Annotated in this window: 89 protein-coding genes, 4 tRNA genes, 3 rRNA genes, 1 other RNA gene and 1 pseudogene (2 of these 98 running past the window's edge); 29 read left to right on the forward strand and 69 right to left on the reverse strand. The window is 67.1% G+C overall.

What is annotated here, in order from left to right:
- From mutM to JOF55_RS04565, 10 genes are all read right to left on the reverse strand, one after another.
- On the reverse strand, positions 1–520 hold the 5' portion of the coding sequence (gene mutM / locus JOF55_RS04520) for a bifunctional DNA-formamidopyrimidine glycosylase/DNA-(apurinic or apyrimidinic site) lyase (protein ID WP_310270023.1). The gene continues 395 nt to the left of window position 1, outside the view; 520 of the gene's 915 nt are visible here — the first part of the coding sequence; its start codon is at positions 518–520; the stop codon falls past the left edge of the window.
- Between the two features lie 57 nt (positions 521–577).
- On the reverse strand, positions 578–1,336 hold the full coding sequence (rnc, locus tag JOF55_RS04525) for a ribonuclease III (RefSeq protein ID WP_310270026.1): 759 nt from the start codon (positions 1,334–1,336) through the stop codon (positions 578–580).
- Between the two features lie 12 nt (positions 1,337–1,348).
- Complete coding sequence (rpmF, locus tag JOF55_RS04530) at positions 1,349–1,531, reverse strand: 50S ribosomal protein L32 (protein ID WP_310270031.1); 183 nt, start codon at positions 1,529–1,531, stop codon at positions 1,349–1,351.
- A gap of 2 nt (positions 1,532–1,533) precedes the next feature.
- On the reverse strand, positions 1,534–2,109 hold the full coding sequence (locus JOF55_RS04535; RefSeq protein ID WP_374727390.1) for a YceD family protein: 576 nt from the start codon (positions 2,107–2,109) through the stop codon (positions 1,534–1,536).
- Between the two features lie 233 nt (positions 2,110–2,342).
- Positions 2,343–3,086, reverse strand: a complete 744-nt coding sequence (locus tag JOF55_RS04540; protein WP_310270037.1) for a DivIVA domain-containing protein — start codon at positions 3,084–3,086, stop codon at positions 2,343–2,345.
- 237 nt (positions 3,087–3,323) lie between these two features.
- On the reverse strand, positions 3,324–3,818 hold the full coding sequence (coaD, locus tag JOF55_RS04545; RefSeq protein ID WP_310270039.1) for a pantetheine-phosphate adenylyltransferase: 495 nt from the start codon (positions 3,816–3,818) through the stop codon (positions 3,324–3,326).
- A 54-nt stretch (positions 3,819–3,872) separates the two neighbouring features.
- A complete protein-coding gene (rsmD, locus tag JOF55_RS04550; RefSeq protein ID WP_374727391.1) occupies positions 3,873–4,460 on the reverse strand; it encodes a 16S rRNA (guanine(966)-N(2))-methyltransferase RsmD in 588 nt (195 codons plus the stop codon).
- A gap of 124 nt (positions 4,461–4,584) precedes the next feature.
- Positions 4,585–7,962 carry a pyruvate carboxylase gene (locus tag JOF55_RS04555; protein ID WP_310270045.1) on the reverse strand — a complete coding sequence of 1,126 codons (3,378 nt, stop codon included), beginning with the start codon at positions 7,960–7,962 and terminating at the stop codon, positions 4,585–4,587.
- Positions 7,963–8,186: 224 nt separating this feature from the next.
- Positions 8,187–10,436 (reverse strand): ATP-dependent DNA helicase RecG, encoded by a 2,250-nt coding sequence (recG, locus tag JOF55_RS04560; protein WP_310270047.1) that lies wholly within the window; start codon positions 10,434–10,436, stop codon positions 8,187–8,189.
- Between the two features lie 167 nt (positions 10,437–10,603).
- The gene (locus JOF55_RS04565; protein ID WP_310270050.1) at positions 10,604–12,331 is read right to left on the reverse strand and encodes a DAK2 domain-containing protein; all 1,728 of its coding nucleotides are present in this window, start codon (positions 12,329–12,331) and stop codon (positions 10,604–10,606) included.
- Positions 12,332–12,662: 331 nt separating this feature from the next.
- On the opposite strand from JOF55_RS04565, the gene rpmB reads away from it, so the two are divergent.
- Complete coding sequence (rpmB, locus tag JOF55_RS04570) at positions 12,663–12,854, forward strand: 50S ribosomal protein L28 (protein ID WP_310270052.1); 192 nt, start codon at positions 12,663–12,665, stop codon at positions 12,852–12,854.
- 123 nt (positions 12,855–12,977) lie between these two features.
- Here rpmB and JOF55_RS04575 read toward each other — a convergent pair whose 3' ends face one another.
- Positions 12,978–13,655 (reverse strand): uracil-DNA glycosylase, encoded by a 678-nt coding sequence (locus JOF55_RS04575; protein WP_310270055.1) that lies wholly within the window; start codon positions 13,653–13,655, stop codon positions 12,978–12,980.
- A gap of 388 nt (positions 13,656–14,043) precedes the next feature.
- Here JOF55_RS04575 and JOF55_RS04580 point away from each other — a divergent pair, with 388 nt between their 5' ends.
- A complete protein-coding gene (locus tag JOF55_RS04580; protein WP_310270058.1) occupies positions 14,044–15,387 on the forward strand; it encodes an MFS transporter in 1,344 nt (447 codons plus the stop codon).
- Between the two features lie 50 nt (positions 15,388–15,437).
- Here the strand turns inward: JOF55_RS04580 and JOF55_RS04585 are convergent, their stop codons facing one another.
- Positions 15,438–16,403, reverse strand: coding sequence for a thiamine-phosphate kinase (locus JOF55_RS04585; RefSeq protein WP_374727223.1), 966 nt, complete (start codon positions 16,401–16,403; stop codon positions 15,438–15,440).
- A 96-nt stretch (positions 16,404–16,499) separates the two neighbouring features.
- On the opposite strand from JOF55_RS04585, the gene JOF55_RS04590 reads away from it, so the two are divergent.
- Both JOF55_RS04590 and JOF55_RS04595 read left to right on the forward strand, forming a co-directional pair.
- Positions 16,500–16,733, forward strand: a complete 234-nt coding sequence (locus JOF55_RS04590; RefSeq protein ID WP_310270063.1) for an Lrp/AsnC ligand binding domain-containing protein — start codon at positions 16,500–16,502, stop codon at positions 16,731–16,733.
- Positions 16,734–16,823: 90 nt separating this feature from the next.
- Complete coding sequence (locus JOF55_RS04595) at positions 16,824–17,405, forward strand: DUF3515 domain-containing protein (protein WP_310270067.1); 582 nt, start codon at positions 16,824–16,826, stop codon at positions 17,403–17,405.
- A gap of 4 nt (positions 17,406–17,409) precedes the next feature.
- Here JOF55_RS04595 and JOF55_RS04600 read toward each other — a convergent pair whose 3' ends face one another.
- From JOF55_RS04600 to JOF55_RS04625, 6 genes are all read right to left on the reverse strand, one after another.
- Positions 17,410–18,501 carry a D-alanine--D-alanine ligase family protein gene (locus JOF55_RS04600; protein WP_310270071.1) on the reverse strand — a complete coding sequence of 364 codons (1,092 nt, stop codon included), beginning with the start codon at positions 18,499–18,501 and terminating at the stop codon, positions 17,410–17,412.
- A 79-nt stretch (positions 18,502–18,580) separates the two neighbouring features.
- The gene (gene pdxR, locus JOF55_RS04605) at positions 18,581–19,996 is read right to left on the reverse strand and encodes a MocR-like pyridoxine biosynthesis transcription factor PdxR (RefSeq protein ID WP_310270074.1); all 1,416 of its coding nucleotides are present in this window, start codon (positions 19,994–19,996) and stop codon (positions 18,581–18,583) included.
- Positions 19,997–20,485, reverse strand: coding sequence for a cysteine dioxygenase (locus JOF55_RS04610; protein ID WP_310270076.1), 489 nt, complete (start codon positions 20,483–20,485; stop codon positions 19,997–19,999). It lies immediately after the preceding gene.
- Between the two features lie 307 nt (positions 20,486–20,792).
- Positions 20,793–21,917 (reverse strand): cystathionine gamma-lyase, encoded by a 1,125-nt coding sequence (locus tag JOF55_RS04615; protein ID WP_310270078.1) that lies wholly within the window; start codon positions 21,915–21,917, stop codon positions 20,793–20,795.
- 33 nt (positions 21,918–21,950) lie between these two features.
- Positions 21,951–22,982, reverse strand: a complete 1,032-nt coding sequence (locus tag JOF55_RS04620) for an NAD(P)H-dependent glycerol-3-phosphate dehydrogenase (RefSeq protein ID WP_310270081.1) — start codon at positions 22,980–22,982, stop codon at positions 21,951–21,953.
- Entirely contained in the window at positions 22,975–23,754 is a 780-nt protein-coding gene (locus JOF55_RS04625) for a lysophospholipid acyltransferase family protein (protein WP_310270084.1), read from the reverse strand. Before JOF55_RS04625 ends, JOF55_RS04620 begins: the two co-directional genes overlap by 8 nt.
- A 116-nt stretch (positions 23,755–23,870) precedes the next feature.
- Here JOF55_RS04625 and cofC point away from each other — a divergent pair, with 116 nt between their 5' ends.
- From cofC to JOF55_RS04640, 3 genes are all read left to right on the forward strand, one after another.
- On the forward strand, positions 23,871–24,533 hold the full coding sequence (gene cofC, locus JOF55_RS04630) for a 2-phospho-L-lactate guanylyltransferase (protein WP_310270086.1): 663 nt from the start codon (positions 23,871–23,873) through the stop codon (positions 24,531–24,533).
- An 88-nt stretch (positions 24,534–24,621) separates the two neighbouring features.
- Positions 24,622–26,808 carry an RNA degradosome polyphosphate kinase gene (locus tag JOF55_RS04635; protein WP_310270089.1) on the forward strand — a complete coding sequence of 729 codons (2,187 nt, stop codon included), beginning with the start codon at positions 24,622–24,624 and terminating at the stop codon, positions 26,806–26,808.
- A 152-nt stretch (positions 26,809–26,960) separates the two neighbouring features.
- Entirely contained in the window at positions 26,961–27,881 is a 921-nt protein-coding gene (locus JOF55_RS04640; RefSeq protein ID WP_374727392.1) for an NUDIX hydrolase, read from the forward strand.
- A gap of 120 nt (positions 27,882–28,001) precedes the next feature.
- Here JOF55_RS04640 and JOF55_RS04645 read toward each other — a convergent pair whose 3' ends face one another.
- The 3 genes from JOF55_RS04645 to leuC form a co-directional block, all read right to left on the reverse strand.
- The gene (locus tag JOF55_RS04645; protein WP_310270096.1) at positions 28,002–28,892 is read right to left on the reverse strand and encodes an HU family DNA-binding protein; all 891 of its coding nucleotides are present in this window, start codon (positions 28,890–28,892) and stop codon (positions 28,002–28,004) included.
- Positions 28,893–29,122: 230 nt separating this feature from the next.
- Positions 29,123–29,725: a 3-isopropylmalate dehydratase small subunit gene (gene leuD, locus JOF55_RS04650; protein WP_310270099.1), complete on the reverse strand. Its 603-nt coding sequence runs from the start codon at positions 29,723–29,725 to the stop codon at positions 29,123–29,125.
- Between the two features lie 52 nt (positions 29,726–29,777).
- Positions 29,778–31,178 (reverse strand): 3-isopropylmalate dehydratase large subunit, encoded by a 1,401-nt coding sequence (leuC, locus tag JOF55_RS04655; protein ID WP_310270104.1) that lies wholly within the window; start codon positions 31,176–31,178, stop codon positions 29,778–29,780.
- A gap of 102 nt (positions 31,179–31,280) precedes the next feature.
- Between leuC and JOF55_RS04660 the strand changes: the two genes are divergently transcribed.
- Positions 31,281–31,982 (forward strand): IclR family transcriptional regulator, encoded by a 702-nt coding sequence (locus JOF55_RS04660; RefSeq protein ID WP_310270107.1) that lies wholly within the window; start codon positions 31,281–31,283, stop codon positions 31,980–31,982.
- 13 nt (positions 31,983–31,995) lie between these two features.
- Here JOF55_RS04660 and JOF55_RS04665 read toward each other — a convergent pair.
- The 5 genes from JOF55_RS04665 to gltX form a co-directional block, all read right to left on the reverse strand.
- A tRNA-Glu gene (locus JOF55_RS04665) sits at positions 31,996–32,071 on the reverse strand.
- Positions 32,072–32,272: 201 nt separating this feature from the next.
- Positions 32,273–32,345 (reverse strand) — tRNA-Glu (locus JOF55_RS04670).
- A 41-nt stretch (positions 32,346–32,386) separates the two neighbouring features.
- Positions 32,387–32,458 (reverse strand) — tRNA-Gln (locus tag JOF55_RS04675).
- 197 nt (positions 32,459–32,655) lie between these two features.
- The gene (locus tag JOF55_RS04680) at positions 32,656–33,462 is read right to left on the reverse strand and encodes an HAD family hydrolase (protein ID WP_310270110.1); all 807 of its coding nucleotides are present in this window, start codon (positions 33,460–33,462) and stop codon (positions 32,656–32,658) included.
- 216 nt (positions 33,463–33,678) lie between these two features.
- Entirely contained in the window at positions 33,679–35,178 is a 1,500-nt protein-coding gene (gene gltX / locus JOF55_RS04685; RefSeq protein WP_310270115.1) for a glutamate--tRNA ligase, read from the reverse strand.
- Positions 35,179–35,284: 106 nt separating this feature from the next.
- On the opposite strand from gltX, the gene JOF55_RS04690 reads away from it, so the two are divergent.
- On the forward strand, positions 35,285–36,517 hold the full coding sequence (locus tag JOF55_RS04690) for an FAD-dependent oxidoreductase (protein WP_310270119.1): 1,233 nt from the start codon (positions 35,285–35,287) through the stop codon (positions 36,515–36,517).
- Between the two features lie 90 nt (positions 36,518–36,607).
- Here the strand turns inward: JOF55_RS04690 and JOF55_RS04695 are convergent, their stop codons facing one another.
- The 8 genes from JOF55_RS04695 to JOF55_RS04730 form a co-directional block, all read right to left on the reverse strand.
- Positions 36,608–37,393, reverse strand: a complete 786-nt coding sequence (locus tag JOF55_RS04695) for a fumarylacetoacetate hydrolase family protein (RefSeq protein WP_310270123.1) — start codon at positions 37,391–37,393, stop codon at positions 36,608–36,610.
- A 66-nt stretch (positions 37,394–37,459) separates the two neighbouring features.
- Positions 37,460–39,127 carry a citramalate synthase gene (gene cimA, locus JOF55_RS04700; RefSeq protein WP_374727224.1) on the reverse strand — a complete coding sequence of 556 codons (1,668 nt, stop codon included), beginning with the start codon at positions 39,125–39,127 and terminating at the stop codon, positions 37,460–37,462.
- Between the two features lie 328 nt (positions 39,128–39,455).
- Positions 39,456–40,499: a 3-isopropylmalate dehydrogenase gene (locus JOF55_RS04705; RefSeq protein WP_310270128.1), complete on the reverse strand. Its 1,044-nt coding sequence runs from the start codon at positions 40,497–40,499 to the stop codon at positions 39,456–39,458.
- 193 nt (positions 40,500–40,692) lie between these two features.
- Positions 40,693–42,294 (reverse strand): phosphoglycerate dehydrogenase, encoded by a 1,602-nt coding sequence (gene serA / locus JOF55_RS04710; protein ID WP_310270131.1) that lies wholly within the window; start codon positions 42,292–42,294, stop codon positions 40,693–40,695.
- Between the two features lie 228 nt (positions 42,295–42,522).
- Positions 42,523–42,768 (reverse strand): DUF397 domain-containing protein, encoded by a 246-nt coding sequence (locus JOF55_RS04715; protein ID WP_310270133.1) that lies wholly within the window; start codon positions 42,766–42,768, stop codon positions 42,523–42,525.
- 227 nt (positions 42,769–42,995) lie between these two features.
- Positions 42,996–43,991 (reverse strand): ketol-acid reductoisomerase, encoded by a 996-nt coding sequence (ilvC, locus tag JOF55_RS04720; protein ID WP_310270136.1) that lies wholly within the window; start codon positions 43,989–43,991, stop codon positions 42,996–42,998.
- 83 nt (positions 43,992–44,074) lie between these two features.
- Positions 44,075–44,581, reverse strand: a complete 507-nt coding sequence (gene ilvN / locus JOF55_RS04725) for an acetolactate synthase small subunit (protein ID WP_310270138.1) — start codon at positions 44,579–44,581, stop codon at positions 44,075–44,077.
- An 8-nt stretch (positions 44,582–44,589) separates the two neighbouring features.
- Positions 44,590–46,422, reverse strand: coding sequence for an acetolactate synthase large subunit (locus tag JOF55_RS04730; RefSeq protein WP_310270141.1), 1,833 nt, complete (start codon positions 46,420–46,422; stop codon positions 44,590–44,592).
- A 301-nt stretch (positions 46,423–46,723) separates the two neighbouring features.
- Here JOF55_RS04730 and JOF55_RS04735 point away from each other — a divergent pair, with 301 nt between their 5' ends.
- Together JOF55_RS04735 and JOF55_RS04740 are read left to right on the forward strand one after the other, a co-directional pair.
- The gene (locus tag JOF55_RS04735) at positions 46,724–47,221 is read left to right on the forward strand and encodes a PH domain-containing protein (protein ID WP_310270144.1); all 498 of its coding nucleotides are present in this window, start codon (positions 46,724–46,726) and stop codon (positions 47,219–47,221) included.
- Positions 47,222–47,409: 188 nt separating this feature from the next.
- Entirely contained in the window at positions 47,410–48,597 is a 1,188-nt protein-coding gene (locus JOF55_RS04740) for a PQQ-dependent sugar dehydrogenase (protein WP_310270147.1), read from the forward strand.
- A gap of 69 nt (positions 48,598–48,666) precedes the next feature.
- On the opposite strand, the gene gatB is transcribed toward JOF55_RS04740, so the two are convergent.
- The 4 genes from gatB to gatC are packed head-to-tail and all read right to left on the reverse strand — an operon-like array spanning position 48,667 to position 52,227.
- Positions 48,667–50,172 carry an Asp-tRNA(Asn)/Glu-tRNA(Gln) amidotransferase subunit GatB gene (gatB, locus tag JOF55_RS04745; protein WP_310270149.1) on the reverse strand — a complete coding sequence of 502 codons (1,506 nt, stop codon included), beginning with the start codon at positions 50,170–50,172 and terminating at the stop codon, positions 48,667–48,669.
- Positions 50,169–50,366: a hypothetical protein gene (locus JOF55_RS04750; RefSeq protein ID WP_310270151.1), complete on the reverse strand. Its 198-nt coding sequence runs from the start codon at positions 50,364–50,366 to the stop codon at positions 50,169–50,171. Before JOF55_RS04750 ends, gatB begins: the two co-directional genes overlap by 4 nt.
- The gene (gene gatA, locus JOF55_RS04755; protein ID WP_310270154.1) at positions 50,366–51,928 is read right to left on the reverse strand and encodes an Asp-tRNA(Asn)/Glu-tRNA(Gln) amidotransferase subunit GatA; all 1,563 of its coding nucleotides are present in this window, start codon (positions 51,926–51,928) and stop codon (positions 50,366–50,368) included. The genes JOF55_RS04750 and gatA overlap by 1 nt, the downstream gene beginning before the upstream one ends.
- A complete protein-coding gene (gene gatC / locus JOF55_RS04760; protein ID WP_310270157.1) occupies positions 51,928–52,227 on the reverse strand; it encodes an Asp-tRNA(Asn)/Glu-tRNA(Gln) amidotransferase subunit GatC in 300 nt (99 codons plus the stop codon). Before gatC ends, gatA begins: the two co-directional genes overlap by 1 nt.
- Positions 52,228–52,558: 331 nt before the next feature.
- On the opposite strand from gatC, the gene JOF55_RS04765 reads away from it, so the two are divergent.
- On the forward strand, positions 52,559–53,212 hold the full coding sequence (locus JOF55_RS04765) for an ACT domain-containing protein (RefSeq protein WP_374727393.1): 654 nt from the start codon (positions 52,559–52,561) through the stop codon (positions 53,210–53,212).
- A gap of 263 nt (positions 53,213–53,475) precedes the next feature.
- On the opposite strand, the gene ligA is transcribed toward JOF55_RS04765, so the two are convergent.
- From ligA to JOF55_RS04780, 3 genes are all read right to left on the reverse strand, one after another.
- Positions 53,476–55,680: an NAD-dependent DNA ligase LigA gene (ligA, locus tag JOF55_RS04770; protein WP_310270163.1), complete on the reverse strand. Its 2,205-nt coding sequence runs from the start codon at positions 55,678–55,680 to the stop codon at positions 53,476–53,478.
- Between the two features lie 132 nt (positions 55,681–55,812).
- Positions 55,813–56,517, reverse strand: coding sequence for a hypothetical protein (locus tag JOF55_RS04775; RefSeq protein ID WP_310270165.1), 705 nt, complete (start codon positions 56,515–56,517; stop codon positions 55,813–55,815).
- A 93-nt stretch (positions 56,518–56,610) separates the two neighbouring features.
- The gene (locus JOF55_RS04780) at positions 56,611–57,741 is read right to left on the reverse strand and encodes a L,D-transpeptidase (RefSeq protein ID WP_310270168.1); all 1,131 of its coding nucleotides are present in this window, start codon (positions 57,739–57,741) and stop codon (positions 56,611–56,613) included.
- Between the two features lie 443 nt (positions 57,742–58,184).
- Between JOF55_RS04780 and JOF55_RS04785 the strand changes: the two genes are divergently transcribed.
- Both JOF55_RS04785 and JOF55_RS04790 read left to right on the forward strand, forming a co-directional pair.
- Positions 58,185–58,260, forward strand: a tRNA-Lys gene (locus JOF55_RS04785).
- Positions 58,261–58,525: 265 nt separating this feature from the next.
- Entirely contained in the window at positions 58,526–59,335 is an 810-nt protein-coding gene (locus JOF55_RS04790) for a phosphatase PAP2 family protein (protein WP_310278281.1), read from the forward strand.
- A gap of 28 nt (positions 59,336–59,363) precedes the next feature.
- Here the strand turns inward: JOF55_RS04790 and JOF55_RS04795 are convergent.
- Together JOF55_RS04795 and JOF55_RS04800 are read right to left on the reverse strand one after the other, a co-directional pair.
- Positions 59,364–60,200 (reverse strand): annotated as a pseudogene (locus JOF55_RS04795) (DUF1295 domain-containing protein).
- 11 nt (positions 60,201–60,211) lie between these two features.
- Positions 60,212–61,489, reverse strand: a complete 1,278-nt coding sequence (locus JOF55_RS04800) for a class I SAM-dependent methyltransferase (RefSeq protein WP_374727225.1) — start codon at positions 61,487–61,489, stop codon at positions 60,212–60,214.
- A gap of 309 nt (positions 61,490–61,798) precedes the next feature.
- On the opposite strand from JOF55_RS04800, the gene JOF55_RS04805 reads away from it, so the two are divergent.
- From JOF55_RS04805 to JOF55_RS04830, 6 genes are read left to right on the forward strand one after another with little or no spacing between them, the layout of a single operon-like run.
- Positions 61,799–62,455 carry an alpha/beta hydrolase gene (locus tag JOF55_RS04805; RefSeq protein WP_310270175.1) on the forward strand — a complete coding sequence of 219 codons (657 nt, stop codon included), beginning with the start codon at positions 61,799–61,801 and terminating at the stop codon, positions 62,453–62,455.
- The gene (locus JOF55_RS04810; protein WP_310270178.1) at positions 62,455–63,732 is read left to right on the forward strand and encodes an NAD(P)/FAD-dependent oxidoreductase; all 1,278 of its coding nucleotides are present in this window, start codon (positions 62,455–62,457) and stop codon (positions 63,730–63,732) included. Before JOF55_RS04805 ends, JOF55_RS04810 begins: the two co-directional genes overlap by 1 nt.
- 6 nt (positions 63,733–63,738) lie before the next feature.
- On the forward strand, positions 63,739–64,479 hold the full coding sequence (locus JOF55_RS04815; RefSeq protein ID WP_310270181.1) for a DUF1365 domain-containing protein: 741 nt from the start codon (positions 63,739–63,741) through the stop codon (positions 64,477–64,479).
- Positions 64,476–65,762 carry a class I SAM-dependent methyltransferase gene (locus tag JOF55_RS04820; protein ID WP_310270184.1) on the forward strand — a complete coding sequence of 429 codons (1,287 nt, stop codon included), beginning with the start codon at positions 64,476–64,478 and terminating at the stop codon, positions 65,760–65,762. The genes JOF55_RS04815 and JOF55_RS04820 overlap by 4 nt, the downstream gene beginning before the upstream one ends.
- A 26-nt stretch (positions 65,763–65,788) precedes the next feature.
- A complete protein-coding gene (gene sigK / locus JOF55_RS04825; protein ID WP_310270187.1) occupies positions 65,789–66,400 on the forward strand; it encodes an ECF RNA polymerase sigma factor SigK in 612 nt (203 codons plus the stop codon).
- Positions 66,397–67,179 carry an anti-sigma factor gene (locus JOF55_RS04830; RefSeq protein WP_310270190.1) on the forward strand — a complete coding sequence of 261 codons (783 nt, stop codon included), beginning with the start codon at positions 66,397–66,399 and terminating at the stop codon, positions 67,177–67,179. Before sigK ends, JOF55_RS04830 begins: the two co-directional genes overlap by 4 nt.
- Positions 67,180–67,299: 120 nt before the next feature.
- Here the strand turns inward: JOF55_RS04830 and ilvD are convergent, their stop codons facing one another.
- From ilvD to JOF55_RS04865, 7 genes are all read right to left on the reverse strand, one after another.
- Positions 67,300–69,003, reverse strand: coding sequence for a dihydroxy-acid dehydratase (gene ilvD, locus JOF55_RS04835; protein WP_310270192.1), 1,704 nt, complete (start codon positions 69,001–69,003; stop codon positions 67,300–67,302).
- Between the two features lie 114 nt (positions 69,004–69,117).
- A 5S ribosomal RNA gene (gene rrf / locus JOF55_RS04840) occupies positions 69,118–69,234 on the reverse strand.
- A gap of 93 nt (positions 69,235–69,327) precedes the next feature.
- A 23S ribosomal RNA gene (locus tag JOF55_RS04845) occupies positions 69,328–72,415 on the reverse strand.
- A 309-nt stretch (positions 72,416–72,724) separates the two neighbouring features.
- Positions 72,725–74,247 (reverse strand): 16S ribosomal RNA (locus JOF55_RS04850).
- The 16S, 23S and 5S rRNA genes sit together here, the layout of an rRNA operon.
- A gap of 547 nt (positions 74,248–74,794) precedes the next feature.
- Complete coding sequence (locus JOF55_RS04855) at positions 74,795–78,619, reverse strand: FkbM family methyltransferase (protein WP_310270196.1); 3,825 nt, start codon at positions 78,617–78,619, stop codon at positions 74,795–74,797.
- A 62-nt stretch (positions 78,620–78,681) separates the two neighbouring features.
- Positions 78,682–80,025, reverse strand: a complete 1,344-nt coding sequence (gene glnA, locus JOF55_RS04860; protein ID WP_310270199.1) for a type I glutamate--ammonia ligase — start codon at positions 80,023–80,025, stop codon at positions 78,682–78,684.
- A gap of 109 nt (positions 80,026–80,134) precedes the next feature.
- Positions 80,135–81,745, reverse strand: a complete 1,611-nt coding sequence (locus JOF55_RS04865) for an alpha/beta hydrolase (RefSeq protein WP_374727226.1) — start codon at positions 81,743–81,745, stop codon at positions 80,135–80,137.
- Between the two features lie 60 nt (positions 81,746–81,805).
- Here JOF55_RS04865 and JOF55_RS04870 point away from each other — a divergent pair, with 60 nt between their 5' ends.
- Together JOF55_RS04870 and JOF55_RS04875 are read left to right on the forward strand one after the other, a co-directional pair.
- Entirely contained in the window at positions 81,806–83,578 is a 1,773-nt protein-coding gene (locus tag JOF55_RS04870) for an NAD+ synthase (protein ID WP_310270205.1), read from the forward strand.
- Positions 83,579–83,859: 281 nt separating this feature from the next.
- Complete coding sequence (locus tag JOF55_RS04875; protein ID WP_310270209.1) at positions 83,860–84,120, forward strand: hypothetical protein; 261 nt, start codon at positions 83,860–83,862, stop codon at positions 84,118–84,120.
- Between the two features lie 12 nt (positions 84,121–84,132).
- On the opposite strand, the gene JOF55_RS04880 is transcribed toward JOF55_RS04875, so the two are convergent.
- Positions 84,133–84,960 (reverse strand): arylamine N-acetyltransferase family protein, encoded by an 828-nt coding sequence (locus JOF55_RS04880; RefSeq protein WP_310270212.1) that lies wholly within the window; start codon positions 84,958–84,960, stop codon positions 84,133–84,135.
- 227 nt (positions 84,961–85,187) lie between these two features.
- Here JOF55_RS04880 and panB point away from each other — a divergent pair, with 227 nt between their 5' ends.
- Positions 85,188–86,072 carry a 3-methyl-2-oxobutanoate hydroxymethyltransferase gene (panB, locus tag JOF55_RS04885; RefSeq protein ID WP_310270215.1) on the forward strand — a complete coding sequence of 295 codons (885 nt, stop codon included), beginning with the start codon at positions 85,188–85,190 and terminating at the stop codon, positions 86,070–86,072.
- Positions 86,073–86,143: 71 nt separating this feature from the next.
- On the opposite strand, the gene JOF55_RS04890 is transcribed toward panB, so the two are convergent.
- The 17 genes from JOF55_RS04890 to cobC form a co-directional block, all read right to left on the reverse strand.
- Positions 86,144–87,124 (reverse strand): glutathione S-transferase family protein, encoded by a 981-nt coding sequence (locus tag JOF55_RS04890; RefSeq protein WP_310270218.1) that lies wholly within the window; start codon positions 87,122–87,124, stop codon positions 86,144–86,146.
- Between the two features lie 146 nt (positions 87,125–87,270).
- Positions 87,271–87,936, reverse strand: a complete 666-nt coding sequence (npdG, locus tag JOF55_RS04895; protein WP_310270221.1) for an NADPH-dependent F420 reductase — start codon at positions 87,934–87,936, stop codon at positions 87,271–87,273.
- Between the two features lie 83 nt (positions 87,937–88,019).
- On the reverse strand, positions 88,020–89,510 hold the full coding sequence (locus JOF55_RS04900) for an RNB domain-containing ribonuclease (RefSeq protein WP_310270224.1): 1,491 nt from the start codon (positions 89,508–89,510) through the stop codon (positions 88,020–88,022).
- Positions 89,511–89,516: 6 nt separating this feature from the next.
- The gene (locus tag JOF55_RS04905) at positions 89,517–89,702 is read right to left on the reverse strand and encodes a hypothetical protein (protein WP_310270227.1); all 186 of its coding nucleotides are present in this window, start codon (positions 89,700–89,702) and stop codon (positions 89,517–89,519) included.
- Positions 89,703–89,864: 162 nt separating this feature from the next.
- Positions 89,865–90,338, reverse strand: a complete 474-nt coding sequence (locus tag JOF55_RS04910) for a hypothetical protein (RefSeq protein WP_310270230.1) — start codon at positions 90,336–90,338, stop codon at positions 89,865–89,867.
- Positions 90,339–90,463: 125 nt separating this feature from the next.
- Complete coding sequence (locus tag JOF55_RS04915; protein WP_310270233.1) at positions 90,464–91,447, reverse strand: C40 family peptidase; 984 nt, start codon at positions 91,445–91,447, stop codon at positions 90,464–90,466.
- 1 nt (position 91,448) lies between these two features.
- Positions 91,449–92,060 carry a hypothetical protein gene (locus tag JOF55_RS04920; RefSeq protein WP_310270236.1) on the reverse strand — a complete coding sequence of 204 codons (612 nt, stop codon included), beginning with the start codon at positions 92,058–92,060 and terminating at the stop codon, positions 91,449–91,451.
- Positions 92,061–92,093: 33 nt separating this feature from the next.
- A complete protein-coding gene (locus tag JOF55_RS04925; protein ID WP_310270239.1) occupies positions 92,094–94,061 on the reverse strand; it encodes a hypothetical protein in 1,968 nt (655 codons plus the stop codon).
- 2 nt (positions 94,062–94,063) lie between these two features.
- Positions 94,064–98,110 (reverse strand): ATP-binding protein, encoded by a 4,047-nt coding sequence (locus JOF55_RS04930; RefSeq protein ID WP_374727394.1) that lies wholly within the window; start codon positions 98,108–98,110, stop codon positions 94,064–94,066.
- A 70-nt stretch (positions 98,111–98,180) separates the two neighbouring features.
- Complete coding sequence (locus tag JOF55_RS04935; RefSeq protein ID WP_310270247.1) at positions 98,181–98,699, reverse strand: hypothetical protein; 519 nt, start codon at positions 98,697–98,699, stop codon at positions 98,181–98,183.
- 34 nt (positions 98,700–98,733) lie between these two features.
- Positions 98,734–99,021 carry a hypothetical protein gene (locus JOF55_RS04940; protein WP_310270250.1) on the reverse strand — a complete coding sequence of 96 codons (288 nt, stop codon included), beginning with the start codon at positions 99,019–99,021 and terminating at the stop codon, positions 98,734–98,736.
- Between the two features lie 431 nt (positions 99,022–99,452).
- Entirely contained in the window at positions 99,453–100,238 is a 786-nt protein-coding gene (locus JOF55_RS04945; RefSeq protein WP_310270253.1) for a class I SAM-dependent methyltransferase, read from the reverse strand.
- Positions 100,239–100,373: 135 nt separating this feature from the next.
- Positions 100,374–100,770, reverse strand: an RNA gene (rnpB, locus tag JOF55_RS04950) — RNase P RNA component class A.
- Between the two features lie 133 nt (positions 100,771–100,903).
- Positions 100,904–102,106, reverse strand: coding sequence for a bifunctional RNase H/acid phosphatase (locus JOF55_RS04955; protein ID WP_374727227.1), 1,203 nt, complete (start codon positions 102,104–102,106; stop codon positions 100,904–100,906).
- Positions 102,103–102,837 (reverse strand): zinc ribbon domain-containing protein, encoded by a 735-nt coding sequence (locus JOF55_RS04960; protein WP_310270256.1) that lies wholly within the window; start codon positions 102,835–102,837, stop codon positions 102,103–102,105. Before JOF55_RS04960 ends, JOF55_RS04955 begins: the two co-directional genes overlap by 4 nt.
- Positions 102,834–103,694 (reverse strand): Nif3-like dinuclear metal center hexameric protein, encoded by an 861-nt coding sequence (locus JOF55_RS04965; protein WP_310270259.1) that lies wholly within the window; start codon positions 103,692–103,694, stop codon positions 102,834–102,836. The genes JOF55_RS04960 and JOF55_RS04965 overlap by 4 nt, the downstream gene beginning before the upstream one ends.
- A complete protein-coding gene (gene cobC, locus JOF55_RS04970; RefSeq protein WP_310270262.1) occupies positions 103,691–104,779 on the reverse strand; it encodes an Rv2231c family histidinol phosphate aminotransferase CobC in 1,089 nt (362 codons plus the stop codon). Before cobC ends, JOF55_RS04965 begins: the two co-directional genes overlap by 4 nt.
- 59 nt (positions 104,780–104,838) lie before the next feature.
- Here cobC and JOF55_RS04975 point away from each other — a divergent pair, with 59 nt between their 5' ends.
- From JOF55_RS04975 to JOF55_RS04985, 3 genes are all read left to right on the forward strand, one after another.
- Positions 104,839–105,330 (forward strand): low molecular weight protein-tyrosine-phosphatase, encoded by a 492-nt coding sequence (locus JOF55_RS04975; protein WP_310270265.1) that lies wholly within the window; start codon positions 104,839–104,841, stop codon positions 105,328–105,330.
- Positions 105,331–105,414: 84 nt separating this feature from the next.
- On the forward strand, positions 105,415–106,302 hold the full coding sequence (locus JOF55_RS04980; protein WP_310270268.1) for a fructosamine kinase family protein: 888 nt from the start codon (positions 105,415–105,417) through the stop codon (positions 106,300–106,302).
- Between the two features lie 54 nt (positions 106,303–106,356).
- Positions 106,357–107,220, forward strand: coding sequence for an SURF1 family cytochrome oxidase biogenesis protein (locus tag JOF55_RS04985; RefSeq protein WP_310270271.1), 864 nt, complete (start codon positions 106,357–106,359; stop codon positions 107,218–107,220).
- 41 nt (positions 107,221–107,261) lie between these two features.
- Here the strand turns inward: JOF55_RS04985 and JOF55_RS04990 are convergent, their stop codons facing one another.
- Positions 107,262–108,221 (reverse strand): cobalamin biosynthesis protein, encoded by a 960-nt coding sequence (locus JOF55_RS04990; protein WP_310270274.1) that lies wholly within the window; start codon positions 108,219–108,221, stop codon positions 107,262–107,264.
- 124 nt (positions 108,222–108,345) lie between these two features.
- Between JOF55_RS04990 and JOF55_RS04995 the strand changes: the two genes are divergently transcribed.
- The 3 genes in view from JOF55_RS04995 to JOF55_RS05005 are tightly spaced (at most 7 nt apart) and all read left to right on the forward strand, a layout consistent with a single transcriptional unit that may run on beyond the window.
- Entirely contained in the window at positions 108,346–110,001 is a 1,656-nt protein-coding gene (locus JOF55_RS04995; RefSeq protein WP_310270277.1) for a DUF2397 domain-containing protein, read from the forward strand.
- Positions 109,998–111,236 (forward strand): TIGR02678 family protein, encoded by a 1,239-nt coding sequence (locus JOF55_RS05000; RefSeq protein ID WP_310270281.1) that lies wholly within the window; start codon positions 109,998–110,000, stop codon positions 111,234–111,236. The genes JOF55_RS04995 and JOF55_RS05000 overlap by 4 nt, the downstream gene beginning before the upstream one ends.
- Positions 111,237–111,243: 7 nt before the next feature.
- Positions 111,244–115,343, forward strand: partial view of a TIGR02680 family protein gene (locus JOF55_RS05005; protein ID WP_310270283.1) — the 5' portion only. Its footprint extends 73 nt past the window's final position; only the first 4,100 of its 4,173 coding nucleotides appear in the window; its start codon is at positions 111,244–111,246; its stop codon lies off the right edge, out of view.

The following is a 115,343-nucleotide window of genomic DNA, read 5'->3' on the forward strand; positions in this document are numbered from 1 at the left end:
CCGCCTCGGCGATCGCCTCCCGATCGAAGGCCGGCTCCAGTGGATCCGGGGCGATATGGGCGATCGGCGCCGGGACGAGAACGTCATTCACGGACACGAGCGAGGCCAGGCTCAACCCCCCGAACGTGCGCTGATCGACGAACCGTAGCTCGTCGCCGCCGCCGTCGAACCGCAACCGCACCCGTAGGTGCTTCTCGTCCGGTACGTGCTCGGGCTGCACCCGCAACTGGCCGCTCATGCCCAGATGCGTCAGCAGTGCCTCACCGGCTGCCTTCGGAGAAGCCGCCACGGTGCTCGCCGCGGCTTCGGCCGCATCACCGAGTTCCAGCCACAGATACTTGCCACGGCGCCGGGCCGCCACCAGGCGGCGACCCGTCAACCGCGTCGCGAAGTCACCGGCCCCGGCGCTGTGCTTGCGTACCGCGCGCGGATGCAGTACTTCCACGTCCGCCACGGTGCGGTCCACGACGTGCGCGGCGACACCGCGACGGACGACCTCGACTTCGGGTAACTCGGGCACGGGCGACAATCCTCGATCATGCGCCGGGACCATTCCACCGGCGGGTGTCTGCGGCGATCACGCCGAAGGCGGCTCGCCCGCGTTTCCGGCAACCTGCTTGACGTGCTCGGACAGCACCTTCCAGGCAGCCTCGGCGGCCTTCTGCTCCGCGTCCTTCTTCGTCCGGCCCGAACCCTGCCCCAGGGCGTCGCCACCCACCGTGACGAAGGCGCTGAACTCCTTGCGGTGATCCGGCCCCTGCTCCTCCACGCGGTATTCCGGAACACCCAGTTCGGCAGCCGCCGTCAGTTCCTGCAGGCTCGTCTTCCAGTCCAAACCGGCACCGAGCTGCGGTGCTTCGGTCAGCAACGGCTGAAACAGCCGGTGGATCACCGACCGAGCCACATCGATACCGTGCTGCAGGTACACCGCACCCAGCACGGCCTCCAGACTGTCGGCGAGGATGCTCGCCTTGTCCCGGCCTCCGGTCAACTCCTCGCCACGCCCGAGCAGCAGGTACTCACCCAGTCCGCCCTCGCCGAGTTCTCGCGCGACACCGGCCAGCGCGTGCATGTTGACCACGCTCGCCCGCAGCTTCGCCAGCTGCCCCTCGGGCAAATCCGGGTGATCGCCGTACAGGTGATCCGTGATCACCAGTCCGAGCACGGCATCGCCCAGGAACTCCAGCCGTTCGTTCGGCTCCAGCCCACCGTTCTCGTACGCATACGACCGGTGGGTGAGAGCAAGAGTGAGTAGCTCGGCGTCGAAATCGACGCCGAGCGCCTCAATCAGAGTGGTTCGGTCCGCGGCGCGGTTCCGGGGTTGCTTTCCCCCCATTGTGACCGTCTATCAGGCGGGCTCGACGACCTGGCGGCCGTCATACTGTCCGCAGGACGGGCACACGACGTGCGGCAGCTTCGACTCACGGCAGGCGCGGTTCGAGCACTTCACCAACGTCGGCACCGAAGCCTTCCACTGCGAGCGGCGGTGACGGGTGTTGGACCGCGACATCTTGCGCTTCGGAACAGCCACGACTAGTTCTCCTCCTCGATCCTGCCGAACCGCTCACGCAATGCGGCCCAGCGAGGGTCCATCGTCTCATGATGATGCTGGGGGTCGAGTTCGGCCCATTTGACACCGCATCCGGCGCACAGCCCCTGACAGTCCGGCGAGCACAACGGCGCGGGCGACAGTGACGTCAGCACCGTATCCCGCACCAACGGTTCGAGGTCGATCAAGTCGTCCTCGACCCTGCTGACCTCGTCCTCATCGGTGCTGGTGTCGGTGGCGCTCTCCGGATATGCGAACAGTTCCCGGAACTCGACCTCGACCTCGTCGGAGACCGGATCCAGGCATCGTGCGCACTCGCCGGTCAGCGAGGCCCGGGCGGTCCCGGACACCAGCACGCCTTCCACCACTGCTTCCAGCAGCAGGTCGAGTTCGATCGGCTCGCCTTCCGGAACCCGGACCATGTCAAGTCCGAAACCGGCAGGAGCCGGTGGGCGGCGTGTGTATCTGCGACTGGCACCCGCTCGGCGACCGAAGTCCCTGGTATCGATCACCCAGGGGCCGGTTCGAGCAGCACGCTCACCATCGTGGTTCTGAGACATCACAGGTTTCGGGTAGGCACGTCGGATCCCGACCGAGAGCCGGGACAGTATGGGCACAGCCGACCCCGCACGCCCGCGTAAATCATCCGGAAAGCCGCTCCCGGGAACCATTCTCGGGGAACCATTCGCAGGGAACCGTCCTCGGGAAGCCGTTCCGGCGCGGATCGCTCCAGGCCAGCCCTTCCAGGCTACGCGACGAGGTCGACGAAAAGGAAATCACCCCGGTGCCATCCTCAGTGCTCACGGCCGGAGGAGCCGTTGCCGGACGGTTGCCAATCCTCGTAGTCGAACGGTGCCCCCATCGGGCTACGCAACTGCTGTCTGCCCTTACCCACCGTCCGCAGCGTACGTCCGAGCAGATCCTCGAAGTCGGCCAGCCGGGAGTCGACGTACGCGTCACACTCGCTACGCAGCCGCTCCGCGTCCTCATTCGCCTCGTCGACGATCCGTTTGGACTCCGTGTGCGCCTCCTGCACGACCTCGGCCTCGGCGACGAGTCGGGCCTGTTCCGACTTCCCCTCGTAGATCGACTGTTCGTAGGCGGCGCGACCCGCCTGCACCATCCGGTCGGCCTCCGACTGGGCACGGCTGACATAGTCCTCGTACTCCCGGCGACCGTTGGTGATGGTCTGCTCGGCCTCCGCCTGCGCCTCGGAGACGATTCGCTCCGCGCGTTCCCGCGCGTCGGAGAGGAGCTGCTCGGCTTCGGCCCTTGCCTCGGAGGATGTCTTGTCCGCCTCGGAGCGCGCGTCCGTGAGGTTCTTGTCCGCCTGCGTCTGGGCCTTGGACACGACCTCGTCCCGGTGATCGAGCACATCCTGAGCGTCGTCGAGCTCCGACGGAATGGCATCCCGCACGTCATCGAGCAGTTCCAGAACATCACCACGAGGCACCACGCACCCCGAGGTCATGGGCACACTCCGCGCTTCCTCGACGATCGTCACGAGCTCGTCGAGCGCCTCGAACACCCGGTACACGTCGATCTCCCTGCCGTCTTCTCCACCCTGAGGGGCAGACCTCCCCGGCTTTCCGGGGCGGCCTCTCCGAGGCACAAGCGTCTCAGAACACACCGCGCCGGCGGTGATCACCCCGTTACCCGGCCACTGTGATCCAGTTTGCCCGTACCGAACGGCACCGTGCGGAATATCGCCGTCACCCGCGTGTCCGAGCAGCCGCTCGAGCGTCTTCCCGAGTCGCCGAACCCGGGAGATTCCCTACTTCCGGTCGGCTTCCTGCTCGGCGAGTCGGTCGAGCAGACGCTGCTCGATCTTGGGCGGCAGCAGGTTCGACACATCGCCGCCATACGTGGCGACCTCTTTGACCAGAGAACTCGCCAGGAAGCTGTACTCCGGATTGGTCGACATGAACAACGTCTCCACGCCGGACAGGCGCTGATTCATCTGCGCCATCTGCAGCTCGTAGTCGAAGTCGCTGACGGCCCGGAGCCCCTTGACGATCGCGCCGATGCCGTGCGCCTGGCAGTAATCCACCAGCAACCCGTGCCAGGAGTCGATCCGCACGTGCGGCCACTGCGTGGTGACCTCACGCAGCATCTCGATCCGCTCGTCGACGTCGAACAGGGTGTTCTTGTTCTTGTTGATCAACACCGCGATGACGACTTCGTCGAACAAGCCCGCTGCTCGCTCGATAATGTCCAGATGACCATTGGTGACCGGGTCGTAAGAGCCTGGACAGACGGCACGCCTCATGAGCGAAGACGGTAGCAGCACGGAACCCCACCGCTCAGGGCGAGGTGGTGCGGGTCACTCGATTGCATCGTCGAGTGCCGCATCCGGGCCTGCGTGCACGGCCCAGTACACCACCGTGTCGCCGTAGTTCTTGTGCCGCGAGACCACCAGAGGTTCCGGCCATCGGGGCTCGTCGCTCTGTACGGGCCGCTCCACGATCACCAGGCTTTCCGGGGCGGTCCAGCCATGGGTGACCAGCAGGCCGTACTCCTGATTCAACTGGGCGGAGTCCACGGCATAAGGCGGGTCGATGAGCACGAGGTCGTACGGCTCGCGTGGCCGTGCGGCCAGTGCGGCCGCCACCGTCGTCTGCTCGATGCGCACGTGCCGCAGTCCCAGCTTCTCGGCGTTGCGACGCAGCAGCCGCGCCGCACGCCGGTCGGATTCCACGAAGGTGGCCTGCGCCGCCCCGCGGGAGAGCGCCTCGAGCCCGAGAGCACCGGAACCCGCGTAGAGGTCGAGAACCCGGAGGCCGGACAGATCCAGCGCCGATTCGAGGGCGCTGAACAGGGACTCCCGAACCCTCTCCCGAGTGGGTCTGGTACCGCGCGGCGGTACCTCGATTCTCCGTCCGCCTGCGCTGCCTGCCACGATCCGCATCACCCGGCCATCATCCCAGCCCGCCGTGCACGGCTTGCGCGGCACGTGGAGATGACGTACTCCGCATGAACGAGGGGCGTCCGTAACCGGTCCCTCCGGCCCCGGACGCCCCTCACTTCTGGAGCCGTCAGCCCAGTTCGATGATGAGGTCTCCCCCCTCGACCTGCTGCACCGAACCGATCGCGACCCGCTTGACCGTGCCACTCTGCTGCGCGGTGATCGCGGCCTCCATCTTCATCGCCTCGATCGTGGCCACGGTCTGACCGGTCTCCACCACGTCGCCCTCGGCGGCCGAGAGTGTCACGACGCCGGAGAACGGCGCAGGAACGTGGCTCAGGTTGGACCGATCGGCCTTCTCCGCGACCGGCAAATCCGAGGCCACCGAGCGATCCCGTACCTGGATGGGACGCATCTGGCCGTTGAGGATCGCCATGACGGTCCGGACACCGCGTTCATCGGCCTCACTGATCGCCTCCAGCCCGATGAGCAGTCGCACACCGGGTTCGAGGTCCACCGAGTACTCCTCACCGGGGCTCAGCCCGTAGAAGAAGTCCTTGCTGCGCAGCAGCGACGTGTCGCCGTAGTTGTGGCGATGCTCGGCGAAATCCTTGGTGGGCTTGGTGAACAAGAGCCGGTTGAGCGTATGGCGCCGGTCGTTGACCAGCCCCTCTCGATCCTCCGCGGACAGTTCGGCCACCGCGCTTGCCTGCGTGCGTCCCTGGAGCGCACGGCTGCGGAACGGCTCCGGCCACCCGCCGGGCGGGTCGCCGAGTTCTCCCTTGAGGAAGCCGATCACCGACTCCGGCACGTCGAACTTGGCGGGATCCTCCTCGAAATCGCCCGGATCCACACCAGCACCGACCAGGTGCAGTGCGAGATCTCCCACCACCTTCGACGACGGGGTGACCTTCACCAGCCTGCCGAGCATGCGGTCGGCTGCGGCATACATCGCCTCGATCTCTTCGAACTTGTCACCGAGTCCCAGCGCGACGGCCTGGGTGCGCAGATTGGACAGCTGCCCACCGGGGATCTCGTGGTGGTAGACGCGACCGGTCGGCGAGGCCAGCCCGGCCTCGAACGGCTTGTAGATCTTGCGGACCGACTCCCAGTAGGGCTCCAGGTCACAGACCGCACCCAGGTCGAGTCCCGTGGCTCGATCGGTGTGGTCGGTGGCCGCCACCACCGAGGAGAGCGCGGGCTGCGACGTCGTTCCCGCCAGCGACGCGGAGGCGCCGTCGACGGCATCCACTCCGGCCTGAATGGCCGCCAGGTACGTCGCGAGCTGGCCGCCCGGCGTGTCATGGGTGTGCAGGTGCACCGGGAGATCGAATTCCCGGCGCAGCGCCGAGACCAGCGTGGCCGCTGCCGGTGGGCGCAGCAGGCCCGCCATGTCCTTGATGGCCAGCACGTGCGCACCGGCTTCGACGATCTCCTCGGCCAGCCGCAGGTAGTAGTCCAGCGTGTACAGCTTCTCCGAGGGATCGGACAGGTCCGCCGTGTAGCACAGCGCGACCTCGGCGACCGACCGCCCGGTGCCCCGCACCGCCTGAATCGCCGGGCGCATCTGCTCGACATCGTTGAGCGCGTCGAAGATGCGGAAGATGTCGATACCGGTGTCGGTGGCCTCCTGCACGAAATGCTCGGTCACTTCGGTGGGGTAGGGCGTGTAGCCGACGGTGTTGCGCCCGCGCAGCAGCATCTGCAAGCAGATGTTCGGTGCTGCTTCGCGCAGCGCGGCCAACCGTTCCCACGGATCCTCGGCCAGGAAGCGCAACGCCACGTCGTAGGTTGCCCCGCCCCAGCACTCCAGCGACAGCATCTCCGGTGTCATCCGGGCCACGTGCGGGGCGACCGCCGCGAGATCCTTGGTGCGTACTCGGGTGGCCAGCAGCGACTGGTGGGCATCCCGGAAAGTCGTATCGGTGACACCCACCGCATCGGATTCACGCAACCAGCGGGCGAAGCCCTCGGGGCCGAGTTCGGTGAGCTTCTGCTTCGAACCGGCGGGTGGCTCCACCGACAGGTCCACATCGGGCAGCTTGGCCGCTGGTTCGGGCGCCGTCGGGCGTTCACCGTTGGGTCGGTTGACCGTCACATCGGCCAAGTAGCTCAGCAGGCGCGTCCCCCGGTCCGCGGAATGCCGCGCGGTCAGCAGATGCGGGCGCTGCTCGATGAACGAGGTGGTGATCCTTCCCTCGGCGAAGTCCGGATCGTCCAGAACCGCCTGCAGGAACGGGATATTGGTGGCCACACCGCGGATCCGGAACTCCGCGACCGCACGGCGCGCCCGGGCCACGGCAGTAGGGAAGTTCCTGCCTCGACAGGAGAGCTTGACCAGCATGGAGTCGAAGTGCGCGCTGACGCTGGTTCCGGCGAAGGCGGTGCCACCGTCCAGCCGGACACCCGCGCCGCCGGGTGAGCGATAGGCGCTGATCATGCCCGTGTCCGGACGGAAACCGTTGGTCGGGTCCTCGGTGGTGATTCGGCACTGCAGGGCGGACCCGCGCAGCCGAATCGTGTCCTGGGTCATGCCGAGGTCTTCGAGTGTTTCCCCGCTGGCGATGCGCAGCTGGGACTGCACGAGGTCGGCATCGGTGACCTCCTCGGTCACGGTGTGCTCGACCTGGATGCGGGGATTCATCTCGATGAACATGTGACGACCGTGCTCATCGACGAGGAACTCCACGGTGCCCGCGTTGACGTAGCCGATGTGCTCGGCGAAGGCCACGGCGTCGGCGCAGATCCGCTCGCGCAGGTCGGGGTCGAGATTGGGCGCCGGAGCGATCTCGACGACCTTCTGATGCCTGCGCTGTACCGAGCAATCACGCTCGTAGAGGTGGACGATGTTGCCCGAGCCGTCGGCGAGGATCTGCACCTCGATGTGGCGGGGATCGACCACGGCCTGTTCGAGAATCACCGTCGGATCCCCGAAGGCCGACTCGGCCTCGCGCATCGCCGCTTCCAGCGCCTCGCGCAGGGATTCGAGTTCGTTGACGCGGCGCATCCCACGCCCGCCACCACCGGATACGGCTTTGACGAACACCGGAAACCGCATGCCCTCGGCCACGCTCATCAGCTCGTCGATGTCGCTGGAGGGGTCCGAGGAATCCAGCACCGGTACCCCGGCGTCGCGAGCGGCTTGGACCGCTCGGGCCTTGTTCCCGGTGAGCTGCAGAATATCGTGGTTCGGGCCGACGAACGTGATCCCCGCCTCGTGGCAGGCTCTGGCCAACTCCGGATTCTCCGAGAGGAAACCGTAGCCCGGGTAGACGGCGTCTGCTCCCGCTCGCCTCGCCGCTTTGATGATCTCCTCGACGGATAGGTAGGCGCGAACCGGGTGGCCGGGCTCGCCGATCTCGTAGGACTCGTCGGCCTTCAGCCGATGTAGCGAGTTGCGGTCTTCATAGGGAAACACAGCAACAGTGCCCGCTTGAAGCTCATATCCGGCGCGGAAGGCTCGGATTGCGATCTCGCCGCGGTTGGCGACGAGGACCTTGCGGAACATGCCGGCTACCTCCTGGCACAGGTGTCGGACGATCTGCAAACACTACCCCGAAAATTCTCCCTTTCGGGAGTGCCTCCCGCGTGATGGGAATCATTCGCATTTCCCGATAGCCCTGTGACCAGCCTGGCTCGAGCACAGAAACAAGAAGACACCGGAGGAAAATTTTTCAAAATTTTTTACACAGCGAATATGCTGCCACTTCACACGCTCCCATGCGGAGCAGGTTAACTCTTCTCCAGGAATTCGGCGCGCTCCTCGTCGACCAGTTCGGCGACCATACGTGCCAGCCCCGGGTGCTCCCGAAGTTGCGGATCATCGCCGACGACGTGCTCGGCTTCCTCGCGTGCCCGGGCGATCACGTCCTCGTCGCGCAGCAGCGACAGCATCTTCAGCCCCGACTTCCGACCCGACTGCGTGGCCCCGAGGATGTCGCCTTCCCTGCGCAACTGGAGATCGACTCGAGCGAGCTCGAACCCGTCGGTGGTCGCGGCGACCGCGTCGAGCCGCTCCCGCGTGGCCGTACCCGCCATCGCCTCACTGACCAGCAGGCACAGCCCCGGTGCGCTGCCCCGGCCGACACGTCCACGCAGCTGGTGCAGTTGACTGACTCCGAACCGCTCGGCGTCCATGATCACCATGGCGGTTGCGTTCGGCACGTCGACACCGACCTCCACGACCGTGGTCGCCACGAGCACATCGAGCTCTCCCGCGGCGAAGGCCCGCATCGCGGCATCCTTGTCCTCGGCCGGAAGCCTGCCGTGCAGCACGCCCAATCGCAGGTCCGCCAGTGGTCCCTCGCGCAACCGTGCGGCAATGTCGATCACCGCCAGCGGCGGACGTTGCTGTCGATTTCCGCCGTCCCGGGGTGATTCCTCCGTACCGTCCTCGGCGAAGGAGGCCGGTTCGTCGCGGGACGAACTGCCCTCCGCGGCCTCGTCATCGCCGACCCTCGGACACACGACATAGACCTGGTGACCTGCTGCGACCTCCTCGCACACGCGCTGCCACACCCGGTCGAGCCAGTTCGGTTTCTCGGCGACGGGCACGACACTGGTGCTGATCGACGCACGACCATGCGGCAGTTCCCGCAAGGACGAGGTTTCCAGGTCGCCGTAGACGGTCATGGCCACCGTGCGCGGAATGGGGGTGGCCGTCATGACCAGCACGTGCGGTGCGGCCGCAGCACCACCGCGAGCCCGCAACGCATCCCGCTGTTCGACGCCGAAGCGGTGCTGCTCATCGACCACCACGAGCCCGAGATCCGCGAACGACACTCGGTCCTGGAGAAGCGCGTGGGTACCGACCACGATGCCCGCGCTCCCGGATGCGGCATCCAGCATCGCCTGCTTGCGCTGTGCCGTGGACAACGAGCCGGTGAGCAGAGTGACACGGGTGGCCTGCTCGGCACCGTCGAGTTCGCCCGCCCGGGCGAGATCGCCCAGCAACCCCGTCAGGGAACGCGCGTGCTGGGCGGCCAGCACCTCGGTCGGGGCGAGCATCGCCGCCTGCCGTCCGGAGTCGACGACCTGCAGCATGGCCCGCAGCGCTACCACGGTCTTGCCGCTGCCCACCTCGCCCTGCACGAGTCGGTTCATCGGATGTTCGGTGGCCAGGTCCGCGGCGATTCGCTCCCCGATTTCCCGCTGCCCGGTGGTGAGGTCGAATGGCAGCCGTTGGTCGAAAGCAGCCAGGATGCCGTCCTCGGCCGGCGGCGAGGCCGGGGCCGAACGTTCCTGCGAAGCACCCCGCAACCGAGCCAGCGCGAGCTGCACGCCCAGTGCCTCGTCCCATTTCAGGCGTTGCCCGGCCGATTCCACCTCGGAGAGATCGCGCGGCCGGTGAATCGTGTGCAGCGCCTCCTGCAACCCCATCACCCCGGCACGCTCGCGCAATGCCTCGGGCAACGGATCCTCGGTGCCGTCCCAGACATCCAGAACCTGACCGACACAGCGCGCGATGGACCACGATGGCAGCCCCTGCGCGGCGGGATAGACCGGAATCAACGCCGCGGCGAATTCCTCGGCCGCCGAATGGACCTCATCACCGCCGGCCTCGGTAGCCGATCCCGCATCGAACAGCTGATATTCGGGATGGGCGAGCTGTAACTGATGCCGGTAGGCGGTCACTTTGCCTGCGAACATGCCTTGCCTGCCGGGAAGCAGTTCCCGTTCCCGCCATGCCTGATTGAAGAAGGTACAGGTCAATGAACGGTGCCCATCGGTGATCCGAGCTTCGACGATCGTGCCACGCCGCGAACGCATGGTGCGCTTGCTCACGCGTTCCACCTGCGCCAGCACCGTGGCATGCTCCCCGATCTCGAGACCGGCGATAGCGGTCAGCTCCCCGCGCTCGGCGTACCGACGCGGATAGTGGCGTAGCAGGTCACCCACCGTGGCCAGGCCGAAGGCCGAATCGAGCGCCCTGGCCGTCTTCGCTCCCAATACCCGATCGAGTTTCGCGTCTCCCGCCGTCATCGCTTCACCAGCTCCGCTTCGTCCCTCTCAACGCGGCACGTTATCGGGCATGACCGACAACCGCCGCCGTGTCCGGATTGCCGAACAGTGTCCAACCGTTTCGGATTCCGCGGGTATCCGCGCACGGACGAACCGGGCTGCACACCGAACCGATCGTTACGGACACGCTATTCCACTCCCAGCAGAAGCACCGCGGCGAGATTTCCGGCACGGTGGCAGTGGAACTCGACCTCCGGATGGGCACGGTGGAGATGCCGGGCGAACTCCTCCGCCAGGGAGTCCGGTGCGTGGTCATCCACCAACGCGGTGACCAGTTCCCCGCCCGCCGTCAGCATCCGGTCCACCAGCTCGCACGCCGCCGTGACGAGGTTATCGCCGATCAGCACGACCTCCCCGTCGGCCAGCCCGAGAACATCACCCGGCTGGCAGTAGCCCACCCAGGTCAGCGCCTGCCGTACCGTGACGATCAACTCTCCCCGGCGGGTCGCAGCCGCTGCCTCGGCCAGAGCCACCGCATCCTCGGCCGTTCTGCGATCCGGGTCGTGTACGGCCAGCGCAGCCAGCCCCTGCACCGGAGAAGCACTCGGCACGACCACGACCTCACGTCCGTCGCCGACCGCCCGCCCCGCAGCCTCCTCGGCAATCGGCATCAGCATCTCGTCGTTCGGCAGCACCAGCACGTGTGCCGCCTTCGTCGCGATGATCGCCGCGATCATGTCGTCGGTCCCGGGGGCACGGTGAGAGTCGATCATGAGCACGCAGGCCCCCTCGGAGCGAAACAAGGCCGCGAGCGCCTCGCTGCGCGCACACGCGAGTACGACTGCTCCGGTTCCGGCGGCCCGGCGGGGTACGACGGCCCGGGTTCCGGCCGTCCCGGCGGGATTATCGGTGGGGTTATCGGTGGGAATCGGGGTGGAGACGGCCCCGGGCACCTGGTCGGCGAAGCGCGTCACCCGGATCCCGTGCACCCGTCCGAGTTCGATGCCCGACTCGATGGCGGCACCGATATCGTCACAGTGCACGTGCACCGCCCAGGACTCACCATCGACCCAGGATTCACCGTCGGCACCGATGCCCGAACCGGCACAGGCCACCGAGCCATCACCGACAACGGAGACACAGTCGCCGAGACGGGACAGCGTCTCCTGCAGCCGCACGGTGTCGTCCGAGCACGCGCCCGAGAGCAGGTACATGACTTCGTAGGAGTAAGCGGACTCGTGGCCCGGCGACGTCACCGGGGCGCTCTCGGACCGTCCTTGCAGGGACAACCGCTGTTCGGCAGCCAGTCGCTCACCATCGCGAACCACCGCATGCAGCATGTCGAGCAGCACCACGAGCCCGCGGCCACCGGCGTCGACCACGCCCGCGGCCTGCAATACGGGAAGTTGCCGGGTGGTTTCGTCCAACGCACGAACCGAGGCCTCCGTTGCCGCCCGCACCACGGTGGGCAGGTCCGTCCCGGCCTCCCGCGCAGCTTGCACGGCCGAGTGCAGCACCGACAGCAAGGTGCCCGCGCGAGGTTCGGCCACAGCCCGGATGGCCCGTGACTCGGCCCGCTCCAAAGCCCCGCGAATCATGCTCCCGTCCATCGCCGACACTCCCCCGGGCTCCTCGGCAAGGCCCCGCAGCATCTGCGACAGCAGCATTCCCGAGTTCCCTCGTGCCCCGGTGAGGGCGCCCCTCGCGAGAGCTCCGAGAACGCTCTCGGGCGTCTCCGGCCCGGCCTCGATCGCGGCCACGGCCGAACGCATGGTCTGCAGGAGATTCGTACCGGTGTCGTTGTCGGCCACCGGGTAGACGTTGATGCGGTCGATGGCCTCCCGGTCACCGGCCAATGCCGTCACCGAGAGCTCGGCCCACTGCCGGACCGCCGCGCCATCCAGCACCTGCAACACCCTTGCCCTCCTATGCCACGGTGAGGCCGCTCGCACGGTGCGCACGAGAATATCCGCACCGGTACCACTCGCCCGGCAGTGCCGCGCGAGCGAGGTGTTTTCGGGCGCCCACAGCAGGTGGGTTAGACTGTGCCAGTTCCTGGAAGCCGTGTAGCGGCTCGCCGGGACGGTGCCGCCGGAGGCGGGGTGTCCAGCACGCGCAGTCACCCTGGGTGGTGAGACCGCACGTGAGTGTGGATCGCTCGCGTGGCCTCTCCTCGCTGTCACCGCAGCGAGAGTTCCCCCGCCGCAGGCGAGGGAGGATATCGACGCAAAGTTAGGGGTGTCTGACGTGGCTGCCGTTTGCGACGTCTGCAACAAGGGGCCGGGCTTCGGCATGTCGGTCTCACACTCGCACCGGCGTACCAAGCGCCGGTGGAATCCGAACATCCAGACCGTGCACGCGAAGATCGGTCTTTCGCAGCGTAAGCGCATGAACGTGTGCACTTCCTGCCTGAAGGCAGGCAAGGTCGTGCGGGGCTGACTCCACCACGGCCGACGAACTTCCCCCGGGACGGCTCAGACGTCCCGGGGTTTTTTACTGCCGAGGCCGAAAACCTCGAGACGGCGGTTCGGCAGTCATCCACGCAGACCTACAGAGCGGGCTTCAGGGCAGCGTCCAGTCGATGGGGTCGGCCCCCTGCTCGCGCAGGAGTTCGTTCGCCCGGCTGAACGGCCGCGACCCGAAGAAACCCCTGTCCGCCGACATCGGGCTCGGATGCGGCGACTCGATGCACGGCACGTCCGGCATCAGCGGACGCAGGCTCCGAGCATCACGCCCCCACAGGATCGCCACCATCGGCTCGGAACGTCCGGCCAGCGCCCGGATGGCCTGGTCGGTGACCTCTTCCCAGCCCTTGCCCCGGTGCGAGGCGGACTTGCCCGGCTGCACGGTCAGTGCGCGGTTGAGCAGCAACACTCCGCGCTCGGTCCACGGGGACAGATCACCATTGGTGGGCAGCGGATGCCCCAGATCCTCGGAGTACTCCCGAAAGATGTTGTTCAGGCTGCGCGGGACGGGGTGCACATCCGGGGCGACGGCGAAACTCAGGCCTATCGGATGACCGGGTGTCGGATAGGGGTCCTGCCCCACGATCAGCGCGCGCACCCCGTGAAAAGGCTGCTGGAACGCCCGCAGCACGTTCTCCCCGGCCGGGAGATACTGCCTGCCCGCGGCCACCTCGGCACGCAGAAAGTCGCCCATCGCGGCGATCCGGTCCGCCACCGGCTCCAGTGCCTCGGCCCAGCCGGGCTCCATGATCTCGTTCAAGGGACGTGCGCTCACACCGGAAACCCTAGCGAGAAAGCCGATCAACTCCGCACGCGCCCCCGAACTCCTCCGCAACATCACCGTCCGAAGGAATCGGTCTATTTGGAGATTTTGATCACACTCTTTCGGGTGTAGTGCCGATGCCGATCCACGATCGACCGCCGCACCGGAAACCGAGTCGTGCTCTTCCCGAATCAGCAGCTGTCGCGGTCATCGGAACTCGCAGGCGGAGGCCGGGCCTCGCCCGCTTCCCCGTGTCACACCGTCACCCGCTCTTCGAGCACCGACGACAGCGCAACGAAGTGTTTTGGTGGCTTCACACCGCTCGGTCGGCTAGGTTCCGGGTACTCGAACTCTGCGCACACACCGTAGAAGGCACGCCCTGGAGGTGGCCTACAAGCTCATGACTGCATCGAAGACAGGGGAACTCCCATCCGGAGAGCAGTCCCTGCTGCGACGCGCGGTGGCCGCGGCGGCCATCGGAAACTGCACCGAATGGTACGACTTCGGCGTTTACGCCTATGTAGCGACCTACGTCGGTGCCGCCTTCTTCCCCGGCGACAACACCACGGCGCAGACACTGTCGGCTTTCGGTGCCTTCGCGCTCTCCTTCCTGCTGCGTCCCCTGGGCAGCTTGTTCTTCGGCCCCTTGGGCGACCGGATCGGACGTCAGCGCGTCCTGGCAATCACGATCCTGTTGATGTCGGGCTCGACATTCGTGATCGGGCTACTGCCCGAATTCGGCACGATCGGCTACTTCGCGCCGATACTGTTCCTGCTGTGCCGGATGCTGCAGGGCTTTTCCACCGGCGGTGAGTACGGTGGTGCGGCGACCTACATCGCGGAGTACGCGCCGACCAAGCGCCGTGGTTTCTACGGAAGCTGGCTGGAGTTCGGCACGCTGGTCGGGTTCGGACTCGGCGCGCTGGTTCCCACCGCCCTGATCCTGAGCCTCAGTGATCCCGCCATGCATTCCTGGGGCTGGCGGATCCCGTTCCTGATCGCCGGGCCGCTCGGTGGTGTCGGACTTTACCTGCGCAAGAAGCTGGAGGACACTCCGGCATTCAAGCATCTGGAACAGTCGCACAACATCGCGAAGTCCCCGCTGAAGTCGATGCTCGTCGACCACTGGCGCACGCTGCTGGTCCTGATGGGCATCGTCGTGATCATCAACGTCGGCAACTACACGCTGCTGACGTACATGCCGACCTACCTCAAGCAGACACTGAACATTTCGGACACGGCGGCGCTGATCCCGTTGATCATCGTCATCGTCCTGCTGCTCGTGCTGATCACCTTCGTCGGCAGGCTCTCCGACACGGTCGGCCGCAAACCCGTGTTCCTGTCCGCCTGCATCTGCTTCATCGTGCTGCCCATTCCGGCCTTCATGTTGATCGCCCAGGGCAGCTGGATCACGACCCTGCTGGGACTGACACTGCTCGGGCTCTGCCACGTCCAGCTGATCGGGCCGCTCGCGGCGACCCTGCCCGCGATGTTCCCGACGAAGGTGCGCTACGCGGCCTTCTCCATCGGCTACAACGTCGCCACGTCGGCCATCGGCGGCACCACGCCATTGATCAACGACGCGATGGTCGAACTAACCGGGAACAACTTCTTCCCCGCCTACTATCTGATGGGCGCGGCCGCACTCGGGATCATCCCGGTGCTGCTGATGAAGGAAACGGCGGGTAGACCGTTGGACGAGGGGGAAGCCGCCACCGACGCGGCAACCGCCAAGACCGCCTGAGATCCGGCCGTGGCGGTGGCGCTGGTCGAGCACGTCACCGCCACGGTTGCTCAGCGCCAGTGCTGCCAGCCCGGATCCTCCTCGTACTCCGCACCGTCCACGGTGACGCCGTGGCCCTCGGTGACCGAGCCGATTGCCATCCACTCCTCCGGAAGCGGCTGATCCGCCGAGAACGTGGCCACCAGGGCCTGGTCCTCCCCTCCGGTGAGCACCCAGTGCCGGGCGTCCTTGCCGAGCGCGGAAGCGACCTCGACGAGTCGCTGCGGTATTTCCAGCAAGTCGGTGCGGAGGTCGATGGCCACCCCGGAGGACTCCGCGATATGGCCGAGATCGGCCAGCAGGCCGTCCGAGACGTCCACCATCGAGGTGGCACCCGCCGCTGCGGCCTGCGGCCCCGCCGCATAAGGCGGTTCCGGCACCCGGTGCGCCCCGACCACGGCCACCGGGGAGCGGAAACCGCGCCCCAGCACCGCCCACCCCGCCGCGGCCCATCCCAGCCGCCCCGCGACCGCCACGACGTCACCGGGGCGCGCACCGGAACGGGTGACCGGTGATCTCCCCTGCAGATCACCGAACGCCGTGACGGAAATCGTCAAGGCGGTGGCAGTGACCATGTCACCACCGGCGATCCCCACCCCGGCACCATGGGCTTCCTCCCACATGCCCGCGGCAAGCTCGTCGACAACGGTCGTCGGCAGGTCCGGCGGACACCCCAGACCGACCAGCAAGCCCGTCGGTACCGCTCCCATCGCCGCGATATCGGACAGGTTGACCGCGATGGCCTTGCGCCCCGCCTGATGCGGGGTCGACCAGTCCAACCGGAAATGCACGTTCTGCACGAGCAGATCTGTGGTCGTCACCACGCGACCGTCGGGAGCTGCCAGCACGGCGGCGTCATCACCGGGACCGAGCAACGTCCCCGAAGGCTGTGTGCGATCGGAGGTCACTCGGTGGATGAGGCCGAACTCACCCAGTTGAGAAACGGTCTGTGCGTCCTCCGACGAATCCGGACCCAACCGGGGCCTCCCTTTCCTGAGCATTCGCTCGGTTCAATGGGGTAGCTTTCTGCCAAGTTTCCTACCTTCCGTTTCCACGACACGAAGGGGCATGCCATGGTTCAGGCCTACATCCTCATCCAGACAGAAGTCGGCAAAGCAGCTGCCGTCGCCGCCGAAATTTCCGGGTCCACCGGGATCATCAGCGCCGAGGACGTCACCGGTCCGTATGACGTCATCGTGCGAGCCGAGGCCGAGAACGTGGACCTGCTCGGCAAGATGGTGGTCGCCAACATTCAAAACGTCGAGGGCATCACCCGCACCCTGACCTGCCCCGTGGTTCATCTTTAGGGCCCACGTTCGACGTGTCCGCGGATGAGCCGGACCACTACGGCAGGGACCGGTACACGCACCGGCTCCGTCTCGTGCTGTAGTGGTTGCGTGGCTGAGCAGCAACCGACTTCCGCAGTGCCTCGCTGGGTCATGATCGTGGCGATCACGCTCGGTGTGCTGTTGGCTGCCGGAGTGGTCACGATCGGACTCGTCGGCAGGCAGATGCACAACGAAGCTTCCCAAGCCTCGAAGGCCGCCGAACAGGCGCGCCGGAGCGGTCCGCTCGCGCTGCCGCCCGTATCCGCGCCGAAAGCGGAGTCCCCGGAGTGCGCCGCGGTGCTCGCAGCACTGCCACGCGAACTCGCCGTGGACGATTCCGGGGTCCCACGCCGGAAGTTGACCCAGCCTGCTCCCCCCGGAGCGATCGCCTGGGGTGACGCGCAGCATGATCCGATCATCGTGCGCTGCGGAATCACCGCGCCGACGGAACTGACTCCGACCTCGCGCCTGACGAATGTCTCCGGAGTCGACTGGCTACCGATCAGCCAGGGCGGCAAGACCACGTGGCTGGCCGTGGACCGCCCGGTCCACGTCGCCCTGACCGTATCGCAGGAGGTAGGCACCGGGCCGGTGCAGACGCTGTCACGCATCCTCGGCAAGACTCTCCCCAAGCAGGAGGTCTTCCCCTGATCGCTCAGCGCAGGCCGGTCCCCCGCGCCAGGGCCGTGTCGATCAGGATGCCGAGCACCGAGGCGTAATCCACTCCCGTCTGTGCCCACATCCGCGGGTACAGCGAGATCGCGGTGAATCCCGGCATCGTGTTCACCTCGTTGACGATCGGCTGTCCTTCGTCGGTGACGAAGAAATCCACCCGGGCCAGCCCCTGGCAGTCCAACGCGCGGAACGCCGTGACAGCGGCCGCACGCAGCCGCTCGATCGCGTCGTCGCCGATCTTGGCGGGAATGTCGAACTCGGTCACATCATCGAGGTACTTGGACTCGTAGTCGTACCACTCGGCCTCACCGGTGACCCGCAGTTCCGCGGGCAGCGACGCCTCGATGCGGCCGTCGGGGAACTCCAGCACCCCGCACTCGACCTCGCGGCCGGTGACCGCCGACTCGATGATGACCTTCGGATCGGTGCGGCGGGCTTCGGCAACGGCCGCATCCAGGTCCGCGTAGTCGGTGACGCGGGTGATTCCGAGCGAGGATCCCGCACGGGCGGGTTTGACGAACACCGGAAGGCCGAGCCGCTCCCGCTGGACCTCGTCCAGCGTGCGTTGATCACGGCGCAGCACCTCGTAGGAACCCACGTCCAGTCCCTCCGCGGCCAGCAGTTTCTTGGCGTACTCCTTGTCCATCGCCACCGCGCTGGACAGCACCCCGGCACCGGCGTAGGGCACCTCGGCCAACTCCAGCAATCCCTGGATGGTGCCGTCCTCACCGAATGCCCCGTGCAGCACGGGGAAAACCACGTCGACCGAGGACAGCACCTCGCCGGCCCGGCCCGGTTCGAGCAGCACCAGATCACTCCGGGTGGGATCACCGGGCAGAGTCAGCGCCGCACCGGAGGCCACCTCCGGCTCCGTACGGTCGCGGATCTCCAGTTCCCGCGGATCGTCGGTACCCAACACCCACGCACCCTCGCGGGTGATACCGACCGGGACGACTTCGAAACGCTCCCTGTCGAGATGCGCCAGCACGCTGCCTGCGGACACGCAGGAAATGCCATGTTCGGTGCTGCGTCCGCCGAAAACGACCGCCACCCGGGTCTTGCGCCGTGTCATGAGCGGGACCATACCCGCAGTGCCACACCTCCGCGCCAACCGCCGGAGAGTGTCCTTCGGGCTGGCACGGGCGATTGCTTCAGCCACCGTCTCGGACTGCTTGTACCGACTCCACCAGAACCGGCACCGTCCGCTCCAGGTCCTCGCGGGCACACGCGGCGTATCCCAGGGCCAGGCCGTACCACTGCTGCGCTCCCAGATGGTGGCGTCGCAGGCCGTCGAGAACGAGGCCATCGCGCCGGGCACGCTCGATCACGCGCTGCTCGGCAGCAGCGTCCGGCAGTGGCAGGACGACATGGGCGCCCGCCCGGTCGCCGAACATCTCGACCCCGGCTTCGGTCAGTCGCTGTACGAGCAGTTCACGGCGCCGGGACAGCTCACGGCGAAGGCGGCGCAGGTGACGCCCGAGGTCGCCGTGGCGGGCGAACTCCGCCAGAACTCGCTGCCCCGCCGGGGCGGGACGGGTTCCGGTGCGATCACGGTGTTCGAGTACTGCCGAGGCGACGTTCCGGGGAGCCAGCATCCAACCGACACCCAGCGTGGGTGTGAGGATCTTGCTCGTGGTGCCGAGATGAACCACCACATCCGGGGCCATGGAAGCCAACACCGGTAACGGGGCGACGTCGTAGCGCAGCTCCCCGTCGTAATCGTCTTCGACGATCAACCAGCCATGGGCACGGGCCCGTTCGACCAGTGCGATACGCCGGTCGGCGGGCAGTCTTCCCCCGATCGGGTACTGGTGGGCCGGAGAGCAGTAAACGGCCCGGACATCATCGGGGACGGATTCGACCACGATCCCGGCATGATCGACCGGAGCGGGCACGACCTCAGCTCCCGACGCCTGCAGCGCGCCCACGGCACGCTGGTACCCGGGCTCCTCCACGGCGACCCGGTCACCGGGTCGGACCACGGTCGAGGCGAGTTCGGTGAGAGCGGCCGTCGTGCCGCCCGTCGCCACCACCGAGTCCTCGTACGGGCCCTCGACGACCAGCCCCCGGTGCCGCAGCAGATGCTCCACCACCGCCGCGCGATACTCCGGCATTCCCGCGCGCTGCGGAAGCGAAGCGGGTGCGGCATCGGCGGCCGCCCGCCAGGCCCGCCGCCACGCCGCGCGGTCGATCCCCTCCGCCCACGGCGCACCGGGAGTGAGATTGACCGTGGGCTCCTCCGGTTCCCGGGGGCGCCGGGTCACCTCTCCGCTCCGGGCCGCGCCGGGCGGGGTCGTGGTGACATAGGTTCCCGAGCCGTGGCGGCCCGCGATCCAGCCTTCGGCGTGGAGCTGTTCGTAGGCGTCCGCCGTCACGGTGCGGCTCACGCCGAGGTGGCGGGCGAGCGCACGAGTGGAGGGAAGACGATCCCCGCCGCGAACCTGGCCGTGTGTCGCGGCACGGCGCAGCGCGTCGGCCAGCTGCACGGCAAGCGGGCGCCGGTCGGCACGGTCGAGGTCGATGGCGAGTTCGAGCAGCGGCGAACTCGCGGGCACGGCATGTGGCATTCAGCCGGTCTCGCTACGCACGGGCCCGGAAACCGGATCCATGGTGTAGCCGTTCATGGGTGCGCGGGCGGGCCGGTAGACGTGGATACTGATCGCCGGGTCCGGACCGTCGTTACGCACCTGGTGCACATAGTTCGGTCCGAACACGCGAGAGTGACCGGCCACCAGCGAGTGCAGTGCCTCCACCGGCCGGTTCGCGGAGTCCGTCCGGATCGCCCGTTCCGAGAGCGCACCGGAGACGATGGTGAACCCGCCGGCGGCGCCGCCGTGATCGTGCAGGCCGGTGCGCTGGCCCGGAAGCCAACTCATCAGCCAGGCCTCGTGTTCGTCGGTGCGTTCGAGCAGGGTGAACCAGCGCTGGTCCGGATCGTAGCGCACGAGATGCGCCCAGGTGTGCCGGTCGGCAGCGAGGTCGCGGGCGATCCGCACCGGGTGGGCGATCGCGCGGTTGGCAGGCAGAGCAACGGTGTTGGCAGGAACAGCGAACACGCTTCAACAGTCCTTGAAATCGAGTGCCGCGGAAACAGCGGTGGAGGGCGGGTGAACGGCCCACGGTTCACGCCGTGTGGCGGAGGGCCATGTGGGAGGAGGACGGTCACCGGCAAGGACAAAGCGCGCTGGCCACACGGCGCAGGTCGATATGACCCCGCCGGCTGCTCATCGCGCGCATCAACACGCCAAAAACTGAACCAGCAGGGCATGAACGAGTCAAGTCACTCGTCCATACAGCGCAACATCTCACACGACAGCGCGACGGATTTTTGCAGTTTCGCGCGAAACTGCAAAAATCACCGGCTCAGTCGAGGGCGTTCAGAACGTCGGCAACGAGATCGGCACTGTCCTCACACCCGGCGGAGAACCGCACGAAACCCTCCGGGACCGGATCTCCCCACTGTGCGCGCCGATCCACCGTGCTGTGCATCCCACCGAAGCTGGTGGCCCCCACGACCAGTCGGCTGCGCCGCACGAATTCCTCGACCGAGCCGGCATCGGCGAGTTCGAACCGGAACACACCACCCCAGCGCCGCATCTGCCGCCGTGCCCGCTCGTGCGACGGGTCCTCGGGCAGGCCGGGCCAACGCAATCCGGACACCGCCGGGTGTCCACGCAGCGCGTCGACGAGCGCGGCCGCGTTCTCGGCCTGCCGGGCCAGCCGCAGATCCAGAGTCCCCATGCTGCGGTGCGCCAGCCATGACTCGAACGGGCCCGGAATCGCCCCGGACAGAGTCCTCGCCCGGAGCAGCCGCTCCGCGAACGCGTCGTCGTGCACCGAAACATGACCGAGCAGGACGTCACTGTGACCGGTCAGGGCCTTCGTATCGCTGGCGAGGACGGCATCGGCTCCGAGCTGCAGGGGACGCTGCCCGATCGGGGTCGCCGTGGTGTTGTCCACTGCCACCCGGGCTCCGGCGGCATGGGCTCGTTCGGCGAGCGCGGCGATGTCGCACACATCCATGCCCGGATTGGACGGTGTCTCCAGCAGGACCAGGCGCACTCCGTCGAAGGCACCGTCCGGCCACGGGCCCGGTGTGGGCACCTCGCGGACATCGAGCGCCAGCTCGGCGAGCTCATCCCGCACGAACTGCCGCGTCGCGTAGTAACCGTCGCTCGGCAGCACCAGGGCATCACCGGGCCGCAGTACCGCGCGGAGCAAGGTGCTGATGGCGGCCATCCCCGACGGCAGGAGAACACAGTGGCCGCCGTCGAGTTCGCCGATCGCGGACTCCAGTGCCCGCCACGTCGGATTCCCCGCCCGGCCGTAGAAATCGGTGTCCGTGGCACGGTCGGAACCACCGAGGTGATACGGCGCGGCGAACACGGGCCCCGGCAACAACGGATTTCCCGCCACCGGATCGGGATGGCCACCCTGCACGCACCGCGTGCCATCACCGAATGGGTCCGTGCCGGCTGGGTTCGTCACGCCTGTTCCTTTCCCGTACCTCTTCCCGGCCCTTCATTCCGGCTTGCGCTTGCGGTCGAGCAGTTCCACCGCAGCAGGGGCCGGAGCGAGCCCTTCGTGACACACCCGGTGCACGACTTCCGTGATCGGCATCTCGACCCCACACCGCGCGGCCAGCTCGCGGAGCGACGAACAGGACTTCACGCCCTCGGCGACCTGGCCGTGCGCGGCCTCCTGAGCCTGGCTCAGGGTCTCACCACGGCCGAGTCGTTCGCCGAAGGTCCGATTACGGGACAGTGGCGAGGCACACGTGGCCACGAGATCTCCCATCCCGGCCAGCCCGGCGAAGGTCATCGGTTCGGCCCCCAGCGCTCCACCGAGCCGAGTGGTTTCGGCGAGCCCGCGAGTGATCAGCGTGGACATCGTGTTCGCCCCGTATCCCAGGCCGGAGGCCACCCCGCAGGCCAAGGCGATCACGTTCTTGCAGGCACCGGCCAGTTCGACACCCACGAGATCGGTGTTGGTGTACGGGCGGAAGTAGCCCGTGGAGCACGCATGCTGCAGGGCGACCGCCCGATCATGATCGCGGCACGCAACGACCGTCGCAGTCGGCTGCTCCTCGGCGATCTCCCGGGCCAGATTGGGGCCGGAGACGACCGCGACCCGATCCATCGGTACATCGGCGACCTCGCCGACCACCTCGCTCATCCGCCGCAGCGTGCTCAGCTCGACCCCCTTGGCGAGGCTGACCAACGTCGCCTCCGAGGGCAACAACGGTTGCCACCCCGCCAGGTTCTCCCGGAGCGTCTGACTCGGCACGGCCAGCACCACGGCATCGACATCGTGCATCGCCTCGGCAGCGTCGTCGGTGGCACGCAACGACTCCGGCAGCACCACACCCGGCAGATACTCCCGATTCAGTCGGGTCCCGTTGATCGACGCGGCCACCTCGGACCGCCGTGCCCACAGTGTCACGGTGCTGCCTGCATCGGCGAGCACCTTCGCGAAGGTGGTTCCCCAGGATCCCGCTCCCAGAACCGCCACTTTCCGGACCACATCCGCAGGGCGCGCGGTCTGCTCAGGCATCGTCGCCACTCAGGTCGCGCTTGGGGGCACTCGAGTGGAACTCGGAGGGTGGCTGCTCCGCGCGGATCTCCCCGAGCAACTCCCGGACACGCTGCATCGCCAGGTCGCTCACCGCACGCAGGGACCGGGAGTCGGCCTGCAGGCCCCGGTACGCCGACAGATCGATCGGTTCACCGAACTTGATGGTGACCTCTTTGCGCGGCAGGGGGCGGAATTTCTTGTTGTAGTGATCGTAGATTTCCCGCGTTCCCCACCGGGCGACCGGAATGACGGGCACGTCGTGCCCCAGCGCCAGGCGAGCCACACCCACTTTCGGCGTCATCGGCCATCCGCTGGGGTCCTTGGTGATGGTTCCGTCCGGGTAGATGAGGATCACCTTGTCCTCTTCCAGTGCCCGATGCGCCTCCTGGAGGCTCTTCTGCGCATCCACGGTTCCCCGGTACACCGGAATCTGGTCCACTCCCCGCAGCACACTGCGCAGCAGCGGAATGTTCCACAACGTGCTCTTGGCCAGGAACCTGGGTAACCGTCCGGCACGGTGCACGGTGACCGCATCGTAGATCGGGTCCAGGTGCGAGACGTGGTTGAGCACCAGCAATACCGGTCCCTCGGCCGGGAGTCGCTCCAACCCGATCACCCTCGTCCGGGCCAGCAACGCCTGCAACGGGTAGAACACCACCACGGCAAGCCCGAGCCAGAACCCGCCCAGACCTTTCCTGCCTCGCTCCCTGGTCTGCCTGCGCATGCGCCGGAGACTTCTCGGTTCCGCCACGCCAACTCCTTCCGCATCACGAGCGGATGCCAAATTACCCGGTGGACGCTCGGGACCCCCGCATGACCACACCACCTCGTGGCACACCCGTCCCGTGGAAGGAGCACGATGGCGTCGTGACCGCAGGATTGCATCTCCTCGTCCCGATCAAGCCACTCCACCTTGCCAAATCGCGACTGCTCGGTGCCCTCGAGCACACTCCGAGACGCTCGCAGGCGCACGCAGCACTCGTCACGGCAGTGGCACTGGACACGGTTTCGGCGGCACGCGGCGCAGCACAGGTGCGCGAGGTCGTCGCTGTCACATCCGATCCGGAACTGACCGCCGCCCTGCGGGCCTTGGGGATCGGGGTGTTGCCGGATTCTCCGTCGGCAGGGCTCAATGCGGCTCTGCGGCATGCCGACGGCGTGCTGCGACAGGGCTCCGCTGGGATGCGGGTCGGCGCGCTGCAGGCGGACCTTCCCGCCCTCCGTCCCGACGATTTGAGCGCAGCGCTGGAAGCCGCCGGTGACCGGCGTGCGTTCTGCCCGGATCGACAGGGCACGGGAACCACGTTGCTGCTGGCCGAACGGGATCGGCCGCTGGATCCCCGATTCGGCCCCGACTCCGCGGCCACGCACGGCGACAGCGGAGCCGTACGCCTGAAAGGCCCGTGGGAATCCTTGCGATGTGACGTGGACACCGGGGCGGACCTGCGGAGGGCCACCGAACTGGGGCTCGGCACGCACACCCGCGCTCACCTCGCAGAGCACTGCTCATCCGGCGCGGCAGGACGATGATGTGTCCACCCATGCCGAGACAGCGAAACGCGCTTTCCCCCTTCGAGCGAGGTGACCGCACGGTCACGTGGTACGTGATAATGGGCCCGTGAGTACGGACAGCAACGACCGGCGGACCGAGCAACCCTCTTCCGACCGGTCCTCCGCCACCGAACACCTCTCCGGGGGAGCCAGGGTTCCGGCGGCACCCCCTGCCGTCACCCGGGCCGCCGCCAGCACCGACTTGCCCGAGAACCGCTATCTCAACCGTGAACTGTCCTGGCTGGATTTCAACGCCAGGGTCCTGGCCAATGCCGAAGACCGCTCCCAACCGCCGCTGGAACGAGCGAAGCTGCTGGCGATCTTCGCCTCCAACCTCGACGAGTTCTACATGGTTCGAGTGGCGGGCCTGAAGCGCCGCGAGGAAACGGGACTGTCCGTGCGCAGTGCCGACGGCCTCTCCCCGTACGAACAGCTCACCAGGATCTCGGCGCGTAACCAGGACCTCACCGAGAAACTCGGCCGGGTGTTCCTCGACGAGCTACTGCCCGAACTCGAAGCTGCCGGAGTCGGCATCGTCTCCTGGAGCAATCTCGACGAAGCTCACCGGCAGTACCTCACCGGTTACTTCGAGGACCACGTCTTCCCGGTGCTGACCCCGCTGGCGGTCGATCCCGCTCACCCGTTTCCCTACATCTCCGGGCTGTCGTTGAACCTGGCCGTCACGGTCACCGACCCGGAAGCGGGAATCCGGCGCTTCGCCCGGGTCAAGGTGCCGGACAACGTGCAGCGGCTGATCCGCGTCGAAACCGAGCGGGACACCGACCATGTCACCTTCCTGCCGCTGGAAGAATTGATCGCCGCACACCTCGGCACGTTGTTCCCCGGTATGGAGGTCACCGAGCACCATATCTTCCGGGTCACCCGCAACGCCGACCTCGAGGTCGAGGAGGACCGCGACGAGGACCTGCTGCAGGCCATGGAGCGGGAACTGGCGCGCCGCCGATTCGGCCCGCCGGTGCGCCTGGAAGTGACCGACACGATGAGCGAGACGATGCTCGAACTCCTGCTGCGCGAGCTCGACGTCGATCCCCACGACGTCGTCGAGGCGCGCGGGCTGCTCGACCTGTCCTGCCTGTTCCAGCTGGAGAAACTACAGCGCCCGGACCTGAAGGGAGCACCGTTCGTTCCGGCGACGCACCCGGCGTTCGCGGAGGGCAACACCTCGAAGAGCATTTTCGCCACGTTGCGCGAGGACGACGTGCTCCTGCATCACCCGTACCACGCGTTCTCCACATCGGTACAGCGCTTCATCGAGCAGGCGGCCGCCGACCCGAACGTTCTGGCCATCAAACAGACGCTGTACCGCACCTCGGGCGACTCTCCCATCGTCAACGCGCTGATCGATGCCGCAGAGGCGGGCAAGCAGGTCGTCGCACTGGTGGAGCTGAAGGCACGGTTCGACGAGCAGGCCAACATCCAGTGGGCACGCGCCCTCGAACGCTCCGGAGTACACGTCGTCTACGGCCTGGTGGGCTTGAAGACACACTGCAAAATCGCGCTCGTGGTGCGTCAGGAAGGCTCGACGCTGCGCCGCTACTGCCATCTGGGCACCGGTAACTACAACCCCAAGACCGCGCGCACCTTCGAGGATCTGGGCCTGCTGACAGCCGACGACGACATCGGCGCCGACCTGACCGACCTGTTCAACGTACTCACAGGCTACGCACACCACGGCACTCATCGGCGGATTCTGGTCTCACCACAGGGCATCCGCACCGGCATCGTCGAACGCGTCGAGAGCGAGATCGAGCGTGCACATGCGGGAAAGCCGTGCGGCATCCGGATGAAGGTGAATTCCTTGGTCGACGAGCAGATCATCGATGCTCTCTACCATGCGTCGATGGCCGGAGTCCCTGTCCGGGTCGTCGTGCGGGGAATCTGCGCGTTGAGAGCCGGAGTCGAGGGTCTCAGTGAGAACATCGAGGTGCGTTCGATCCTGGGGCGGTTCTTGGAACACTCGCGGGTGTTTCATTTCGTCGGTGCCGATGAGCACTGGATCGGAAGCGCCGACATGATGCACCGCAATCTGGACCGCAGGATCGAGACGCAGGTTCCGGTCACGGATCCTCGGCTCACGGCCGAACTCGATGCGCTGCTCGACTCGGCACTGCACCCCGACACGCGATGCTGGGTACTCAACGCCCAGGGCGACTGGGAGGCCTCCCCGCGTGCGGCCGACCAGGTCCGAGACCATCAGGTGGACATGCTGCACCAGCGCGGCGCGAAGGTGTGAGGATATTGACCGGAAAAGAGTCGACCTCCGAGGACTCCGTGGACGAGGACTCCGTGGACGAGGAGTCCACAGCCGGAAGAGGGGAATCCGGCCGAGTGGCTGCCCACACGCCCGAGGCGGACCGGACGGGCGCGGTGGGCGACACTCGGACCGTGCACGCTGCGGGAGCTGTCGTCTGGCGTCCGGGACCCGATGGAAAACCCGAGGTGGCAGTGGTTCATCGGCCCCGCTACGACGACTGGTCGCTGCCGAAGGGCAAGCTGGACCCCGGCGAGACCATCGCGCACGCAGCCTCCCGTGAGATCCTCGAAGAGACCGGCCTGACCTGCACGCTGTCCCGGTATCTGTGGCAGGTGACCTACCCGGTACCCGCACCCGGCGAAGGACAGGTGCGCAAACTGGTGGACTATTTTTCCGCACAGGTCCGTCACGGTTCGTTCCTACCGAACGAGGAAGTCGACGACCTGTGCTGGATGACCACCGAGCAGGCACGGCAGCAACTCAGCTATGTTGACGACGGACGTGTTCTGGACGTCTTCGACGGTCTCCCCACGGATGTGGCGACAGTACTGCTGGTCCGCCATGCGAAGGCGGGTAAACGCTCGGAGTTCGACAGCGACGACGCTCTTCGGCCGCTCAGCAAGGCCGGTCTCGTCCAGCAGCAGGCGCTGCACGCATTCCTGCCTCTGTTCGGCCCCGAACGCGTACATTCCGCACCGAAGCTGCGATGCGAGCAAACCGTTGCGCCCGTAGCCGCGGATCTCGGGGTCGATGTCGATGCCGAGCCGCTGCTGTCGGAGGAGGACTACTGGTCGGATCCGAATGAAGCAGTACAGCGGCTGCTGGAAATCGCCTCGAAGCCGGGGACCGCACTGGTATGCAGCCAGGGAGAGGTCATCCCGGACCTTGTCGGGCGCCTGGCCATCGAATCCGGGCTGGAAACGGGCGAAACCCGCAGTGGGAAAGGCAGTCTCTGGATACTGACGTTCCGGCGCGGCCCGCACTCCGGCAGCAACACCGCTCCTGCCCTCCAGCTGGCCGCTGCCGACTATCTGGTGGAGCCGGGTTTCTGAGTTTCCTCAGGGCCGTTTCGCGCCCCGCTCGGCCCAGCCGGGAGGCACCGTTGCCATGAAGAGGGCGGCGCCGACCTCGACCGGCCACAGCGCCACCCGCTCCCGTCGGGCGCGAGGCGTTCACTTTTTCGTGGTGCTGCGCGTCGTGGACTTCTTCGTGGACGGGCTCGCACTCGACTTGCTGGTACTCGACTTCGTCGTACTCGACTTGCTCGTGCCACTCTTGGCCGACGTGCCGGTCTTGGCGGTCGTCGACTTGCTCGTGCCACTCTTGGCCGACGTCGACTTGCTCGGAGCGGCCTTACTCGTCGTCCCCGTCTTGGACGTACCGGCCTTGGACGTGGATGTGCCTGCCTTGGACGTACTCGCCTTGCTCGTGCCGGTGCCTGTCTTGCTTGCAGCAGCCTTGCTCGTACCGGTCTTGCTCGTGCTTTCCTTGCTCGTGCCGGTCTTGGCCGACGTCGACTTGCTCGGAGCGGCCTTACTCGTCGTCCCCGTCTTGGACGTACCGGCCTTGGACGTGGATGTGCCTGCCTTGGAGGTACTCGCCTTGCTCTCGGGCGATTTGGTGGTGCCGGTCCGAGCGGTGCTGCGAGTACCTGCTGTTCGTGTGGCAGCAGTCTTCGAGGTGGATCCGCTCGTCGCAGCACGACCCGTGGTCGCTTTCGCAGTGCTGCGGGCAGTCGACCGCGATGCGGTACCGCCCGTCTTTGCCGTACCGACGCGGGGAAGCTTGCGCTGTCCACCGACGACTTCCTTGAACTGGGTGCCTGCACGGAAAGCGGGAACGTTGGTTTTCTTCACCTTCACCGTTTCGCCGGTGCGCGGATTGCGTGCTGTGCGGGCGGCGCGAGCACGCTTCTCGAAGACACCGAAACCGGTGATATTGACTTTCTCGCCCTTGTTGACATGACGAACGATGATGTCGGTCATGTCCTCCACTGCTTGGCTCGCGGTCTTCTTGTCCCCGAGGCGTTCGGCCAGGGCCTCGATGAGTTGGGCCTTGTTCACTTCAGTCCCTCCCAGGACAACAACGGCCCCGTCGGGCCGACTCAAGGCCACGGTAAATCTCCGAACAGACGAATGCCATTCGCCACGCCCCCGTTTTCGTTGGGACGTCGCGTAATCGAGTCTGCTCGGCTGCCCGTTCGCTCCGCCGTAGCGGCTGTTCCGTTGTCGGCTATGCGGGCGCGATTTCACCCTGCCGGAGAGAAAACGCGCCCGCACCGCGAGCATGCGTCCTACGCCTTCGAAGCAGGCAATGTACGCGGTTTGAAGCTCGGCCGGGCCTGCTCGAATGTATCGATCGTCTCGGCTTCACGAAGGGTCAAACCGATGTCGTCGAAACCTTCCAGCAACCGCCAGCGCGTGTAGTCGTCGATGCTGAAAGGCACGGTCAGTTCCTTCGCACGAACCGTCCGCTGCTCGAGATCCACGGTCACCCGAGTACCGGGTTCGGTCTCCAGCAGTTTCCACAGCATCTCCACATCGGACTGCTCGCACTGGGCGGCCAGCAGCCCCTGCTTGCCTGCATTGCCCCGGAAGATGTCGGCGAATCGAGAAGAGATGACCACCTGGAATCCGTAGTCCTTCAGCGCCCATACCGCATGTTCCCGGGAGGATCCGGTTCCGAAGTCGGGGCCCGCCACCAGAACACTGCCGTGGCGGAAGGGCTCGGAGTTGAGAATGAAATTCTCGTCGGCCCGCCAAGCGGCGAACAGGGCATCCTCGAAACCCGTTCGCGAAACCCGCTTGAGGTAGACCGCAGGAATGATCTGATCGGTATCCACATTGGATCGGCGCAGCGGGACACCGACGCCGGTGTGTGTGGTGAACGGCTCCATCGTTACTGCTCCTGGAATCGTCGAGGGTCTGGCCTGTACATCTTTCGTTCGTCTAGAGGTCTTCCGGGGAGGAGAGGGTGCCCCGCACCGCGGTCGCGGCGGCGACCAGAGGCGAGACCAGATGAGTGCGCCCACCCTTGCCCTGCCTGCCCTCGAAGTTGCGATTGGAGGTCGATGCCGACCGCTCGCCGGGCGTGAGCTGATCCGGATTCATGCCCAGGCACATCGAGCAACCCGCCGACCGCCACTCCGCACCTGCGGCGGTGAAGATCTCATTGAGGCCTTCCTCTTCCGCCTGTTTGCGTACCTTCATCGACCCGGGAACGACCAGCATGCGCACATCACCGGAGACCTTGCGGTCGCGCATAATCTCCGCAGCGGTGCGCAGGTCCTCGATCCGCCCGTTGGTGCAGGAACCCAGAAAGACCGTGTCCACCGCCACCTCACGCAGTGGCGTCCCCGGCTGCAGGTCCATGTAGGCCAGCGCCTTCTCCGTGGCGTAACGCTCATCGGCGTCGGTGATCCGCTCCGGATCGGGGATCCGCTCACCCAATGGCAATCCCTGCCCCGGATTGGTGCCCCACGTGACGAACGGCGTCAACGCGTCGGCATCGATGGTGATCTCCGCGTCGAAGGTGGCGTCCGCATCGGTGCGCAGGCTCTTCCAGTACTCCACCGCGGCATCCCACTGCTCGCCGGCAGGAGCGTGCGAGCGCCCCTGGAGATAGGCGAAAGTCGTCTCGTCCGGTGCCACCATCCCGGCCCGTGCACCCGCTTCGATGGACATGTTGCACATCGTCATGCGTGCTTCCATCGACATCGACTCAACGGCCGTTCCCCGGTATTCCAGCACGTATCCCTGGCCACCACCGGTACCGATCTGAGCGATCACCGCCAGGATCACATCCTTGCTCGTGACTCCCGGACGCAGCGTGCCCTCGATGTTGACGGCCATCGTCTTGAACGGTGTCAGCGGCAACGTCTGTGTCGCCAGCACGTGCTCGACCTCCGAGGTACCGATCCCGAAGGCCAGGGCGCCGAAAGCGCCGTGTGTCGAGGTGTGGCTGTCGCCGCACACCACCGTGGCACCGGGCTGGGTCAGACCGAGCTGCGGCCCCACCACGTGCACGATGCCCTGTTCCGCATCTCCCATCGGGTGCAGGCGAATCCCGAACTCCTCGCAGTTGGCCCGCAGTGTGTCCACCTGCGTCCGGGAGACCGGATCAGCGATCGGCAGATCGACTCCGGTGGTCGGCACGTTGTGGTCCTCGGTCGCCAATGTGAGGTCGGGGCGGCGCACCGGGCGCCCCGCCAGCCGCAGCCCCTCGAACGCCTGCGGGCTGGTGACTTCGTGCACAAGATGGAGGTCGATGTAGAGCAGGTCGGGCTCATCACCCGTTCCCCGGCGCACGAGGTGCGCGTCCCAGACCTTTTCCGCGAGCGTGTTACCCATCGCTCCTCCCGTCGAGGCAGTGGTGACCCGCGCGACGGATCACATCCCAATCAGTATCCCGAGCAGTAGACTTCTCAAATAACGAGAAGTTAGTATCGCTACGTGGGACAGCATAGCGGTATCGGAGTTTTGGACAAGGCAGTGGCCGTGCTGCATGCGGTCGCCGAGGATCCGTGCGGCCTCGCCGAACTGTGCGACCGGACCGGCCTTCCCCGTGCGACGGCACATCGGCTGGCTGTCGGCTTGGAAGTGCACCGGATGTTGCACCGCGGTTCGGACGGCCGGTGGCGCTCCGGGGCTGCTCTGGCCGAACTCGCGGGCAAGGCCGTCGACCCGCTGCTGGAAGCAGCCTCGGCGATACTGCCCAAACTTCGGGATGCCACCGGGGAGAGCGTGCAATTGTATCGGCGCGACGGTATGCAACGCCGGTGCGTGGCGACCGCCGAACCGCCGAGCGGGCTTCGGGACACCGTGCCGGTCAACACCTCACTACCGATGGTGGCCGGATCCGGCGCCAAGGTTCTTGCTGCGTGGTCCGATGCCACCACCCAGCGCGCCATTCTCGCCGAGGCGGTGTACGGGGAGCGCACGTTGATGGAGGTGCGTCGTCGCGGTTGGGCGCAAAGCGTAGCCGAACGAGAATCCGGGGTGGCGAGTGTGTCCGCACCGGTACGTGACGCGAGCGGCAACGTGGTGGCGGCCATTTCGGTGTCCGGGCCGATCGACCGCATAGGACGGCGTCCGGGGGGCCGCTGGGCCACGGACCTGCTCGCAGCAGCCGAGGGCCTGCAGAACCGGCTCTGAGTCGGTCGCAGTGTGGTACTCCCGATGGGATTCGAACCCACGTTACCGGCGTGAGAGGCCGGCGTCCTAGGCCACTAGACGACGGGAGCGCGCAACGGCACATAGCGTACCGAACGCCACGTCCACGAATGTGAGCGGGGTGGTGAACCCCGACCCCGCTCACGGCCGTGGCGTCGCGGTACGTGCCGTGAGCCTGCGGAATAGTCGACCACCACGACATCTCGACCATCACAGCATCATGGCGCAGCAAAACGGCCGGTGCGTGTTGCACGCACCGGCCGCGCTTTGCGTACTCCCGATGGGATTCGAACCCACGTTACCGGCGTGAGAGGCCGGCGTCCTAGGCCACTAGACGACGGGAGCCAGTGGAAACGAACACGGTGATGCCTCACCGTCTCGTCTCGCTGGGGTACCAGGACTCGAACCTAGACTAACTGAACCAGAATCAGTCGTGCTGCCCATTACACCATACCCCATTGTGTGCGAATCCCAGACCGGGTTCCCGGCTTCTCGGATCGGAGTCCGGATCGCCGCTCTGTTCTTCGCTGTTGGGAAAAATACTAGACCATCCCGTGAAGCCGCTTGAAAGCACCCCCCGCACAAGGATGATTTCGCAGGTAAGCATGCTCGGACGACGGCAAGGACCGCCGGCAGCGCCACCGGAACCGGTCATTCATCCGGAGCACCGGGACGGATCGACTCCCGGACACGACTTCTCCCGGTACACGGGACGGACGGCTGCCGACGGCAAGTCGCACACCAGCCGCTCCGGTAATTCATCAAGGCCGGTGATGACCGACACATCCTCCGGAACCGGATCCGCTGCCTGCGACCGTGCATTTCCACGGCGGTTCAGCCAAACACCGTGCATGCCCGCGTGAACGGCCCCGAGCGCGTCCTGATCGAACCGATCGCCGACGTGGGCAACCTCCTCGGGGCGCAGGTCCAATGCCGAGCAGGCGGCCGCGAAAATGCGGCTGTCCGGTTTGGCCACCCCGAGTTCGCCGGAAAGCACGAGTTCGTCGAAGGCCCCCGCCAGGCCGACCGCGGCGATCTTCTTACGCTGATAGCCCCCCGGAGCATTGCTGATGACCGCGACCCGCAATCCGCTCGCACGCAACCACTCCAGGCATGGCACAGCGTCGTCGAACAGTTTCCAGGCCCGCTGCATGGCCGACATCCGCACATGCTCACGAGCGATGACCTCGGCCTCGCTGAGCTGCTCCCCGAATGCGGCGAAGAAGGCACGGATGCGTTCCCGGCACATCGTGTCGAAGTCGGTCTCCCCTGCGACGACCCGCGCGTAGTGCTCCTCCGTCGTGCGGCGCCACACCGGCCAGGCCGCATCGTTCCCGGTCAGCGCCGCCAGCCCCATTCGCGACGATCTCTCGTTGTCGAGCAACGTATCGTCGATGTCCAGGCATACGGCCCTGATCTGTCCGAGTTCGTCCGGTGTCGAAACCTCAAGCGCGGATGTCACTCCGTGAGGCTAGGCGCCCACTTGGCGTGCTCGACTCGTCCAACGTGATGATATTCGACCCACTGGCACGATCCAGTGATCGGACAGCGACTCACCGACATGATCATGAGAGTAGAATCACTTCCCGGCTCAATCAGCGGAACGCTCGTCCGCTGAAACGCAGCCCGCATCGGTGCGGCGCACGAAAAACACCCGCTCTTTGCGAGCGTCCGGTCATCAACCCAGGGCAGCACGCAACCGCCGGAGCGAGGTATCCCGCCCGAGAATCTCCATCGACTCGAACAACGGCGGAGAAACGGTGCGGCCGGTGATGGCCACCCGCACCGGTGCGAAGGCCTTGCGTGGCTTGATTTCCAAGCCCTCCACGATCGCCTCCCTGAGCGAGGACTCGATGGCGTCCGTGGTCCACTCCGGCAACGCTTCGAGTGCGGCGATCGCGGCCTGCAGGACCGGGCGGGCGTCCTCCCCCAGGGCCTTGTCCGCCGCGGCCTGCTCCGGGGCGAAATCCTCCCCCGCGAACAGGAATCCCATCATGCCCACCGCATCGGAGAGCACGATCAGCCGCTCCTGCACCAGTGGCGCCGCGGCACGAACGGTGGCGAGCTGCTCATCGGTGGGCTGCTGCGGGAGCACCCCGCCCTGCACCAGGTACGGCACGACACGGTCGACGAAATCGTCCGGGGCCAGCGCACGCAGATGCGCCGAGTTGATCGCATCGGCCTTCTTCTGGTCGAAGCGCGCCGGATTGGCACTGACCCGGCCGATCTCGAAGTGCTCCACCATCTCGTCGAGGGTGAACATGTCACGGTCCTCGGCGATGGACCAGCCCAGCAGTCCCAGGTAGTTCAGAAGTCCCTCGGGCACGAAACCCCGGTTCTTGTGATGGAAAACATCGGACTGCGGATCGCGCTTGGAGAGTTTCTTGTTGCCCTCTCCCATCACGAACGGCAGGTGCCCGAACTCGGGGGTGAAATCGGTGACACCGATCCGTTGCAGCGCCTCGTAGAGCGCGATCTGCCGCGGCGTGGAAGCCAGCAGGTCCTCGCCGCGCAACACGTGCGTGATGCGCATCAGCGCGTCATCCACCGGATTGCTCAGTGTGTAGAGGGCATCACCGTTGCCCCGCACGAGGACCGGATCCGGGACCGTACCCGCCGGGAAGGTGACTTCGCCGCGCACCAGGTCGGTGAAGGTGATGTCCCGTTCGGGCATCTTCAGCCGCAGCACCGCATTGCGCCCCGCGGCGCGCAGCTCCGCCTTCTGCTCCTCGGTGAGATCGCGATCGGCGTTGTCGTAGCCGAGCTTGGGATCTCGTCCTGCGGCACGGTGACGCGCCTCGACCTCGTCGGAGGTGGAAAACGACTCGTACAGCTCGCCCGCATCCAGCAGGCGGCGCGCGATATCGCGGTAAATCTCATGGCGCAGGCTCTGCCGATAGGGACCGTACTCACCACCGATGTCCGGTCCCTCGTCCCAGTCCAGCCCCAACCAGCGCAGCGCGTCCAGCAGTGCCTGGTAGGACTCCTCACTGTCCCGGCTGACATCGGTGTCCTCGATGCGGAACACCAGAGTGCCTCCGACATGACGCGCAAAGGCCCAGTTGAACAGGGCGGTACGGATCAGCCCGACGTGTGGGGAACCGGTCGGCGAGGGACAGAACCGGGCCCGGACGGGACTGGCTGACTGACGTGTGGGGGTGACCTGTGGCGTACTCATGACGCGTTCAGCTTATCCAGTGCACTTCGGGCATTGACCGGCGCACCCGGAGAGCGCATGCTGGCAGTATTCAACGATTGTTGAATACTTGTGAGGAGGGATCGCAATGGAGCGAACCACCTGCTGCATCGTCGGAGGCGGCCCGGCAGGCATGGTTCTCGGGTTGCTGCTCGCACGCGCCGGAGTCCACGTCACGGTCCTGGAGAAACACGGCGACTTCCTCCGTGATTTCCGGGGCGACACCGTGCACCCCACGACGCTGCAACTCCTGGAGGACCTCGGGCTGGCCGAGCGCTTCGCGCAGCTGCCCCAACGGCGGGTGGATCAGATCCGAGTACCCACCGGCCCCGGCAACGACCTGCTCAAACTCGGCGATATCTCCTCGCTGTCGACCAAGTACAACTACATCGCGATGGTTCCGCAGTGGGACCTGCTCGACCTGCTCGCCGACGAGGGCAAGCAGGAGCCCTCCTTCACCCTGCGGATGAACACCGAAGCGACCTCCCTCATCCGGGAGGGCGGCCGCGTCAACGGTGTCCGCTACCGCACCGCCGACGGCGAGGACGGAGAGATACGCGCCACGATCACCGTCGCCTGCGACGGGAGGCGTTCCTTCGCCCGCAGCCTGCCGGAACTGGAACTCCGGGATTTCTCCACCCCGATGGACGTCCAGTGGTTCCGGGTACCCCGCGAGCCGGGCGATCCGGAAGGAGGCATCGGCAAGATCGGTCAAGGCATGTTCACCGTGCTGATCGACCGCGGTGATTACTTCCAGGCCGCCTCGATCATCACCAAAGGCACCGACGCCGCGGCCCGCGAGCACCCGATCGAGGACTTCAACCGCTCGCTGGCCGAATTCCTGCCCTGGCTGGCGGGCCGGGACAGGCTCGTCGACAGCTGGGACGACATCAAGCTACTCGACGTCACACTGGATCGGCTACGTACGTGGCACGTACCCGGCCTGCTGTGCATCGGCGACGCGGCGCATGCGATGTCCCCCGTCGCCGGCATCGGCATCAACCTGGCGGTCCAGGACGCCGTCGCAGCCGCAAGGCATCTCGTGGATCCGCTGCGCCGGGGCACACTGCGGCGCGGGCATGTGGCCGCCATTCAGCGACGTCGGTGGCCGACCACCGTCGGCATCCAGCGGCTGCAGCGCGCCATCCACACCAATGTCGTCCAGCCCGCGCTGGAGGGCCGGATCGACTTCACCCGCCGAGGGCGGATCCCCCTGCCGTTGCGAGTGGCCCCGAGCGTGCCCTGGCTGCGCAAGATCCCGGCATACTTCATCGCCTACGGGGCGCTGCGCGAACGCCCGCCCGCTGCCGCGCTGCGATGAGGTGCCGCACGAGGTGCACCCGACCGAGGTGAAAAATGCAGTTTCGCGCGAAACTGCATTTTTATGGATCCGCGTGAAACCGCAGAGCGATCACTCGCGCTGTTGCACCGGGTTGGTCAGGGTTCCCAGGCCGTCGATGGACACCGACACCTTCTGTCCGGGCTCCATCGGGCCGACCCCGGACGGTGTTCCGGTGAGCAGCACATCGCCGGGCAGCAGGGTCATCACCCGTGAGACGTAGGAGACGAGGGCCGCGACATCGTGTATCAACAGCGAGGTCCGGGACTCCTGCTTGAGCTCGCCGTCGAGTTCGGTGCGCAGGCCCAGGTCTCCCGGATCCACCTCGGTGTCGATCCACGGGCCCAGCGGGCAGAAGGTGTCATAGCCCTTGGCGCGGGTCCACTGCCCATCGGCCCACTGCTGATCACGGGCGGTGACATCGTTGGCGATGGTGTAGCCCAGCAGCACCTCGGTTCCCCGGGCCTCGGGAACGTCCTTGCACGGCTGACCGATCACCACCGCCAGCTCACCCTCGAAATCCACCCGTTCGGAACTCACGGGCGACTTGATCGGCACGTTCGGCCCGACCACCGCGGTGGAGGGCTTCATGAACAGGAGCGGATTTTCCGGCGGTTCCCCGCCCATCTCCCTGGCGTGCTCGGCATAGTTCTTGCCGACGCACAGCACCTTGGTCGGCAGGATCGGGGCGAGCAACCGGACGTCGGCCATCGGCCACTTGCGCCCGGTGAACGTCGGTTGCCCGAAGGGATGCTGGTCGATCTCGACCGCGAGAACCTTCTCCCCGGGTGCGGCCGGATCGGGTTCCAGCGCGACGAACGACACACCTTCCGAGTGGGCGACACGTGCCAGACGCAAGACGTAACCTCCCTCTTCGACAATGAACGAGACCAGCGTACGCACCGCCTCCGATGCCGCCGCACGCTAGGCGGAGGCGCCGCTGACAACCTCGTCCCGCCGCAGCGCCTTGAACGCCAGGGCATCGCACAGCGCCAGCCAGCTCGCTTCGACGATGCTGCCGTGCACACCGACGGTGGTCCACTCGTGCTCCTCGTCCCGAGACTCGACGAGCACGCGCGTCACGGCGTCCGTACCGGAGGCATCGGTGAGGATGCGCACCTTGTAGTCGACGAGCTCGACCTCGTTCAGCCAGGGCAAACGAGGTACCAGGGCCTCACGCAGTGCCGCGTCCAGCGCGTTGACCGGCCCGTTGCCCTCGGCTGTGGCGATCACTCGCTCACCGTCCACACGCACCTTGACCGTCGCTTCGGACACCACCTCTCCGTCCGGCCGATGGTCGAGTGAGACACGGTAGGACTCCAGCTCGAACGGTGCCGCGGGCATGCCGCGCTCCGTATCTCCACCCGAATTGTGCTCACCGGATTCGGCCACCTGGCGCCGGAGCAGCAACTCCAGGGAGGCATCGGCCGCCTCGAACGACCAGCCGTGTGCTTCGAGCTCCTTGACGCGTCGCACCGCGCCGGTGACCGCGGCAGGAGACTCCGAAAGGTCGAGTCCCAGCTCGGCCCCCTTGAGCTCCAGGCTGGCCCGTCCGGCCATCTCGGTGACCAGCACCCGCATATCGTTGCCCACCACGGCCGGATCGATGTGGTTGTAGAGCTCGGGGTCCACCTTGATCGCACTGGCGTGCAGACCCGCCTTGTGCGCGAAGGTCGACGTACCGACGTAGGCCTGGTGCGTGTCGGGGGCGAGATTCGCGATGTCGGCGAGCGCGTGCGAGGTGCGGGTGAGTTCGCTGAGGTTACCGTCGGGCAGCACGGGCATATCCAGCTTGGTCGCCAGGTTGCCGATCACCGTGAACAGATCGGCGTTACCCGCGCGCTCGCCGTAACCATTGGCCGTGCACTGCACGTGCGTGGCCCCGGCCTGGGTCGCGGCGACCGTATTGGCAACGGCACAGCCGGTGTCGTCCTGGCAGTGGATGCCGACCCGGAACCCCGTGCGGGCGATCACTTCGGTCACCGTCTCGGCGAGTTGGGTCGGAAGCTGGCCACCGTTGGTATCGCACAGGCACGCGACATCGGCACCCGCCTGCATCGCCGCTTCCAGCACCCGCAGGGATGCGTCCGGATCGTACGCATACCCATCGAAGAAGTGCTCGGCATCCAGGAAAACGCGCCGCCCCTGGCCGACGAGATAGGCAACCGTGTCGGCGACCATCGCGCAGTTCTCGGCCACATCGGTACGCAAGGCTCGTTCGATGTGGCGGCGGTCGGACTTGGCGACCAGTGTCACCACCGGAGCCTGCGAGTCGAGCAGCGCGCGTACCTGCGGATCCTCCTGCGCCTGCACCCCGGCACGGCGGGTCGAACCGAACGCCACCAGCGTCGAATGCCGGAGTTCGAGGTCACCGGCGGCGGCGCGCTGAAAGAACTCGGTGTCCTTCGGCAGAGCACCCGGCCAACCACCCTCGATGAATCCGACACCGAGGGAGTCCAGCAGCCGCGCCACCGCGAGCTTGTCCGGAACGGAGTAGGAGATGCCCTCACGCTGCGCTCCGTCGCGCAGTGTCGTGTCGTAAACGTGGAAAGCGTCTCCCAGTGGGGTTCCTGCCGGGCTGGTGCGCATCACTGGATTCTCCCTGACGATATTCGGTGGTTCGGCGTCTCACCCGCAGCGGCCGGGTCGGTCGATCCTGTGGGGTTGTTGAAAACACAAAAAAGACCTCCCGCGAATGCGAGAGGTCTGCGCGCCGGGGTGCGGAGTCACCCGGCGCGCCGGCCAATAATGATCCTCGTGTACTCGGCCATGCTCGTATCCTGCCACAATCCGAGCAACTACCACGAATCGGGTCAAAATTCCCACGATGTGAGTCATCAAGGATTCACCGGGAAGAACTGCGGGGCACCACCGATCGGATCGCGACCGAGGAGGCGCCCCGCACTGCCCGCTATGCTGCTCACACCTGCTGGGCAACCTCGCGGGACGAGACCAGCGCCGCCAGGCGATCCCCGATCGCGAAAGTCGCACCGGGTGCGGAATGATCGCGGGTCGCCAGGTCAAAGGCCACCGAGGCCTCCACCCGGCGGGCCGCCTCGGTGTGCCCGACATGGTCGAGCAGCAAGGCGACCGAGAGCACCGCTGCCGTCGGGTCGGCCACGCCTTGGCCCGCAATATCGGGGGCACTGCCGTGTACCGGCTCGAACATACTGGGATTCCGCCGAGTGGCGTCGATGTTTCCGCTGGCAGCTCGGCCGATGCCTCCGGTGACGGCTCCCGCCAGGTCGGTGATGATGTCGCCGAAGAGGTTGTCGGTCACCACGACGTCGAACCGGGTCGGATCGGTGACCATGTGAATGGTCGTGGCATCGACGTGCTGGTAATCGACGGTGACGTCGGGATGTTCGAGCGAGACTTCCTCGACCACTCGGGACCACAGCGAACCGGCATGAGTGAGCACGTTGGTCTTGTGCACCAGCGTCAGGTGCTTGCGGGGCCGAGCGGAGGCCCTGGCGAACGCATCCCGCACCACACGATCCACCCCGAACGCGGTGTTCAGGCTCACCTCGGTGGCGATCTCGTGGGCCGTGTCCTTGCGCAGCAGACCACCGTTGCCCGCATACGGCCCCTCGGTGCCCTCGCGAACCACCAGCATGTCGATCTCACCGGGATCGGCCACCGGGCTCTGCACCCCCGGGTACAGCCGTGCCGGGCGCAGGTTCACGTGGTGGTCGAGTTCGAAGCGCAGCCGCAGCAGCAATCCGCGTTCGAGGATACCGCTGGGTACGGACGGATCACCCACAGCACCGAGCAGGATTCCATCCTGCTGCCGAAGTTCGTCCAGCACCGATTCGGGCAGGAGCTCCCCGGTGTTGTGCCAGCGAGCCGCACCCAGATCGTAGCGGGTGATCTCGGTGTCGGGGACCACCTCACCGAGGACCTTCAGCGCCTCGGACACCACTTCCGGCCCGATCCCGTCACCTGGGATCACAGCGAGCCGCATGCACACACCTCCCGAGTATCACCCCGACCTGCGGGGTCTGAACCATTGCGCAGAAGGTTACCGCCAACCTGTTCCACACCTGCACACCGGATCCACTCACCGGGCGGGGTTTCCACTCGGAAGCGAGGTGAACGGAACTTTCACTCGCACGGGAGGGACGAAAGTTCCGTTCACCCACAGCCGCTGCCGCAGCTCACTCGAAACTGACGGTCCGCACCGTGTTTGCCCCCACGGCGGCACCGATCGGCTCCAGCACGCCGCTCTCGACCGGCCGGTCCACGCGCAGCAGCATGATCGCATCGGATCCGTCGGTGGTCTGGCTGATCTGCGCCGCCTCGATGTTGACACCGACCTCGCCGAGCAGCGTGCCGACCTTGCCCATCACACCCGGGCGATCCGGGTACTCCAGCAGCAGCACACTTCCCTGAGCCCGCAGGTCGAAGTGCCTGCCGTTGACCTCGACCAGCTTCTCCACCTGGTTCGGCCCGTCCAGGGCACCCGAAACCACGCCGGCAGTCCCGTCGGCCAGCACAGCACGCACCGAAACGACACTGCGGTGGCTCGGGCTCTCCGGGGCGGTTTTCACCTCGACGTCGACATCTACGCCGAGTTCCTCCGCGAGCTGCGGCGCGTTCACAAAGGTGACCTGGCTCTCCACCGCTCCGGAGAACACCCCGCGCAGCGCGGCCAGCGGCAGCACCGACACGTCCTCGTCGGCCAGCTCCCCGCGAGCCTCGACGGTGACCGAGGTCGGAGTGGAACCAAGCACCGCCGCCAGCAGCGAGCCCAGCTTCTGGGTCAGCGGCAGGTAGGGACGTACCTCCTCGCCGACGGCACCACCCTGCACGTTCACCGCGTCCGGCACGAACTCACCGCGCAGTGCCTGCAGGGTCGAGTGGGCGACGTCGGTACCGGCCCGGTCCTGAGCCTCCACCGTGGAGGCACCCAGGTGCGGAGTGGCCACGACGTTTTCCAGTTCGAACAGCGGGCTGGAGGTGGTCGGCTCGGTGCGGTAGACGTCGATGCCCGCACCCCCGATGTGACCGTTGCGCAGTGCGTCGGCCAGCGCGTCCTCGTCGATGAGGCCACCGCGCGCGGCATTGACGATCATGGCGCCCGGCTTGCACTTCTTGAGCTGTTCGGCACCGATCAAGCCGAGAGTCTCGGCCGTCTTCGGCAGATGGATCGAGATCGCATCGGCACGCTCCAGCAGCTCGTCAAGGCTCACCAGCTCGATGCCGAGCTGGGCTGCACGAGCCGCCGAGGCGTAGGGATCGTAGGCGATGAGTTTGGTCCCGAAGGCCTCGACACGCTGCGCCACGAGCTGGCCGATCTTGCCGAGTCCGATCACACCGACGGTTTTGCCATTGAGCTCGACACCGCCGTAGGCACTCCGCTTCCACTCCCCTGCCCGCAGGCTCGCGTCGGCGGGGGCGATGTTGCGCGCGACGGCCAGCAGAAGGGCCATTGCATGCTCGGCGGCGGAGACGATGTTGGAGGTCGGTGCATTGACCACCATGACCCCGCGTTCGGTGGCCGCGGGGACCTCGACGTTGTCCAGCCCGACTCCGGCGCGGGCGACAACCTTCAGTTTGCTCGTGGCGGCGAGCACCTCGGCGTCGACCTTGGTTGCCGAGCGGACCAGCAGCGCGTCGGCGTCGGCGACGGCCTCGAGGAGTGCTGGCCGGTCGGTTCCGTCGACATGACGGATCTCGACCTCGTCCCCGAATGCTTCGAGCACCGAAGGAGCCAGCTTCTCGGCGATCAGGACGACAGGACGGCTTGCGTTGGTCACGGGCGCGCTCCAGAAAGAGAGATCACGGTCGAAGCAGGGCACGGCATTGTGCCAAGACGGTGAAGCAGTTTAACGCCGGCGGAGGGGGACGTTCCCATCAGTGTTGGCCGGATCACTTTTCCGGCAGTATCGCCGATCCGCACCGAACGGCCCCGACCAGGAATGTTGCGGTATTCACCGCCGAGAGACCCGTCGGGATCCCCATGCCGAATTTCGTGCCCCGAAGGATCACGGCTCGTCGAACTCGCCGTCCTTGGCCCCTTCGACGAAGGCATCCCACTCCTCGGGAGTGAAGACGAGCACCGGGCCGTCCGGATCGGCACCGTTGCGCATCCCGATGTATCCGTCCACGAACGCGATCTCGACGCCGGGTTCGTCCTCGTCCTCGGTGCTGGTGATCCACTCCGCGTTGGTGAAGTCGAGCTTGTCCCGGATGTGGGCCTTGTCGTCGATTGCTTCCTCGTTCTCGCTCACGGGATCCAGTCTATCGTCACCCGCAGTAGCCGTGTCACGACCGGCCACGAAGCAGCCGGTTCCCGGACGCATCCATCGCGAGCAACCGATGCTCCCCGAGGTGGCGGGAAACCCCAGCGAGAAATCTCGCGTCCGAGCAGGAACGGCCCGGCGCTCCCCACGGGAGGCACCGGGCCGTTCCTGCCGGAGGTGCGGCGGCACCTCCGGCAGTCATGCACGGACGTGCGTCACTTCTGAGTCCAGGACATCAGTGCCCGCAGCTTCTGACCGACCTCTTCGATCTGGTGGGCATTGCCCTCGTCCTGCAGCTTGGTGAAGTTCGGGCGACCGGCCTCGTCCTCGGCCACCCACTCCTTGGCGAAGCTGCCGTCCTGAATCTCGCCCAGAACCTTGCGCATCTCGTCCTTGACCGAGGAGTTGATGACGCGCGGACCACGGGTGAGGTCGCCGTAGGTGGCGGTGTCACTGCAGGAGTAACGCTGGCCGGCGATGCCGCCCTCCCACATCAGGTCCACGATCAGCTTGAGCTCGTGCAGCACCTCGAAGTAGGCGATCTCCGGCTGGTACCCGGCTTCGACCAGCACCTCGAACCCGGTCTGGACCAGGGCGGAGGTGCCACCACACAGCACGGACTGCTCACCGAAGAGATCGGTCTCGGTCTCTTCGGTGAAGGTGGTCTTGATGACTCCCGCCCGGGCGCCGCCGATCCCGGCCGCGTAGGACAGCGCCAGCGCCTGCCCGTTTCCGGACGGGTCCTGCTCGACGGCGATCAGGCACGGCACACCCTTACCGTCGACGAACTGCCTGCGCACGAGGTGGCCCGGTCCCTTGGGGGCGACCATCGCCACATCCACGTCGGACGGCGGCTGGATCAACCCGTAGCGGATGTTGAAGCCGTGCCCGAAGAACAGTGCATCACCGCTGCTCAGATTCGGAGCGATGTCGTCGGCATAGATCTGGCGCTGCTTGGTGTCCGGAGCCAGGACCATGATGAGATCGGCCTCGGCGGCCGCCTCGCTCGGAGTGACCACGCGCAGACCCTCGTCGGCGGCCTTGGCACGGGACTTCGAGTCCTCGCGGAGTCCAATGCGGACATCCACACCGGAATCGCGCAGGCTCAGTGCATGCGCGTGGCCCTGGCTGCCGTAGCCGATGATCGCGACCTTGCGGCCCTGTACCAGCCCCAGGTCCGCATCGGCCTCGTAGAAGATCTCGGAGCTCATCGCTGTTTCGTTCCTTTCCCTGTGAATGATCCCTGTGAGTGATCCCTGTGAGTGATCCCTGTGCATGGGCGCAGTCGTGGGGTCTACCGCACCGCGGTGGCGGTGATGGACCGCGGCCCGCGGCCGATCGCGACCATCCCGGACTGCACCATCTCGCGGACGCCGTAGGGCTCCAGCATCCGCAGCAGCGCATCGAGCTTGTCGACATCGCCGGTGGCCTCGATGGTCAGCGCCTCCGGCGAGACGTCGACGACCTTGGCGCGGAACAGTTGCACGGTCTCCAGCACCTGACTGCGCACCGAGGAGTCGGCGCGCACCTTGACCAGGAGAATCTCTCGCTGCACCGAGGCCTCGGACTCCAGCTCGACGATCTTGATGACGTTGATCAGCTTGTTGAGCTGCTTGGTGACCTGCTCCAGCGGCTGATCCTCGACCGAGACGACGATCGTCATCCTGGAGATCTCCGGATGCTCGGTCGGCCCCACCGCCAGGGATTCGATGTTGAAGCTGCGGCGGGAGAACAGGCCGGAAACCCGTGCGAGAACCCCCGGCACGTTTTCCACCAGCACACTCAGCGTGTGTCGGCTCATCGGCGCGCTCACTCCTCGTCGTCGTCGAACAGCGGGCGGATACCGCGCGCCGCCATGATCTCGTCGTTACCGGTGCCCGCGGCCACCATCGGCCACACCTGGGCGTCCTTGCCCACCACGAAGTCGATCACGACCGGTCGGTCGTTGATCTCCATTGCCTGCCGGATGACGCTGTCGACGTCCTCACCGGACTCGCACCGCAGACCCGCACAGCCGAGCGCCTCGGCGAGCATCGTGAAATCCGGGATGCGGTGTTTGTGGGTACCGAGGTCACTGTGTGAATAACGCTCGGCATAAAACAGGTTCTGCCACTGACGGACCATACCCAGGTTGCCGTTGTTGATGACCGCGACCTTGATGGGGATGCCCTCGATGGCACAGGTGGCCAGTTCCTGGTTGGTCATCTGGAAGCACCCGTCACCGTCGATGGCCCAGACCTGCCGATCCTGTGCACCGGCCTTGGCCCCCATCGCGGCGGGCACCGCGTAGCCCATCGTGCCCAGTCCGCCGGAGTTGAGCCAGCTACGTGGGCGCTCGTAGCCGATGAATTGCGCCGCCCACATCTGGTGCTGGCCGACGCCTGCGGTGTAGAGCGCCTCCGGCCCGGCCAGTTTACCGAGACGCTCGATGACGTACTCCGGCGAGAGGCTGCCGTCGGCAGGCCAGTCGTAGCCCAGCGGAAAGGTCTCGCGCCAACCGTTGAGCTGGTTCCACCACGGCGCGAGATCGGCCGTGCCGTGCTCGCCGGAGGCCGTGGCGACAGCCTCGACCAGGTCGGCGATCACGTCCTTGCAGTCGCCGACGATCGGCACGTCGGCAGTGCGGTTCTTGGAGATCTCCGCCGGGTCGATATCGGCGTGCACGATCTTGGCGTCCGGGGCAAAAGTCGACAGCTGGCCGGTGACGCGGTCGTCGAAACGCGTTCCCAGCGCGATCAGCAGATCGGAGCGCTGCATCGCGGCGACCGCGGCGACCGTTCCGTGCATCCCCGGCATCCCGAGCTGCAGCGGATGCGAGTCCGGGAACGCGCCCCGCGCCATCAGCGTCGTCACCACCGGGATGCCGGTGCTTTCGGCCAACCGCTTCAGTTCCTCGGAGGCCTCCGCCTTGAGCACGCCGCCACCGGTGTAGAGCACCGGGCGCTGTGCGGAGGTGATGAGCTTGGCGGCCTCCCGCACCTGCTTACCGTGCGGCTTGCTGGTGGGCCGGTAGCCGGGCAACCGCGTCTCCGGTGGCCAGGCGAAGGAGGTCGTCGTCTGCTGCACATCCTTCGGGATGTCCACCAGCACGGGTCCCGGGCGGCCACTGGAGGCGATGTGAAAGGCCTCGGCGATGATGCGGGGAATCTCCGCGGGATCGGTCACCAGGAAGTTGTGCTTGGTCACCGGCAGAGTGATGCCGCAGATGTCGGCTTCCTGGAAGGCGTCCGTACCGATCATGCCGCGTGCGGTCTGGCCGGTGATCGCCACCACCGGAACCGAATCCATCTGAGCATCGGCCAGCGCGGTGACCAGATTCGTCGCACCGGGTCCCGATGTGGCCATGCACACACCTGTCCTTCCGGTGGCCTGTGCGTAACCGGTGGCGGCATGACCGGCGCCCTGTTCGTGGCGAACCAGGACATGGCGCACCTGCGCCGAGTCCAGCAGGGGATCGTAGGAGGGAAGGATCGTGCCACCGGGAATACCGAACACGACCTCACAGCCCACGGACTCCAGTGAGCGCACCAGCGACTGCGCGCCGGTCATCTTCACCGATGCGCCGCTGGGCGGAGCGGGCTTGGGACTGTGTCCCGGCGATGCGGCCGGAACCGGATTCTGCCTGGTGTGGGCACTGGTCATCGGGTCTGCCTCGTGGTCGATGATGTGGGCCGGGCACGAAAAAACCCCCGCCGGCCACACAAGGCCGCACGAGGGTTGGCGCGTCGACGCTGCGAACTTCCTAGGCGTCGACGCGCCGGGGAAGTACGAGAATGTCGTTGATTCGCAGCATGGCATGGATGCTAGCCGCAGAAGCATCGCGACGTCAAACCCACGAGACGATCTTCTCGCATCATGGACACGTTCGGGCGAACCGCGAGAGGGAACGGCGAGCGCGGGCCGCGCATGTGCCCACCGCTCGCGCAGGTGAGAGCATCGAGGAGTGAGCGAGTCTTCAGCAGAAACCGGCCGGTCCGGCACGGAGGCAGCAGACCCCACCGGCAGCACGGTGGACCACGAGGATTCCGGTGGGGTCCGGGGGAGGACGCCCACGCTGCCGGATCGGTTGACGTTTCGGATCACGCCACTGGCCATCGTCGGCGTACTCACCGTGGCGGTGTGTATCTCCCCCGCCGCAGCCGCCGCTCCTTGGCTGCTGTGGCTCTACCTCCTGCCGGTGGGCCTACTCGTCTGGATACTGCGTATGCGGACCACCGTCGACTCCACCGGGCTCACGGCACGCAACGTGGTGCGAAAGTCCCGGATCGGTTGGGGCGACCTGCAATCGCTTCGGGTCAACGAGCGGCGGTGGGTGCGCGCAGTACTGCATTCCCACCGGGAGGTACGGCTCCCGGCCGTACGTGTCCGCGACCTGTCCCGCCTTGCCGCGATGAGCGGTGGTCGCCTCTCCGATCCCGCAGCCGAAACCGAGTCCGAATGAGCAGCGGCGGCCATCCTCGTGACGGATATCTCCGCCGAACCGCGCCGCCTTGCCGCCTCCTGTCGCCACGTCCCTCCCGGCACGGCCGTACCACCACGGCCGTACCACCACGGCCGTGGTGCTGCCAGCGGCAGCCGGGCACCGTGGGCTCACTCCGCGTTCACGAGCGCACCGATAGAGTCGATCCTGTGGCAGCCTCGTCGCCCTCGCCCCGGCCTTCGCACGGTGCCGTCCGTCGCGGAAGGCTGCTGGGTGCTGCATTGATCGCGGGCACCCTCGTGGCGGGCTGCGCACAGTTTCCCGACGATCACTCGGGCACATGGCACGAGCAGCCTTCCCTCAAACCGCAGGCCGGGCCGCAGCCCCACATCGAGGGCCGAACTCCCCCACCCCCACGCTCGAGCAGCCCCGGAAAACCGCCACCACCTCCCCAGGGCTGCGAGGACCCCGACCCCGCCGTCGTGGCCACCTGCCTGGAACCGGTGGGGGCACTCGTGGTGCTGCCCCGGGGGCAGGGTGTGCTGGTCGGCGAGCGCGAGACCGGCAGGGTCCTGCATGTACGGGAAGACCGGGAACCGGTGGAGATCGCACACATCCCCGTGGAGCCCGTAGGTGGCGGGGGACTGACAGGTCTCGCGCTGTCCCCGAGTTATGCCGAGGACCAACTGGTCTATGCCTATGTCACGACCCCGACCGACAACCGGGTCGTGCGGATCGCGGCCGGAGACCCTCCTGAGCCGATCCTGGCCGGTATTCCCCGGGGGCCGACCGGCAACTCGGGAGCGATCACCACCGACGGCAAGGGAGCACTCCTCGTCGCCACAGGTGACGCCGGCTCACCGGACAAGGCAGCCGACGCCACCTCCCTGGCAGGCAAGGTGCTGCGTATCAATGCGTTCGGGCAACCCGCCGCGGGCAATCCCACTCCCGGATCACCGATCGTCTCCTCCGGTCTGACCGCACCCGGCGGCTTGTGTGCCGCCCCCCGGGGAGCGGCCTACTGGGTGACCGATCACGGCAGCGATCCGGAAGCCCTGTATCGGGTCCAGCCGGGCCAACCCCTCGGAACCCCCGACTGGACCTGGCAGGACCGTCCCGGCGTATCCGGCTGCGCGACAGCCCCGGGGATGGTCGTGGTCGCGCTGTCCGACGTCCCGGCGGTGTACACCATGCGTCCCACCCCGCAGGGAGGATTCAGCGGACAGCCGCAGAAGGCGATGGTCGACACCTACGGCCGGTTCTCCGCAGCTGCGCTCGGTCCGAAGGGCCTGCTCTGGCTGGGCACGGTGAACCGGGACGGCGGAAACCCGGTCTCCAGCGACGACCGGGTCATCCGCGTCAAACCCCCGGCGGGGAGCACCGCAGGCAAGGACTGAGGTACCTCCGGTTGATCTCGGTGGCCTCGGAAGTTCCGCCGAAAACTTCGGAGTCTCCGCACGCCCCGGTCACTGGCCGCAGGCGGCGAGGACGAGTTCCCGGACGCGTTTGGCGTCGGCCTGGCCCTGTGTGGCCTTCATGACCGCTCCGACGACCGCCCCGGCGGCCTGCACCTTGCCACCGCGGATCTTCTCGGCAACGTCCGGCTGCGCCGCCAGCGCCTCGTCCACGGCGGCCTGCAGCGAGGAGTCGTCGGAGACGACCTCGATCCCCTCGGCCGCCACGACCTCGTCCGGGTCGCCGCGGCCTGCGAGCACGCCGTCGACGACCTGACGCGCCAGCTTGTGGGTCAGCTTGCCCTCGGAGACCAGCTCGATCACCCGCGCCACCTGCTGCGGAGTGATCGACAGCGCACCGAGTTCGACGCCGCGCTCATTGGCCTGCTGACTCAGATAGGCCACCCACCACGACCGCGCCTCGGCAGGCGATGCCCCGGCGTCCACGGTCGCCGCGACCAGGTCCAGCGCCCCCGCGTTGACCAGGTCACGCAACTCCTCATCGGAGAGCTGCCATTCCTGCTGCACACGCCCGCGGCGCTCCCACGGCAGTTCGGGCAGTGTCTCGCGCAGTTGCTCGACCCACGCACGGGACGGAGCGATCGGCACCAGGTCGGGTTCCGGGAAGTAGCGGTAGTCCTCCGCGGTCTCCTTGGGGCGGCCCGCCGAGGTCGATGCCGTGGACTCGTCGAAGTGCCGGGTCTCCTGCACGATGGCACCGCCGGAGGCAAGCACTCCGCCGTGCCGCCGCATCTCGTAGCGCACCGCCCGCTCGACGCTGCGCAACGAGTTGACGTTCTTGGTCTCGGTCCGCGTGCCGAACTCCGCCGATCCCTTCGGCGTCAACGAGACGTTGGCGTCACACCGCAGCGACCCCTGGTCCATGCGCACGTCGGAGACCTGCATGGAGCGCAGCAGATCGCGGAGCGCGGTGACATAGGCGCGCGCCACTTCCGGTGCACGGGATCCGGCGCCGACGATCGGCTTGGTGACGATTTCGATCAGTGGCACGCCGGCCCGGTTGTAGTCCATCAGGGTGTGCTCGGCACCGTGGATGCGGCCTGCGGAACCACCGACGTGCAGTGACTTGCCGGTGTCCTCCTCCATGTGGGCGCGCTCGATCTCCACCCGGAAGGTCTCACCGTCATCGAGCACGACGTCGAGGTAGCCGTCGAAGACGATCGGCTCGTCGTACTGCGAGGTCTGGAAGTTCTTCGGCATGTCCGGATAGAAGTAGTTCTTCCGAGCGAACCGGCACCACTCGGCGACCCGGCAGTTCAGGGCGAGTCCGATCCGGATCGCCGACTCCACCGCCGTGCCGTTGACCACCGGGAGCGCGCCGGGCATGCCGAGACACACCGGGCACACCTGAGTGTTGGGGTCGGCACCGAAGTCGGTGGCGCAACCGCAGAACATCTTCGTGGCGGTGGACAGCTCGACGTGCACCTCGAGCCCGAGCACCGGATCGAAACGCTCGAGGACCTCGTCGTAGTCCATGATCTCGGCGACAGCCGTCACTGCTCGTCCTCCCCCGTGCGCAGGGCCCGCACGGCCAGTGCGGTGCCGGTGATGATGCCGAGCGCGGTGATCACCGCATCGGCCATGGCCAGCCGGTCGCTGTTCTGCCGCGCCTCTCGAATCCTGCTGCGCAAACCAACCGCCGAGGTCACCTGGGAAGCCACCAGCATGGCTCCCTTGATCTTCGAATTCATCACGCCACCTCCAGCTGCGGGACACGGTCGATCAGCGCGCCGCCCTGGGCGGCGTCGCGGGCGGCCTCGTAGGCCGCACCGACACGATAGAGCCGGTCGTCCGCCAATGCCGGGGCCATGATCTGCAGGCCCACCGGCAATCCGTCCTCGTCCGACAACCCGCTCGGCACGCTCATGGAGGCGTTACCGGCCAGATTCGACGGGATGGTGCACAGGTCGGCGAGATACATCGCCATCGGATCGTCGACCCGCTCACCGATCCGGAACGCCGTCGTCGGCGTCGTCGGCGAGACCAGGACGTCCACCTTCTCGAACGCCGCGGTGAAATCCCGTGTGATCAGTGTACGAACCTTCTGCGCCTGGCCGTAGTAGGCGTCGTAGTACCCCGACGACAGCGCGTAGGTGCCGAGCATGATGCGGCGCTTGACCTCGGGACCGAACCCGGCCTCGCGAGTCAGCGACATCACCTCCTCGGCGCTGTGGACACCGTCGTCGCCCACGCGCAAGCCGTAGCGCATCGCGTCGAACCGGGCGAGGTTCGAGGAGCACTCGCTCGGCGCGATCAGGTAATAGGCACCGAGTCCGTAGTCGAAGTGCGGGCAGGAGACCTCCACGACCTCGGCGCCCAGCGCGGTGAGCTGGTCCACGGCCGCCTGGAACGAACGCTGCACACCGTCCTGGTAGCCCTCACCGCCGAGCTCGCGCACCACACCGACGCGCATGCCCCGCAGGTCACCTGCCGCACCCGCACGCGCGGCGGCGACCACCTGCGGAACCGGCGCGTTGACGGAGGTCGAATCCATCGGATCGTGCCCGGCGATGACCTCGTGCAGCAGTGCCGCGTCCAGCACCGTCCGGCCACACGGGCCCGCCTGGTCCAGCGAAGAGGAAAAGGCGACCAGCCCGTAGCGCGACACGCCTCCGTAGGTGGGTTTCACACCGACCGTGCCGGTCACCGCACCCGGCTGACGAATCGATCCGCCCGTGTCGGTGCCGATGGCCAACGGCGCCTCGAATGCCGCCAGCGCGGCAGCGGAGCCACCACCGGAACCACCCGGAACACGGTCGAGGTCCCACGGGTTGCGGGTCGTCCCGTAAGCGGAGTTCTCGGTGGAGGAACCCATCGCGAACTCGTCCATGTTCGTCTTACCGAGGACGACGACACCCGCCTCGCGCAACCGCTGCGTGACGGTGGCGTCATAGGGCGGCGTCCAGTCCTCCAGCATTTTCGAGCCGCACGTGGTCGGCATGTCGCTGGTGACCAGCACGTCCTTGAGCGCCAGTGGCACCCCGGCCAGCTCCGAAGCGGCACGACCTGCCGCACGATCCTCGTCGGCCCGGCGAGCAGCGGCCAGTGCACCGTCATCGTCGACGTGCAAAAACGCGTGCACGGCCGGGTCGACAGCGGCGATGCGGTCCAGATGTGCCCGGGTCACCTCGACCGAGGAGACCTCACCGGAGGCGAGCTTCGCGGCGATTTCGGCGGCGGTGAGACCGGTGAGCGCGGCAGTGTCGGTGTGCCCGGACGGGTGCCCGCCGGATCCGGATGCGGTCGAAGTCATCACGCCTCCTCGTTGAGAATCCTGGGCACCCGGAACCGGTTCTGCTCGGTCGCCGGTGCGCTGCTCAGCGCCTGCTCACGCGAGAGCCCGGGCCGGACCACGTCCTCGCGGAAGACATTGGTCACCGGAACGGCGTGCGATGTGGGCGGGATGTCCTCGGCGGCAACCTCCCCCACGCGGGCCACCGAATCCAGGATCACATCCAGCTGACCTGCGAAGGTGTCGAGTTCCGATTCGGTAACGGCCAACCTGGCCAGGCCGGCGAGGTGGGACACCTCGTCACGGGAGATCGTGGGCACTGCGCGGGCTCCCTGCTCGTTTTTTCGATGCCATGGTCACGACCCAGCGTGGGCGCTCGCCGACGTGGGCACTGCCCAGCATGGGTACCACCGAGTCTATGGGGACTGCTCATCGACTCCGACGGGTGGTCTTGCGCCTCGGCCCGGCCGAATGGGCGGTGCACGTGCACGCGAAGTCCGCTGCGCAGATGGCGGTATCACCGATCCGGTGCCGTGTCTGCCACAATTTGGCTGGCCTGCTCCTCGCACGGCGGCCGGCAGTGCCTGCCCGTGCGCCCCGATGAGCGCGGACGGCAAGGTGCCGCGCACGAAGCTGGAGGCGTGGAATCCGGTGTCCTTTCTGATCCGGGTGCAGATCCCGGACCGCCCGGGGACGCTCGGGGCGGTGGCCAGCGCACTGGGCGAGATCGGAGCCGACATCCTCAGCGTCGATGTCGTCGAGCGCGGCAGCGACGGGGCCGTCGACGACATGGTGGTGGAGCTGCCGTCGGGGCGGCTTCCGGATGTACTGATCACAGCCGCCGAATCCATCGATGGTGTCGAGGTCGACGCGGTACGCCCGTATGCCGGTGTGCTGGACACTCACCGTGAGCTGGAACTTGTGGAGGAGATCGCCGCCGAACCCGGGCGCGGGCTGCACCTGTTCGCCGAAGGCGTACCGAAAATCATCCGTTCGGGTTGGGCGATCGTGTTCGGGCACCGTGCGGGCGGAGTCGAACACCTCGCTGCGAGCACGTCGGCACCCAACGACGTGTATTTGGAGCTGCCCTGGCTTCCACTCCCCAGAGCGACCATTCTCGATGGGGATGATTCCTGGGTTCCCGAGACCTGGCGGGAGTTGGGCACCGAACTGGCCGCCACACCGATCGGCAAACCCGATCGGGTGCTGTTGGCAGGTCGACCGGGCGGGCCGATGTTCCGAGCCGCCGAGGTCGCGCGCCTGGCTCACCTGGCGGGCATCGTCTCCGTCGTCCTCGACAGCTGAAGGGATCACTCCAGCAGGGACTGGCACCGCAGGTCGGGAGCGATGTCGTCGAGTACGTGAAAATCACGATCGCGGTGCAGCACCACTGTCACGGTACGGATCGCCACCGCGGCGATCAAGCAATCCACTCTCGAGCGGATCGTGTGGCCTCGTCGCCTGGCTTCCCGATGGAGATCGGCTGCGGCATGAAAGTCCGTGGAAGGCTGAACTCCCATAACGGCGAAGCGGTTCATGACGGTGTCGCCCACCCCGGCACGGTGAGCTCACTCCGCGGGCAGGGCCACCTCGGCCGCCGCATCCGGCCCCTGCTCGAGAAGGACGCGGAATCCGTCCTCGTTCAGAACGGGAACGCCCAGCTGCATCGCCTTGTCGTACTTCGAACCGGGTGAGTCACCGACGACCACGAAAGCCGTCTTCTTCGACACCGAGCCCGCAGCACGGCCACCCCTGTTCATGATGTATTCCTTCGCCTCGTCCCGCGAATAGGTATTCAGCGACCCTGTTACCACAATGGACAAACCTTCGAGCGTTCGTGGCACCGACTCGTCCCGCTCGTCGGCCATGCGCACCCCCGCCGCACGCCACTTGGCGACCACATCACGGTGCCAGTCCACGGAAAACCACTCGCGTACGGCCGTCGCAATCGTGGGGCCGACACCGTCCACCGCGGCCAGTTCCTCCTCCGCGGCGGCCTCGATCCGCTCCAGCGAACCGAACTCCCTGGCCAGTGCCTGCGCCGCCGTCGGACCGACATGCCGGATCGACAGCGCGACCAGCACCCTCCACAGTGGCTGTTGCTTGGCTGATTCGAGGTTGTTGAGCAGCTTGGTTCCGTTGGCCGAGAGGGTGCCCTCCTTCGTCCGGAACAGCTGTGTCCGCAGGAGCTTGGTCTCGTCGAGCCGGAACACGTCGCCCTCATCGGTGAGTACCCCGGAGGCCAGCAGCGCCGACGCAGCCTCGTAGCCGAGCATCTCGATGTCGAAGGCTCCCCGCCCGGCCAGATGGAACAGTCGCTCGCGCAGCTGGGCTGGGCACGATCGCGTGTTCGGACAGCGGATGTCGACATCGCTCTCCTTCTGCCGGTACAGCGTCGAACCGCACTCCGGGCATTCGGTCGGCATGGCGAACTCGCGCTCACCCCCCGTACGCGCGTCGACCACCGGACCGAGCACTTCCGGAATCACGTCGCCCGCCTTGCGGATCACCACGCGATCACCGATCAGGACACCCTTGCGGCGCACTTCGTCGGAATTGTGCAGGGTCGCCATCGACACCGTGGAACCGGCCACTTTGACCGGTGCCATCACCGCGAACGGCGTGACACGGCCGGTACGACCGACGTTGACCTGAATATCGCGCAATTCGGTGGTCGCCTGTTCCGGTGGGTACTTGTAGGCGATGGACCAGCGCGGGGCGCGCGAGGTGGTGCCCAGCCTGCGTTGCAGGGACACCTCGTCGAGCTTGACCACGATGCCGTCGATCTCGTGCTCGGCATCGTGGCGATGCTCTTCCCAATAGTGCACATGGTCGACGAGTTCCTCGGCGGAGGACAGCACCACCGTGTGCTCGGACACCGGAAGCCCCCATGCCCGCAGTGCGGCGTAGGACTCGGACTGCCTGCCCGGTTCGAACCCGTCGCGCCGACCCAGCCCGTGGCAGATCAGGCGCAGCGGACGGCTCCGGCTCACCCGCGGGTCCTTCTGTCGCAGTGATCCGGCCGCGGCATTGCGGGGGTTGGCGAAGGGAGTCTTGTCCGCGTCGACGAGCGAGGCGTTGAGTTCGGCGAACTCGTCGAGCCGGAAGAACACCTCACCGCGGATCTCCACCAGCGCGGGGACCGGATACTCCGCGCCTGCGGACAGCGTTTCCGGGACTTCGCCCATCGTGCGGACATTGAGCGTGACATCCTCACCGGTGCGCCCGTCCCCTCTGGTCAGGGCTCGTTCCAGATGGCCATCCCGGTAGAGCAGGTTGATCGCCAGGCCATCGATCTTGAGCTCGCACAGATAGTGGGGAGCGGTACCGGATTCCCGGGTGACTCGCTCCACCCAGGCGCGCAGTTCCTCGATGGTGAACGCGTTGTCCAGGCTCAGCATCCGCTCCAGGTGATCCACGGCGGTGAACTCGGTGGAGAAGGTGCCGCCGACCTGCTGGGTCGGCGAGTCCGCGTGCCGCAGCGCGGGATGCTCGGATTCCATGCGCTGTAACTCGACGAACAACTCGTCGAACTCACCATCGGTGATGGTGGGCGAGTCCAACACGTAGTAGCGGAACTGATGCGCCCGGACCTCCTCGACAAGGCCCGTATAGCGTTGTCGCACCTCGGGCGCCACATCCTCCACGCCTTCGGCGCGCCGACCTGCGGCGGGATCGGTCGGCAACTCCGCCGAAGCACCGTCGTCCGCATGGGCACCCGGCACGGCGCCGTCCTGAGTGCTGCCGGAGTGAGCTGGGTCGCTGCTGGTCACATCACGAGCCTAACGAGCCACGCCGACACCGGCGCACAGCACTGTCACCCGGTGCCTTCCCGTGTCGGACCTCCCCGAACCAAAATTGCAGTTTCGCGCGAAACTGCAAAAATCTCACACGCTCGGGTGGCTTCATCCACCCGATTCAGGGTACTCGGCAGTGTCGCCGCCGACGTCGAATGCGCGCACCAGGCCACGAAACTCCAGCAGGCCGATGGCTCCCTGCGGTTCCCGTTCGGCCGTCTCGACACGCCCGATGCGGTCGGCCGCCAACCGCTCGCCCAACGTCGCGTCCAGCGGCAGAAAGGTCAGGGCTTGACGTTCGGCCTCCGGAAGCTCCGGGAAGCCCGGGTGATACACGGCCACATCGACCAGCCCCGCGCCCGTGTCCACCTGCGGTGTCACCCGCACCTCCGCCAGCGGGTACGCCGCACCATGCAGGTTGACGGTGACCTGCGTCGGGTCCGGTACCGGCGGGACCGCATCGTGGTACTCCCACAGCGAGTCGGGGCTCGGCGCGGCGGCCTTCCACGCGTCGGTGTGGCCCCGCAGAGTCGGATCGGCCCGGCTGCTGACCACCAACGCATAGATCGCCTGCTCGCCACGCTCGATGGAGAAGGTCAGGTCCGGGTGTACGAGCGCGACGGCCTCGGCGAGCCGATGATCGGCGCGATGCGGCTCACCGTCACCGAGCGCAGCGCTGACCTCGGGAAGCAGCTCCTGCCAGCGTTGCCAGAACGCCTCCGCACGTACCCGTATCCGCTCCGCGTCGCCGGACTCACCCGAAGGCGCAGACGTGTCATCCCCGCCACGACGGCGGCGCAGGAACCTCAGCATGATCCCATTGTGCAAGCCACACCATGGTTCTGGTGGCCGAGTGATCCGATTCGCCCGACAACCGTGACGCATCCGGTTTTCGGACCCACTCGATCAGTCATTGCCCTGGACCCACTCGCTCCACGGGATCTGCCAGTCCCCGAAGCCGTCCCAGGACTGCAGAGGCGGTCCACCGGAATTCGTGATCTTCACGATGTCACCCTTTTTGACCAGGTCGTAGACCCACTTGGCATCCGAGGTGCTCATGTTGATGCAGCCGTGGCTGACGTTGCGCTCTCCCTGGTCCGCCACCGACCAGGGCGCCGCGTGCAGGAACTCCCCTCCGTTGGAGATACGCACGGCCCACTGAACCTCGGTCTTGTAACCTCCCTCGTCCAACGACAGGCCGTACGTCGTGGAATCCATCAGGTAGGTCGGCGACTTGCGCATGACGACGTGAACCCCGCGGTGGGACGGAAACGACGACCGCCCCATCGAAATCGGAATCGTACGCACAACCTCCCCGTTGACCTCGACCGACATCTGGTGGGATGCGCCATCGGCCCGGAGAACGACCGAGTCGCCGATCGTGACCGTCGCCGTACGATCGCTCTCACCGTAGAGGCCATCGCCGAGTTTCTTACCGTAGACATCGACGTTGATCGTCACCTTCGTACCGGGCTCCCAGTACTCCTTGGGACGCCAATGCACCTCGCGATCATCGAACCAGTGGAACGCACCTTCGACGTGCGGATCGGTACTGATGTTGATCGCCTTTTCCGCCCGTTTCCTGTCCGGCGGCGGCGCATCGTCGCTGAAGTAGAACGCCAGCGGCTGCCCCACACCGACGGTCTGTCCGTCAAGCGGATTCATGGACACATAGGTCGTGTGCTCGGGCGTGAGGGTGGTGAACTTCGAACGTTCGGTGATGAGCCGATCATTCGGCCCACGAGCGGAGACCTCGAGCGTATAGGTCTTGCCGTAACCGAGCGGCTCACCGACTGCCCAACTCGTGCCGTCGGGTGCGACGGACCCGTCGACCTTCTCCCCCGAGGAGTTCGTCATGGCGACCTCGGTGATCGTGGCGTTGCTCGCGGTCGCCTCGATGGTGCCTACCGGCGAGACGTCCTGGGCACCGTCGGCGGGTGCGAGCCGAACCGATGGCGGCTTCGGCGGTTCGGGGGGCGCCGTAGTGGGGGAACCGGTGCGGGAACCCGACGTGCTGCCACACCCCGCGATCGTCAACGCGATCAGGCCGGCAGCTGTGAGCGGAAGTATACGACGAAAGAAGCTTTTGCGCTCGTTCGAGTGACGCAAGACCACCATGCGCGACAGTCCGTTCGGTTCGACCCACCATTTCAGCTCGAAACGGCGTGCAGAACACTCCGTCCGAGATCCCCATCCCCACTGTGCACACAGGTGAGCACACTACGTGCACAGCAGAGACTGCCATCCAGGAGACGCACACGGGCGCCACCGGGTTGCCTCCACCCGGCCACGGTTCCCGACACGCGTTCCCCGACACGCGTGTCGGGGAACAACACCGGCACAACAGCTGTTCGACACCCCCTCGATTCGACCCCCGGAATGCTGTGCTAATGTTCTTCATGTCGCCAGCACGAGGCACCGGCGGGAAACACCGGAACAAAATCGGATTTCCGCAGGAGAAGATCTGGCTGACACACCGAGCGCCAATAGCTCAAGTGGCAGAGCAACTGACTCTTAATCAGTGGGTTCGGGGTTCGAGTCCCTGTTGGCGCACCATCAACCCAGGTCACATGGCCTGGGTTTTTTCTTGCCACGATCACGGTCAACCGAGGCCCCACCGAAACGCCGTTGACCACATATCCGAATGAATCTCCGGTTCGATTCGGCTCATCGGCACCTTGACTCCAAGGTGGACAGTATCGCGCCGCCTCCTGGTTTCGTGACCAGTGCCACGACTCCTGCTCGGTAGACTCGCAGGCGACGGGAGGGCGACCGACGTACGTCCAGCATTCTCGCAAAGCCCCGGAGTGTGACCTTGACGATGGCCTCGGCCGATGACAGCGACCGCGAGGACACCCCACGGAACCGTGCCGAACGCGGTGGAGACCTCGGACACCCGGAAGAGCAGGGGAAACACGCGACGGTGCGGGATCTGGCCGCGGCCTACCCTTGGCTGCCCCCGGCCCTCGGGTTGGTGCTGGTGGTACTGGGTGTCTGGGCGTTCGGCGAGATCACCGAGCAGGTATACCAGCGTGGGCCGTTGCTGGGACTGGACGAGCGTTTGCTGGAACGGATCGCGTCCTGGCGCACACCCACCCTGGTCGGGGTGTTCGGAGTGCTGACCTACGCCGGTGACTCCCTCGTCGTCCTGCCCGTTGCCGCCATCGCAGGGATACTGCTCGTACGGCCGATGCGCAGCTGGGCACCGTTGCTCCTGCTCGCGCTGACCTCCGTGGGTGCCTATCTCACGGTCTTCCTCATCAAACTGACCATCGCACGACCTCGGCCCATCCCCGCTCCCAACGCCGCAACCGAGGACAGCTTCGCCTTCCCCTCCGGACACTCGGCGCACTCCGCGGCCGTCTACCTGATGCTCGCCATTCTGCTGCTGCACGTGCTGCGATCGCGCTGGGCCCGGTTCGGTGTGATCGTCACGGCATTTCTGGTGGTGGGTATCACAGGACTGTCGCGGCTGGTGCTCGGCGTGCACTCCCCCTCGGACGTCCTGGCCGGCTGGGTCCTCGGTGCGAGCTGCACGATTCTGCTGGTCAGTCTGTGGCAGCTGAAGGGGTACCTGCAGCGCCTGATCGATTACCTCGTCACGCGCGCCCACCGGCGTGCGGGCGGCTGATGCACACCGGACTCGCCCTCGTACGCCGTCATACCCGCTTCGGCGGCAGGGGGAGGAAACCGCTGGTGCGACGGATGTAGTCGGCATAGGCCGGGCGCCGCTCGCGCAATCCTCGTTCCAGGAGTGGTTTTCCCGTGCCCTTGGCCAACAGCCAGGTCATCAGCACCGGCGACAGGGCCGTCAACACGCCCGGCAGATGGTGGCAGGACAGCAGGTACAGCCCTCACCACACACAGGCGTCACCGAAGTAGTTGGGATGCCGGGTGTAGCGCCACAGCCCCCGGTCCAGCACCTTGCCCGCATTGGCCGGATCGGCTTTGAAACGCCGTAACTGCTCGTCCCCGACAACCTCGAAGGAGAACCCGAGCAGCCACACGACGATGCCCGGCCAACCCGGTACATCGAGCCCGCCCGGTATCCACGGCCACGACAGCCAGGACTGCCAGGCCGACGAGGGGCCGAACTGGACCATCTGCACCGGCAGCGACACGAGCCACATCGCCACCGCCTGCGTGAGATACACCCGGGCGAACATCGTCAGCGCCGGACGTCTCCCGGCACGGTCGAGAATCTCCCGATAGCGCGGATCTTCCGGCTTGTCCCTGCTCCGCAGGTGCAGATGCACCGACAACCGGATCCCCCAGAGCACGGTCAGTGCCGTGGCCACCGGCGCCACCGCACCCGCACTGCGCAGCTCCCACGCCCCCGATGCCGTCAGCGCGAACGACACCAGGGCGATCACCGCGAAACCGGTTCCCCACGCGGTGTCGATGGTGTCGTAGCGCCCCCGGCGGCGCGCGATCCGGAAGGTGGACAGCACCGTCGCCAGCGCCGTCGCCAGCGCGACCGCGCTGAGCCCCAGCACGGAAGCGACACTCACTCGAATCCCCGTACGCAGCCGACGTCGTCGCCGGGGCGCACCGACAGAATCTGATTCACGCCCATCCGGTTCTCCTCGAACGCGAGGGCGCCTCCGGCCAGGTACAGCCGCCACACCCGTGCCTGCTCGGCTCCGACGAGACCGACCACCTCGTCCCAGCTTTTTTCCAGCGTCTGTGCCCACGAGCGAACCGTGGGCACGTAGTGCTCGCGCATCGCCCGGACCTCGCGGGTCTCGAAACCGGCGTATTCCAGATGATCCAGCGTGCGCCCGACCGGAACCATATTCATGTCCGGCGCGATGTAGGACTCGATGAACGCACCTCCACCCGGTGCCGTAGCACCCCGCGACATCTGCTGCAGCAGCAGCCTGCCGTGCGGCCGCAGCACGCGATGCAGGCTCGCGACATAAGTCGGATAGTTGCGTTTCCCGACGTGCTCGCCCATCTCGATCGAAGCGATCGCATCGTAGGGCCGATCATCGAGCTCCCGGTAGTCCTGCAGGCGGACCTCGACCCTGGCACGCAACCCGAGCTGCTCGATACGCCTGCGCACGTGGTCGGCCTGCTGCTGCGACAGCGTGACCCCGGTAGCGTGCACGTCGTAGCGCTGCGCCGCGTACAGGATCAGCGAGCCCCATCCACAGCCGACGTCGAGTAGTCGATCGCCCTCGGCCAGATTCAGCTTGCGGCAGATCAGCTCGAGTTTGTCCTCCTGCGCATCCGCCAGCGTGTAACCGGCGGCCTCGGAGGTCCAGTACCCACACGAGTAGGCCATGCGCGGATCCAGCAACAGTTCGTAGAACCGATTGCCCGCGTCGTAGTGGTGCGCGATGGCCGAGCGGTCCCGGCTTCTGCTGTGCAACGCGCCGGACAGCCGTGCCTCGCTCTTCGGGGGCTCGGGACGAGGCCCGAGCACGCCGAGACTCGCGGCCACCCCGGCAAGGCGCCGCCACTGCCGGGGCCCGAATCGCAACCCCCGGAGACGCTGCTGCCGGGCCAAGGCCCAGCAGCGACGCAGCCCCTCGGTGAGATCGCCCTGCACCTCGAGATCCCCGGAGACGAACGCGCGCGCCATGCCGAGTACGCCGGGACTCCACAGGATGTGCCGCAGCGCCCTGCGTCGCCGCAGCACGACACGCGGCGTTCCCGGAGGGCCTGCCGTGCTGCCGTCCCACGCGGTCAGGCCGACCGGCAGCGCGACACCGAGCAACTCGGTGGTCACGCGCTCGATACGGCAGGCCACACCGGCTCGCCGACTTCTCACCGCGGCCACCGTCCGACCGTCGAACACCCGGGCCTCCCGTCCACCGCACTACGATCACTCGTCTCTCGGCTCGCCTTCCGGAACCCGAACAGCCGGTCGCTGCGAGCCCTGTCATCGCCGTATTCGTCCCAAGACTCCGGCCGGATTGCTCCGGCACGTCTTGGTGTAACCACGCTCACAGCGACCAAGCCGGCGGCGGGACGGCTTCGAATACCGGATATGCGCACAGTTCGCCGCCTCACCGGGCGAGGCTCGGATATATCCGGCGCGGACACTCCCGATGCGGGAAGCACGTCCGCGAAAGGTCCTTCTCTGCTGATGCTGCCCGCCGACGGCATCGTCGGAACGGTCGTGCTCGTACTCCACGGCGGCAGGGCACGCAGCAACCTGCCGATGCAACCGTGGCGGCTGGCTTATCTGCGCATGCTCCCGTTCGCACATGCTGCGCACCGTGCAGCGAACGAGGCTCCCGCACATGCCGGGACGGCAGTGTGCTTGCTGCGCAACCACCTCCGCGGTTGGAACGAGCCGCAGCGGAATCCGATCCGCGACGCTCGATGGGCCCTGAGCGAACTCCGCCGGATACATCCGGCGGCGAACATCGTGCTGGTGGGGCATTCCATGGGCGGCCGCGCCGCGCTCCGGCTTGCCGGAGATGACGGCGTCACCGCCGTGTGCGCACTCGCTCCGTGGATCGAACGGGACGAACCCATCCGGCAGTTGTCCGGGAAGTCGGTGCTGATCATCCACGGAGATCGTGACCGGATGACATCGCAACACGCCTCCGCCGACTACGTACGGCGGGCGAGTCGTTCCCATCCCGACGTCCGGTTCGTGCCCGTCGCAGGCAGTGGACACGCCATGCTCCGACACAGCGGGCTGTGGACGTCCCTGGTCCGCGGATTCACGCGCGACGCGGTGACGACGATCGGCCCATCGCAGCACAGGCAGCATCCGTGCGGGCAGGGCGAGTGATGAGCCACGAAGCTCCCCGGCAGCGAGTCGCCGTGGTCGGCGGCGGGATTTCCGGCCTCACCGCCGCTTACCTGCTGCAGCAGCGCTACGACGTCGTCCTGTTCGAAGCCGACGACCGGCTCGGCGGTCACGCCCACACCCACGACGTGCGCACCGCCGACGGCCGCTGCCTGCCCGTCGACAGCGGGTTCATCGTGCACAACGACCGCACCTACCCGAATCTGCTGCGCCTGTTCGCCGAACTCGACGTCCCCACCCGGGCAACCGAGATGTCGATGAGTGTGCGCTGCGAGGGATGCGGACTGGAATACGCAGGTGCCAAACGGCTCGGCGGACTGTTCGCCCAGCGAGCCAATCTCGCTCGGCCCGCCTACCTGTCGATGCTGGCGCAGGTGGCGCGTTTCCACCGGCAGGCCAACCGGCTGCTGGACACGGCACAAGCCGACTCCGACGAAACCCTCGGCGAGTTCCTGGCACGGGGCCGATACTCGGACTACTTCGTGCACCACTTCGCCCTGCCTCTCGTGTCGGCGGTGTGGTCGTCCGACCGCGAGGCCAGCAGACGGTATCCGACGCGCTACCTGTTCGAATTCCTTCGCCACCACGGCATGCTGTCGGTCACCGGATCGCCGGTGTGGCGCTCGGTGGTGGGCGGTGCCCGCGAGTACGTCCGTCGCGTCGCACAGCGGATCTCCGCCGTGTACCTGTCCACCCCCGTACGATCGGTGCACCGGCACACGGACGCCGTCGAGATCCGCGACGATTCCGATACGACCCACACCGCGGACCGTGTCGTTCTCGCGTGCCACGCCGACCAGGCGCTCGACGTGCTCGCCGAGCCCAGCCCCGCCGAGCAGAAGGTCCTGGGGGCATTCCGGTACTCCCGCAATGAAACCTGGCTGCACACGGACCCGGCACCACTTCCGGCCACCCCCGGGGCACGTGCGTCCTGGAACTACCTGAAACAGGACTGCAACGCCGATCCCGGGCAAGTGCTGGTCAGCTACGACATGAACCGTCTGATGCGGCTGGCCGAACCGGAGGACTACGTCGTCACGCTCAACGCGACCGACCGTGTCCGTTCCGAGCGGGTCCTGTCCCGGATGACCTACCGGCATCCGATCTACACACCCGATTCGGTGGCCGCACAGCGGCATCTGGACGAACTGGGCGACGGACTGGTGCAGTTCGCAGGCGCCTACCACGGCTGGGGGTTCCACGAGGACGGCTGTGCATCCGGAGTCCGTGCTTCCACGGCATTCGGGGCGGGCTGGTGAGCCGCGATGAGTACGGGCACCGTCACACCGGCTTTGTACGACGCGGTCGTCGGCCACACCCGCCACACCGACGTGCACAGAACATTCCGGCATCGGATCTACACCTGGCTGGTCGATCTGGACGAGCTGCCGGTGCTGCCCCGCTGGCTCCGGCCGTTCGCCCGGTTCGACGCCAGTGACCACGTGGGCTCACCGCAGCGATCGATCCGGGAGAACATCGATGCGTGGCTGGCCGCCCGGGGTGTGGATCTGCAGGGCGGCCGAATCCTGATGCTCGCGCACGCCCGCGTGCTGGGTTACGTGTTCAATCCGATCACCGTCTACTGGTGCCACCACCCCTGCGGCACCCCGGCCTGCATCATCGCCGAAGTGCACAACACCTACGGCGAGCGGCACTGCTATCTGCTGTCCCCGGACTCGACGGGTCACGCACACGCCGACAAGCAGTTCTACGTCTCACCGTTCCTCCCGGACAGCGGGCACTACGTGATGCGGTTCGACCCGCCCGATGAGCGGCTGCACGTACGGATTCAACTCCGACAAGAAGACCGACCACTGCTCACGGCGGTACTGGCCGGGCGTCGCCGCCGAGCGACGCGGTGGCAACTGGTGCGGCTACTGCTGAACCGGCCCTTGGTGCCACACCGGGTGGCAGCACTCATCCGCCGCCACGGTCTCGCCCTGTGGTTGCGCAGGATCCCGATCGTGCCCCGCAAAACCCGCCCCCACCGGAAAGGTGCCCGATGACCACCACTCCGTCCCCGTCGCCACATCTCGCCGTCGCTCCCTCGGCGGGGACACCGTCCGCGGAGCCGGCACATCCCGTTCCACCCTGGGACTCGGTCGGTGCGGTTCCCCACTCACCGCTGCGTGCACGACTGGCCGAGAAACTGTTCCGGCACGCCGTGCGCACTCTCCCCGTGCGCGTCGCACTGGCCGGGGGCGAGCGTCTCGGCGCGGGCGGCCCCGGCTCACCACTGATGCGGATTCCGTACCCGCAAGCCTTCTTCCACCGGCTCGGTGTGGACGCCAAGATCGGATTCGGCGAGTCCTACATGGTCGGCGACTGGACCAGCCCGGAGCCGGCCGACGTACTCACTCCGTTCGCCGAACGACTCACCCGGCTCGTGCCGCGCCCCCTGCAGACGTTGCGTCGGTGGGTGGACGCCCCCAAACCCGGCACCGAACGCAACACCGCAGGCGGCGCCCGCCACAACATCCAGCGGCACTACGACCTGTCCAATGATCTCTTCGCCACGTTCCTCGACGAAACCATGACCTACTCGGCCGGGCTGTTCCGGCCGGGCGTGCACGACCTGACCCGGGCCCAGCGCGACAAGGTCGACCGCGCACTGGACGTCGCAGGGGTCCGGAACGGCACCCGGCTACTGGAGATCGGTACCGGCTGGGGGGCGTTGGCACTGCAGGCAGCCCGGCGCGGAGCCCGGGTCACCACCCTCACGTTGTCCGAGGAACAACGCAGGCTGGCCCGCGAACGCACCGAGGCGGCAGGACTCTCCGACCGGGTCGACGTGCAACTGTGCGATTACCGCCACGCCACGGGCCGTTACGAGGCGGTGGTCAGCATCGAGATGATCGAGGCGGTCGGCCACGAGTACTGGCCGACGTACCTTCGGGCCCTGGATCGGCTACTCACCCCCGGTGGCCGCGCCGCCGTGCAGGCGATCACCATGCCGCACGATCGCATGCTCGCCACCCGCAACTCCTACACCTGGATCCACAAGTACATTTTCCCCGGTGGCCAACTGCCTTCCGTCTCCGCGATCGAACAGGGAATCGGCACACACACCGGGCTGTCCACGGTCGAACGGCGCTCGTTCGGCGCAGGCTATGCCGAGACTCTGCGGCAGTGGCGCGCACGCTTCCTCGACCGGTGGGACGAGGTCGCCCACCTCGGCTTCGGCGACACGTTCCGACGTATGTGGGAGTTCTACCTCGCCTACAGCGAAGCGGGATATCTGGACGTGTGGCAGTTCGGTTTCCACAAGCCCACCTCGGGCGAGCGATGAGAGCGAAGCGCAGGAAGGAGATGGGTATGGAACAACCGGTAAGTTCCGGTAGACGGCCTGCGCAGTGGTTCGCCGGCCACGAGTCCGAGGAGGGCTCCAACGCCCAGGAGTTACTCGCCGATGTCGCCAAGGGCGACGAACGCGCTTTCGAGCAGCTCTACGATCTTGTCGCGGGTTCCCTGTTCGGCCTGATTCAGCGCATTCTCCGCGATGCCGCGCAGTCCGAAGAGGTCGCCCAGGAAGTACTGATCGAGGTCTGGCGCACAGCCACCCAGTACCGGCCGGAACGCGGGAGCGTCCTGACCTGGGTGCTGACTCTGGCGCATCGACGCGCCGTCGATCGGGTGCGTTCGGCACAAGCCGCCACCGAACGCGAGACGCGGGCGGGATCCCAGGACCAGGGAAGGCCCTTCGACGAGGTCGCCGAAGCGGTGGCATCCCGATGGGAACAGCAGCAGGTGCGCAAGTGCCTGTCCACTCTGACCGAGCTGCAGCGGGAGTCCGTGATGCTGACCTACTACCGCGGTTACACCTACCGCGAAGCCGCCGGTCTGTTGAGCTCACCGGCACCAACCGTGAAGACACGACTGCGGGACGGACTCATCCGGCTCCGTGATTGCTTGGGGGTGGGCCGATGAGTACCGACATGGCGACCCTGACCGGTGCCTACGCCGTCAACGCACTCACCGAGTTCGAGCAGGCCGAATTCGAGCGGCATCTCGCCGAGTGTGCCGACTGCGCCCAGGAGGTGCGCGAGCTGCAGGAAACCGCAGCCCGACTCGGCACGTCCACGGAAACCGCGCCGCCCGAGGGACTCAGACAGCGAGTACTCGCCGAGGTGTCCCGCACTCGGCAGGAACCACCCCACGATCCCGGACGGCACAACACCGGAAGCAAGCCGAATGGGTCGACGGCGCACCGCGTGGCACGCGCACGTTGGGGCATGCGGCTGTCGGCTGCTGCCGCCGTGCTCGGTGTCGCCCTCGCCGGAACCTTCGGCGCGATCGCCTGGCAGACCCAGCAAGAACTCGAGCAGGCACAGCAGCGAGCCGAGCAGACCAGCGGTCGCGACATGGCCATGGCGGAGCTGATGGCCGCCTCGGACGCACGGATCGTCACGGCAGGCAACGGTGACCTGCGAGCCACCACCGTGCTATCCGATCAGCTCGACAGGGCCATGTTCCTGAGTACCGGGATCGAGCAGCCGCCACCCGGCCACACCTACCAACTGTGGTTCATCGGGCAGTACGGATTCAGTTCGGCAGGCCTGCTCAAGCAGGACCGGGCGGGCCACATGGCCCCGATCATGGCACCGATCCCGGCCGGGACCTCGGCGATGGGGGTCACACTCGAACCCGGAGGCGGATCCGAGCAGCCGACGACCGATCCCGTACTGAAAATGGACGTCCCCCTCTGAGGGGACAACTCCGAGGAGACGGCCCGAAGAAGCGGGGCGGGTCTCGCGGAAAACCGGCACTCGTCCTCGGATTTCATACCCGATGGTTCCCGGCTCTCCGCGAGACCACGGAAATCCGACTCAGCAGACGGCTCCCTCGGCCGCGGAGCCGACGAGCCGTGCGTACTTGCCCAGCACTCCGTGACGGTACTTCGGCTTCGGCGGGGCCCACCCGTCCTTGCGCCGTGCCAGTTCGTCATCGGAGACCAGTAGGTCCAACGTCCGGTTCTTCAGGTCCAGGCGGATGGGATCCCCGTCGTTCACGAAGGCGATCGGGCCACCGTCGGTGGCTTCCGGAGCGACATGGCCGATGCACAGCCCGGTGGTGCCGCCGGAGAACCGGCCGTCGGTGAGCAGCAGAACATCCTTGCCCAGTCCGGCACCCTTGATAGCACCGGTCACGGCCAGCATCTCCCGCATGCCCGGTCCACCCCGAGGACCCTCGTAACGGATGACCACGACGTCACCTGCCTGCAGCGATCCCTCCGCCACGGCATCCATCGCAGCCTGCTCACCGTCGAAGACCCGTGCCGTGCCCTCGAAGGTCTCCACATCGAAGCCGGCGCTTTTGACCACCGCGCCTTCCGGAGCCAGCGAACCACGCATCACCGTCAGCCCACCGGTCGGGTGCAGCGGATTGGACAGCTTGTGCACGACGTCACCGTCGAGTTCCGGTGGATCGAGTTCCGCGAGATTCTCCGCAACGGTCCTGCCGGTCACGGTCAGGCAGTCCCCGTGCAGCAGACCGGCATCGAGCAGAGCCTTCATCACCACCGGAACACCACCGATCCGGTCCACGGTGGACATCACATGCCTGCCGAACGGTTTCACGTCCGCCAAGTGCGGGACCCGGTCACCGACGCGGTTGAAGTCCTCCAGGGTGAGATCGACATTGGCCTCCCGCGCCACCGCGAGCAGGTGCAGCACCGCATTCGTCGATCCGCCGAAGGCCATCACCACCGCGATCGCGTTCTCGAAGGCCTCCTTCGTCATGATGCGACGTGCGGTGATCCCTTTGTCGATCAGGCCCACGACAGCCTCACCGGCCTCGTGTGCGCCCGTGTCCCGGCGTCGGTCCACCGCGGGCGGACTCGCCGACCCCGGCACCGACATGCCGAGAGCCTCCGCCGCACACGCCATCGTGTTCGCCGTGTACATGCCACCGCAGGCGCCCTCACCGGGGCAGATGGCGCGCTCGATCTGATCCACTCGCTCCCGGGAAATCAGCCCCCGCGCGCACGCTCCCACGGCTTCGAAGGCATCGATGAGTGTTACTTCCTCACCATCGACCTTGCCCGGAAGGATCGAGCCTGCGTAGACGAAAACCGACGCCAGGTCCAGCCGGGCAGCCGCCATCAGCATGCCGGGCAGACTCTTGTCGCATCCCGCCAGCAATACGGAGCCGTCGAGACGTTCGGCTTCCATCACGGTCTCGACCGAATCTGCGATGATCTCCCGGGACACCAGCGAATAATGCATGCCCACATGGCCCATCGAGATGCCATCGGACACGGAAATGGTGCCGAACTCCAGTGGGTAACCACTGGCCGCGTGCACACCGTCCTTACTCGCCTGCGCGAGACGCTGCAGGGAGAGGTTGCACGGCGTGATCTCGTTCCAGGACGAAGCTACTCCGATCTGCGGCTTCGCGAAGTCCTCGTCCTGCATCCCCACTGCCCGCAGCATTCCACGGGCGGCCGTTCGCTCCAGTCCCTCGGTCACCTCGTTACTACGAGGCTTCCTCGTGTTCGGTTGCGCATCGGCGGCATCGTTCTGTTCGGTCACACCCCGACTGTAATCCGTGGGAGTGGTCGGGCTCGAGCCAGGTCGGTGCTGGTTGGGGGTGGATGAAAAAGGTGGAGCCCCCCGAGCGGATCGGGGGGCTCCACCTGTGTTGGGGGTCGGCGGTGTCCTACTCTCCCACACCCGTGGGGGTGCAGTACCATCGGCGCTGGCGGGCTTAGCTTCCGGGTTCGGGATGGGACCGGGCGTGTCCCCGCCGCTATGACCACCGACTCGTTCTGGCCACACAGTCTAGCCCATGGCCAGTGTGTGGAGTTTATGGGGGTGGTTGTTGTTTCAGATCCGTATAGTGGATGCGCACCCTGGGTGGGTAAGTCACTCGGCCGATTAGTACCGGTCGGCTGCACCTGTTGCCAGGCTTCCACCTCCGGCCTATCAACCCACTCGTCTGGTGGGGGCCTTACCCGATCCAGGTCGGGGGGAGACCTCATCTGGAGGACGGCTTCCCGCTTAGATGCTTTCAGCGGTTATCCGTGCCGAACGTAGCCAACCAGCCGTGCTCCTGGCGGAACAACTGGCACACCAGAGGTTCGTCCGTCCCGGTCCTCTCGTACTGGGGACAGCATCTCGCAAGTCTCCGAACGCGCGCGGCGGATAGGGACCGAACTGTCTCACGACGTTCTAAACCCAGCTCGCGTGCCGCTTTAATGGGCGAACAGCCCAACCCTTGGGACCGACTACAGCCCCAGGATGCGACGAGCCGACATCGAGGTGCCAAACCATGCCGTCGATATGGACTCTTGGGCAGGATCAGCCTGTTATCCCCGGGGTACCTTTTATCCGTTGAGCGACACCGCTTCCACCAGCCAGTGCCGGATCACTAGGCCCTGCTTTCGCACCTGCTCGACCCGTCGGTCTCACAGTCAAGCCCCCTTGTGCCCTTGCACTCGCCACCTGGTTTCCAACCAGGCTGAGGGGACCGTTGGGCGCCTCCGTTACCCTTTGGGAGGCAACCGCCCCAGTTAAACTGCCCACCAGGCACTGTCCCTGATCCGGATCACGGATCGAGGTTAGACGCCCGCAACGACCAGAGTGGTATTTCAACAGCGACTCCACCCACACTGGCGTGTGAGCTTCCCAGTCTCCCACCTATCCTACACAAGCCGAACCAGACACCAATACCAAGCTACAGTAAAGGTCCCGGGGTCTTTCCGTCCTGCCGCGCGTAACGAGCATCTTTACTCGTATTGCAATTTCGTCGAGTCCGTGGTCGAGACAGCGCCCAAGTCGTTACGCCATTCGTGCAGGTCGGAACTTACCCGACAAGGAATTTCGCTACCTTAGGATGGTTATAGTTACCACCGCCGTTTACCGGCGCTTCCATTCTCCGCTTCGCGGGCGCACCCATTAACGAGTCCTGTTAACGTTCCGGCACCGGGCAGGCGTCAGTCCGTATACCTCGTCTTACGACTTCGCACGGACCTGTGTTTTTAGTAAACAGTCGCTCGGGCCCACTCTCTGCGGCCACCACCAGCTTCGGAGGCAACGCTCCTACACCGGCCATGGCTCCCCTTCTCCCGAAGTTACGGGGACATTTTGCCGAGTTCCTTGACCACGGTTCGCTCGCTCGCCTCGGTATGCTCTACCTGACCACCTGTGTTGGTTTGGGGTACGGACCACCCACGCACTCGCTAGAGGCTTTTCTCGGCAGTACGGGATCACCCACTTCGCCACACGGGCTCGGCCTCCGGTCTCAGGCACCGGTGCACGGATTTGCCTGTGCACCGCCCTACACCGTTACCCCGGGACTACCATCGCCCGGGATGGGCTACCCTGCTGCGTCACCCCATCACTGACCGGACCGCCGGGCCTCGCCACCATGAGCACCGGACACCGTCCCGCACAGCGGAACAGGCCGGCACCGATAGCACCGAGAACACCGACACCGGTATGGGACGCGCGTCGGCGGGTACGGGAATATCAACCCGTTATCCATCGGCTACGCCTGTCGGCCTCGCCTTAGGCTCCGACTCACCCTGGGCGGATCAGCCTTGCCCAGGAACCCTTGGTCATCCGGCGGCAGAGATTCTCACTCTGCTTGCACTACTCATGCCCGCATTCTCTCTCGCATGGTCTCCACGACTGGCTTACGCCGCCGCTTCACCGTCCACACGATGCTCCCCTACCCACCATGACACAGTCACGGCGACACGGCTTCGGCGGTGTGCTTGAGCCCCGCTACATTTTCGGCGCAGGACCACTCGACCAGTGAGCTATTACGCACTCTTTCAAGGATGGCTGCTTCTAAGCCAACCTCCTGGTTGTCCGGGCAGTCCCACATCCTTCCCCACTAAGCACACACTTGGGGGCCTTAGCCGGTGTTCTGGGCTGTTTCCCTCTCGACGACGGAGCTTTTCCCCCGCCGACTCACTGCCGCGCTATCCACGCCATGCCATTCGGAGTTTGGTTGACGTCAGTACCCCACACAGGGCCCTCCACCATCCAGTAGCTCTACCTGCACGACGAAACACACGACGCTGCACCTCAATGCATTTCGGGGAGAACCAGCTATCTCCGAGTTTGATTGGCCTTTCACCCCTACCCACAGCTCATCCCCCAGGTTTTCAACCCTGGTGGGTTCGGGCCTCCACCCGGTATTACCCGGGCTTCACCCTGGCCATGGGTAGATCACTCGGTTTCGGGTCTAGAGCACGCGACTACCACGCCCTGTTCGGACTCGCTTTCGCTCCGGCTTCCCCACCACGGGTTAACCTCGCCACGCACCACTAACTCGCAGGCTCATTCTTCAAAAGGCACGCCATCACCGCGAACGGCTCTGACGGATTATAGGCACACGGTTTCAGGGACTCTTTCACTCCCCTCTCGGGGTACTTTTCACCATTCCCTCACGGTACTCTCCGCTATCGGTCACCAGGAGTATTCAGGCTTACCAGGTGGTCCTGGCCGATTCACACGGGAATCCACGGACCCCGTGCTACTCGGGATCACACCCGGGAGCACGCACCACTTTCACCGACGGGGGTCTCACCCACTACGCCTGCGCATTCCAACGCATTCAGCTGGCCATGCATACACTCCCCGCTGAGGCGGCAGCCCCAACCAGATGCTCCCAACAACCCCGAGCACGCAACGCCTGCCGGCTTGCCACGCACCCGGTTTAGCCACACATCCCGTTTCGCTCGCCACTACTCGGGGAATCGCTATTGCTTTCTCTTCCTGCGGGTACTGAGATGTTTCACTTTCCCGCGTTCCCTCCCACTGCCCTATACATTCAGACAGCGGTGACCGGACATCACTCCGGCCGGGTTTCCCCATTCGGACACCCTCGGATCACAGCTCGGTTGACAGCTCCCCGAGGCTTATCGCAGCCTCCCACGTCCTTCATCGGCTCCTGATGCCGAGGCATCCACCGTGCGCCCTTACACACTTACACACCAAGTATCAAGATGCTCGCATCCACTATACAGTTCTCAAACAACAACCACCACGGCAACACACCCACCACCACCCCAACCAGGGGCAGCACCAGCGGCATGTTCCCTCAGAACCCAACAGTGCACCGACACCGAGACCACCCAGGCCCCAGCAGCATTCCATGTTCGACGTTTCCACACTCTCGGACAGCACCACCCGGTGCGCACCACATCCGGGCACACCCACCAGGCAGCACCCACACCCGGCCACCACCCTGCCCACACCGGGACAGGACACGCCGGCATGTGCGAGTACCAGTGCTCCTTAGAAAGGAGGTGATCCAGCCGCACCTTCCGGTACGGCTACCTTGTTACGACTTCGTCCCAATCGCCGGTCCCACCTTCGACCACTCCCCCCGGCAAACCGGTTGGGCCATGAGCTTCGGGCGTTACCGACTTTCGTGACGTGACGGGCGGTGTGTACAAGGCCCGGGAACGTATTCACCGCAGCACTGCTGATCTGCGATTACTAGCGACTCCGACTTCACAGGGTCGAGTTGCAGACCCCGATCCGAACTGAGACCGGCTTTAAGAGATTCGCTGCCCCTCACGGGTTGGCCACCCTCTGTACCGGCCATTGTAGCATGTGTGAAGCCCTGGGCATAAGGGGCATGATGACTTGACGTCATCCCCACCTTCCTCCGAGTTGACCCCGGCAGTCTCCCGCGAGTCCCCAACCGCATTGCTGGCAACACAGGACAAGGGTTGCGCTCGTTGCGGGACTTAACCCAACATCTCACGACACGAGCTGACGACAGCCATGCACCACCTGTGCACCGGCCCCAAAAAGGGAAACCCTGTCTCCAGAGCGATCCAGGCATGTCAAACCCAGGTAAGGTTCTTCGCGTTGCATCGAATTAATCCACATGCTCCGCCGCTTGTGCGGGCCCCCGTCAATTCCTTTGAGTTTTAGCCTTGCGGCCGTACTCCCCAGGCGGGGCGCTTAATGCGTTAGCTACGGCACGGACACCGTGGAAACAGTCCCCACACCTAGCGCCCAACGTTTACGGCGTGGACTACCAGGGTATCTAATCCTGTTCGCTCCCCACGCTTTCGCTCCTCAGCGTCAGTATCGGCCCAGAGACCCGCCTTCGCCACCGGTGTTCCTCCTGATATCTGCGCATTTCACCGCTACACCAGGAATTCCAGTCTCCCCTACCGAACTCAAGTCTGCCCGTATCGACCGCACGCCTGCCGTTAAGCAACAGGTTTTCACGGCCGACGCGACAAACCGCCTACGAGCTCTTTACGCCCAATAAATCCGGACAACGCTTGCGCCCTACGTATTACCGCGGCTGCTGGCACGTAGTTAGCCGGCGCTTCTTCTGCCCCTACCGTCACCTTCGTCGGGACCGAAAGAGGTTTACAACCCGAAGGCCGTCCTCCCCCACGCGGCGTTGCTGCGTCAGGCTTTCGCCCATTGCGCAAGATTCCCCACTGCAGCCTCCCGTAGGAGTCTGGGCCGTATCTCAGTCCCAGTGTGGCCGGTCACCCTCTCAGGCCGGCTACCCGTCGTCGCCATGGTACGCCGTTACCGCACCATCCAGCTGATAGGCCGCGGGCTCATCCCGTACCGCCGGAGCTTTCCACACACCACCATGCGATGACATGTCCTATCCGGTATTAGACCCCGTTTCCAAGGCTTATCCCCAAGTACAGGGCAGATTGCCCACGTGTTACTCACCCGTCCGCCACTCATCCACCCCTGCGAACAAGAGCTTCAGCGTTCGACTTGCATGTGTTAAGCACGCCGCCAGCGTTCGTCCTGAGCCAGGATCAAACTCTCCAACAAAGGATCATTCAACAACCCCAGCAGAAACACACCCCACAACAGGGCATGCCCCAAAAAAACAAAACCGAAAAAACGGTCCGCATCAAACACAAAACCATCGGCACACTGTTGAGTTCTCAAAGAACACACCCACCACACGGCAGGCCCGCAATAACCGCTTGCTGCACCGAAAACCCTAGCAAACCCACCAGCAACCCACCCAAAGGGGGGTCACCCGAACCGGCCCACCGAGCTCTCACCACGCCACATTCCCACACCGGAAACCCAGCACCGCAACAACACGCTCACCGCATATTAACCTTGCTCCGCTGAAACAGCCCAACCAAACCGGAAACCAATCCCGCCGGACCGCCATTCACCGTAACAAACACCCGAAACCACCCAAAAACCCAGGAAGCAACCGGCCACCAACACCCGACCCGACTCACACCGGCTCGTTCCGTGCTGACAACGAAAACTCTACACATCCCCGAACCCACCCCCCACACCCACCCCCCCACAACCCACAAAACACCAGCACAACCCCCCATTAACACCACATCAACGATTACTCCACGGGACGCAGCCACAGCTTTACGGTGCTCGCGGCCCCCGCAGCTCCGATGGCTTCCAGGAGCTCGTCTGCCGAGACCGCTTCCGATCTCCCGACGGGCACGAACTCGTAGCCCCATGTGCCGAACTCCCGGAGAGCCGCCGCCGGGTCGTCACCCAGCTCAGCCACACCATCAGGCGTGAACGAGCACACAACGGAGGGACGGTCACGCTGCAACAGGTGGCTCATCCCCTGCAGAATTCGATGCACTCGGCTTCCGACATCGATGTGCACCACCGACAGCCGACGGTCGGTCACCACGAGCTGGTTCTCCAACTCCTGGTCCAATCGAACGCCGTGTACCCGCGCGTTCCCATCCGGTTCGGCATCTTCTCCGGCAAGGTCCGTACGCACGTGGAGACCGCCTGAAGCGGGCCATTCGACAGTCAACTCGCCCGGCGAGTCCCAGGCCACGCTTCGGAGCAGCGTCAATCGCCCACCGGTGCCCTCCGGCACGTTGATCTCCACATTGCGCCGCAACAGCCGACTCTCCCGCTCACACGGCTCGACGGCGACCACGGCTCCGCTGTTGCCCAGGCGGCTCAACACGCGAACGGTTTGGTAACCGACATAGGCCCCGACGTCGAGAAACACTCCCTCGGGTTCCAGCAGTGCATCGATCAGTGCGGAGACCTCGCCGTCCCAGGTCGCATGCGAGGACAGCCACGGCAGCATCCGGTTGTCCTCCGAGGGCAGGCGGAGCAAACCGGCATCGCACACCACCGGCGTACTGGTGTCGTCGCCCGTGTCCGTACTGCGCTCGTGTTCCCGCAACAGAATCCGCTGCAGGACGTCGGTGCGGTGCAGTGCGTGGGACGCGTCGTGAGTCGCGTTCTGCAGCCCCGTTTCGAGTTTCCGCTCCTGGGAGTGCTTCGTCTCCGACCACTCCCGCTCCAGGTTGTCGATGCGATCCAGCGTCTTTTCCACCGCGCCGGTCAGGCGATCCAGACGTTCGGTCAGTGCCTCGATCCGATCATCGCCCGCACTGCTTTCCGAGGTGAGGTCTTCCTCGATCCCACGGAGTCTGCGCTGCTGATCGACAAGATCGGTCCTGACTCGGACCATCCCGTCGTCGGTGCCGACAAGCTGTGCACCGAGCTGGTCCTGCCGCTGCTCGAGGCGAGCGAGTTCGGCACGCAGAGCTTCGACATCGAGCTCCTCGCCGGTGCCGGACTGACGCCGCAGCAGCTCGGCGGCAGTCTGCTCCACACCGTCGATCAGGGAACGCATGATGTCGCGAATATGCTCGTCATAGTGGCCGAGCGCTTTCAGCACAGCCTTGCGCAGAGCCGGAGCCATCGAGCTGCGGGCGCCGGCACTCACCTCGGGGGGCCGGTGCAGGGCATGCCGGGCGATCAACAGCGGATGCAATGGATCGTCCTGCCTGCCGTTACGGTCCTCGGCCCACTTCGTTCGCCAACTCCGGTACGCCTGCTCCACCCGGTCGCGCAGTCCCTCCCCCGCCCGTGTCGGGCTGTACTCGGTCAGCAGGCGCTCCCTGGCGGCGGCCCCGAAAGCGGCGGTCTCGTCAGGGGAGCTCGCCATCTCCGCGAGCAGAGCAGCAGCGGCATCGATATCCGGTTCACCCGCATTCTGGCAGGGCACAAGTTTGGTTCCCGGCTCACCGAGTAGTTCCGCAACGGCCCCGTGATCACTGGCCACAGTGGGGATCGCCTGTGCCGCCATCTCGAGCAGGCGCAGTGCGTAGCGGTCACCGCCCACACCACCTTCGGCACGGTGCAGGGAGACCACACAGTCGGACGCCGCGGGCACGGCACCGTCCGGTTCCTCCTCCAGCAACATGATGCGCGGGTCCGTGGTGGTGGCCAGCCGAAGGCGCTCGGCCTCTTCCGGATGGTCGGCTGCCTCGCTGACCGAGATGAGCAGTCGCACGTCCGCACGGTCGGGAAACGCCGCGAGGAACGCGTTGACCAGACCGAGCGCATTGCCCTGCCACTCGTCGGCATGATCGACGAAGGCCCCGAGGACGAACTCGCCGCCCAGGCCGTACCGCGCACGCACCTGCTCACGAGTCGCGGGCTCGACACGGCCGGCATCCGGCAGCGGGAGTGTGGCAACACCCACGCCGACCTGCCCGGCACGCCGTCCGGCACGTCGACTGGTCTCCGACAGCACCCATGTTTCGGTACTGCCGGTGCGGCCCGTCGGGGAGGCAGCCCGGCCATGCCCGGCATGATCGAGATGCCCATCGGGCAGAACGTCGATCACGTAACGCCCCGCAGGAACCGGGAGATCGGTATCGCATCGCAGCACCACCGGATAGTACGGCGTGTCGGCGGACGGGAGCCCGGAAGCTCGCACCGCTGCTCGGACGAGTTCGGCCAACCGACCCGTTCCCAGCACTGCAACACCGAGCTGGTCGACCATCGTCACACGTCGATCGTCCGCCTCCTGGTGCACGGCAGCAGGCGGAATCCGATTGCTCGCGACCCCCACCCCGGCGCACCACTCGTGGAACGAGGCAGCATCGGCGCCGAAGGGGGCCGGGTAGTCGCGCTGAAGCAGCGGATCATCGGCCCAGACCGCGGCGATCCAGCGTGACGCGCCCGCGGCCCGCTGCCATTCGTCGTCGGCGGCACACGCCCATTCCAGAAACGACGACACCGCATCGGCATGGTCCCGCGGCGGCTCGAAAGGACTCGCCGGAACCCTTTCGCCCGTTTGCTCGGCCTGTGCCCAGGCGTGCCGGTATGCACTGCGCAGCGCGGTCGGCACCGTGGTTCCGTTCGGCAGAGCCTCGAAAGGGTGGGACTGCTGCCGGGTATACCCGGCTTCCACCAGCGCATTGCGGTATCCGGCGCACAGTCGTGCCAGCAGCGGATGTTCCGACAGCAGTACGCGCGGTTGGTCAGCGTAGGTCACCGACAGCAGCCAGGGCCGTTGTGGCTCGAAACCATCGAAGTGCACCGTGCGCAGCAGGTGACCATCCACCTGGTACCGACCGTCCGCCGAGACCTCCAGCACTCGCTGGGCGGCGTTGAACGCGGACACACCGATACCGGGATCACGAAGAACCTGATGATCCACCAGCGCGGAGGCGCCTTCCAAAAACGTGGCCACAGCACTCGGCTCGGCCAGTACCTGCTCCGCCCACACGGTGAGGAACCGCTCGCTGCCGGGGCTCACGGCGAGCATGTTCGGGTCGAAGGTCCCGGACTCGGCCAGGTCGGTTGTGCTGGGACGCAGGCCGTCGACGAACAGCGGGCGCAGCACCTTCGGCACCAATGCCACCGGCCGTTGGGGAGTCAGTGCCGCCGCCACGTCGTCGAAACCACCGAAGACCCGCACACAGGGTTCCAGGGAGAACACACAGGCAGCGGATTCCCACAGCAGGCGAGCGAGCAGGCGCGGGCGCAGTACCGCGCGGAGTTGCTCGGCGGTGCACGCCATCGCCAGGCGGGCGAACTCCACGGCGTCCACGCCGATGTCCTCCGGTGTCAGGACCTCGGCGTGTTCCTGAGCACCGATATCCTCCGGCCGTTCCGGCAGCAGGATGACGAATCGGGCACCGGGATGGCTGCTCAGGAACGAGTCGCGCACCACCCGTGCAGCGGGCAGTTGATCCCGGCAAGCAACCGTGCAGCCGAGCAACGGCGTCGCGGGGCCATCGAAGGTCCCGGGGGATTCCCCGGGAGTCTCCGACGGCCATTCCGGCTCGTCGAGCATCTCCTCCGGCCGCGGCGAGAGCTCGGACTGCGAGGTGGGCTCCGGGGCACTCGGCTCACCGGAGGATTCGTAAGGGACCTGGCGATCAGTCACGTGCACGAACGTACCGCCGCATGCCCACCGGAAAACGGACCACCTATCGGACCACCGATCCGTCACAGCATCGGCATCAACGTGCGCAACTCGTAGGGCGTGACATGGCTGCGGTAGGCGTCCCACTCGTCGCGCTTGTTGCGCAGGAAGAAGTCGAACACGTGCTCACCGAGAGTCTCGGCCACCAACTCGGAGGACTCCATCACACTGAGCGCTTCGCTGAGGTTTTGCGGCAGGCTCGCATACCCGGCGGCCTTGCGTTCGCCCTCGGTGAGTGACCACACGTCGTCCTCGGTGGCCGGGGACAGTTCGTAACCCTTCTGCACTCCCTGCAGGCCCGCTGCCAGGATCACCGCGTAGGCGAGGTAGGGATTGCACGCCGCGTCGAGGTTGCGTATCTCCACCCGGCGCGACGAGGACTTGCCCGGAGAATACATCGGAACCCGCACCAGCGCGGATCGGTTGGCGTGGCCCCAGCACACTGCGGTCGGGGCCTCACCGCCGACGACCAACCGCTTGTACGAGTTCACCCACTGGTTCGTGACCGCGCTGATCTCCCTGGCGTGCCGGAGGATTCCGGCGACGAAGGCACGGCCGGTCTCGGACAGTTCGAAGGGGTCCTCGGGATGGTAGAACGCATTCTGATCACCCTCGAACAGGCTGATGTGGGTGTGCATCCCCGAGCCGGGTTGGGCGCTGAACGGCTTGGGCATGAACGACGCGCGCACCCCCTGGGTCAGTGCGACTTCCTTGACGACGTAACGGAAGGTCATCACGTTGTCGGCCATCGTCAACGCGTCGGCATAGCGCAGGTCGATCTCCTGCTGACCGGGTGCTCCCTCGTGGTGACTGAACTCCACCGAGATGCCCATGGCCTCCAGCGTTTCGATGGCGTTGCGCCGGAAGTGCGGGGCGGCATCGTGGCTGGCCTGGTCGAAGTAGCCACCCGAGTCGGCCGGGGTCGGCTCGGTGCCGTCGGTGGGCAGATCCTTGAGCAGGAAAAACTCGATCTCCGGGTGCACGTAGCAGGTGAATCCCGCCTCGGTCGCCTTGGACAGGGTGCGACGCAGGACGTGGCGTGGATCGGCCCAGGCCGGCGATCCGTCGGGCATGGTGATGTCGCACAACATCCGGGCCGAATAATGCTCGCCATCCGGAGTCTCCCAGGGCAGCACCTGGAAGGTGCTGGGATCGGGCTTGGCGACCATGTCGGATTCGTAGATCCGGGAGAATCCCTCGATGGCCGAGCCGTCGAACCCGATGCCCTCGGCGAAGGCGCCCTCCAGTTCGGCGGGCGAAATCGCCACCGACTTGAGGATGCCGAGGACATCGGTGAACCAGAGCCGCACGAAGCGGATGTCGCGTTCCTCCAGGGTGCGGAGTACGAACTCCTGCTGACGGGTCATGCCCCGCAGCCTAAAGCCTCCAGCGGGCATTCACCGCAGCCGTACCCGTGCCACGGCCGTTCCCACGGTCCCGTCGCGAGTTCCTTGCGGGCCTGTCGCGATAGGGCCATCAGCTCGTGCAACGAGTCCCCTCCTGCGGCGGCTTCAGGTCCACCAGGTACCGGATACCCGCCCTGTTCACACACGCGTTGCCCTGTAGAAACACAGTGTGCTGCGTGCCTTCGAAGGTCAACAAGCGGGCACCGAGCGCGTTGGCGAGCCGCTTCCCGGCCGCATACGGCGTGGCCGGGTCACCCGTGGTGGAGATGACCAGTGTCGTCGGCAGTTTCGCCGGGTCGGGTGGCACTTCGTCCGCAGTGACCGGCACGGGCCAGAACGCACACACCCCTCGAGCCGCGCTCGGTGGATGACCGTCGTCCAGGAACGGCGCCGCCTGCTCATAGCGCCGGTCGGCCTTGCGCAACCGCGCACGGTCGGTCAGTCGCGGGTCGTCCACGCAACGCACCGCGTTGAAGGCGTCCGTGAGACCCGAGTAGTGCCCGTTCGGTCCCCGCCCGTAGTAGGAGTCGGCCAGCGCCATCAGGATCCGTCCCTGCCCTCGCGTCAGTTGGAGCAGGCCGCTGTTGAGCCGTTCCCACAGGCGCTTCGAGTACAGCGCCTGGATAGTACCGGTCGTGGCATCCGAATAGGACAGTTTGCGTCCCTCGCCCACCGCGACCGGCTGCTCCAGCAGGGGCCGGGTCAACTGCTGGTACACGGTCACCGCACGCGAGGGGTCGTCACCGAGTGCGCAGGCCTCCTGCCGGGAACACCAAGCCGCGAACGCCTCGAAGGCCTGCTGAAAACCGGCCCCCTGGGCGACGAGTTCGGCCACCTTGCCCTGGTCGGGATCCATGGCACCGTCGAGCACCATCGCGCGGACATTGCCCGGGAACTGCTCGGCGTACTCCGCGCCGATCCGAGTGCCGTAGGAGAAGCCGAGGTAGGTCAGCTTCTTGTCACCGAGGGCCGAGCGGAGCACGTCCATGTCCTTGGCGACATCGCGAGTTCCCATGTTGGCCAGCATCGTGGTTCCGCTGCGTTGCGCGCACTTGCGTGCATAGGCGCGGTGCTCGCGTTCGGTCTGTGCGATCCCGGCGGGTGAGGTGTCCGCGTCGGAGTCGAGTCGTTCGGCGTCGCGCTCGGCGTCGGTCAGACAGTCCACCTGGGGTTCGCTGGCGCCGATTCCTCGGGGGTCGAAGCCGACCAGGTCGAACCGAGCACCGAGTTCCGTGTTCGAGACCGCGCCTGCCAGCCCGGCTGCCATGAGCATGCCGGACGCACCGGGGCCACCGGGGTTGACGACCAACGAACCGATGCGGTGCGCGGGGTCACCCGCCGGTTTACGCAATACGCCGAGTGTGATCGTCTTCCCCTGCGGTGCGGAGTAGTCCATCGGAACCGTCAGCCGGGCACACTCGATCGAACGGTTCCGGAAGGCCGCGCGGGACCGCCCGGTGGTCGCGTATTCCGCACACGGTCCCCATGTCAGGGACTGGCCGTAGTATTCCTTCAGATCAGGGGGCACCGCTCCGGCCGGTCCTCTGCTCTCGGTGTGCAGCTGCGGTGTTCCCGGCTCCTCGGACGGGCTCGGACTACAGGCGACGACGCTGCCGAGCAGGAGGAATGTCACGAGCACGGTCGGTAGGCGAGTCACTCGTTGATCGTGGCACGAGGCCATCACCGGCGCGCACACCGGACCCGGCCAACGTGCGCACAGTGTCCGCGCGAAGATGGAGACATGCCTCAGCTGCGCATCGCTCTCGCACAGGTCAATGCCTGCGCCGGTGACATCAGCGGTAACAGTTCGATGGTTCTGGACTGGACTCGCAGGGCCGTGCGGGAAGGTGCCCATGTGGTCGCGTTCCCCGAGATGGTTCTGTCCGGGTATCCGGTCGAGGACCTCGCGCTGCGGAAGTCGTTCGCGGCAGCCAACCGCTCCGAGGTCGACGCGCTGGCCCTGCGGCTGCACGAGGCGGGATGTGGTGATGCCGTGGTCGTCGTCGGGCATCTGGACCGTGATGACGAGGGAGTGCGCAATGCGGCGTCGCTGCTGCACGGCGGCGAGGTCGTGACCACCTACTACAAGCACCATCTGCCCAACTACGGCGTCTTCGACGAGGCCCGCTACTTCGCACCGGGATACGACCTGCCGATCGTCCGGCTGCACGGAGTGGATATCGGGGTGGTGATCTGCGAGGACATCTGGCAGAACGGCGGCCCCGTGACCGCACTGGGCCGAGTGGGCGTGGATGCCGTCGTGTGCATCAACGGTTCGCCCTACGAACTGGCCAAGGACGATCAGCGCACACCTCTCGTCACCCGGCGGGCGGCCGAGGCCGGTGCTCCGATGGCGTATGTGAACCTGGTCGGCGCGCAGGATGAGCTCGTCTTCGACGGTGACTCGCTGATCGCCACTCCCGAGGGCGGGATTCTCGCACGGGCACCCCAGTTCGTCGAGCACCTGATGGTGCATGACCTGGATCTCACCGGCGGTGGCCACACCTCCACCGACACCTCTCCGGAGCCGGTGGAGGAGGGCACTCCGCTGCACTTCCGGCCGGGCGCTCTGCCCGCCTTCGACGTCGAACGGATCACCCTGCAGCCCGAGCCGCTGCCCATCTACGAGCCGATGCCGTTACCGAGCACGCCCGAGCCCTTGTCGGATGTGGCCGAGGTGTGGTCGGCGCTGGTGACCGGGGTGCGGGATTACGCGCACAAAAACGGGTTCCGCTCGGTGACCTTCGGCTTCTCCGGGGGCATCGACTCGGCGGTGTGTGCGGCATTGACCGCCGATGCCCTGGGCCCCGACGCCTTGTACGGCGTGTCGATGCCGTCGAAGTACTCCACGGAGCACTCCCGGTCCGACGCCGCCGAGCTCGCACGCCGCCTGGGCTGCCACTTCGAGGAGCATCCCGTCGGGGACATGGTCGAGATGTTCGTGGACCGGCTGGGGCTGACCGGGCTGGCCGAGGAGAACGTGCAGGCGCGCTGCCGCGGGGTCACGGTGATGGCGCTGTCCAACCAGCACGGGCACCTCGTGCTCACGCCGGGCAACAAGACCGAGCTCGCGGTCGGCTACTCCACGATCTACGGGGACTCGGTCGGCGGCTTCGCGCCGATCAAGGACGTGCCGAAGACGCTGGTGTGGCGGTTGGCGCGGTGGCGCAACGCCGAGGCGGAGAAGCGCGGGGAGACGCCGCCGATTCCGGAGAACTCGATCAGCAAGGCGCCGTCGGCGGAACTGCGCCCCGGGCAGGTGGACACCGACTCGTTGCCGCCGTACGAAACCCTCGACGAAATCCTCGACGGGTACGTGGAGGGTGACCACAGCTACGCCGATCTGGTCGCGGCCGGATTCGATGCGGATCTCGTCGAGCGGGTGCTGCAGATGGTGGACCGTTCCGAGTACAAACGGCGTCAGTACCCGCCGGGCACCAAGATCAGTCTCAAGGCCTTCGGCCGGGACCGTCGGTTGCCTGTAACCAACCGCTGGCGCGAGGTGCGGCCGTAGGCCCCGAGTATTTTTGCAGTTTCGCGCGAAACTGCAATTTTCTGCCGACACGCCGAGTACCGGAACCGGTCAGTCACGAGTTACGCGCACACGCACGCACACTGTCGAAGGCTGCGGCTTGCAGGGCCAATGCGCGCACTCCGGCGCAGAGCGGGGAGCACGCCACGCGTCGTGCTCGACGTGGGCAGGAGAGCTCCTCGCTACGCACTGGGTGTAGGGGTCATGTCCGGTACCGAAAGACGGTATCCCGACCCCGGCAGCTCAGCCTCGACGCCATCGGAGTGCGCCGGCACGATCCGCAGGGCATCCCGCGGGCGGTGCGCTGGGAAGAACTGGTCGGCGCCGCCATCACCCGCAGGGACGCTCACTGGTCCCCCGTTCAACTCGATCTCTCTCCGGCGGATCCGCAGTTCCGCCACCGGCACCCGGAGATGGAGCATCTCCGGCAGTTCCGCCGGATCGAGAACGGCTACCGGCTGTCCCTGGGAACATCGAACCAACAAGCCCCGAACCAACAGGGGGCCACCACGCGGGTGACCTGACCGCCGCCCGCGTCAACCGAGCCGGGCACGCAGCCTCTCCAACTCGGCATCGTCGAGAACGACATCGAGATCCCGTAACGTGTCCCCGAGGCGCTCGGGCGGAACGGGCGTGCGCTCGACCCGTCCGTCCGCGTGCTCCACGGTGAGCTCGTCACCGACGAGGCGGCGGCTGACACCGTGGCCGATCCGCATGACCACCAGCTTTCCGGTGAACGGCGAGTTCGGATGCGTCGCGGTGTAGTGGTGGGCGACCTCGTAATCCACCGGATGCTGCGGGGTGTCGTCGAAAGCGTGCAGGGCCTCCCACCCGTTTTCCCCGTACTTCGACAGCGTCCACACGCCCTCGTGATGGGTGAGACGGTGTGGCCATCCCGTCTGGTCGACCACGGCCCCGTGCTCCAGCGGCATCGGATGCAGTACTCCGGCACCGAAGCCCACATCGGCGAGATGGTCACCGGCATCGGTGCGCACGATCAGCACCATGTGCGTCCGCGGGCCCGCCCGGTGCGGTTGAACCCGCGCCATCCGGCGCCGCACCGAGAACCCCAGGTGCTCGAGTACGGCGGCGAACAACAGGGCGTGCTCGTAGCAGTACCCACCTCGACGACGTCCGATGAGCTTGTCGGTCACCACGCCCGTTTCCAGTCCGGGATGCTCGCCGAGCACCACGTCGACGTTCTCGAACGGGATCGTGCGCACGTGTGCCTCGTGCAGGGACCGCAACGTCTCGGCGGAGGGTTCCGTGCGAGGACGACCGATACGTTCGAGGTAGGCGTCGACGTCGACGGCGGCGATGTTCCACTCGTCGGTGGCGGTGGCATGCTGTGTGCGGGTGCTCATGACGTCATGCTCCTACTTCGAGCGCACTCGAAGTCAAGATCCCCGGAGCCGGACGAGCCGGGCCGCGACAGCCAGGCAGCGGTCAAGCATGCAGTGGTCAAGCCGAATGTGATGTGTGTCGGAAGTCATCCCGCTCCGGCATCAGCCCGTGTCACTCTGGGACTGCAAGCATCCCTACCAGCCCGTGGACCCGCCGGCCGGGCCGCGAGGAAAGAGGATGGTCGATCATGACTGCGACATCGGGCGAGAATCCCCGGAACGCCGCGGGCAACGCCGCAGCGAGCGAAACCACAGCACCCTACGGCTCCACGCCGCCACGGCGCCGGGTCCGGATCCATCACCTGCAGGAGCTCAAGGAGCGCGGCGAAGCCTGGCCGATGCTCACCTCCTACGACATGTACAGTGCCCGGATCTTCGACGAGTCCGGGATCCCGGTACTGCTCGTGGGGGATTCGGCGGCCAACAACGTCTACGGCTACGAGTCCTCGCTGCCGATCACCGTCGAGGAGCTGCTGCCACTGGTCCGTGCCGTCTCCCGTTCGGCCGAGCACGCCCTGGTCGTCGCCGACCTGCCGTTCGGCTCCTACCAGGCCTCACCGGAGCAGGCGCTGGAAACGGCGGTGCGCTTCATGAAGGAGGGCGCACACGCGGTGAAGCTGGAAGGTGGTCGCCGCTATGCCGCCCATGTGGAGGCCCTCGTCGCCGCCGGTATCCCCGTGATGGGCCACATCGGGTTCACTCCGCAGAGCGAGCACGGGCTCGGCGGCTACCGCGTCCAGGCACGCGGTGAACAGGGCGAGGAGCTGGTCGCCGACGCGCTCGCGCTGCAGGAAGCGGGGGCGTTCTCGGTGGTACTCGAGATGGTCTCCGGCCAAGCCGCCAAGCGGGTCACCTCCGAACTGCGCATCCCCACGATCGGCATCGGCGCCGGGCCGGACTGCGATGCGCAGGTGCTGGTGTGGACCGACATGGCCGGGATGAACACCGGCCGTACGGCGCGCTTCGTCAAGCGTTACGCCGATCTCGGCGGCATGCTCTCCGAGGCCGCGAGCAGCTTCGCCGCCGACGTGCGTGGGGGGAACTTCCCCGCCCCGGAGCACAGCTTCGACTGACCGCGCCGCGGGACCGTGCTTCCCGAAGGTGGATGCGTCGTTGTGGCAACAGTAATGCCACAACGACGCTTTCACCCCGGCAGCTCGGGCGGGGTGCCGTCGCCGAACGGTCGCCCGCCCAACGCCTCGCGGCCGTGCGGAGTGTGCCAGCCGGACGGGTCCGGCCCTGCCGGGACGATGCCGGTCGGATTGATCTGCGCGTGCGTGCTGTAGTAGTGCCGCTTGATGTGGTCGAAGTCGACCGTGTCCCCGAAGCCCGGCGTCTGGAACAGATCGCGCGCGTAGGCCCACAGCACCGGTAGTTCGGTGAGCTTGTGCCGGTTGCACTTGAAGTGCCCGTGATAGGCCGCGTCGAATCGGACCAGCGTGGTGAACAGCCGGATATCGGCCTCGGTGATCGTGTCACCGACCAGGAAACGTTGCGACTCCAACCGCTCGGAAAGCCGATCCAGCCGAGCGAACAAGGCATCGAAGGCCCGTTCATAGGCCTCCTGCGAGGTCGCGAATCCGCACTTGTACACGCCGTTGTTCACATCCTGGTACACCACGGCGTTGACCTCGTCGATCTCCGCGCGCAGCTCCGGTGGGTACAGCGCCGGAGCACCCGGGCGGTGGAACCGCGCCCACTCGGTGGACAGGTCGAGCGTGAGCTGCGGATAATCGTTGGTGACCACGCGCCCCGACTCCACGTCGACCACGGCGGGCACGGTGTAGCGTCCGCTGTAGTACTGGTCGCCCGCCAAGTACGCGTCGGCCAGGAACGACAGACCCGTGACCGGGTCCCGACCGTCCGGGTCCAGCGTGAATCGCCATCCCCGCTCGTCCCGCAGGGGGTCGACGATACCGAGTGAAAGCACCTCCTCCAGCCCCAGCAGGCGGCGGGCGATCACCGATCGATGCGCCCACGGGCAGGCCAGGCTGACCACCAAGTGGTAGCGGCCGGGTTCGGCCTTCCATCCGGACGAACCGTCGGCGGTGATCCGCTCGGTGAACCGATTCGCCTGCCGTACCCACTCACCGCGCTGTGAGGTTTCCGCACTGAACTGGACCATGTCTCCACTCTAGAACGGCTCGGCCCGCTGTGGAGCGCAGCGCTGCCCGCGACGTCGTATCGCGACGTCGTATGGAGTGAACGGAACTTTCGTCCCGTCCATGTGTGAAGTTTCCGTTCACCCCTGATTGTCCCCGGCTCGGCGCCTCACACGTCGGTGATCCGCAACCCGGCATGTGCCTTGTAGCGACGGTTGATCGCAATCACGTTCGCGGTCAGCGCCTCCACCTGGTGGGCGTTGCGCAGGCGACCGCCGTAGATGCCGCGTACCCCCGGAATCACATCCGCCAGTTCCCGAATCACATCGGTGGCCTCCCGATCGTCACCGAGGACCAGGACGTCGAGGTCGACGTGGGTCACACTGGTGTCCGCCAGCGTGACGGCCGAGACATGATGGAACGCGGCGGTCACCCGGGATTCGGGCAGCAGGGATTCGGCCTGCTGCGCAGCACTACCCTCGGGAACCGTCAGTGCATGGGGTCCCTTTTTGTCGAAACCGAGCGGGTTGACGCAGTCCACCACGATCTTGCCCGCGAGCTCGTTCTTCAACGACAGCAGCGTGTCCTGGTGGCCGTCCCAGGGGATCGCCGCCAGGACGATGTCGGCGTCCGCAGCGCATCCCGCGTTGTCCTGCCCGGTGATGTCGCCGCCGACGGATTCGGCGATCTCGGCTGCCGCCTCCTGCGCACGCTCGGCCGACCGCGAACCGATCACCACTTTCAGGCCTGCCTGGGCCCACCGCAGGGCCAGACCCTTGCCCTGCGGACCGGTCCCCCCCAGAACACCGATCGTCCGATCCCGCACACCAGCCATAACGGCCCCTTTCCGCGCCATCGATACTTCGCCATCGATACTTCGGTGTCCACGATCGTGCCCGAAGCGGAGATTCCGCCAGATCACCCGGGTGTGGGCGCCATCACTTCGAAGGCGACATCACGCCGAACCGGGTCGGCCTCGGTCAACCGGACCCACACGCGCTGCCCTTCGACAAGGTGGTCTCCTGTACATCGCGCGATGACCGGTGGGTCGGGGACGAACACCTCACCGGAATCCCCCTCGCCGCTCGAACGCAGGACAGTGGCGGTGAACTCCTCGCCGACCCGGTCTGCCAGGGTCCACGCCTGAGCTTGCGCGATGCACATACGCTCCACCTGTCCTGCCATCCTGTCCGAACCGCCCATCGCCGACGGCAATTGCGGCAGTGCCGCGTGCACCCAATCCGGCACGTCGCGCCCGGCGTGGACGGCCAGACAGATCTCCGCGCCGTACCGGTCCACGAGCCTGCGCAGCGGCGCGGTGACATGGGCGTAGGCCGCGCCGATTCCCGCATGGCGGGTCTTGTCCGGCGCACCCTTGTCGAACGCCGTGTATCCCGCGCCCCGCAGCAACCGGGTAGCCGCCACGTGCAGGGCCAGCGCTTCCGGCCGAGTGGGATCGAGGTCGGAGAGGAACTCGGCGGGCACCTGCTGTTCGGACCACTCCAGACCGAGCCCGACTGCCGAATGACGCAGGCCGGCGATCGTCTCGGGTTCCGGTTCGGGGACCGTGCGCAGCACACCGACCCCGCTTTCGAGCATGATATCCGCAGCACACATACCCGTGAGCAGGGAGATTTCCGCGTTGAAGGCCTCCAGTCGCAGCCGGGGACGCAGGGCCAGCCGCCAACCGCCCGCACCGTCGGACTCCACCTGCTGCTCGGGCGGCTCCAGTTCGATCGCCCCGCGATGGACGGCCTGCTCCCGGCGTAACCGGCCCACCTCGGGAAGCAGCGCCACCGCCGGATGGGCGATGCCGGCATTCAGGGACTGCTGCACTCCCTCGTAATCGAGTCGGGCGACGGAGCGGACCACGGCTCGCCGCACGTCCACCCGGACGGGCGCGGCGTCGCGGTCCACGTCGATGGTCCACAGCACGGCGGGACGTATCTGATCGGGCAGCAGGCTGGCCGCGCCCTCCGACAGCAACGTCGGGTGCAGCGGCACGTTGCCGTCCGGCAGGTAGAGGGTCTGACCACGGCGGCGTACCTCGGCATCCAGGGCACCACCCGGTGGAACGAAAGCCGCGACGTCGGCGATGGCGTAGTGGATCCGGTAGCCACGGCTCCCACGACGATCGATCAACAGGGCCTGATCGAGGTCCTTGGCTCCGGGGGGATCCACCGTGACCAGCGGCAGGTCCGTGGCATCCACGCGAGTCGCGTCGAACACGGGTTGAGCCACGGTTTGCTCGACCTCACTCAATGCGGCGGCCGGATACTCCACCGGTAGGCCCAGTTCGGCGCGCACCGCCGAGAAGTCCAGTCCGATCTCGGCGGACCGGGAGGAAGCAGCGTCCACGGACGCGGCGGCAGTGCCGGTTCCGCTGTGTGCTGCCCGCGCCGCCGCCATGGGAGTTCAGTCTCCCTCGTTCCAGCGGCGCTCGGCTTCGTCGACCGCCTCGGTGCGCTGCCGGGCCAGTTCCAGAGCCTGCGCTGCGGTGTTCCTGTCCGGATACGGACCCAACCGATCCGCCGAACGGCAACCGGCACCGGCTTCGACCTCCTGATGCTTCAGGCAGAAGTACCAACCATTCGGGTCCATACTTCGAGGCTCGCATGCCCACCGGCGCCTGTCACGTGCTCACGTCGTATTCCGCGTCCGCGAGGATCGATCAGGTGCTGCGAAGGCAGTACCGGCGGGTGCAGTACCGGCGGGTGCCGTGTCGGCCGGTGTCGGCGGAAGGCAATACCAGCGGGGGGACGATCACCAGCTCGGCGGGGCCGGCGGGGGTGCGGTACCGGAGCCCGGGTCGGGTTGCCGCTTGGGGACCGGATCCAAGCACGAGACCAGGACCTGTCGCTCCTCCGGGTCGGGAATCCGGGTACCGTCCCGCTGCCGGTACTCCAGCTCACCACTGTCGCCGACCTCGACGGTGCACCCCACCTCGGCGAGCTGGTCATCGTCGAGGTCCACCAGCCACTCGTAGCGAGAGGGCACGACCTGGTAAACGGGCCACTGCAGATGCCCGAAGGCCTCGTGGAACTCGGCCAGCAGCCTGTGCATGTGCTGCTGCCACGGTAAGGGCATGGATTCCGCCAACGAGCGTGGAAGCACCGCGTACCCGTTGTCGACTCCGCGTCGCGCACCGGACTGCTCGACCCGGTCCAGGTAATCCCCGAGAGGAGTACTCGACGCGGGCGGGCCGGTCGGCCGCGGAATGGGGTCAGGGGTGAACATGCTCATCCTCCTGGATAGTGCGGCGGCGTCGCCGTCCTCTGCTCGGCCGGGTCCGAAACATTCTCGCCCCTCGGTCCGGCTGCGGGACAGTCACACGGCGTGCGCGTCGCATGGCGAGCCGCTGCTTACGCCGACGACTCCGGTGCCGGGCGGACCGCGGTCGGCATCAGCTCACCGCCGTCCCACAGCGCCGCGCGTTCCACGGTCTCCCCCGGCTGAGGAGCGTGCAGGACCTCGTCGTCGCCGAGATACAGCGCCACGTGATGAATCGCGTCCGGATTCCGCCCGTATCCCCAGAACAGGAGATCACCGGGCTGAGCTCGGGACAGCGGTACGTGCTTGCCGCCCTGGTCGTACTGGTTCTGGGAAACCCGGGGAATCTGCACGCCCGCCGCTGCCCAGGCCTGCTGGGTCAGTCCGGAACAGTCGAAGGTGTGCGGGCCCTCCGCCCCCCACACGTAGGGATCCCCGAGCTGGTTCTTCGCGTACTCGATCGCCTGTCCCGCCAGCAGCGTGGTCGAGGGCAGGGACTCACAGCCGCTGACACCGTGCACGTTGCCCTCGGTGCTGACCAGATATGCCGCCAGGGCTTCGGCATCGTGGTACCGGCTCGGGTAGTCCGAGCGCTCGACGGCCTGGGCCGCCTTGCCCGGACGCATCTCCTTCCACCCCTCGACGGTCAGCAGGACGTCGTAGAACTTGTTGATCGCGTAATCGACGTTGGTGACCTGGGCAACGCTGCCCCATCCCTGCGAGGGTCGCATTTGGAACACGCCCTGCGAATCGGCATGCCCGTAATGGACGTTACGCAGGTTCGACTCGGTCTTGCCCGCCTGGATGGCGATCTGCCAGGCGCGCGGCGGCAGCCCCCGCTGCTTGCCGACCTCGATGATCCGCCGCACGATACCGCGCTGTTCTTCGTCCAGAGCCTGCGCGGCTCGTTTTCCCTGGTTCTCGTCACCACCCCATGCCCCCAGCGCAGTGCTGCACTGCGACCAGCTTTGACCCGAGCGACCACCGAGACCGGCAAGCAGGCCCGTCACGGCCCCCACACCGATCAGCGCACCGAATCCCAGGAGCAGAACCAGGGCCACAGCCAGTTTGCGCATGTCAAGCCGCCTTCTCGTAACCGGCCACCCGCCACCCGTCGGGCGTCTTCACCACTCGAACCCGGAGGGCACCCGCATCGGTGGGCAACCGGACCTGCATCGAGGTCGCGGTCGAGGTGGTCGCCTCGGGCTCTCCGGTGACCTTGGTCGCCGCGACGTTCGCCGGATTCACGGTGGCCAGCACGGTGCTGAATTCGGCGGTGGTATACGGACGCAGCCGCTCCAGCCACTCGCCGGAATCGGTCTCGGGCGAGTGCTTGACCCACTGCTTGCCCCAGGTCCCCACCACGGACACCCCTGCCGGGTCCGGTGGTGCCGAGGGCGGAGGCTTCCGCGGAACCGAGATCGACGGTGGGGACCCTTCCTCGTCCACGCCCGTACGCGTGCCCGTTCCCGTGACCGCGCCCGTACCCGTGTCCTCGCGGTATCCGGGAGCACGGCCCTCCCGCACGCGAGCCTCGCCGGGAGGCGGCTCCGGCAGGAGCAGACCCACGGCGCTGGCTATCACGATGAGTCCGAGGACCGCGGCGATCAGGTGCTTCGGCGAGCGCAGCGGCCATCCCCAAAGTCGGCGGTAGACCGCCGCACGGCCCCGGTGGGTTCGGATCGGCATGGGTCTCTCCGTCTCACAGTCTTATGACGTTCCTCAGCCATCGGCGACCTCCAGTCCCCGTGTGGGGTGATAGACGACGTTGACCGGCCGCCCGGCCACGACCTCGGGGTCCGGCCGCCGCCGCACCTCCGAGGCGGTCGCAGGCGAAGCCACTGTCGCTCCTGCTCGGGACGGCACGAGTATCGAATCCTCGTCGTGCGTGTCCCAGGCGGCGTCCACCACGGGAGCGGTATCGACGGTCCGGCTGTGGCCGGATGCCTGCGGCAGTGCGTTCGCGCGTTGCGTCGAACCCGGACGCCGCTGATCGGTGCCGTCCCCTGTCGACGGCACACTTCCCCGGGAGGCATCGGTCGGTGGCGGCCCCGAGGACAGCTCCTGCGGCAGGTTCTCGCGATCCATGCGTTGAGCCGTGGCCGCCACCAGTGGCGATTCGGATTCCGACTCCGGACGCGCACGTCGCCTTCCCCGCTGCGGCGGGACGGTGCCCTCCTCCGGATCGGATTCCCGTACCTGCTCCCAGAAATCATCCTGCGGCCCGGACTGCTCGCCGCGGGAGCGGCCACGGAAACGGGAGAAAACGCCGGGCGGTACTCGCGGCATGGCTCCCCCGGCCGCACCGACCGACAGCTCGACCATCTGCCCCATCCTGCGGACGGGCTTTCCGAGCATGAGAAACACGATGGTCAGGAGTCCGGCCAGCAGTATCCGGGTGAGCGCGCTGAACCCGCGCTCCGAATCGAAGATCCAGGTCAGTACCAGGGTGTGGATTCCGGCCATCGCCGCGATCACCACGACGTTGAGCAACGTCGCACCCGCCACGCGGCCGACCGTGCGCAGCACTTCGTGATGCACCAGCGCCACAAGACCGATCAGGGGGCCCGCCAGAATCAGCACACGCAACAGGACCTGCGCGAGCAGGATCGCGGCCTTGGCCAGCAACTGGAACGAGGTGTAGGCCAAGCCCTGCAGCATCGCGAGCATTCCGGCTCCGATACGGCTGCCGTCCACCCCCCGGAAGTAGCCGTAGGCGCTGCCCATCCTGGCGGCGACTTCCTCGAATTTTCGCTTCTTCTCCTCGGCCGAGCCCGGTTCGACACCGTCGAGTATTTCCGTCTTGCTCCAGGCCTGGGCCGACAGCAGCTCCATGCCGAGGTCCTCGGCCTTCGGGGATTCGGGAGTGCCGAACTCACCACGCAGCCAGTTGCGGTAGACGACCTCGTTGTGCAGCAGGGTGGGCAACGCGTCGCGTTCGTCGACACCGACCTCGGCCAGGAAACCACCCTGCACCGCCGAGGTACCGGTGATGACCACCTCGTCCAGTGCGTGGGTGTAGATCAACGGCGTGAGGTAGGTCGCCGAGGCGAACCACAGTGCGGCCAGTGCCCACATGGTGCGCTTGCCGATCGTGGCCAGATCGCCCTGCCAGATGTAGCGGAACAGCACGATCGCCAGGACCAGCGCGGCCAGACCGAACCACGGGGTGAACACGCTGTCGTACAGGGCAACCGTGCCGGTTGCGATCACCTCGTCCAGCGGGTCCAGGATGTTGCCGGACAGCAGTGCGTAGTGCAGCCCGTTGGTGGCACCGACGAGATTCTTGGCCACATTGAACAGTTGGTTGCCGATCCAGGTACCGACCAGGGCGTTCGGGTTGGTGACTCCCTGCGGACCACAGCCGAGATCATAAGTGTGCCATACCTGACCGGCGTAACCGTAAAGATCGTAGGCACTTCCCGACTGGCCGACACCGATCGGAGCCGGGTCGAGAGCGCCGACCATGCCGGAGCCGGGACGTTCCGGATTCGGGGGTTGGGTGCAATCGAAGGGCTGGGCGGCGGCGGGCACGCCGACCAGCGCCTGAATGCCGAGGATCGCGGTCACGGCCACCAGGGCACCGCGTCGACCGGGTCGGCGCGGGCGGGGAACCGGATGTCCGGTCCACCGGCGCACTCGCCACAGCACGACAACCGTCACCAGCGCACTCACCACGATGACCCACACGACTATCGGGCTCCCTGTGCGTCATCTCCGGCTCGATGGCCGTTGTTGCCCGCAGCGTCCTCGTAGCGCGAATCCTGCTGCTCACTCCTGCCGACTCCGGCTCTCTCCAGTTCCCACTCGTCGAACTCGCCGTACTCGTCACCACCGTCCAGGTCGCCCGGCTCGTTCGGATCGCCGAGCATCTCCGGAATCGGAGCGGCAGCCGCGTCCGAATTGGCCGTCCGATCACCGGGACCGTTGGTGCCGGGGGCGGGACTCTCCTCCCGGGTCGCCGGGGTCGTGTCGAGCGCACCACGCAGGTGTTCCAGGTGGGGGCCGTCGAAGTCGATGCGGATGCGCTCCACACCACTGGCTCCGTCACCGAAGATGAACTGCCTCGGTGAACGGTCCCGCTCGGTATTGTTGCGGGACGGTCCCGGACGACGACCCAGTCCCGCGATCACCTGCTCGTAGCCGGCCTCGACCGGCACCTTCAGGAGCCGCAGTGCGTCCGACTGCGCCTGCTCATCGTCGAGCCTGCCCACGAACACCGAATCGAGCAGTGATACGAATCCCTCGATACGCAGGAAATCCGCGGGAATCTGACTCGACAGCAGTACCCGGACGTTCCACTTGCGAGAGTCACGGGCGAATCGGTTCATCAGCACCCGGCCGGTGGGCACCTCCGACAGGAAGAAGGCCTCGTCGATCCACACTCCCTTACGTTCGTCCTTGGGTCGCTCGTAGACGGAGCGCTGCGTGAGCCAGGCCGCCAGGTTGAGCAGCTGGACACCGAGTGCCTCGCTGTCGGTCCAGTGTTCCCGACCGACATCGTCCTTCGGCAGGGTCAGGCCCGCCATGCTGAGTACGGTCAGTCGATCCTCGCGGGTCTGCGAATACGGGTCGGCATCGGCTTCCGGGATCAGCAGCGACATCCGCTCGCGCATCTCGTCGAGGAAGTCGGCGACCACGATCGCGTGTTCGTGATGTTCACTGGCATCCCGCCGGAGCGCTTCGAACACCAGTCCGGGATGCGCGTCCGTACGACCACCGACGGCACGGACCGCGCGCAGCAGGACGATCCGCGTCTGCGGCATCCGCGCGACCTCGTAGGGCAGCAGGCCGCTCAGCACGTCGAGGACGAGCCTGCGCCGGGTCGCCGCGGCCAGGGCACGTTCGCGCCGCCAAGCGCGTTCGGGGTCGTCCTCGTCCAGGAAGTGCTCCAGCTGGGGTTCGGCGACGACGCGGTACGGGTTGAGGATGCCGGGCTGCGCGTTGAGCAGGTTGATCGGTCTCGCATACGGACGCAGTTCCGGTAATTGACACAGCTCCGCCAACGGACCCGAAGGGTCCAGCAACGTCCAGTGCGCACCGGAGCGCAACGTCTTGTAGACGACGCCACCACCGAGGAAGGAGTTGTGCGTCGGAATGCACGTTTCCCCGGCCAAATACGTGTGGTCTGCGTTGTCCACCTGGACACAACGCACCGGAACGGACTCCACCGGCACGACATCGGTGATGTAGCGGTAACGGTTCGTGTCCCGGATGCTCGGATTGAGAAGCGCCAGTTTCCGAGTGATTCGGAACACCTTGTCCGAGGTGGTGAACGAGATGATGTAGGCGGTCGATGTGTGCGGATGCCGCCCCTTCACCTGCTTCGTGCGCAACCGAGCCTGGTACCCGAGACCCAACGCCAGTTCGCGAACATCCCGAGCCAATCGCTGGTTCGTCACGGAGAGCTCTATGCCGCCCGTCGGCTTGCAGTGCCCGTCCGTATCGAGCAGACCGGCGAGCAAGGCGCGGCGCTGCCTTTCGGAGGCTCGCAAGTAGCCGGCCGGGATGTGTTTGTCACCCAGCAGGCCCATCCGCCTCAGATTCTGCTGTACCGTGCCCGGCAGACTGAAGTCCTGTTGCGACGGACGATACCTGCACTCCTGGCCGGTAGCCTCGATCTCGTCAATGATCTCACGGTCGAAGGCTGTGATGGCCGCTCGGCAGGAGATTCCGTCGCCGAGCCACACCCCGAGCAGATACGGCTCGATGGGCAACTCGGCTTCCGGGAGGTCGAACGCCGATGCGACCGGAACCGCGTGGTTGTTCTGCCGACCGGACTTGAGTGACTCGGCGATCTCGGCGGTCGTATGGACCGCGGGGAGTTGATTGGCCACCAGCGACACTTCACCGCGACGCTGGTGGCCACGAACGAAGCGCGAGCAGTAGAACGCGCCGTCGCTGCGGGCATCGGGGGTACGCCGGTAGGTCCACCTGGTCGTCGGCTGACCACAACCACAGGCACAGCGCCCCGGAGGTGGTTCAGGACTCGGCATCACGGCGTCGGCCCGACGGACTCGTTCCTCGAGACGGTTCCGGGCCTTCCAGTCCTTCCTCGTCCGCGTCAACCACTGATGCTGCGCATCGGCGCGTATCACGGACCCGTCGGAGAACACTACGTCGTAACACGGACGATCGAGCAAGACGTCGGTTGCCGCGGTCACGCGGGTTGGCTTGCCGTCCATTCCCAGCAGCTGATCACCGACCTCGACCTCGCCCATCGTGGTCCAGCCGCTCGGGGTGGGCAGCGGGGTGTCCAGGGCGAGCGCTTTGCCACCACCGAGCCCCGCGACCATCGCGGTCAGCCCCGATGCGTCCCGGACCTCCTGCGCCATCCACGGGTCCCAGGCCACCGGCCGCCGAGTCGCCGTGCAGGTCTCGCCGAGCAGGATGCCGCGCCGGTCGCCGACTTCCGCCGTGGCTTGCGGCACGGCCGAGGCCGCCCACACGACCGAGCCGCGTCGCAGGTAGGCGGCCGAGGCCAGCGACTCGCCGGGGATGAACTCCCGAGCCATCGAGTACTGCGCTTCCGGATGCTCGATGGCGACCTTCGGTTTGTACAGGTCGAGGATCTGCTGTGCCAAGCGCAGCGCGTCCCGCTCGGTGGGTCCGGACACCGCCATGCGCCACCACGAACGAACTCGGGTGGCCAGGGCGGTGAATCCGGACGTCATCTCGTCGTCGATCTCGAGGACACGGCCCGCTTGTCGCTCCAGCGAGGTCGGTGGTTCGAGTCCGTGTTCTTCGGTGTAGTGCCGGACCTGCGAGCGCACCTTGTTCATCTGCCGCTGCAGTTCACCACCGACGTCCTCGGGGCGCCGCACGTAGATCCGCGCCGACCACTCGACCGGCGCGGGCAGACGATCCGAATGCTGCATCCACGGGTCGTCCACCTCGGGAATCTGCAACCCGTGTGTCTGCCCGACCGTCAACACCGCAACGTGCCGGGTCACTCCCGCGTTCGAGCCCGTGCGGCCGCGGACCGTCGTGGTCGGCGCATAGGGCTCCTGATGCATGTCGGCGGCGTCGGTGAACGACGCGAGATCCTCCGGTTCCCATTCCGCCCCGGGCACCGCGGGCAGATTGCGGGGCGCGGGCAGCCCCAGTGAACAGGACCGGTGCATCAGCCAGGAAATCTCCTCGGCGGTGACCGGTCGGCCATCCAGGCCCGCCGAACCGATCACCTGGTCCAGGTGCTCGATTTCGCTGTCCAAAGCGACGAGTTCGGCATCCACCGCTTCCGGAAACACTCGCCGCAGCAACGGAGCGGCCCGTTCGACGGCCCGGTCCATGACATTGCGCGTCTGGACCTGCACACCGAGGTAGACCTCTTTCTCCGCCATCGAACGGCCCATCAACTGCTGCTGCTCGCCGATCATGTAGTCGTCGAAACTCAGTGCCTCGGGCACATCGGGCAGCCGGTTGCGGGCATTGTGCACGTGGGCCTCGGCCCACATCCGGATCGGATACGGCCGGTTCGTCACACGCAGGTGCATCCACCTGCCCTGCAGTTCCGCGTACTGGCCCGCGATGGCGGCGATGAGGTTCTGCCGCTGGGAGTCCGAGCGGAACGACCACCGCTGTGCGGACAGTCGGTACCAGGCGAACACGTCCTGACCGGTGCGAAGCAGGTGGCCGTCGATGGAGCGTGCGGCAATCGAGGGGGTGTAGGACGGGATCGACTGCTCGTCGGGAAGCCTGCGTCCCGTGCGCTTACCGGCATTTTTCGCCTGGAACATCCCCGCCTTCGACGCCCCCTGCTGGGCGGCACCGCGATGTGGTTGCCCCGAGACCTGGTGCGAGTCGCGCTCACGACCTCGCCCGCGACCGAACACCGCGTACCTCCTTGTTCCTTGCGCGCCTGCTGGGAGTCCTGCTCCGGTCAGCAGATTTCCTGGAGCGGTTGGTGTGCTGCCGTCCGCCACCGCTGCCGCTGTACTGCCTGGACCGTTTCGGTCGCTGGGGATGCGGTCTGTCGACATTCACCCGGATCTTCGCCGCACTGGCCGCTCCTCCCTTGCCGCTCGCCGCCTTGCGGGGAGCCGTCAGTTCACGCAACCACATCACCAATACCGCACTCAGCGGCCGTTCGTGGCTGATTCGGGAACAAATGATGCGAGTGACCGCGATCGTGATGATCACCGCCCACGCGGTGGAGAAGAACCCGAAGCCGATGTTCATCCTGCGTTCGGCCGCCAAGACGAGCAGGAACACCACAATCCCGACTCCCCATGCGACATAGCGCGCCCGCCACGGGAACGTCGCCTTCGGCGGCCCGAGCCAGACGGCGTCGACCCGGTAGATCTCATCGTCGGTGCGTATCCGCATGCTCAACCAACCCGTCGACCAGTCAGCACGATCATCACCCGCTGGTACTGAACAGTCCGGCGATGAACGTGCCGATGTCCACTCCGGTTCCGCTCACGGCGAGCCCGATGACCGCCAGCGCGACGAAGACACCGCCGACACGGCGCATGACCCCCGCGTTGTCACCCTTGCCACCGCCGAGCCACAGCAGCAGCAACGCAACCGCGATCAGCAGCAACGGCAGCAGATTGTTGAGGATCCAGCCGCGGAGACCTCCGGTGTCGAGACCGGTCTGCGCCAGCACGTCCCATTGCCCCACGAGTTCCAGCGGCACGGCAGTCATCTCTTCACTCCGGAGTACGAGCGGTGGTGTCGGGTCGGCGTCCGAGTCGGCCGGGACCGTCCCGGCGCGCAGTACGAGTAGAACACGGCAAGGTCACCAGCAGTAGTGGTCGAGCGTCCGGTGTGGCGCGTGGCGCATCGGCCGTCCACAGGCGAGGGTGAGTGTAGTGCTCCACACAGCCGATCGAACACCACGCAACGAGTGGTCGCAGGGAGACATTTTCGCCACGAACACGCCCTTGTTCACTCGCTTGTCGGTCCTCTCCCGCCGTGCCGTGTCGGCAACCGTGCTCCAGCGCCTGCCGCCATGGCGCATGATGCCCGTGATCGGATCAAACGGCCGTGAACTCGGCAGGCAGTGAACATCCTCGAAGTGATCATGACATCTCATCGCGTCCGGCACCGATCCGCCCATCCACCGGGATTTCCGCATCAGCGCAGCCCTGTGTTGCTGACCAGGAGAAAGGACCGCATCGCGAATTTCTCGTCACCGAGTAGCTCGACAGCACGCTCCCACTCTCCGGGAGAGACCGTGCCTTGGTCGAGAATCCTCCGGCGCAATTGGACGAGATTCGCCCGGATCAACTCGCAGCCGGGTGAACCGCCCGGCCACGCCTCCGTCCGTCCCACCGAACGGACATCGTGCAGGCCCCGGTACCGCAGTGCGGCGTAGAGGTGACGACCCCATCGGTTGTCGACGCCTGCGGCGGCCATGGCAGTCAGGTACGCCTCGAGGACCCGGTCGAAAACCTCGGCATCGCCGTCTTCCGGAGCCAGCAGCGTACCGGATCCCGCGACATCGAAGTCCTCCAGGACCAGCACCCCACCCGGCTTGAGCGCACCGATCAACCGATCCAGGACCCGGTCTCGTTCGGTCAGCAGGATCAACAGCAACCGAGCGTGCACGAGATCGTACTCGGCTTCGGGCAGTGGGTCGCGCGTGAGGTCGTGCTCCAGCACCCGGATGTTGCCGCCCTGCACTCCCTCCAGCAGGCGCAGGTCCGTGTCCGTGGCCACGACCTCGCCCGAGGAACCAACGCGGTCGGCCAGCCAGCGTGCGATCGAACCGCTGCCCGCCCCGGCATCCAGGCATTTCCACCCGGCCCGGACCCCGGACTCGTCGAGCCGCCGGATGCTCACGGCATCGAAGGCTCCCTCCAGGGCGCCCAGATGCCTCCGCGTGAGTGTGTCGTCCGATTCGAATACGTAGTTGCCCACGTCAACCTCCCGACTCCGGCGAGGTTAACGACTGCATCGCTCGCACGCCTCACCCGGAAGGAGGCCATTGGAGCGAAAACGGATGATTTTTCGGCAACCCATCGAACGAGCCGAAGGCCGCTCCGCCGTGCGGAGCGGATGAGTCGGCCTGTAAGCCGGATCCTGTTCCCGGGGGCCTTACGGCACTCCCCTTCGGCGACCATCCATCTCGGCCTGCCGTTGCCGACAGGCTCCAGCGGTCTACCCGCAGGTATCGGGCGGGCCGCCCTCGAGCACCTGCGCAGGCGCCGGACACGGCGCCCTCTTGACCTTGCTCCGGGTGGGGTTTACCGAGCCACCCCGGTCACCCGGGGTGCTGGTGGTCTCTTACACCACCGTTTCACCCTTACCCGGCCACGATGGCCGGGCGGTCTGCTTTCTGTGGCACTTTCCCGCGGGTCGCCCCGGGTTGCGGTTAGCAACCACCCTGCCCTGTGGAGTCCGGACTTTCCTCGACGGGGCACAGCCCCGACGCGGTCGCCCGGCCGACTCATCCGCACCTGCCAGGTTAGAACAACGAGACCCGGCGTGTTCATCCCACCCGGAAAACGCTCCCGCCCGCACTCGTGTGAGCGGGGCGAGGTTCCCGGGAGGCCTCCCGGCCACCGGAACCGACCAGGCGGGCGCTATGCCAGGTGGGAGGTGTCGTTGACCAGCCGGACCGAGGCGTTGCCGTCCGGGTAGAACTCGGCGATCGACAGCGAAGCCAGATCCAGGTGCAGCCGGTAGAACAGGGACGGCCCGGCATCCAGCGCGATCCGCAACAGCGCCTTGATCGGCGTCACGTGGCTGACCACGATGATCGTTCTACCTGCGAAGCGGCGCAGCAGCTCCTCGTGCGCCACTCGGACCCGGTCGAAGACCGTCACCATGCTCTCCCCGTTGGGGGGGTCGATGGCCGGATTGCCCAGCCACCGGCGGTGCAGGTCGGTGTACTGCTCGGCGGCCTCCAGGAAGGTCAACCCCTCCCAGTCCCCGAAGTCGGCCTCGATCAAACCGTCGTAGAACAGCAGGTCGCCGCCGGTGGTGTCGGCGACCGCCTGTGCGGTCTGCCGGGTCCGATCCAGTGGGGAGGAGATCACCGGAGCCGCCCCGTCGTCGGTGATCACCCCGTCCATCGCGGCCAGCCGTTTCGCCGCGGCCTTGGCCTGGCTCTCACCCAGTCCCGTCAGGGGGACGTCGCCGCGTCCGGAGTAGCGACGATCCACCGACAGCGCGGTCTGGCCGTGCCGCAGAATGAGCAACCGGGTCGGCGATCCCATCGCACCGGTCCAGGCCCGCGAAGCCTCCTCGTTACCCGCGGCGCCCGCGGTGGGTTCCTCGGTGCGCGCCGGTGCGGCAACATCCGGAGCCGCGCGCTGCTCACCGCTCGGACACTGCCCGTGGTCCGGCTCCTCGGCACCGCCGCTCGGGGCTGCGATACCGGCCTGACTGTCCATCGCCTCGTTGGCCAGGCGGTCGGCGTGCTTGTTGCGCTCGCGAGGGATCCACTCGAACCGCACCTGTTCCAGCGCACGGATCGTCTCCGCGGCCTTCCGCGCCAGCGGCTGCAGGCCTGCGTGCTTGACCTTCCACCGACCGGACATCTGCTCGACGACGAGTTTGGAGTCCATGCGCACCTCGGCCTCGGTGGCGCCCAGCTCGACAGCGGCCTCCAGACCGGCGATCAACCCCTGGTACTCGGCCACGTTGTTGGTCGCCTGCCCCAGGCCGCCCGAACGTTCGGCCAGCAGCGCACCATCGGTGTCCCGGACCACCGCCCCGTACCCGGCGGGACCCGGATTTCCTCGCGAGCCCCCGTCGGCCTCGATGACGACCCGCATGCTCACAGTCCCGACTCCTTGGTCCGCACCAGAATCGCGCCACACTCCTCGCACCGCACGACCTCGTCCGCAGCGGCCTCGCGGACGCGAGTCAGCGCCGTGCGGTCCAGTTCGATGCGGCACACGCCGCACCGGCCGCCCTGCAGCAGCCCCGCTCCGGCACCCCGTTGTTCGCGGATCCGGTCGTAGAGGGCCAACAGGTCCTCGGGGAGGTCGTTCACGAAAGCCGACCGCTCCGCGTCGCGTTTGGCTTCCGCGATGTCGAGGTCCTTCACCGCCTCGTCACGACGGCCCTGCGCGTCCTCCAAGGCGGTTTCGGCCGTCGAGACCGCGTCCCGCGCATACCCGACCTCGGTCTCCAGCGCCTCGCGTCGTTCCATGACCTCCAGCAGGTCGTCCTCCAGTGCGCCCCGACGCCGGGACAGCGTCTCCAACTCGTGCTGCAGGTCCTCCAGCTGTTTGGAGGAACCGCCTGCCTCCATCAGCTTGCGGTCGCGTCCCTCCCGGGCACGTACCTGCTCGACCTCGTTTTCCAACCGCTTGACTTCTTGGTCGATGTCGTCGAAAGAGGTCTGCGACGACACGAGGGAGTCCCGCTTGGTCTGCAGGTCACGTTCGGCCTGCCCGATCTCCTCCAGTTCCGGCAGAGTCCGGCGGCGGTGGTTGATACGACCGAGCTCGGTGTCGACTTCTGCGAGCTCGAGCAACCTGCGCTGCACGGCGGGGTCGGCTTTCACGCGGGCGCCCTCCCAGGGTCGGTGGCCGCACCGGCGGCGTGGATCGTCCAGGGGTCGGTGCGGCACGTGGAGACAAGAACTTCGACAGTATCCGGCAGTGCGGCGGCCACCACATCGGCGGCCTGCCTGCACCACGGCCACTCACTGGCCCAGTGTGCGACATCCACCAGCGCGGGCACCCGCACGTCCGGCACGTCCTCTCGGGCAAGATGCTCCCCGGCCGGGTGGTGGCGCAAATCCGCGGTGACGTACGCGTCCACCCCGGCGGCCGTCGCCGTGTCCAGGTGCGAGTCACCCGACCCGCCACACACCGCGACCGAACCGATCGGGCGATCCGGATCGCCCGCACCACGCACTCCCCACGCCGTGGCAGGCAAGCTGCTTGCGACTCGCCGGACGAAGTCCCCGAACGGTTCGGGTTCGGCCAGTGCACCGATCCGTCCCAAACCGGTGCGCGCTCCCTCCGCGTGAGCCGCCAGCGGGCCCGTGACGGTCAGGCCGAGTGCCGCCGCCAGTGCATCGGAAACTCCCGGAGCGGCGCTGTCGGCATTGGTGTGTGCGCAGTACAGGCCCACACCCGCGCGCACCAGCCGATGTATCAGCCTGCCCTTGGGATCGTCGGCGGGAACACCGTGCACGCCGCGCAGCAGCAGCGGATGGTGGGAGACCAGCAGTTGCGCGCCGGAATCGATGGCCGCGTTCACGGTCTCCTCGGTGGGATCGACGCAGAACAGGATCCGCTCCACCTCGGTCCGCGGATCCCCGCAGACCAGTCCGACGGCATCCCAGGACTCGGCGAGGCTCGGCGGGTACGCGGCCTCCAGCACGCTGACCACCTGCTGTATCCGTGTGCTCATGCGGTGGCTCCCTTCACCGGGTACTCCGTGGAACTCCGCCCCGGCCCGAGAATCCCGCGCAAGGCCTCGACGAGCATCGAGTTCTCCTCCGGAGCACGCACGGACACCCGGACGTGGTCGGTGTCCAGTCCCGGGAAAGTATCTCCCCGGCGCACGGCGATCCCGCCGCCACGCAGCTCCTCCCGCACCCGCTCGCCCCCGGCGATACGCAGCAGGAGGAACGGTGCCGCCGCCGGACCGTGCACGTGGACGTCGGCGAGCGCGTCGAGGTCGGCCGCGAACACCTCGCGGTGCGCGGCGATCCGCGTCGCGGCCTCCTCGGACTCGGCCAGCGCACCGCTGCCGCAACAGGCCGTGATCGCTTCGAGCGCGAGCGTGCCGAGCGGCCAGTGTGGACGGTGCGCGGCGAGTTCCGCGAGCAGCTCCGGTTCGGCCAGCGCGTACCCCGCGCGCAATCCCGGAAGGCCCCACATCTTGGTCAGGCTGCGTACCACCAGCACACCGGGGAGACGGCTCGCCGCGAGCGATTCCGGTTCTCCCGGTACGGCATCGGCGAAGGCCTCGTCCACCACGAGGACCCGGCCCGGCCGGGCGAGCAGGCGAATCGTCTCGGCCGGGTGCAGCACCGATGTCGGGTTCGTCGGATTGCCGAGCACGACCATATCGGCCTCGTCCGGCACTGCTTCGGGGCGCAGCCGATAGCCGTCCTCGGGAGCCAGCGGAACCCGGGTGATCGGCACGCCTGCACTGCGCAACGCGAACTCCGGCTCGGTGAACGACGGATGCACCACCGCCGCCAGGCGTGGCCGCAGGGACGGCAGCAGCGCGAAGCACTCCGCCGCACCCGCGAGCAGGAGCACGTCCTCGGCGGGGCGGCCGTGCCGCGCGGCGACCGCCGAGCGGGCAGCGGCCTCGTCGGCACCGGAGGGGTAGTGACCGAGCCGGTCCAGGGCCCCGGTCAACCGGGCGTGCAGCCACGGTGGCGGGCGGTCCAGGCGTACGTTCACCGCGAAATCGAGCAGGCCGGGCTCGGCGTCGATGTCACCGTGGTGGCGGAGCAGTTCCCGATCGTCCCGGCTCGTCATCCCCGGCAGTCTAGCCACCCGGCAGGAACATCGCGGAAGGCCTTCTATCCTCGGGGACCGTGCACGTGTCTGTTATCTGTACCGGAAACATCTGCCGATCCCCGATGGCGGCGCTGGTGCTGCGTGAGCACCTACGCCGTGCCGGGCTCGACGACCGGGTCGAAGTCACCAGCGCCGGAACGGGCCCCTGGCACGTCGGAGAGGCGGCCGACCCGCGCACCTGCACGGTGCTGGCCGAGCACGGTTACCCCACCGAACATGTCGCCGCCCAGCTCGCCGACGAACACCTCACGGCGGACCTGTTGTTGGCCATGGACGCCGGGCATCTGCGGGTCGCACGCGATGCCGTCGACGACCCGGACAGGGTGCGCCTGTTGCGCTCCTTCGACCCCGACTCCGACGCTCGGGCGGAGGTTCCCGATCCCTATTTCGGGGGTGATCGCGGCTTCGAGGACGCACTCGAGATGATCGAGGCCGCCATGCCCGGTGTGCTGGACTGGGTACGCGAGCGACTCGCCGATGCGGAGTCCCCCCGGGGTGCTTCCGGTTGATCCTGGTGGGCTCGGAAGTCCGGTGACCGCGGAAGTCTCGCCGGAAACGTCGAAGCCGTTGCACAGCGCTGCGTGGAGGAGCACATGAGCCGAACGGACCAGGCACTGGCCGCGGTGGCCGAGCTCACCGGCGATACGCCCGCCAGTGCGCGCCGGCTCGGCGGCGGTGACGCGGCGGCGACATTCGAAGTCGGCCTCGCCGACGGTGGCACGGTGTTCGCCAAGACCGCGAGCGCGGACATGCCCGGAGCATCGGCCGCCGAGGCCGCGTCGCTGGCCTGGCTTGCCGAGGCGGACAGCGTGCCCGTGCCCGCCGTGCACGGGCACGACGAGCACTGGCTCGTCACCGACCACATCCGCACGGCCTCGCCCACCAAACCGGCCGCCGAGGAGCTGGGACGCGGACTCGCGCGGATGCACGCCGCCGGTGCCCCGGCCCACGGTGCACCCCCGCCGGGCGGCCCCTCGGATGCGTGGATCGGGCTCGCTCCCATGCGCAACGAACCCACGCCCGAATGGCCGTCCTTCTACGCCGCGCACCGGATCGAGCCCTACCTGCGGCGCGCGGTGGACTCCGGCACGGTGACCGCGCAGGAAGGCGAGGTGATCAGTCGGGTGTGCGCGCACATCGAGGACCTCGCCGGCCCCGCGGAGTCCCCCGCGCGGCTGCACGGCGACCTGTGGAGCGGCAACGTGCACTGGGGCGACGGCGGAGACGGTACCCGAGCGTGGTTGATCGATCCCGCCGCCCACGGTGGACATCGCGAGACCGACCTGGCGATGCTGCAGTTGTTCGGTTGCCCACACCTCGACCGTGTTCTGTCCGCCTACGACGAGGTGCACCCCCTGGCCGAGGGCTGGCGCGACCGGGTGAGCCTGCATCAACTGTTTCCGTTGCTGGTGCATGCCGTGCTGTTCGGGCGAGGCTTCGCGACGCAGGCCGTCACCGCCGCCCGCTCCGCCCTCGGTTAGCTCCTCCCCTGCCCCGGACGGCGGAGGTCGGCCTCACCGGCTTACGGTGGACGAGTGCGCTTGAAGTTCCTGCTGCGGCCCGGATGGATCGCTCTGATTCTGCTGGTCGGAGTGTTCTCGACGATCTGCTTCACACTGCTCGCACCATGGCAGTTCAGCCGCCACACCGAGACGCAGGCACGCAACACCGCCATCCGGGAGTCGTCCAACGCCCCGGTCAGACCACTGCAGGAAGTACTCCCCCACGGTCGCACTCCCGGTCCCGGCACCGAGTGGATGCGGGTGACCTTCAGCGGACACTATCTGCCCGGGGCGGAGACGCTGGCGTGGCAGCGCACCGTGCTGGGTGAACCGGCATTCGAGGTATTGACCCCGTTTCGCCTGGACAGCGGCCGGACATTGCTGGTCGATCGAGGTTACATCCGGCCGGAGGAGTCGACCAAGGCACCGGACTACCCCGCACCCCCGGAAGGCCGGGTCACGCTCACGGCGCGGATCCGCAGTAACGAACAGGACCCGGAGCAGCGTCCGACCTTCCGCCACGACGGGCATCTCTGGACCTACGCGGTGAACAGCCGGACGATCACCGAGGGAACCGGGGTTCCGCTGCGTGCCGGTTACTTCTCCCTCGTACCGGACCAACCCGGCGTGCTCTCCCCGCTGCCGCTGCCCCGGCTGGAATCGGGACCGTACTTCTCGTATGCCATGCAGTGGATCATTTTCGGCACCATGGCACCTCTGGCGGCCGGATACCTGATCTACACCGAGGCACGCCGGTCGAGTGGATCGAACGGCCCCACCTCCGGCGCCCGGTACGGCAGTGCCGACAAGGGCCCCGGGCGGCGCCGGATGTCGGTGGCCGAGGCCATCGCCGAAGACGAGCGGCGGGAGCGGGAAGAAGCAACGCACTCTTCGTGAGAGTGCTTGTTTCCGGTCGGTGCGTCGGTGGTCGAGGATCCTCACAACCGCCGACGACGTGCACGGCCGAACCCGGCCAGCAGGGCCACACCGGCTGCAAGTCCTCCACTCGCGCGGCAGATCGCCCGCGAAAGCCGCACGCTGCGGGCAACATCGCCCACCTCGGCGGCCCGTCCCCGTCCCAGGACCGGACGGCTTTCCACGGCATGACCGTAAGCGATCCGGCCACCCAGCCGGACCCCGAGAGCTCCCGCGAAGGCCGCCTCGATCTGTCCGGCGTTCGGGCTCGGATGCGCCGATGCGTCACGTCGCCAGGTGCGCCAGGCATCGGCAACCGATCCCCCGACAACCGGAGCCCCCAGCGAGGCGAGTGCGGCCGCGAGCCGGGACGGCACCAGATTCGCGATGTCGTCGCATCGCGCCGAAGCCCACCCGAAGTTGCGGTAGCGGGTTCCCCGGTTGCCGACCATCGCATCCAGGGTGTTCACGGCCCGGTAGCCGACAAGGCCGGGCACGCCCGCGACGGCGCCCCACACCAGTGGGGCGACCACGGCGTCCGAGGTGTTCTCGGCCATCGATTCCACGCTGGCGCGCGCGAGCTCCTGCGCGTCGAGGTGCTCGGACCGCCTGCCGCAGAGATTGCCCAGCCGTCCGCGAGCGATCTCCACCTCGCCTTCCTCCAACACGCGAGCCATGGCGGCACCCTCACCGACCAGCGAGGTACCGCCCAGCACCGCCCAGGTGACGATGCCGGTCACAGCGGCATGGGTCAGAACATTGCGCCGGGACCACCGCTCGGCGATCAGTCCCAGCGAGGCGGTACCACCGACGAGGACACCGGTGTAGAGAACTCCGGCGGTGCGTCGGTCCCGGTGGAGCAGCTTCTCGGCCGTGGTCGCCGCTTTCCCGAAAGCGGCGACGGGATGTCCGCGCCGGGGATCGGCGATCACCGCGTCCGCGGCCACCCCGAGTACCAGTCCGACCGCCCTGCCCGCACTCACCCGTGTTCTCCTCGCCGTCCGATCCCTGCTGGTGCAGCCGCACACTACCGCCGCCGAACACGTCCCAGGTCAACACCCGACATGTGACCGGGTGGCCCGGCCGAACAGGTTATTGTTGCGGGCCGTGACGGTCCCCGAGCACGACGCTGATGTGCTGCCCCCTGCCGAGCGGGACACTGCCGAGCGGGACATGGCGCAGGAAGGCACCCGAGCCGAGCAGCGCCTGCAGCTGTTCGCCTACCTCCAGGCACCGGAGCACCACACCTACCTGGCGATCATGCGCCTGTTCACCTCGACGTTGCTGGCCGACCTGTCGGCGGACGAGGTCGCGGCGGCACTGGTGGGCGCCGAACGCGACGGCCGCATCGATGCGGGCGAGTCCGAGATCGGCACCGTCATCGACCGGCTCAGGCGCCTCGTCAAGTGGGGAAATCTGGTGGTCGGCCGCCGGGAGACGATCGCGTCCAGCATCGCCGAGTTCCAACACGGCAGTGTCCGCTACCAGGTCAGCAAACTCGCCGTACGCGTGCAGCGCGACGTGGACACGCTGTTGCATGTTCCCGAGGGCGCGCGCGAGGTCTCCCGCGAACTGCTCCCGGCGATCGAGCGCGGCGTGACCGAGATCTCCGCACTGCTGTCCGAGGCCCTGAGCGCCGAGCAGCACGATCCGGCGGCGAAACCGGCCGGGCAGGCCGGGGAACGACTCGCCGAGCAGGTCACCACCGTGTTCCTGCAGCACGCCGAACTCGCCGCGACGGTCCGCGACTTCTATGCCTACCTCGGTCAGGTGGTCACCCGGCACCATCTCGCACCGGAGGAGATCTCCGGATTCCGCAACCTGCTGGTCGAATACATCCAGATGGTCGTGGAGGACGTGCTGCGCCATACCCGGACCATTGCCGCCGCCCTCTCCGGCATCACGAGCAGGCGAGAGGAGCTGCTGCGGGTGCTGGGGCCCGCCGAGGACCTCGGTGCCGAGGTCGAACGGGCGCGGGGACGCACCGAGGCCGACTGGCAGGAGCTCACCGACTGGTTCGTCGACTCTCCGGGGCGCCCGAGTCAGGTGTCCTCGCTGCGGGAGGCCACTGCTCGCGCCATCGGCTCCCTGCTGGCCAGTGTGCGCAGGGCGACTTCCGACGGGGGGTTGATGCCCGGCCGCCGGGGCGATCTGTTGAAGCTGGCGCGCTGGTTCGACGAGGCGGAACCGGACCGTGCGCACCAGCTGTACGCGGCGACGTTCGGGCTGCACTCGGCACGGCACCTGCAGCCTGCACCGGACTACGACAGCGACAACCACGAGGTCGCCTGGCGGGACGGTCCCGTGCTCGACGTTCCGGTGAACGTGCGCAGTCGCGGAGATCGCGGCGCACGCGGGCGGGCCTCGCGCGTGCTGCACGATCCGATGACCGAGGAGGCACTGCTGTCCGAGGCCCGTGCGGAGAAGCGCAGGCGTCGCGCGGCGGCGGCCGAGCTGACGGCGGCGGCAGCCCATCCGACCGAGATCCGGTTGTCGACCGATGCGCTCGGTGTCCTGTGCGAACTGCTGACCAAGGCCCAGGCACAGCGAGAGCATCCGGACGACACCGGCTGGGCACGCGATCCGGTACACCGGCTGCAGGTCACCATCCGGCACACGGAGGGCCACGAAACCCGGATCGGCAGTTCCTCGGGCACGCTGACGCTGCGAAACACCGCGCTGGAGTTGCGCGGTGACGACACACCGGCCGAGGCAGGTACCGGGACGACAGCGAATTCCACCGTCTCCGGAGGCTCCCGATGAGCATGCGCGGCACGGCTGTTCCCGGCTTCGACGAGCTCGGAGACATCGAGGCGGCGAACGTGGTGCGGTGTGCCCGGGTGCTGCTGCGCCGACCCCTGCTGCATCCGGGCGGACCCGATGGTGATCTGCTGCCGATGCTGTACCGGCAGCGCGAGGTCCTGCAGGAGGTGTTCGACACCCTGCTCGGTTACCGGCTGAGCGTCCAGCGGCGCTTCGCCCGGCTCTACAAGGCGGGCTCGGGTGCGGACACCACGCGCGGGGTGTCCCTGTCCCCGCGCGGATATGCCTACTTCGCGCTGACCCTGGCCACCCTGACCGGACTCGGGCGGCAAGTCCTGCTGTCCCGGCTCGTCGGCGACATCCGCGCCGCCGCCGTCGAGTCCGGCATCGAGGTGACCGACGATCCGGCCGACCGCAGGGCGCTGACCGCCGCGCTGCGCCACCTCGTCTCGCTGGGCGTGCTGAGCGAAACCGAGGGCACGGTGTCCACATTGGCCGGCGATCCCACTGCGGAGGCCCTGATCACCATCGACACCGATCTGCTCGGTCAACTCGTCGCAGGCCCACTGGCGACGGCAACCGATGCCGACGACCTGATCACCAGGGCGAACATCGCGCGCCGGACCGATACGGGAGAGCCCAGTACGGAGCTCGCCGTTCGGCGCAGACTCGTCGAGGACCCCGTGGTGCACTACAGCGATCTGCCCGCCGAACAGGCCGCGTGGCTGCGGAGCAACCACGCGGGCGAGGCCGGAGTGCTGGAGCGCTACTTCGGCCTGGTCAGCGAAACCCGTCGGGAGGGCATGGTGGTCACCGATCCCGCGGATTACCTCACCGATGTGGTGTTTCCCGGTCCCGGCACCGTCGCCCGCATCGCGCTGCTGGCGCTGCCGTCCCTGCTGGAGCGCGGTCGTCCGCGCCAGGACGGAAAACATGCCGTGACCTGGCACGACCTGAAGGAGGTGTGTGGTGATCTGGTCGAGTCCCATCCGGCGGCGTGGTCCCGCCGGGCCACCGAGGACCCCGATGAACCGGTGCGCTCGGTCACGGCGCTGCTGCATCGACTCGGCGTGCTGAGCAGGCATGATTTCCCGGAAGGTCCTCGGTGGCTGGTCAGTCCGGCCGCGCATCGGTGGGTTCCGCACCCCGACGCGACTCCGGCACCCGCTCGGGAATCCGGGCCGCCGTCCCCGCAACCACCGGGATTGACGCTGTTCGACGAGCTGGAAGGGTAGTGCAACGGTGAGCACGCAGGCAGCGGAAAACACCGGTGACCAGAACTCCCGACCGCCCGAACCACGCGGGAGCGCCACCCGGTGGCGGCTGCACCGCGGCGGCATCGTCAACATCTGGCAGTACGGTGAGCAGACCTTCGACCTCGACGGTGGCCGGGCGATCTTCCAGGGCGCCAACGGTTCCGGCAAGTCACGCACGCTGGAACTGCTGCTGCCCCTGTGCCTGGATGGCGATCTGCACCACATCGGCTCCAAGGGGTTCGACACGGTCAGCATGCGGCGGCTGATGCTCGACGAGTACACCGGAGGCCCGAACCGCATCGGCTACGCCTGGATCGAACTGCGCAGGGTCTCCCCCGAGGGTGCAGCGGAGTTCCTCACCTGCGGAGTCGGAGTGAAAGCCGCCGGAACCTCGAGGCAGATCAGCGATTCGTGGCGGTTCATCACCGACGAGCGCGTCCCCGATCGCCACGTCGCCGGAGACCTGAAGCTCGTCGGCCCGGGAGACGTGCCACCAGGAGCAGCTCAGCTCCGGGAGATTCTCGGGGCGGACTGCGTGCTGGACGAGCAGGCGTTCCGTGCCAGGATCGCCGCCACGGTCTACGGGGTACCGACCGAGCGCTACGGTGATCTGCTGCACTTGCAGCGCACTCTGCGCAATCCCGACGTCGGCCTGAAGGTGCTGGGAGGCCGGCTCGAACAGATCCTGTCCGATGCGCTCCCGCCCCTGGATGCGGGACTGATCGAGCGGTTGGCCACCTCCTTCGACGACCTGGAGTCGGTTCGGGAGAACATCATCCGGCTGACCGGCGCGGACAGTGCTCTGGAGACGTTCCTGTCCACCTACTCCGACTACGCGCTGACCGCGTTGCGCAGCCGCGCGAATGCCATGCGCGCCGCCGGGGACAGGTTGCGCGCGCGCCACGAGGACATAGCCGTCCTGGAGCGCCGCAGAGCCGAGACGCAGCAGGACCGCGCGACGGCGGAACACACCGTCAGCGAGCTGGAAAAGCGCGCCGCGGAGCTGGAATCCGGCCTCGACGCGCTGCGTTCGCATCCCGCCTACACCGAGCTGCAGAACCTGCGCGACCGGCAGCGGCTGGTGGACAATATCCGCTCGGCGGCCGTGGATGCGCTGGAGACCGCGCGGACACACCGCGAGCAGGAGGAACGCTCGGTCGACTCGGTCGTCGGGTGGATGCGTCGCCTGCTCGACGATGTCGATCTGGCGGAGCAAACCGCCGGGCAGGCGGCACAGCACCTGACCGCGGCCGGACTCGACGGCTCCCTGGTGCCCCGGCCACCCGCCGTGCCCGCTGCGGAAGCCACCGCCCGGCAGGACCGGGTGCGCGCCGCACCGGAAGCCGACGCCGAACCGCTCACCATCGACCGCCGTGCTCCCCCGCGGCTGGACGTCGAGGACCTGACCGCCGCGTTCCACGATGCCGCAGCCCGAGCACATCAAGCGGCCACGGCCGCTCAGCAACGTGGCGCACAGACGCTGGCCCTGCACCAGCAGGCCGCGGAACTGGACACGCAGCGGACCGAGGTGGCCGAAACGCAGCGCCTGGCCAAGCAGGCCCGGGTCACCGCCACCGAGGCGATGGGCCGCCGCAACCAGGCTCGGCAGGAACTGTCCGAGATCGCCGGTGGCTGGCTCGAGCACGTCCGCGCGTGGGCATCCGGTTACCCACTGTCCGGTGTGGCCGATCCACTGCCCGAGCCGCCCACCCTGGAGCAGCTGCTCGACCAGCGTTCCGCCGCACGACAGGCCCGCGAGCGGGTCAGGGACTGGGCCCGGCCACAACTGCACCGGGCCCGACGGGTCGAAACCGAGATCGGGCAGGAACTGGCCGACCTGCGTTCCCGAGGTCACACGCTGGACGAGGACCTTGCCGAGCTGCGGGCGGGCGGGGAGCGCGCTCCCGCGCGACCCGGGTGGGCCACCGCCGAACGCTCCGCGGCCGAAGGGTCCGCGTTCCACCGGCTGGTCGACTTCACCACCGCACTGTCCGAGGAGGACCGTGCGGGCCTGGAGGCCGCCCTGGAGGCCAGTGGGCTGCTCAACGCCTGGGTCACCGCCGACGGAACCGTAACCACGCCCGGGGTGCGGGAGTTGTTCGCCGCACCCGGCGAGCAGCACGGCACCCGCAGCCTCACCGACCTGCTCGTTCCGGCGCCCGAGCCCGGCTGCCCGGTCTCGCGGGAGCGCATCGCCGCCCTGCTGGCCTCCGTCCCGGTCGACACTCCGGGTGGGCTGTCGGTCTCGCCTGCGGGGGAGTGGCAGGCGGGCGTCCTGTCCGGGGCCTGGCACAAGGACGCCGCCGAATACGTGGGGGCGGGCGCGCGCGAAGCGGGGCGCAAACGCCGAATCGCGGAGCTGGAGGCGGAGCTGTCCCGGCTGCGCGCCGAGATCGGCGAGGCCGAGCGGCGACACCGCGAGGCAGCCGACCACGCCACCGAACTGGAACGGTATGTGGATTCCTTCCCCGATGACGGTGACCTGCTGGGCGCACATGCCCGGCTGTCCACCGCCACGGAGATCGCCCAGGAGGCCGAGCGCGAGGCCACTCGGCTGCTGCGGGAGCACGAGCAGGCGGAACAGCGCTGGCAGGCGGCCTACGCCGAGCTCGTCCGAGCGACCGGGGAGATCGACCTGCCCGCCGAGACCGAGGCGCTGGCGGCAGCCCATCACGCCTCCTCCGAAGCGCGGAGTTCCCTCGAGCGGCTCCGGGAGGTGATCGAGCGCCGGTGTCTGGCCACGCTGGCCGACCTGCGCCAGGCGTCGCTGCATCACGACGCCGCCATCGCGGATCGGATGGCGGCCGAGTCCCAGGCCGAACAGCGGTGCACCGACCACGGGGAGCAGGCGAGCGCGCTGGCCGAGCTTCGTGCTGCCGTGGGCGGCGAAGGCCAGGAGGTCGCCGACAAGATCGGTTCCCTGGAGCGGGAACGCACCGATCTCGACACCCAACTGCCACAGAAGCGCGAAGAGGTCGTCGGACTGCGCATCGACGAGAGCACGCTCGACACCCGGCTGGAGGACAGCCGATCCCGGCTCGCCGAGTGCGAATCCGAGGCCGGGACCACGGCCGAGGACTTCCGGCAGGCACTGCGGATTCCGGGCCTGTGGGCGGCCACGAGGGTGCGCACCGCGGACCCGGACAACCCGCCCGCGGACCCGGACGAGGCTGCCGAGCTGGTGACGGCCGAGGAGCGACCGCCGGTGACCGAGACGGACGTGTACAACGAACTCCCGTCCTTGCAGCACGCGCTCAGCGGCACCGACGACATCACCGCGCAGGACCGGAACGGGCTGTTGACCGTCACGGTCACCGGAGAGGAGGGGGGCCAACCCGTCGCCGAGGCCGCGCGCCGCGTCCGGGAACGGCTTGCCGAGCAGCGCGGTTACCTCGACGAGCGCTACCAGTCGATCTTCGCCGACTACCTCATCCGCGATCTCGCCGAACGTCTGCGCAGCCAGATCGCGATCGCCGAGGACCTGTGCGAGCGGATGAACGCGGTGCTCGACGGCGCCCGGTCCAGTCAGGGAGTGCACGTACAACTCGAATGGCAGCCCGCGGCCGGACTGAGCGACGACCTGCGCCATGCCGTCGACCTCCTGCGCACTCCCTTCGCCAACCGCAGCGACGAGCAGGACGCGCTGCTGCGGCGCGTGTTCACCGACCTCATCGACTCCGAACGGGACAGTGCCTCGGGGGGTTACCACGAGATTCTCTCCCGTGCCCTGGACTACCGCTCCTGGTACACCTTCACCGTCCGGGTCCGCGACACCGGACCGGAGGGCAAGCCCCGGATGCGGCGGCTGCAGCAACTGTCCTCCGGCGAGTCCAGGTTGGTGTCCTATGTGACGCTGTTCGCGGCGGCCGCGGCGTTCTACGACGCGATCGACGTCTCCTCGGGTGCGCAGGGACCGCTGCGGTTGGTCCTGTTGGACGAGGCGTTCGAACGTCTCGATGACCCGACGGTCGCGCGGATGCTCGGGCTGCTGGTGGACCTGGACATGGACTGGGTGATCACCTGGCCGAGCGGCTGGGGAGTGTCCCCGAAGATCCCGAAGATGCACATTTACGACGTGCTGCGACC

Source organism: Haloactinomyces albus (assembly GCF_031458135.1).
Lineage (GTDB): Bacteria > Actinomycetota > Actinomycetes > Mycobacteriales > Pseudonocardiaceae > Haloactinomyces > Haloactinomyces albus.

Bases quoted from the DNA above. Each gene is read 5' to 3' on its own strand.
- rnc (WP_310270026.1), bottom strand. From the start codon at position 1,336: ATGGGGGGAAAGCAACCCCGGAACCGCGCCGCGGACCGAACCACTCTG.
- JOF55_RS04535 (WP_374727390.1), bottom strand. From the start codon at position 2,109: ATGTCTCAGAACCACGATGGTGAGCGTGCTGCTCGAACCGGCCCCTGG.
- coaD (WP_310270039.1), bottom strand. From the start codon at position 3,818: ATGAGGCGTGCCGTCTGTCCAGGCTCTTACGACCCGGTCACCAATGGT.
- JOF55_RS04555 (WP_310270045.1), bottom strand. From the start codon at position 7,962: ATGTTCCGCAAGGTCCTCGTCGCCAACCGCGGCGAGATCGCAATCCGA.
- recG (WP_310270047.1), bottom strand. From the start codon at position 10,436: ATGACGGCGGGAGACGCGAAACTCGATCGGGTATTGGGAGCGAAGACG.
- JOF55_RS04580 (WP_310270058.1), top strand. From the start codon at position 14,044: ATGACTGCATCGAAGACAGGGGAACTCCCATCCGGAGAGCAGTCCCTG.
- JOF55_RS04590 (WP_310270063.1), top strand. From the start codon at position 16,500: ATGGTTCAGGCCTACATCCTCATCCAGACAGAAGTCGGCAAAGCAGCT.
- JOF55_RS04600 (WP_310270071.1), bottom strand. From the start codon at position 18,501: ATGACACGGCGCAAGACCCGGGTGGCGGTCGTTTTCGGCGGACGCAGC.
- pdxR (WP_310270074.1), bottom strand. From the start codon at position 19,996: ATGCCACATGCCGTGCCCGCGAGTTCGCCGCTGCTCGAACTCGCCATC.
- JOF55_RS04620 (WP_310270081.1), bottom strand. From the start codon at position 22,982: ATGCCTGAGCAGACCGCGCGCCCTGCGGATGTGGTCCGGAAAGTGGCG.
- leuD (WP_310270099.1), bottom strand. From the start codon at position 29,725: ATGGAGCCGTTCACCACACACACCGGCGTCGGTGTCCCGCTGCGCCGA.
- leuC (WP_310270104.1), bottom strand. From the start codon at position 31,178: ATGGGTAACACGCTCGCGGAAAAGGTCTGGGACGCGCACCTCGTGCGC.
- gltX (WP_310270115.1), bottom strand. From the start codon at position 35,178: ATGAGTACGCCACAGGTCACCCCCACACGTCAGTCAGCCAGTCCCGTC.
- JOF55_RS04690 (WP_310270119.1), top strand. From the start codon at position 35,285: ATGGAGCGAACCACCTGCTGCATCGTCGGAGGCGGCCCGGCAGGCATG.
- JOF55_RS04705 (WP_310270128.1), bottom strand. From the start codon at position 40,499: ATGCGGCTCGCTGTGATCCCAGGTGACGGGATCGGGCCGGAAGTGGTG.
- ilvC (WP_310270136.1), bottom strand. From the start codon at position 43,991: ATGAGCTCCGAGATCTTCTACGAGGCCGATGCGGACCTGGGGCTGGTA.
- ilvN (WP_310270138.1), bottom strand. From the start codon at position 44,581: ATGAGCCGACACACGCTGAGTGTGCTGGTGGAAAACGTGCCGGGGGTT.
- JOF55_RS04730 (WP_310270141.1), bottom strand. From the start codon at position 46,422: ATGACCAGTGCCCACACCAGGCAGAATCCGGTTCCGGCCGCATCGCCG.
- JOF55_RS04750 (WP_310270151.1), bottom strand. From the start codon at position 50,366: ATGAATTCGAAGATCAAGGGAGCCATGCTGGTGGCTTCCCAGGTGACC.
- gatA (WP_310270154.1), bottom strand. From the start codon at position 51,928: ATGACTTCGACCGCATCCGGATCCGGCGGGCACCCGTCCGGGCACACC.
- JOF55_RS04775 (WP_310270165.1), bottom strand. From the start codon at position 56,517: ATGCTGAGGTTCCTGCGCCGCCGTCGTGGCGGGGATGACACGTCTGCG.
- JOF55_RS04790 (WP_310278281.1), top strand. From the start codon at position 58,526: ATGGCCTCGGCCGATGACAGCGACCGCGAGGACACCCCACGGAACCGT.
- JOF55_RS04805 (WP_310270175.1), top strand. From the start codon at position 61,799: ATGCTGCCCGCCGACGGCATCGTCGGAACGGTCGTGCTCGTACTCCAC.
- JOF55_RS04810 (WP_310270178.1), top strand. From the start codon at position 62,455: ATGAGCCACGAAGCTCCCCGGCAGCGAGTCGCCGTGGTCGGCGGCGGG.
- JOF55_RS04815 (WP_310270181.1), top strand. From the start codon at position 63,739: ATGAGTACGGGCACCGTCACACCGGCTTTGTACGACGCGGTCGTCGGC.
- JOF55_RS04820 (WP_310270184.1), top strand. From the start codon at position 64,476: ATGACCACCACTCCGTCCCCGTCGCCACATCTCGCCGTCGCTCCCTCG.
- sigK (WP_310270187.1), top strand. From the start codon at position 65,789: ATGGAACAACCGGTAAGTTCCGGTAGACGGCCTGCGCAGTGGTTCGCC.
- JOF55_RS04830 (WP_310270190.1), top strand. From the start codon at position 66,397: ATGAGTACCGACATGGCGACCCTGACCGGTGCCTACGCCGTCAACGCA.
- glnA (WP_310270199.1), bottom strand. From the start codon at position 80,025: ATGACCCGTCAGCAGGAGTTCGTACTCCGCACCCTGGAGGAACGCGAC.
- JOF55_RS04865 (WP_374727226.1), bottom strand. From the start codon at position 81,745: ATGGCCTCGTGCCACGATCAACGAGTGACTCGCCTACCGACCGTGCTC.
- JOF55_RS04870 (WP_310270205.1), top strand. From the start codon at position 81,806: ATGCCTCAGCTGCGCATCGCTCTCGCACAGGTCAATGCCTGCGCCGGT.
- JOF55_RS04880 (WP_310270212.1), bottom strand. From the start codon at position 84,960: ATGAGCACCCGCACACAGCATGCCACCGCCACCGACGAGTGGAACATC.
- panB (WP_310270215.1), top strand. From the start codon at position 85,188: ATGACTGCGACATCGGGCGAGAATCCCCGGAACGCCGCGGGCAACGCC.
- JOF55_RS04890 (WP_310270218.1), bottom strand. From the start codon at position 87,124: ATGGTCCAGTTCAGTGCGGAAACCTCACAGCGCGGTGAGTGGGTACGG.
- npdG (WP_310270221.1), bottom strand. From the start codon at position 87,936: ATGGCTGGTGTGCGGGATCGGACGATCGGTGTTCTGGGGGGGACCGGT.
- JOF55_RS04900 (WP_310270224.1), bottom strand. From the start codon at position 89,510: ATGGCGGCGGCGCGGGCAGCACACAGCGGAACCGGCACTGCCGCCGCG.
- JOF55_RS04905 (WP_310270227.1), bottom strand. From the start codon at position 89,702: ATGGACCCGAATGGTTGGTACTTCTGCCTGAAGCATCAGGAGGTCGAA.
- JOF55_RS04910 (WP_310270230.1), bottom strand. From the start codon at position 90,338: ATGTTCACCCCTGACCCCATTCCGCGGCCGACCGGCCCGCCCGCGTCG.
- JOF55_RS04915 (WP_310270233.1), bottom strand. From the start codon at position 91,447: ATGCGCAAACTGGCTGTGGCCCTGGTTCTGCTCCTGGGATTCGGTGCG.
- JOF55_RS04920 (WP_310270236.1), bottom strand. From the start codon at position 92,060: ATGCCGATCCGAACCCACCGGGGCCGTGCGGCGGTCTACCGCCGACTT.
- JOF55_RS04930 (WP_374727394.1), bottom strand. From the start codon at position 98,110: ATGTTCCAGGCGAAAAATGCCGGTAAGCGCACGGGACGCAGGCTTCCC.
- JOF55_RS04935 (WP_310270247.1), bottom strand. From the start codon at position 98,699: ATGCGGATACGCACCGACGATGAGATCTACCGGGTCGACGCCGTCTGG.
- JOF55_RS04940 (WP_310270250.1), bottom strand. From the start codon at position 99,021: ATGACTGCCGTGCCGCTGGAACTCGTGGGGCAATGGGACGTGCTGGCG.
- JOF55_RS04965 (WP_310270259.1), bottom strand. From the start codon at position 103,694: ATGAGCACACGGATACAGCAGGTGGTCAGCGTGCTGGAGGCCGCGTAC.
- cobC (WP_310270262.1), bottom strand. From the start codon at position 104,779: ATGACGAGCCGGGACGATCGGGAACTGCTCCGCCACCACGGTGACATC.
- JOF55_RS04980 (WP_310270268.1), top strand. From the start codon at position 105,415: ATGAGCCGAACGGACCAGGCACTGGCCGCGGTGGCCGAGCTCACCGGC.
- JOF55_RS05000 (WP_310270281.1), top strand. From the start codon at position 109,998: ATGAGCATGCGCGGCACGGCTGTTCCCGGCTTCGACGAGCTCGGAGAC.